Source organism: Stenotrophomonas sp. 62841_Sma (assembly GCF_056482945.1).
The window spans coordinates 2,678,895-2,791,469 of sequence record NZ_CM151224.1 but is presented as its reverse complement, the minus strand read 5'-3'; the positions used below and the strand labels follow the sequence as shown (position 1 = coordinate 2,791,469).

The 112,575-nt window shown below is 66.8% G+C and carries 102 protein-coding genes and 2 pseudogenes (2 of these 104 running past the window's edge); 53 read left to right on the top strand and 51 right to left on the bottom strand.

From position 1 onward, the window contains the following. The 4 genes from ACZK5G_RS12930 to ACZK5G_RS12915 all read left to right on the top strand — a co-directional run. Positions 1-260, top strand: the final stretch of a protein-coding gene (locus ACZK5G_RS12930; RefSeq protein ID WP_478463630.1) for an amidohydrolase family protein. The gene continues 1,198 nt to the left of window position 1, outside the view; 260 of the gene's 1,458 nt are visible here — the last part of the coding sequence; the start codon falls outside the window, past its left edge; the stop codon is at positions 258-260. Between the two features lie 248 nt (positions 261-508). After that, positions 509-1,492 carry a sensor histidine kinase gene (locus ACZK5G_RS12925; protein ID WP_478463629.1) on the top strand — a complete coding sequence of 328 codons (984 nt, stop codon included), beginning with the start codon at positions 509-511 and terminating at the stop codon, positions 1,490-1,492. Next, complete coding sequence (locus tag ACZK5G_RS12920; RefSeq protein WP_478463627.1) at positions 1,489-2,211, top strand: LytR/AlgR family response regulator transcription factor; 723 nt, start codon at positions 1,489-1,491, stop codon at positions 2,209-2,211. Before ACZK5G_RS12925 ends, ACZK5G_RS12920 begins: the two co-directional genes overlap by 4 nt. A 113-nt stretch (positions 2,212-2,324) precedes the next feature. Then, entirely contained in the window at positions 2,325-3,641 is a 1,317-nt protein-coding gene (locus ACZK5G_RS12915; protein ID WP_478463625.1) for an acyl-CoA thioesterase/bile acid-CoA:amino acid N-acyltransferase family protein, read from the top strand. A gap of 216 nt (positions 3,642-3,857) precedes the next feature. Here the strand turns inward: ACZK5G_RS12915 and ACZK5G_RS12910 are convergent, their stop codons facing one another. Then, the gene (locus ACZK5G_RS12910; RefSeq protein ID WP_107432195.1) at positions 3,858-4,511 is read right to left on the bottom strand and encodes a response regulator; all 654 of its coding nucleotides are present in this window, start codon (positions 4,509-4,511) and stop codon (positions 3,858-3,860) included. Then, positions 4,504-7,533: a sensor histidine kinase gene (locus tag ACZK5G_RS12905; protein ID WP_478463623.1), complete on the bottom strand. Its 3,030-nt coding sequence runs from the start codon at positions 7,531-7,533 to the stop codon at positions 4,504-4,506. The genes ACZK5G_RS12910 and ACZK5G_RS12905 overlap by 8 nt, the downstream gene beginning before the upstream one ends. Positions 7,534-7,629: 96 nt before the next feature. On the opposite strand from ACZK5G_RS12905, the gene ACZK5G_RS12900 reads away from it, so the two are divergent. The 7 genes from ACZK5G_RS12900 (at position 7,630) to ACZK5G_RS12870 (ending at position 14,409) form a co-directional block, all read left to right on the top strand. After that, complete coding sequence (locus tag ACZK5G_RS12900; RefSeq protein WP_032128091.1) at positions 7,630-7,962, top strand: hypothetical protein; 333 nt, start codon at positions 7,630-7,632, stop codon at positions 7,960-7,962. Positions 7,963-8,012: 50 nt separating this feature from the next. Beyond that, positions 8,013-8,456 carry a helix-turn-helix transcriptional regulator gene (locus ACZK5G_RS12895; RefSeq protein ID WP_478463621.1) on the top strand — a complete coding sequence of 148 codons (444 nt, stop codon included), beginning with the start codon at positions 8,013-8,015 and terminating at the stop codon, positions 8,454-8,456. Further along, positions 8,453-9,109, top strand: coding sequence for a hydrolase (locus ACZK5G_RS12890; protein ID WP_049422794.1), 657 nt, complete (start codon positions 8,453-8,455; stop codon positions 9,107-9,109). Before ACZK5G_RS12895 ends, ACZK5G_RS12890 begins: the two co-directional genes overlap by 4 nt. Positions 9,110-9,111: 2 nt before the next feature. Further along, on the top strand, positions 9,112-9,537 hold the full coding sequence (locus ACZK5G_RS12885) for a DoxX family protein (protein WP_049398467.1): 426 nt from the start codon (positions 9,112-9,114) through the stop codon (positions 9,535-9,537). A 119-nt stretch (positions 9,538-9,656) separates the two neighbouring features. Next, a complete protein-coding gene (locus tag ACZK5G_RS12880; protein WP_180837664.1) occupies positions 9,657-11,504 on the top strand; it encodes an amidohydrolase in 1,848 nt (615 codons plus the stop codon). Continuing rightward, entirely contained in the window at positions 11,483-12,766 is a 1,284-nt protein-coding gene (locus ACZK5G_RS12875) for an alginate export family protein (RefSeq protein WP_478463620.1), read from the top strand. Before ACZK5G_RS12880 ends, ACZK5G_RS12875 begins: the two co-directional genes overlap by 22 nt. Continuing rightward, positions 12,760-14,409 (top strand): MFS transporter, encoded by a 1,650-nt coding sequence (locus ACZK5G_RS12870; protein ID WP_329894107.1) that lies wholly within the window; start codon positions 12,760-12,762, stop codon positions 14,407-14,409. Before ACZK5G_RS12875 ends, ACZK5G_RS12870 begins: the two co-directional genes overlap by 7 nt. 159 nt (positions 14,410-14,568) lie before the next feature. Here ACZK5G_RS12870 and ACZK5G_RS12865 read toward each other — a convergent pair whose 3' ends face one another. Next, the gene (locus tag ACZK5G_RS12865) at positions 14,569-15,393 is read right to left on the bottom strand and encodes an alpha/beta fold hydrolase (RefSeq protein ID WP_478463617.1); all 825 of its coding nucleotides are present in this window, start codon (positions 15,391-15,393) and stop codon (positions 14,569-14,571) included. Between the two features lie 186 nt (positions 15,394-15,579). Between ACZK5G_RS12865 and ACZK5G_RS12860 the strand changes: the two genes are divergently transcribed. Further along, entirely contained in the window at positions 15,580-15,966 is a 387-nt protein-coding gene (locus ACZK5G_RS12860) for a hypothetical protein (RefSeq protein WP_478463616.1), read from the top strand. Between the two features lie 69 nt (positions 15,967-16,035). Here the strand turns inward: ACZK5G_RS12860 and ACZK5G_RS12855 are convergent, their stop codons facing one another. From ACZK5G_RS12855 to ACZK5G_RS12785, 15 genes and pseudogenes are all read right to left on the bottom strand, one after another. Further along, positions 16,036-16,749 carry a DUF2968 domain-containing protein gene (locus ACZK5G_RS12855; RefSeq protein WP_478463614.1) on the bottom strand — a complete coding sequence of 238 codons (714 nt, stop codon included), beginning with the start codon at positions 16,747-16,749 and terminating at the stop codon, positions 16,036-16,038. A 99-nt stretch (positions 16,750-16,848) separates the two neighbouring features. Next, positions 16,849-19,008: a TadG family pilus assembly protein gene (locus ACZK5G_RS12850; protein WP_478463612.1), complete on the bottom strand. Its 2,160-nt coding sequence runs from the start codon at positions 19,006-19,008 to the stop codon at positions 16,849-16,851. An 8-nt stretch (positions 19,009-19,016) separates the two neighbouring features. Beyond that, positions 19,017-19,475, bottom strand: coding sequence for a DUF3613 domain-containing protein (locus ACZK5G_RS12845; RefSeq protein ID WP_478463611.1), 459 nt, complete (start codon positions 19,473-19,475; stop codon positions 19,017-19,019). Further along, positions 19,472-20,368 (bottom strand): tetratricopeptide repeat protein, encoded by an 897-nt coding sequence (locus tag ACZK5G_RS12840; RefSeq protein WP_164080795.1) that lies wholly within the window; start codon positions 20,366-20,368, stop codon positions 19,472-19,474. The genes ACZK5G_RS12845 and ACZK5G_RS12840 overlap by 4 nt, the downstream gene beginning before the upstream one ends. Next, a pseudogene (locus ACZK5G_RS12835) lies at positions 20,368-21,141 on the bottom strand (type II secretion system F family protein); the annotation flags it as partial. The pseudogene ACZK5G_RS12835 and the gene ACZK5G_RS12840, both read right to left, overlap by 1 nt. A gap of 32 nt (positions 21,142-21,173) precedes the next feature. Then, positions 21,174-22,276 (bottom strand): IS3 family transposase gene (locus ACZK5G_RS12830; RefSeq protein WP_181859227.1). Its coding sequence is split into 2 segments (ribosomal slippage): positions 21,174-22,018 and positions 22,018-22,276, totalling 1,104 coding nucleotides; the frame shifts between segments, so codons are not numbered across the junction. A 66-nt stretch (positions 22,277-22,342) separates the two neighbouring features. After that, a pseudogene (locus ACZK5G_RS12825) lies at positions 22,343-22,507 on the bottom strand (type II secretion system F family protein); the annotation flags it as partial. A 28-nt stretch (positions 22,508-22,535) separates the two neighbouring features. Beyond that, complete coding sequence (locus ACZK5G_RS12820) at positions 22,536-23,492, bottom strand: type II secretion system F family protein (protein WP_423174917.1); 957 nt, start codon at positions 23,490-23,492, stop codon at positions 22,536-22,538. A 2-nt stretch (positions 23,493-23,494) separates the two neighbouring features. Further along, complete coding sequence (locus ACZK5G_RS12815) at positions 23,495-24,844, bottom strand: TadA family conjugal transfer-associated ATPase (protein ID WP_049398477.1); 1,350 nt, start codon at positions 24,842-24,844, stop codon at positions 23,495-23,497. Further along, complete coding sequence (locus tag ACZK5G_RS12810; protein ID WP_478463610.1) at positions 24,829-26,085, bottom strand: CpaE/TadZ family protein; 1,257 nt, start codon at positions 26,083-26,085, stop codon at positions 24,829-24,831. Before ACZK5G_RS12810 ends, ACZK5G_RS12815 begins: the two co-directional genes overlap by 16 nt. Before the next feature lie 27 nt (positions 26,086-26,112). Continuing rightward, positions 26,113-27,471, bottom strand: a complete 1,359-nt coding sequence (locus ACZK5G_RS12805; protein ID WP_201116484.1) for a type II and III secretion system protein family protein — start codon at positions 27,469-27,471, stop codon at positions 26,113-26,115. 18 nt (positions 27,472-27,489) lie between these two features. Next, positions 27,490-28,527: a Flp pilus assembly protein CpaB gene (gene cpaB / locus ACZK5G_RS12800; RefSeq protein ID WP_478463608.1), complete on the bottom strand. Its 1,038-nt coding sequence runs from the start codon at positions 28,525-28,527 to the stop codon at positions 27,490-27,492. Between the two features lie 23 nt (positions 28,528-28,550). Next, positions 28,551-29,027 carry a TadE/TadG family type IV pilus assembly protein gene (locus tag ACZK5G_RS12795; RefSeq protein ID WP_049398481.1) on the bottom strand — a complete coding sequence of 159 codons (477 nt, stop codon included), beginning with the start codon at positions 29,025-29,027 and terminating at the stop codon, positions 28,551-28,553. Beyond that, on the bottom strand, positions 29,024-29,569 hold the full coding sequence (locus ACZK5G_RS12790; protein WP_032128071.1) for an A24 family peptidase: 546 nt from the start codon (positions 29,567-29,569) through the stop codon (positions 29,024-29,026). Before ACZK5G_RS12790 ends, ACZK5G_RS12795 begins: the two co-directional genes overlap by 4 nt. A gap of 86 nt (positions 29,570-29,655) precedes the next feature. After that, positions 29,656-29,862 carry a Flp family type IVb pilin gene (locus tag ACZK5G_RS12785; RefSeq protein WP_107432184.1) on the bottom strand — a complete coding sequence of 69 codons (207 nt, stop codon included), beginning with the start codon at positions 29,860-29,862 and terminating at the stop codon, positions 29,656-29,658. A gap of 686 nt (positions 29,863-30,548) precedes the next feature. On the opposite strand from ACZK5G_RS12785, the gene ACZK5G_RS12780 reads away from it, so the two are divergent. The 4 genes from ACZK5G_RS12780 to ACZK5G_RS12765 all read left to right on the top strand — a co-directional run bounded on the left by ACZK5G_RS12780 (position 30,549) and on the right by ACZK5G_RS12765 (position 38,201). Continuing rightward, on the top strand, positions 30,549-31,529 hold the full coding sequence (locus tag ACZK5G_RS12780; protein WP_032128070.1) for an AraC family transcriptional regulator: 981 nt from the start codon (positions 30,549-30,551) through the stop codon (positions 31,527-31,529). Between the two features lie 235 nt (positions 31,530-31,764). Then, positions 31,765-36,891, top strand: coding sequence for an ESPR-type extended signal peptide-containing protein (locus ACZK5G_RS12775; RefSeq protein ID WP_478463606.1), 5,127 nt, complete (start codon positions 31,765-31,767; stop codon positions 36,889-36,891). A gap of 61 nt (positions 36,892-36,952) precedes the next feature. After that, positions 36,953-37,789, top strand: coding sequence for an OmpA family protein (locus ACZK5G_RS12770; RefSeq protein WP_012511335.1), 837 nt, complete (start codon positions 36,953-36,955; stop codon positions 37,787-37,789). A 121-nt stretch (positions 37,790-37,910) separates the two neighbouring features. After that, positions 37,911-38,201: a DUF6959 family protein gene (locus ACZK5G_RS12765; protein WP_019659952.1), complete on the top strand. Its 291-nt coding sequence runs from the start codon at positions 37,911-37,913 to the stop codon at positions 38,199-38,201. Between the two features lie 85 nt (positions 38,202-38,286). Here ACZK5G_RS12765 and ACZK5G_RS12760 read toward each other — a convergent pair whose 3' ends face one another. Continuing rightward, positions 38,287-39,114 (bottom strand): class I SAM-dependent methyltransferase, encoded by an 828-nt coding sequence (locus ACZK5G_RS12760; RefSeq protein WP_478463604.1) that lies wholly within the window; start codon positions 39,112-39,114, stop codon positions 38,287-38,289. Positions 39,115-39,177: 63 nt separating this feature from the next. On the opposite strand from ACZK5G_RS12760, the gene ACZK5G_RS12755 reads away from it, so the two are divergent. Continuing rightward, positions 39,178-39,585, top strand: a complete 408-nt coding sequence (locus tag ACZK5G_RS12755) for a MerR family transcriptional regulator (protein ID WP_478463602.1) — start codon at positions 39,178-39,180, stop codon at positions 39,583-39,585. Positions 39,586-39,658: 73 nt separating this feature from the next. Here the strand turns inward: ACZK5G_RS12755 and ACZK5G_RS12750 are convergent, their stop codons facing one another. The 3 genes from ACZK5G_RS12750 to ACZK5G_RS12740 all read right to left on the bottom strand — a co-directional run bounded on the left by ACZK5G_RS12750 (position 39,659) and on the right by ACZK5G_RS12740 (position 44,392). After that, entirely contained in the window at positions 39,659-40,375 is a 717-nt protein-coding gene (locus tag ACZK5G_RS12750) for an MgtC/SapB family protein (protein ID WP_478463600.1), read from the bottom strand. Positions 40,376-40,475: 100 nt separating this feature from the next. Continuing rightward, on the bottom strand, positions 40,476-42,248 hold the full coding sequence (locus ACZK5G_RS12745; protein WP_279912739.1) for a chloride channel protein: 1,773 nt from the start codon (positions 42,246-42,248) through the stop codon (positions 40,476-40,478). A 62-nt stretch (positions 42,249-42,310) separates the two neighbouring features. Then, positions 42,311-44,392: a TonB-dependent receptor family protein gene (locus ACZK5G_RS12740; protein WP_478463598.1), complete on the bottom strand. Its 2,082-nt coding sequence runs from the start codon at positions 44,390-44,392 to the stop codon at positions 42,311-42,313. 131 nt (positions 44,393-44,523) lie between these two features. Here ACZK5G_RS12740 and ACZK5G_RS12735 point away from each other — a divergent pair, with 131 nt between their 5' ends. After that, positions 44,524-45,444 carry a M14 family metallopeptidase gene (locus ACZK5G_RS12735; protein WP_478463596.1) on the top strand — a complete coding sequence of 307 codons (921 nt, stop codon included), beginning with the start codon at positions 44,524-44,526 and terminating at the stop codon, positions 45,442-45,444. Positions 45,445-45,545: 101 nt separating this feature from the next. On the opposite strand, the gene ACZK5G_RS12730 is transcribed toward ACZK5G_RS12735, so the two are convergent. Then, positions 45,546-46,397 carry a LysR family transcriptional regulator gene (locus tag ACZK5G_RS12730; protein ID WP_478463594.1) on the bottom strand — a complete coding sequence of 284 codons (852 nt, stop codon included), beginning with the start codon at positions 46,395-46,397 and terminating at the stop codon, positions 45,546-45,548. Between the two features lie 160 nt (positions 46,398-46,557). Between ACZK5G_RS12730 and ACZK5G_RS12725 the strand changes: the two genes are divergently transcribed. Then, the gene (locus ACZK5G_RS12725) at positions 46,558-46,911 is read left to right on the top strand and encodes an SMR family transporter (RefSeq protein ID WP_010485170.1); all 354 of its coding nucleotides are present in this window, start codon (positions 46,558-46,560) and stop codon (positions 46,909-46,911) included. Next, positions 46,911-47,234 carry a DMT family transporter gene (locus ACZK5G_RS12720; protein WP_032128064.1) on the top strand — a complete coding sequence of 108 codons (324 nt, stop codon included), beginning with the start codon at positions 46,911-46,913 and terminating at the stop codon, positions 47,232-47,234. Before ACZK5G_RS12725 ends, ACZK5G_RS12720 begins: the two co-directional genes overlap by 1 nt. A 125-nt stretch (positions 47,235-47,359) precedes the next feature. Here the strand turns inward: ACZK5G_RS12720 and ACZK5G_RS12715 are convergent, their stop codons facing one another. The 3 genes from ACZK5G_RS12715 to ACZK5G_RS12705 form a co-directional block, all read right to left on the bottom strand. Beyond that, positions 47,360-50,305 (bottom strand): TonB-dependent receptor, encoded by a 2,946-nt coding sequence (locus ACZK5G_RS12715; RefSeq protein ID WP_478463592.1) that lies wholly within the window; start codon positions 50,303-50,305, stop codon positions 47,360-47,362. Positions 50,306-50,374: 69 nt separating this feature from the next. Further along, positions 50,375-51,319, bottom strand: a complete 945-nt coding sequence (locus ACZK5G_RS12710) for a FecR family protein (protein WP_478463590.1) — start codon at positions 51,317-51,319, stop codon at positions 50,375-50,377. Beyond that, the gene (locus tag ACZK5G_RS12705) at positions 51,316-51,834 is read right to left on the bottom strand and encodes a sigma-70 family RNA polymerase sigma factor (protein ID WP_423167381.1); all 519 of its coding nucleotides are present in this window, start codon (positions 51,832-51,834) and stop codon (positions 51,316-51,318) included. The genes ACZK5G_RS12710 and ACZK5G_RS12705 overlap by 4 nt, the downstream gene beginning before the upstream one ends. A gap of 145 nt (positions 51,835-51,979) precedes the next feature. Here ACZK5G_RS12705 and ACZK5G_RS12700 point away from each other — a divergent pair, with 145 nt between their 5' ends. Both ACZK5G_RS12700 and betT read left to right on the top strand, forming a co-directional pair. Then, a complete protein-coding gene (locus ACZK5G_RS12700) occupies positions 51,980-52,360 on the top strand; it encodes a VOC family protein (RefSeq protein WP_006372781.1) in 381 nt (126 codons plus the stop codon). Between the two features lie 195 nt (positions 52,361-52,555). Then, entirely contained in the window at positions 52,556-54,535 is a 1,980-nt protein-coding gene (gene betT, locus ACZK5G_RS12695; RefSeq protein WP_478463587.1) for a choline BCCT transporter BetT, read from the top strand. A gap of 76 nt (positions 54,536-54,611) precedes the next feature. On the opposite strand, the gene ACZK5G_RS12690 is transcribed toward betT, so the two are convergent. The 3 genes from ACZK5G_RS12690 to ACZK5G_RS12680 all read right to left on the bottom strand — a co-directional run bounded on the left by ACZK5G_RS12690 (position 54,612) and on the right by ACZK5G_RS12680 (position 58,752). Further along, a complete protein-coding gene (locus ACZK5G_RS12690; protein WP_478463585.1) occupies positions 54,612-57,236 on the bottom strand; it encodes a TonB-dependent receptor in 2,625 nt (874 codons plus the stop codon). 167 nt (positions 57,237-57,403) lie between these two features. Then, complete coding sequence (locus tag ACZK5G_RS12685) at positions 57,404-57,730, bottom strand: hypothetical protein (protein ID WP_049400602.1); 327 nt, start codon at positions 57,728-57,730, stop codon at positions 57,404-57,406. Positions 57,731-57,774: 44 nt separating this feature from the next. Next, positions 57,775-58,752 carry a zinc-binding dehydrogenase gene (locus tag ACZK5G_RS12680; protein ID WP_478463583.1) on the bottom strand — a complete coding sequence of 326 codons (978 nt, stop codon included), beginning with the start codon at positions 58,750-58,752 and terminating at the stop codon, positions 57,775-57,777. Between the two features lie 433 nt (positions 58,753-59,185). Here ACZK5G_RS12680 and ACZK5G_RS12675 point away from each other — a divergent pair, with 433 nt between their 5' ends. From ACZK5G_RS12675 to ACZK5G_RS12660, 4 genes are all read left to right on the top strand, one after another. After that, positions 59,186-61,549: a ribonucleoside-diphosphate reductase subunit alpha gene (locus tag ACZK5G_RS12675; RefSeq protein ID WP_071229075.1), complete on the top strand. Its 2,364-nt coding sequence runs from the start codon at positions 59,186-59,188 to the stop codon at positions 61,547-61,549. A gap of 185 nt (positions 61,550-61,734) precedes the next feature. Next, positions 61,735-62,775, top strand: coding sequence for a ribonucleotide-diphosphate reductase subunit beta (locus ACZK5G_RS12670; protein WP_024957408.1), 1,041 nt, complete (start codon positions 61,735-61,737; stop codon positions 62,773-62,775). A 13-nt stretch (positions 62,776-62,788) separates the two neighbouring features. After that, complete coding sequence (locus ACZK5G_RS12665) at positions 62,789-63,268, top strand: flavodoxin (RefSeq protein ID WP_049423104.1); 480 nt, start codon at positions 62,789-62,791, stop codon at positions 63,266-63,268. Beyond that, positions 63,240-63,566 (top strand): thioredoxin family protein, encoded by a 327-nt coding sequence (locus ACZK5G_RS12660; RefSeq protein ID WP_032130003.1) that lies wholly within the window; start codon positions 63,240-63,242, stop codon positions 63,564-63,566. The genes ACZK5G_RS12665 and ACZK5G_RS12660 overlap by 29 nt, the downstream gene beginning before the upstream one ends. A gap of 90 nt (positions 63,567-63,656) precedes the next feature. Here ACZK5G_RS12660 and ACZK5G_RS12655 read toward each other — a convergent pair whose 3' ends face one another. Further along, positions 63,657-64,988, bottom strand: coding sequence for an Nramp family divalent metal transporter (locus tag ACZK5G_RS12655; RefSeq protein ID WP_478463581.1), 1,332 nt, complete (start codon positions 64,986-64,988; stop codon positions 63,657-63,659). 116 nt (positions 64,989-65,104) lie between these two features. On the opposite strand from ACZK5G_RS12655, the gene mntR reads away from it, so the two are divergent. Further along, complete coding sequence (gene mntR, locus ACZK5G_RS12650) at positions 65,105-65,575, top strand: manganese-binding transcriptional regulator MntR (protein ID WP_014647435.1); 471 nt, start codon at positions 65,105-65,107, stop codon at positions 65,573-65,575. A 67-nt stretch (positions 65,576-65,642) separates the two neighbouring features. On the opposite strand, the gene ACZK5G_RS12645 is transcribed toward mntR, so the two are convergent. The 4 genes from ACZK5G_RS12645 to fabR form a co-directional block, all read right to left on the bottom strand. Continuing rightward, positions 65,643-66,191 carry a thioredoxin-like domain-containing protein gene (locus ACZK5G_RS12645; RefSeq protein ID WP_478463580.1) on the bottom strand — a complete coding sequence of 183 codons (549 nt, stop codon included), beginning with the start codon at positions 66,189-66,191 and terminating at the stop codon, positions 65,643-65,645. Continuing rightward, a complete protein-coding gene (locus ACZK5G_RS12640; protein WP_478463579.1) occupies positions 66,181-68,340 on the bottom strand; it encodes a TonB-dependent receptor plug domain-containing protein in 2,160 nt (719 codons plus the stop codon). The genes ACZK5G_RS12645 and ACZK5G_RS12640 overlap by 11 nt, the downstream gene beginning before the upstream one ends. Positions 68,341-68,599: 259 nt before the next feature. Beyond that, positions 68,600-70,246 (bottom strand): autotransporter family protein, encoded by a 1,647-nt coding sequence (locus ACZK5G_RS12635; protein WP_478463577.1) that lies wholly within the window; start codon positions 70,244-70,246, stop codon positions 68,600-68,602. A gap of 1,126 nt (positions 70,247-71,372) precedes the next feature. Further along, complete coding sequence (gene fabR / locus ACZK5G_RS12630) at positions 71,373-72,029, bottom strand: HTH-type transcriptional repressor FabR (protein WP_005409961.1); 657 nt, start codon at positions 72,027-72,029, stop codon at positions 71,373-71,375. Between the two features lie 92 nt (positions 72,030-72,121). Between fabR and ACZK5G_RS12625 the strand changes: the two genes are divergently transcribed. Further along, positions 72,122-73,192: a ferredoxin reductase gene (locus tag ACZK5G_RS12625; RefSeq protein WP_478463575.1), complete on the top strand. Its 1,071-nt coding sequence runs from the start codon at positions 72,122-72,124 to the stop codon at positions 73,190-73,192. 11 nt (positions 73,193-73,203) lie between these two features. Further along, the gene (locus ACZK5G_RS12620) at positions 73,204-74,352 is read left to right on the top strand and encodes a fatty acid desaturase family protein (protein ID WP_088026244.1); all 1,149 of its coding nucleotides are present in this window, start codon (positions 73,204-73,206) and stop codon (positions 74,350-74,352) included. A 5-nt stretch (positions 74,353-74,357) separates the two neighbouring features. Here ACZK5G_RS12620 and ACZK5G_RS12615 read toward each other — a convergent pair whose 3' ends face one another. From ACZK5G_RS12615 to ACZK5G_RS12595, 5 genes are all read right to left on the bottom strand, one after another. Then, a complete protein-coding gene (locus tag ACZK5G_RS12615) occupies positions 74,358-74,693 on the bottom strand; it encodes a tetratricopeptide repeat protein (RefSeq protein ID WP_008267331.1) in 336 nt (111 codons plus the stop codon). Beyond that, the gene (locus ACZK5G_RS12610; protein ID WP_033833194.1) at positions 74,693-75,268 is read right to left on the bottom strand and encodes a flavin reductase family protein; all 576 of its coding nucleotides are present in this window, start codon (positions 75,266-75,268) and stop codon (positions 74,693-74,695) included. Before ACZK5G_RS12610 ends, ACZK5G_RS12615 begins: the two co-directional genes overlap by 1 nt. After that, the gene (locus ACZK5G_RS12605; RefSeq protein ID WP_478463573.1) at positions 75,265-75,894 is read right to left on the bottom strand and encodes a superoxide dismutase; all 630 of its coding nucleotides are present in this window, start codon (positions 75,892-75,894) and stop codon (positions 75,265-75,267) included. Before ACZK5G_RS12605 ends, ACZK5G_RS12610 begins: the two co-directional genes overlap by 4 nt. Positions 75,895-76,293: 399 nt before the next feature. Then, positions 76,294-77,814, bottom strand: a complete 1,521-nt coding sequence (locus tag ACZK5G_RS12600) for a thioredoxin family protein (protein ID WP_478463571.1) — start codon at positions 77,812-77,814, stop codon at positions 76,294-76,296. A gap of 119 nt (positions 77,815-77,933) precedes the next feature. After that, a complete protein-coding gene (locus ACZK5G_RS12595) occupies positions 77,934-78,383 on the bottom strand; it encodes a GNAT family N-acetyltransferase (protein ID WP_478463570.1) in 450 nt (149 codons plus the stop codon). A gap of 66 nt (positions 78,384-78,449) precedes the next feature. Between ACZK5G_RS12595 and ACZK5G_RS12590 the strand changes: the two genes are divergently transcribed. From ACZK5G_RS12590 to ACZK5G_RS12545, 10 genes are all read left to right on the top strand, one after another. Then, entirely contained in the window at positions 78,450-79,385 is a 936-nt protein-coding gene (locus ACZK5G_RS12590; RefSeq protein WP_478463568.1) for a TIGR03571 family LLM class oxidoreductase, read from the top strand. A 125-nt stretch (positions 79,386-79,510) separates the two neighbouring features. Next, positions 79,511-79,822 (top strand): DUF3817 domain-containing protein, encoded by a 312-nt coding sequence (locus ACZK5G_RS12585; RefSeq protein WP_329893663.1) that lies wholly within the window; start codon positions 79,511-79,513, stop codon positions 79,820-79,822. Positions 79,823-79,976: 154 nt separating this feature from the next. Further along, positions 79,977-81,173, top strand: coding sequence for an MFS transporter (locus ACZK5G_RS12580; protein ID WP_478463566.1), 1,197 nt, complete (start codon positions 79,977-79,979; stop codon positions 81,171-81,173). Continuing rightward, on the top strand, positions 81,170-82,363 hold the full coding sequence (locus ACZK5G_RS12575) for an isochorismate synthase (protein WP_478463564.1): 1,194 nt from the start codon (positions 81,170-81,172) through the stop codon (positions 82,361-82,363). The genes ACZK5G_RS12580 and ACZK5G_RS12575 overlap by 4 nt, the downstream gene beginning before the upstream one ends. Continuing rightward, a complete protein-coding gene (locus ACZK5G_RS12570) occupies positions 82,360-84,012 on the top strand; it encodes a (2,3-dihydroxybenzoyl)adenylate synthase (protein ID WP_478463562.1) in 1,653 nt (550 codons plus the stop codon). Before ACZK5G_RS12575 ends, ACZK5G_RS12570 begins: the two co-directional genes overlap by 4 nt. Beyond that, the gene (locus tag ACZK5G_RS12565) at positions 84,012-84,644 is read left to right on the top strand and encodes an isochorismatase family protein (protein ID WP_049462780.1); all 633 of its coding nucleotides are present in this window, start codon (positions 84,012-84,014) and stop codon (positions 84,642-84,644) included. Before ACZK5G_RS12570 ends, ACZK5G_RS12565 begins: the two co-directional genes overlap by 1 nt. Continuing rightward, the gene (locus ACZK5G_RS12560; protein WP_049462779.1) at positions 84,644-84,901 is read left to right on the top strand and encodes a phosphopantetheine-binding protein; all 258 of its coding nucleotides are present in this window, start codon (positions 84,644-84,646) and stop codon (positions 84,899-84,901) included. The genes ACZK5G_RS12565 and ACZK5G_RS12560 overlap by 1 nt, the downstream gene beginning before the upstream one ends. Next, a complete protein-coding gene (locus tag ACZK5G_RS12555; RefSeq protein WP_478463560.1) occupies positions 84,898-88,788 on the top strand; it encodes an amino acid adenylation domain-containing protein in 3,891 nt (1,296 codons plus the stop codon). Before ACZK5G_RS12560 ends, ACZK5G_RS12555 begins: the two co-directional genes overlap by 4 nt. Further along, on the top strand, positions 88,779-89,537 hold the full coding sequence (locus tag ACZK5G_RS12550; protein ID WP_478463559.1) for a 2,3-dihydro-2,3-dihydroxybenzoate dehydrogenase: 759 nt from the start codon (positions 88,779-88,781) through the stop codon (positions 89,535-89,537). Before ACZK5G_RS12555 ends, ACZK5G_RS12550 begins: the two co-directional genes overlap by 10 nt. Before the next feature lie 253 nt (positions 89,538-89,790). Continuing rightward, entirely contained in the window at positions 89,791-90,237 is a 447-nt protein-coding gene (locus ACZK5G_RS12545) for an REP-associated tyrosine transposase (RefSeq protein WP_478463557.1), read from the top strand. A gap of 197 nt (positions 90,238-90,434) precedes the next feature. Here ACZK5G_RS12545 and ACZK5G_RS12540 read toward each other — a convergent pair whose 3' ends face one another. The 3 genes from ACZK5G_RS12540 to ACZK5G_RS12530 form a co-directional block, all read right to left on the bottom strand. Then, positions 90,435-91,892 (bottom strand): esterase-like activity of phytase family protein, encoded by a 1,458-nt coding sequence (locus ACZK5G_RS12540; protein WP_478463555.1) that lies wholly within the window; start codon positions 91,890-91,892, stop codon positions 90,435-90,437. 21 nt (positions 91,893-91,913) lie between these two features. After that, complete coding sequence (locus ACZK5G_RS12535) at positions 91,914-94,232, bottom strand: TonB-dependent receptor (protein WP_478463554.1); 2,319 nt, start codon at positions 94,230-94,232, stop codon at positions 91,914-91,916. Between the two features lie 289 nt (positions 94,233-94,521). Beyond that, entirely contained in the window at positions 94,522-94,986 is a 465-nt protein-coding gene (locus ACZK5G_RS12530) for a YrhA family protein (protein ID WP_478463552.1), read from the bottom strand. Positions 94,987-95,344: 358 nt separating this feature from the next. On the opposite strand from ACZK5G_RS12530, the gene ACZK5G_RS12525 reads away from it, so the two are divergent. Then, positions 95,345-95,677, top strand: coding sequence for a hypothetical protein (locus ACZK5G_RS12525; protein WP_478463550.1), 333 nt, complete (start codon positions 95,345-95,347; stop codon positions 95,675-95,677). Between the two features lie 228 nt (positions 95,678-95,905). Here the strand turns inward: ACZK5G_RS12525 and ACZK5G_RS12520 are convergent, their stop codons facing one another. From ACZK5G_RS12520 to ACZK5G_RS12505, 4 genes are read right to left on the bottom strand one after another with little or no spacing between them, the layout of a single operon-like run. Beyond that, positions 95,906-96,343 carry a DUF2894 domain-containing protein gene (locus ACZK5G_RS12520; protein WP_478463548.1) on the bottom strand — a complete coding sequence of 146 codons (438 nt, stop codon included), beginning with the start codon at positions 96,341-96,343 and terminating at the stop codon, positions 95,906-95,908. After that, positions 96,273-96,911, bottom strand: coding sequence for an OmpA family protein (locus ACZK5G_RS12515; RefSeq protein ID WP_046986176.1), 639 nt, complete (start codon positions 96,909-96,911; stop codon positions 96,273-96,275). The genes ACZK5G_RS12520 and ACZK5G_RS12515 overlap by 71 nt, the downstream gene beginning before the upstream one ends. Continuing rightward, the gene (locus tag ACZK5G_RS12510; protein ID WP_478463546.1) at positions 96,908-99,172 is read right to left on the bottom strand and encodes a DUF802 domain-containing protein; all 2,265 of its coding nucleotides are present in this window, start codon (positions 99,170-99,172) and stop codon (positions 96,908-96,910) included. Before ACZK5G_RS12510 ends, ACZK5G_RS12515 begins: the two co-directional genes overlap by 4 nt. Before the next feature lie 10 nt (positions 99,173-99,182). Then, positions 99,183-99,836 (bottom strand): DUF3348 family protein, encoded by a 654-nt coding sequence (locus ACZK5G_RS12505; protein WP_049401300.1) that lies wholly within the window; start codon positions 99,834-99,836, stop codon positions 99,183-99,185. Positions 99,837-99,981: 145 nt separating this feature from the next. On the opposite strand from ACZK5G_RS12505, the gene ACZK5G_RS12500 reads away from it, so the two are divergent. From ACZK5G_RS12500 to ACZK5G_RS12485, 4 genes are all read left to right on the top strand, one after another. Further along, entirely contained in the window at positions 99,982-100,899 is a 918-nt protein-coding gene (locus ACZK5G_RS12500) for a M14 family metallopeptidase (protein WP_032129976.1), read from the top strand. 84 nt (positions 100,900-100,983) lie between these two features. Continuing rightward, on the top strand, positions 100,984-101,394 hold the full coding sequence (locus tag ACZK5G_RS12495; protein ID WP_478463545.1) for a hypothetical protein: 411 nt from the start codon (positions 100,984-100,986) through the stop codon (positions 101,392-101,394). Further along, positions 101,391-102,089 carry a hypothetical protein gene (locus ACZK5G_RS12490; RefSeq protein WP_478463543.1) on the top strand — a complete coding sequence of 233 codons (699 nt, stop codon included), beginning with the start codon at positions 101,391-101,393 and terminating at the stop codon, positions 102,087-102,089. Before ACZK5G_RS12495 ends, ACZK5G_RS12490 begins: the two co-directional genes overlap by 4 nt. Positions 102,090-102,185: 96 nt before the next feature. Then, positions 102,186-102,941, top strand: coding sequence for a DUF3307 domain-containing protein (locus ACZK5G_RS12485; RefSeq protein ID WP_478463542.1), 756 nt, complete (start codon positions 102,186-102,188; stop codon positions 102,939-102,941). 49 nt (positions 102,942-102,990) lie between these two features. Here ACZK5G_RS12485 and ACZK5G_RS12480 read toward each other — a convergent pair whose 3' ends face one another. The 4 genes from ACZK5G_RS12480 to ACZK5G_RS12465 all read right to left on the bottom strand — a co-directional run bounded on the left by ACZK5G_RS12480 (position 102,991) and on the right by ACZK5G_RS12465 (position 105,189). Beyond that, positions 102,991-103,383: a diacylglycerol kinase gene (locus ACZK5G_RS12480; protein ID WP_032129972.1), complete on the bottom strand. Its 393-nt coding sequence runs from the start codon at positions 103,381-103,383 to the stop codon at positions 102,991-102,993. Between the two features lie 82 nt (positions 103,384-103,465). Further along, positions 103,466-104,092 (bottom strand): hypothetical protein, encoded by a 627-nt coding sequence (locus ACZK5G_RS12475; RefSeq protein WP_478463541.1) that lies wholly within the window; start codon positions 104,090-104,092, stop codon positions 103,466-103,468. 49 nt (positions 104,093-104,141) lie between these two features. Beyond that, positions 104,142-104,705: a Cif family virulence factor gene (locus tag ACZK5G_RS12470; protein WP_478463539.1), complete on the bottom strand. Its 564-nt coding sequence runs from the start codon at positions 104,703-104,705 to the stop codon at positions 104,142-104,144. After that, positions 104,656-105,189 carry a hypothetical protein gene (locus tag ACZK5G_RS12465; protein ID WP_423162229.1) on the bottom strand — a complete coding sequence of 178 codons (534 nt, stop codon included), beginning with the start codon at positions 105,187-105,189 and terminating at the stop codon, positions 104,656-104,658. Before ACZK5G_RS12465 ends, ACZK5G_RS12470 begins: the two co-directional genes overlap by 50 nt. Before the next feature lie 454 nt (positions 105,190-105,643). On the opposite strand from ACZK5G_RS12465, the gene ACZK5G_RS12460 reads away from it, so the two are divergent. Beyond that, positions 105,644-105,973, top strand: coding sequence for a hypothetical protein (locus ACZK5G_RS12460; protein ID WP_049462757.1), 330 nt, complete (start codon positions 105,644-105,646; stop codon positions 105,971-105,973). Here the strand turns inward: ACZK5G_RS12460 and ACZK5G_RS12455 are convergent. Beyond that, a complete protein-coding gene (locus tag ACZK5G_RS12455; RefSeq protein WP_100472849.1) occupies positions 105,967-106,371 on the bottom strand; it encodes a ribonucleotide reductase subunit alpha in 405 nt (134 codons plus the stop codon). The genes ACZK5G_RS12460 and ACZK5G_RS12455 overlap by 7 nt on opposite strands. Before the next feature lie 194 nt (positions 106,372-106,565). On the opposite strand from ACZK5G_RS12455, the gene moaA reads away from it, so the two are divergent. From moaA to ACZK5G_RS12415, 8 genes are all read left to right on the top strand, one after another. Beyond that, complete coding sequence (gene moaA, locus ACZK5G_RS12450) at positions 106,566-107,546, top strand: GTP 3',8-cyclase MoaA (protein ID WP_478463537.1); 981 nt, start codon at positions 106,566-106,568, stop codon at positions 107,544-107,546. 8 nt (positions 107,547-107,554) lie between these two features. Then, a complete protein-coding gene (gene moaCB, locus ACZK5G_RS12445; protein WP_478463535.1) occupies positions 107,555-108,550 on the top strand; it encodes a bifunctional molybdenum cofactor biosynthesis protein MoaC/MoaB in 996 nt (331 codons plus the stop codon). Further along, positions 108,550-109,803: a molybdopterin molybdotransferase MoeA gene (locus ACZK5G_RS12440; RefSeq protein ID WP_478463533.1), complete on the top strand. Its 1,254-nt coding sequence runs from the start codon at positions 108,550-108,552 to the stop codon at positions 109,801-109,803. The genes moaCB and ACZK5G_RS12440 overlap by 1 nt, the downstream gene beginning before the upstream one ends. Then, positions 109,803-110,063 carry a MoaD/ThiS family protein gene (locus ACZK5G_RS12435; RefSeq protein WP_017354494.1) on the top strand — a complete coding sequence of 87 codons (261 nt, stop codon included), beginning with the start codon at positions 109,803-109,805 and terminating at the stop codon, positions 110,061-110,063. The genes ACZK5G_RS12440 and ACZK5G_RS12435 overlap by 1 nt, the downstream gene beginning before the upstream one ends. Positions 110,064-110,066: 3 nt before the next feature. Continuing rightward, complete coding sequence (locus ACZK5G_RS12430) at positions 110,067-110,567, top strand: molybdenum cofactor biosynthesis protein MoaE (RefSeq protein ID WP_478463532.1); 501 nt, start codon at positions 110,067-110,069, stop codon at positions 110,565-110,567. A 138-nt stretch (positions 110,568-110,705) separates the two neighbouring features. Then, complete coding sequence (gene mobA, locus ACZK5G_RS12425; protein WP_478463530.1) at positions 110,706-111,254, top strand: molybdenum cofactor guanylyltransferase; 549 nt, start codon at positions 110,706-110,708, stop codon at positions 111,252-111,254. Then, positions 111,251-111,616 (top strand): hypothetical protein, encoded by a 366-nt coding sequence (locus tag ACZK5G_RS12420; RefSeq protein WP_012511276.1) that lies wholly within the window; start codon positions 111,251-111,253, stop codon positions 111,614-111,616. The genes mobA and ACZK5G_RS12420 overlap by 4 nt, the downstream gene beginning before the upstream one ends. Positions 111,617-111,761: 145 nt before the next feature. Then, on the top strand, positions 111,762-112,575 hold the 5' portion of the coding sequence (locus tag ACZK5G_RS12415; RefSeq protein ID WP_478463528.1) for a NarK family nitrate/nitrite MFS transporter. The gene runs 605 nt beyond the window's last position; the window shows 814 of its 1,419 coding nt (coding positions 1-814); the start codon lies at positions 111,762-111,764; its stop codon lies off the right edge, out of view.

Below are 112,575 nucleotides of genomic sequence, written 5' to 3'. Positions count from 1 at the left end.
CGCAGGCGCTGTCGGCCGCAACCCGTTCCGGCCCGGCCTGGTTCGGCCAGATGGACCGTTACGGGGGTGTCGCGCAGGGCAAGGCCGCCGATCTGGTGCTGCTGACCGCCAACCCGCTGCAGGACATTGCTGCCACCGAAAAGATCGACAGCGTGATCCTGCGCGGCAACGTGTATGACCGCGCCGCGCTGGACAAGATGCTGGCCGATACCAAGGACAAGGTCGCGGCCTGGAATGCCGAGGCGGCCAAGGCCAACTGATTGCGGGGCGGGGCAGAATCCACGCATGGCGTGGATCTACCCATAACCGTCAAGGCCTCCATACCTGCGGTCAGCAGTAGATCCATGCCATGCGTGGATGAGCCCCTTGCTTCCGGCACGGGAACGATCCGATGCGGGCACCTAGCATGGTGCCCGTTTCCGGTTTGAATCCCTGCATGCCTGTTTCCCCTGCCGTCTTGCTGCCTGCCGCGGAGCCACCGCTTTCGTTGCCACGCCCGTGTTGGGTGATGCTGGCCCTGTGGGGGCTGCTGATCGCCACGTCCATTCCAGCGGTACACCTCAGCCAGCAACCAGGTGGCCTGATGCCCGCAGCGTTGTTCATCCTCGGCGCCGAGCTGCCCTGGATGCTGGCGACGCCGCTGTTGTGGGCCGCGTGCCGGCGCTGGCCATTGTCTGGACGCCGGCACCTGGCCGGATGGTTGGCGCTGTGCCTGTTGCTGACTCCGCTGCTGACGGCATTGGGGTGGACCCTGGGCCACATGCTGCTGCAGCTGTGGCAGGGGCAACCCTGGCCAGCACCGCAGCAGGTGCTGCGCGCAATCGGCATCACCGCGCTGTTTGCGTTGCCGACCTTCATTGCGGTGGCGGGCGTGGGCCATGGCCTGGCCGGACTGCAGCGGCTGAAGGCGCAGTCGGAGGTGCTGCAGCAGGCCCGTGAAACAGCGCTGCGCCAGCATCTGCAGCACCACTTCCTGTTCAATGCGCTCAACGCCATCGGCGGTTTGGTGCTTCAACGTCCACGCGCGGCGGATGCCGCACTGGCACAGCTGTCGTCGCTGCTGCGAGATACCCTGCAATGCCCGCCGCAGCGCTGCTTCGCCGATGAACTGGGCGCAGCACAGGACTATGTCGCGCTGCAGTCGCTGCTGCACGATCAGGAAGTGCATCTGCATCTGCAGGCCAGCGCTGACGCATTGGCCTGGACAGTCCCTGGCCTGTTGCTGCAGCCATTGATCGAGAATGCGGTATTGCACAGTGGCTGGCAGCCGGGGGACGGGCCATTGCGGATCGAGCTATGGGCCGGTGTGGAAGACGGCCTGCTTGATGTGATGCTGTTCAATCCCTGCCTGCGTCCCGGCACGAACGATGGACTGGGCACTGGCCAGGCTGCACTGCAGCGGCGCCTGGCGATGATGGGAGGCCGTTTGCAGGCCGCCAGCGAGGGCGGCGGCTATCGTGCACGCGTGACCTTGCCGGAGTGCATCGCGTGACGCGTCCGCTGAGCGTGCTGCTGGTGGATGACGTGGCGCTGGCGCGTGATCGCCTGCGCCAATTGCTGGCGGGCATTCCGCAGGTCAGGATCGATGCCGAAGCCGCCACGATCGCGCAGGCACGCGAGCAGCTTCAGGGGCGCCGTTTCGATCTGCTGCTGCTGGATCTGGTCCTGCCCGACGGTCGTGGCTGGGAGTTGCCCCAGCAGCAGCCAGCGCTGGCCGCGCACACCATCTTCGTAACCGCGCTGCCGCAGCATGCGCTGCGCGCGTTCGAACTGGGCGTCGCAGACTATCTGCTCAAGCCGGTGGCAGCGCAGCGGTTGCGTGAAGCGATCGAGCGCGTGCGCCGCCTGGCAGGCCTGGCTCCGCGTACGGAGGACTGTGCGCAGACCCTGGCGGTGCCTGGCAGTGGTGGTGTCCAGTATGTACCGCTGGCGGAGATCGATTACATCGACATGGCCGGTCATTACGCGTGCGTGCACGTGGGGCAGCGACTGCACCTGCTGCGTGAGCCGCTGGCGCAGCTGGCCGAACGGCTGGCGGATGGAGGACTGTTGCGCGTGCACCGCTCGGCGCTGGTCAATCCGTTGCGGGTGCGATCACTGATCGAGCGCCACAACGGCGATGCGCTGCTTGAACTGGCCGATGGCGTGCAGCTGCCGGTGAGCCGCAGCTACCGGCCGGCGCTGGAGGCGGCCTTGGCGGCACGCACCTGACACACGGCTGGTGCCTGCAGCGGCACGGTTGGTGCCATCGTCGCCGAAGTACGCAATCCAGTCGTTGCGGCCAGTGCACCCTGCGCATTTCCAGATCAGGGTGGAGCATGCGGATGCGGTGGTGCTTGGGTGTGTTGCTGGGCGTGCTGGCGCTGCCTGCGTTGGCCGATGTGCGGATCATTGTCGATGACCATCAGGGGCGCGCCGATCGTGCTCCAGCCATTACGGTCGAAGGGCTGGCGGCGGCCGAAGTGGTGCAACTACGGTTGTCGATGCAGGACAGCCGGGGCCAGCGCTGGCAGTCACAGGGGGCACTGCGCGCGGATCTGCAGGGGACGGTCGACACCGCACGCAGCGGCTCGGAACAGGGCAGCTATCGAGGCGTCGATGCGAGTGCGCTGATCTGGTCGATGCAGCCGCAGGAAGGAAGGGCCAACGCACTTCCCCTGCAGTGGCAGCGCGCCGATGACGGCTTGGGATTCCAGTCGCAGGCCTTCGAACTGGAGGTGGAACATGCAGGATCGGTGGTCGCACGGCGGACCCTGAAGCGCCATCTGATGCTGCCGGGCGTGCAGGTGCAACGGGTCGAAATCGGTGGCCGCGAAGCACATCTGTACCTGCCATCGGGCCAGCAGGCTGATGCACGGGCGCCAGCACTGGTGACGCTGGGCGGTGCCGAAGGCGGATTCGACGGTGGTGACCTCTATGCCGCCTGGCTGGCCAGCAACGGTTATGTCGCGGTGTCGGTGGCGTGGTATCGCGGGCCGGGCGTGCCCAAGGACCTGATCGAGGTTCCGTTGGAAACCGTGCGCGACGCAGTGCACTGGCTGCAGCGCCATCCCCGGGTGGATCCACGGCGGGTAGGGCTGATGGGTGGCTCCTGGGGCGGCATCGTGACCATGGCCACGGCGGTGCATCTGCCTGAGCTCCGCGTCGCTGTGTCCTGGGTGGGCAGTCCAGCCCCGTTTCGTGGCATCGCCCGTGACGTGGTCCCGGCTGATTTCCGAGCGGTGGACCGCTCGCCGTTGAGCTGGCAGGGCGAACCTCTGCCGTGGCTGCCGTATCGCGAGGAGGTTGACTGGGGCAGGCCGGGACCGCACTGGGAACCGGCATTGCGTACCGCGATGCTGCCCATCGAGAACATTGCCGCACGCACGTTGTGGATCGGAGGTGGTGACGATCGGCTGGGTGACTCAGGCGTGATGCTGGCTGTTGCACAGCGTCGGCTTGCAGCGGCAGGGCGTGGTGACCGTGACCGTTTCCTGTACTACTCGGATGCGGGGCATCTGATCACCCCGTTTCTGCAGCCGACCACCCATCGCCATGATGTAGGCCCGTACATTGAAGTGGGGGGCACGGCCGAGGGTCATGCCCGCGCGGACCGAGAGGTAGGGCCAGCGGTGCTGGCGTTCCTTGCCGAGGCGCTGTAGCCGAAGGTGCGGACCCCTGCTCTTCCTTCCAGATGTTCGATTCCGATCCGATTGAGCTTCATCCACGCATGGCCTGGATCTACCGTGTCGACCAAGGTCGACACCTACCAACACCGCCCCGCCATCTCACGGAAAGCCCGCTGTTGCTGTAGAGGTTGCCTGCCAGCGGCCAGCACTACCGCGGGTGCAGGGCTGCAAGCCCTGCCGAACAACCCCCTAATCGTGACCGCTGTCGTCCAGGCTGATGATCCCGCGCCGCAGCGCCTGGGTCACCGCATGCGTGCGATCACCCACGCCCAGCTTGTCCATCAGGCTCTTCATGTGCGCCTTCACCGTCTGCTCGGAAATCTGCATGCGCTCGCCGATACGCTTGTTCGACAGGCCGCCGGCTACATGCCTCAGTACCTCGGTTTCGCGCGGCGACAACCGGTCTTCCACCACATGCGCGGCGATGCTGGCCGCCACCGCCGGGGGAATCGGTGCGCGGCGGCCGCCAGCGACCATGCGGATCGTATCGACCAGCTCATGGCGCAGCATGTCCTTCAGCAGATAGGCGCTGGCGCCGGCCTGCAGTGCCCTTACCGCGCGTACGTCACCACGGTAGGTGGTCAGCACGATGATGCGCGCGCGCGGGTCCATCGCGCGGATCCGCACGATCGCTTCCACACCATCCAGGCGTGGCATCTGCAGGTCCATCAGCACCACGTCGGGCTGCAGCCGCTGGTAGCAGGCGATGGCTTCCTCGCCATCGGCGGCTTCGCCGAGCAGGCGCAGATCGGGTTGTGCGCCCAGCAGCGCCGCCAGGCCGTCACGCAGCAGCGGGTGGTCGTCGACCACCAGCACGCCGATCAGGGCAGGGGACTCAGTCATGGTTTGCTTTACTCCAGGGCCAGCGCCAGCGCGATGGGCGGCGGTGATACAGGCGCCGGGCGGGAACCGCCAGCGCGACTTCGGTTCCCAGTCCGGCGCGGGTCCACAGCTGTAGTTCCGCACCGAGGCGCTGCGCGCGCTCACGCATGCCCTGCAGGCCCCAATGACCATGGCCGGCATTGTCGTCGGCGATGCCGACGCCATCGTCGCGCACGTGCAGCAGGAAGCACCGCGTGCCGTAGGACAGCTCCACTTCGATGGCGCTGGCGTTGGCGTGACGCAACGCATTGCGGATCGCCTCACGCCCGATCAGGAACACTTCTTCGGCCGCGTCGGCCTGCAGCGGTGGCGTTGCACCTTCCACGGTTAGGCGCAGTGGGTTGGTGCCATGCCCGGCGTACTCGGCGTGCACATCGGCCAGTGCCGAAGCGAGGTCGCGGCCAGCGAACGGTCCCTCACGCAGGGCATTGACCCGCTCGCGGCCCTCGGCCAGGTTGCGCTCGGCCAGTTGCATCGCCGATTCCAGCTGGCCGCGTACCTGCTCCGGGGTCTGCGGCGACTGGCTGATCGCGTGCAGGCGCAGGATCAGGCCCTGGCTGCCCTGCAGCAGGGTGTCGTGCAGGTCGCGTGCAATGCGTTCGCGTTCGCCATTGCGCTCCTGCAGGCGCGCGCGGAACAGCGCGGCCAGCTGCCCGCTGCGGATGCGCACCGCCATCACCAGCAGTGCGAGGATCGCGGCCGCACACAGCAGCTTGAACCACACCGTCTGCATGAAGGTGGGGGCGATGCGGAAGCCGCGACTGGCCGGTGCAGTGCTCCAGATGCCGTCCTCGTTGGCGGCTTCCACGTCGAACCGGTAGTTGCCCGGAGCGAGGTTGGTGTAATACGCGCGGGTGCTGCTGCCGGCATCCTGCCAGCCGTCGTCGACGCCGGACAGGCGATAGCGGTAGCGGTTGCGCTCCGGGCGCGCCAGCGACAGCGCCACGTAATCGATCTGCAATTGGCTGGTGCCGGCCGGAAGGCGCAGGCCATCGCGCAGTGGCTCGTGCTCACTGCCATACAGCACTTCGCCGATGCGCACGCTGGGCGCCATGGTGTTGACGTGCGAGCGGGTGGTGTCCAGCCAGGCCAGGCCCTGGTTGGTCGCCAGCCACAGCAGTCCGTCATCGGCCAGCGTGGCGGTGGCGATCGGTCCGCTCTGCAGGGCGATGCCCGGCATGCCATCCACCGCATCGAACAGGCGTGGCGTCACCGGCAGCCCGGTCCGCAGCGTCCGTCGCAGCTCATCGCTCCCCAGCCGGACCAGGCCACGGCTGCCATTGAACCAGAGGTGTCCGTTCGGATCGGCCACCATGCCGGTGATGCCTTCCAGTACACCGGCCATGTCGGTTCGCACCGGAACGAAACGACCGTTGCCAACGCGCGCGGCCAGACCGGCTTCGCCGGCGACCAGCAGCAGGTCCTGGTGATGCAGCATTGCGGTGATCGGCCCGACCGACAGGCCTTGGCTGGCATCGAAGCTCTCGATGTGGCCCGCGCTCATCCGGCGCAGGCGGCCGTCGGCATAGCCGAGCAGCAGCTGGCCATGGGCATCCAGCGCAAGCGATGAGCAGGCCTGCTCGGGCAGGCGGACCTCGCGCTGCCATTGGCCATGCAGGTAGTGCAGGACGCCGCGTTCACCCGTGCATACCCAGGCCTGCGCGTCGTCGGGGAACAGCAGGGCGTGCAGCGGTTGCCCGGTGAACGGGGCCGGCAGCGGGATCAACGAGGTGTGGCCGGCGACCGTGCGCGCAAGATTGACCCAGTCGAACTGCCAGATCGGCGTGGGTGCCTGGCGCGCGGCGGCCTGCAGCTGCGGGGCACTGCCATCCAGCAGAGTGCGCCGCAGATCGTACGGCTTGAGGTCCTCGCCATAGCCGTACACACGGCCATCGCTGGCCCGCACCAGCGAGCGGTAGGGATCACTCGGGCCCACTGCCAGGGTGTGCACGCTGCGTGCGCGGAAGCGGTTGAGGCCGAGGTTGGTGCCGACCCAGAGATTGCCTTCGCGATCGACGATGATCGGCACCGCGGAGGTGGCGGTCAGCCCGTGCGGCGAATCGAAACGCTCCATGCGCACGGCGCGGCTGCCGTCGAAGGTGATGCGGGCGACGCCGCCGTGCGGGCTCATCGTGGCCCACAGCGCGCCATCGGCAGTGAACTGCAGGCGTGCAGCAACCAGTTCCGGAAGACGCCGCGCTTCACGTTCGCTGGCCGCCAACAGGCCCTGCGCGTTGGCCAGGGGTGAGGTGCCGCGCACCCGGTCGGCCAACCACACTTCACCCTGCGGGCTTTCGGCCAGCGTTGCCATCTGCGAGACCGCGATGCCGGTGTCCTCGAACGTGGTCTGGCCGGCCGCACGCATCCAGATCTTCAGGTCGGCCAGCACCCAGAACCTGCCCCGGCTGTCGTGCAGCACCCACTGCACACGGCGTTCGGGCAGTCCGGCTGCGGCCGGCAACGGCTGCCAGCGCTGTCCATCAAAGCGGCGCAGCCCGCCATTGATCGCCGCCCACAGCTGGCCCTGGCGATCCTGGCTGAAGCGTGGGACCACGCCGACCGGTACCCCCTGCTCGCGGCCGTAGTTGTGCAGCCTCCCCTGTGCGAACCGGCTGATGCCGGCCTGGAAGTAGCCGATCCACAGGGCACCGTCGGCGGCATGCGCCAGCGTGACCATGTTGGTGGACGGGAACTGGCTGCCGACGGGCGCTGCCTGCCGTTCGAAGCGACGGCCATCAAAGCGGTACAGGCCCGAGCCGGTGGCCAGCCACAGCAGGCCGTCGCGGTCCTGGGTGATGTCCCAGATATCGCCGGGTGCACCCTGGCCGACCCGCCACGCGGTGTGCTCGTAACCGGGCAGCCCGCCGCTCACCGGCGGGCGCTGCACGGCAAAAGCGGGCAGGGCGGTCCACAGCAGCAGGCACGTCAGCAGCGTCGGCAGGCGACGCAGGAACGGGAAGGGGCGGCCACGCATGGCGCGCATTCTGGCAGGTGCGGGGCAGTCCGGGGTGACCCGAACGGGGTAGGCGGTCGCCGCCGCGGTCGGTTATCACGCCGGCATGCCCTGTGGAGCCCGGCCATGCAGCGCCTGTTCGTGATGTTCCCCGACCGCGGGCCGGGCATCGGCCTGCTGTGGCTGCGGCTGTGCCTGTCCGCGGCACTGTGCACGCCCGGCACGCATGCGGGCGGGTGGTCGGCGCTGTGCCTGCTGGCAGTGCCGATGCTCACGCTCGGTGTGTTGACGCCACTGGCCGTGCTGATGGCGGCCGTGGGCCTGTTCGCGCAGCAGGCGCCGTGGTCACAGGTGGTGCTGCCCTTGGCGCTGTTGATGTTGGGCCCTGGCGCCTATTCACTGGATGCGCGGTTGTTCGGTCGTCGCCTGCTCGGGCGTCGGCCTCCCCCATTCGGGTAGGTGCTGGCCTCGACCGACGGGGGTAGGGCATCGTGCGGCGGCCACGCACCATGGGGCACCCCCTCGCGGCGTCCCGCATGGCCACCGTCTTTTCGCCCGATCCGCCCGCCGTGGCGCTGGCACCGCAGCAGGCCGCCGCATTGCAGCGCGCCCTGCGCTATGTCGATGAGCACCTGTCGCAGCCGCTGCGGGTGACCGAGCTGGCCGCAGCCGCCTGCGTCAGCCGCTTCCATCTGGTGCGCCTGTTCCGGACCGGTACCGGCGCCAGCCCGCTGCGCTACGTGCGCCGTCGCCGCATCGAACGTGCGCGCCAGTTGTTGCCGGTCGCGCAGTTGCCGATGTCCTGCCTGGCGCAGCAGCTGGGCTTCTTCGACCAGAGCCATTTCGTCCGCAGCTTCCGCGCCGAGACCGGCTGCAGCCCCGGCCAGTACCTGGCCGGCGATGCGGCCCTGTTGCTTCCCCCTGATCGTGTTTCCAACGGAGTCCAATCATGAGCCTTGCCACCGCCACGCCCGCCCCGGCCCTGTTGTCGCCCACCGACCATGCCCTGGTGCTGATCGACTTCCAGTCGCAGATGGCATTCGCCACCCACACCATCGATATCTCCGCGCTGCGCAACAACGTGTCGCTGATCAGCAAGGGTGCCAAGGGCTTCAACGTGCCGGTGCTGCTGACCACCGTCGCCGAAGCGTCGTTCTCCGGCCCGATGTTCCCGGAACTGCCGGAGATCTTCCCGGGCCAGACGGTGTTCGACCGCACCTCGATGAACACCTGGGAAGACCAGCCGGTGATCGACGAGATCAACCGCATCGGCAAGCGTCGCCTGGTTGTTGCCGGGCTGTGGACCAGCGTCTGCATCGTGGGACCGGCGCTGTCGGCGCTGGCGCAGGGCTTCGAGGTCTACGTGATCACCGATGCCTGCGGTGATGTCAGCGAAGAAGCCCACGAGCGTGCGATCACCCGCATGGTGCAGGCCGGTGCGGTGCCGATGACCAGCGTGCAGTACCTGCTGGAGCTGCAGCGTGACTGGGCGCGTGGCGAGACCTACGAGCTGACCACCGGCATCGCCCGCGACCACGCCGGTGGCTATGGCATCGGCATCCAGTACGCCAAGCGCATGTTCGGCGCGCAGGAAGGCGGGCACTGAGCATGCTGGCTGGCCATGGCCTCGACCTGGCCCTGCTGATGCTGCGCGTGGCAGCCGGGGGATTCCTGCTGCCACACGCGCTCGGCAAGCTGTTCGGTTGGTTCGGCGGTCCTGGGCTGGCCGGCTTCGCCACCGAACTGCGCGGCTTCGGCCTGCCAGCGGTGGCACCGCTGCCGCTGCTGCTGGCCCTGCTGCAGGTGCTGTCAGGGCTGGCCGTGCTGCTGGGCTGGCAGACCCGCGTCGCCGCGCTTGCAGCGGCGGCCTTCATCGGCTTCACCGTTCTGTTGGCCCTGCCCAAGGGCTGGTTCTGGATGCGCGGTGGCAGTGAGTACCCGTTGATGTGGACCACGGTACTGCTGGCCCTCGCGCTGACCGGGCCCGGCGCCTGGGCACTGGACGGCCAACGCCTTCCGGGAGATCTCGCATGAGTCACGATCCACTCGATCACGGCCGCCGCAACGTGGTGCTGGCCGGCAGCGCCGCGGTGGCGCTGGGCCTGGCCGGCCGTGCCGGTGCAGCACTCGATTCCACTTCCAAGGAGCGTCGCATGAGCACGCTGGTCATCCGCAATGCCCGCATCACCACCCTCGACCCGCAGCAGCCGCATGCACAGGCGCTGGCCGTGCAGGAAGGGCGCATCGTTGCCGTCGGCAGCGACGAGGAGATCATGCGTGGCTGGGGCAATGAAGCGACCCTGATCGACGCCCAGGGCCGGCGCCTGCTGCCCGGCCTCAACGACAGCCATACCCACCTGATACGTGGTGGCCTGAACTACAACCTGGAACTGCGCTGGGACGGCCTGCGTTCGCTGGGCGATGCCTTGGACATGCTGAAGGCGCAGGTCGATCGCACGCCTGCACCGCAGTGGGTGCGCGTGGTCGGTGGTTTCACCGCCACCCAGTTCAACGAGAAGCGCCTGCCCACGCTGCAGGAGCTCAACGACATCGCGCCGGACACGCCGGTGTTCCTGCTGCACCTGTACGACCGTGCGCTGCTCAACCGCGCCGCACTGCGTGCCTGTGGCTATACCAAGGACACCCCGGATCCGCCGGGCGGCCAGATCGTGCGTGATTCGCTGGGCAACCCGACCGGGCTGCTGCTGGCCAAGCCCAACGCGCTGATCCTGTACGCGACCCTGGCCAAGGGTCCGAAGCTGCCGATCGAGTACCAGGCCAATTCCACCCGTCATTTCATGCGTGAGTTGAACCGTCTCGGCATCACCTCGGTGATCGACGCCGGCGGTGGTTTCCAGAACTACCCCGAGGACTACCAGGTCATCGAGCAGCTGCACCGCGATGACCAGCTGACCGTGCGCATCGCCTACAACCTGTTCACCCAGAACAAGGGCAAGGAAGTGGATGATTTCCGCGGCTGGAGCGAGATGCTGCAGCCCCGCCAGGGCGATGACCTGCTGCGCCACAACGGTGCCGGCGAGATGCTGGTGTTCTCGGCGGCCGACTTCGAGTTGTTCAACGAGCCGCGCCCGGAACTGCCGCCGGAGCTGGAACCGGAACTGCACGATGTGGTGAAGCTGCTGGTCGAGAAGCGTTGGCCGTTCCGCATCCATGCGACGTACGACGAGAGCATCACCCGCATCCTCGATGTGTACGAACAGGTCAACCGCGAGGTGCCGTTCGATGGCCTGCACTGGTTCATCGATCACGCCGAAACCATCACCCCGCGCAACATCGAGCGCATCCGTGCGCTGGGTGGCGGCATCGCCGTGCAGCATCGCATGGCCTATCAGGGCGAAGCCTTCGTCGAGCGCTACGGCGTGCAGGCCGCGCGGCATACGCCTCCGGTCAAGCGCATGCTGGCCGAAGGCGTGCCGGTCGGTGCTGGAACCGATGCCACCCGTGTGGCCAGCTACAACCCGTGGGTGGCGTTGTCCTGGCTGGTGACCGGGCGCACCGTCGGCGGGCTGGCCCTGTATGGCGATGAGAACCTGCTCGAACGTGAGCAGGCACTGCGCCTGTGGACCCAGGGCAGTGCCTGGTTCTCCGGCGACGAAGCAGTGAAGGGTACGTTGAAGGTCGGCCAGTTGGCCGATTTCATCCTGCTCTCGGCCGATTTCTTCCGCGTGGATGATGCACAGATCGCCGACATCACCAGCGTGTTGACCGTGGTCGGTGGCCGCATCGTGCATGCCGACGCCGACTATGCAGGGCTTGCGCCGCAGCTGCCGCCGGCGATGCCCAACTGGTCGCCGGTCAACCGGTTCGGCGGCTACCACGTCGGCGGTACCGCCACCGGGCTGGCCGCCGCCCATCGTCACCATCACGGCGTAGCCTGCAGCACTCACGGTGCTCATGGTCATGCGGCCCGGCACGCGGCGCCCACCGATGACCTGACCGCGTTCTGGGGCGCGATGGGATGCTCGTGCTTCGCGTTCTGAGCCTGGCATTGCTGGCCGCACCGTCGCTGGTGCAGGCCTGCGACGGCGGTCATTGCAGCGACGCCGGTGACGGCCAACTGCAATGGGATGCGTCGCTGCGTGTGCGTGGCCTGTACTACGACCCGACCCGGTTCGGCATTGGCGGCAGCGAGGATGGCTATGGCCTGCTGCGTGCATTGGCATCGGCCACCTATGTGGAAGACACCTGGCAGGCGAAGCTGCAGCTGGGTGTGCATGGTGAGAGTGGCAAGGCCGGCGGCCCGGGTCGCACCGACCGCAGCGCGCTGGATGTGCAGCAAGCGTACTGGCGCTGGCAGCGCGATGGCTTCCACCTGCAACTCGGCCGGCAGGAAGCCGGCTATGGCAGTTCACGGCTGCTGTCAGTGCGCGACGGGCCGAACATCCGCCTGGCGTTCGACGGTGCACGTGCAGGATGGAAAGGCCGCTTCGGCACGTTGGATCTGATGGCGCTGCGTCCGGTGGAGAACCGACCAGGTGCCTTCGATGATCGCGGCGAACACGGCGCGCATCTCTGGGGCGCGTATGCCACGACGGCGCGCGGGCAGCGGGCGGGACAGTGGGATCTGTATCTGCTGGACTACCGCCGCGAGGGCGCGCGCTTCGCCGCAGGCAGCGGTGCCGAACGTCGGCAGACCGTGGGCGCGCGCTGGTTCGGCCAGGCCGGGGCGCTGGACTGGAACAATGAGCTGGTGGCGCAGGGCGGTGAGCTTCGGACGACCGCCGGCACCCTCGATATCCGCGCCTGGACGCTGGCGACCGATACGGGGTGGCACTGGACGAACCTGCCGCTGCAGCCGCGGCTGGGGCTGAAGGCGGACATCGCCAGTGGCGATGGCAACCTGCAGGATGGCCGGCTGGGAACCTTCAACGCCTTGTTTCCGAAATCGGCCTACTTCAGCGAGGCCAGCCTGCTGGCCCCGGCCAACCTGATGGACCTCCAGCCGACCCTGACCCTGCGCCTGCACGACGCGGTGACGACGGAACTGGGCGTACAGATGGCGTGGAAGCATAGGCGCGCCGATGCGGTCTACACCACGCCGGCCCCGCTGGTGGCACTGCCGGGCAGCGCCGGTGGCGCGCGCCGCATCGGTAATCAATACAAATCCGAAACACGCTGGCAGGCCAGCGAACACTGGCAATGGCAGCTGCAGCTGGCCTGGGTCGATGCCGGTCCTGCACTGAAGCAGGCCGGAGGCCAGGACACGCTGTTCGCCTCGATCGTTGGAGCATGGCAATGGTGAACGCAACCGCGTCGCAACCCCCCGCACAGGCCGCAGGTGCCTGGTCCCCGCTGAAGATCCGGATGTTCCGCTCGATCTGGCTGGCGATCCTGGCCAGCAACATCGGCACCTGGGTCAACGATGTGGCCGCCGCCTGGGTAATGGCCGAGCGCACCGGCTCACCACTGATGGTGGCGCTGGTGCAGTCGGCCACCACGGTGCCGATCGTGCTGCTGGCGCTGGCCGCCGGCACCCTGGCCGACATCGTCGATCGCCGCAGGTACCTGCTGGCCACCCAGGGCTGGATGCTGCTGGTCGCCGCGGTGATGGCGGCGCTGACCGCGATGGACATGCTGACGCCGCAGCTGCTGGTACTGCTGACCTTCTGCATGGGCTGCGGTGCGGCGATGGCGATGCCGGCACAGGCCGCGATCGTATCCGAACTGGTGCCGCAGCCGATGCTGGCCTCGGCGGTGGCGCTGAACTCGATCGGCATCAACATCGCGCGCTCGATCGGCCCGGCCATCGGTGGTGTGATCGTGGCCCAGCTCGGTGCGGTCTGGGCCTTCGGTTTCAACGCCATCACCTTTGCCGCGATGCTGTTCGTGGTGTGGGGCTGGAAGCGCGACCCGAAGCAATCCAGCCTGCCGCCGGAAGGCTTCGGTGCCGGCCTGAAGGCGGGCCTGCGCTATGCCAGCCGCGCCGGGCGCCTGCAGGCGGTGTTGATCAAGTCGGTCGGCTTCTTCTTCTTTGCTGCGGCGATGAATGCTCTGCTGCCGGTGGTGGTACGCGGCCAGATGCAGGGTGGGGCGGGGCAGTACGGCATGCTGCTCGGCTGCATCGGGATCGGTGCCGTGGGTGGTGCGTTGTTGCTGCCGAAGCTGCGCGCGCAGATGGATCGCGACCTGCTGGTGCTGCTGGCCACGCTGTCGCTGGCGCTCAGCCTGGTCGGGCTGGCGCTGACCCGCAGCTGGTACGTGCTGCCCTTGGTGATGCTGATCAATGGCTTTGCCTGGATCACCGTGCTGTCGTCGCTGCAGATTGCCGCGCAGACCGCAGTGCCAGCGTGGGTACGGGCGCGTGCACTGGCGCTGTACATCATGGTGTTTTCCGCGGGCATGGCGGCCGGTGGCCTGAGCTGGGGCGCGCTGGCGCAGCGCACCTCGCCGGAGCTGGCGTTGCTGGTGGCGGCTGCCGGCGCGGTGATCGGCGGATTGCTGGTGTGGCGCGTGCGCATCGCTGGCACCGAGGATCTGAACCTGCGTCCGGCCGGGCACTGGCCGGCACCGGAACTGTCGGTGCCGGTATCGAACGATCGCGGCCCGGTACTGGTCACCCTGGAGTACCGCATCGACGAGGCTGACCGCGCCGCGTTCCTGGCACAGATGCGTGCGCTGGGCACGATCCGCCGCCGCGATGGCGCGGTGGTCTGGGGTGTGGTGGAGGACGTGGCCAGCCCGGGCATCCACCTGGAGTATTTCGTGACCCCGTCGTGGCTGGAGCATCTGCGCCAGCACGAACGCATCACTGCCGATGACAAGGCGATCCAGGAAGTGCTGCGCGGGCTGCATCGCGGCGAACGTGCGCCGGTGGTGCGCCACTTCGTGGGTGGGCATGACCCGCTGCCGAAGACCGGGGTCCCGCACCACCACAGCGATATCTGACAAAAAATGGGGACGGAGGGGATTAAGTCGTTTGTGCACAAACGACTTAATCCCCTCCGTCCCCTTTTTGCGCGATCAATCCATCCCGATCCTGCGCAGCCGGCCAGCGGCCGGCTCTACCACAGGGGCGGCGGCGCTGGATGGCGCCGCCGCAGTGCCTCACCCGCGTGCGAACGCCAGCAGGTCGGCGTTGAACCGGTCGGCGTGGGTGACGGTCAGGCCGTGCGGCGCACCGGCGTACACCTTCAACTCGGCGTCCTTGATGATCTGCGAGGACAGCTTGGCCGAGGCATCGAATGGCACGATCTGGTCGTCATCGCCATGCACCACCAGCGCTGGTACATCGATCTTCTTCAGGTCCTCGGTGTAATCCACTTCCGAGAATTCGTGCACGCAGTCGTACTGGCCCTTGACGCCACCGAGCATGCCCTGCAGCCAGAACGAATCACGCATGCCCTGGGTAACGCTGTTGCCGTCGCGGTTGGCGCCGAAGAACGACGTGGTCAGGTCCTTGAAGAACTGCGAGCGGTCACCGCCGGTGCCCTTGCGGATGCCGTCGAAGACCTCCAGCGGGGTACCGGCCGGGTTGGCATCGGTCTTCAGCATCAGCGGCGGCACGGCGCCGACCAGCACCACCTTGGCCACGCGCTTGCTGCCGTGGCGCCCGATGTAATGGGCCACTTCGCCGCCACCGGTGGAGTGACCGACCAGGATCGCGTCCTTCAGGTCCAGCGCCTCGAGCACGGCGGCCAGGTCGTCGGCGTAGGAGTCCATGTTGTTGCCGTCCCAGGTCTGGCTGGAGCGGCCGTGGCTGCGACGGTCGTGAGCGATCACGCGGAAGCCGTTCTGGCCCATGAACAGCATCTGCGGGTCCCAGGCATCGGACGACAGCGGCCAGCCATGCGCGAACACGATCGGCTGGCCGGTACCCCAATCCTTGTAGAAGATGCGCGCGCCGTCGGCGACGGTGACGAAGTTGCTCATTGTGGTTTCCTTGGCGGAAGGGAGGGAAGGCGCTGGCGTGGATGCCGGTGCCTTCGGCAGTACAGCGCAGCGCCAGACCGACGACTTGCACGGCTGTGCTGGATTACGCCGGATGTGACGTGTATCGCTCTGGCACGAAGCCGTGCCGGCATCGAGGATGGCGGCAGCCCTGACGAGGAGCCTGCAATGTCGAACGCGAGTTGGAGCCCGCTGTTGTACCTGCTGCTGGCCACGGGGGCGCATGCTCAGACCAACGTCTACAAATGTGTGGACGGGCCGCATCCGGTCTACCAGCAGACGCCGTGCCAGGGGCGCGCGGAATGGCGCTGGGAGGTGCCGGCGGAGCCGCCCTCGACAGGTGCGAGCGCGGCCAAGGCAGCGAGCCCAGCTTCAATGCGTCCGCGTGTGGTGCAGCAGCGGCGTGCGCGGGCTGCAGTGATACCGATCAGCGCGGATCCCGCCGCCTGCGAGCGCGCGCGGCAGCATCGTGGGAAGGTGCTGGCCAATGGCAAGCGCATGGACTTCGTGCAGCGCCGGCAACTGGACGATGCCGTGCATGAGGCGTGCCGTTGAAATGGAATGGTGCCGGAAACGACAACGGCGCCCGTAGGCGCCGTTGGACGGCACGCCAGGCGCTGGACCTCAGCGACCGTCGCTGGCGGCCGCCGGTGCCGGCGAGGGCACGCTGTCCGGCTTGGGCAGGCTCAGCTCCGGGTTGCCCTGTTCGGCCTGCAGGATCTGGATGCGGCGCTGCAGGGAATCCAGCTGGCTGTTGGTGCTCTGCACGTCGCTGCTCAGGCTGACCGCCTGCTGCTGGGCCTGCTGCAGGGCAGCGCTGACCTGGGCCGACTGTGCCTGCTGCTGTTCCATTTCCTGCTGCAGGGTGCGCAGGCGCTCCTCGTTGTAGGCCACCAGGCGCTCGGTATAGCGCTTGCCGGCTTCCAGTCGGGTGGTGTCGATGTAGACCTGGGCCAGCTGCTCTGATTGCTGCGCGAAGGTGCGGTAGACACGCTCGGCGTTGTCGACGGCATCGGTCTTGATCACCCGCCAGAAGTTCTTCTCCTGGAACAGGGCGACGTAGTAGGTCAGGGTGTTGGCATTGAACAGCAGGCTGGCGCCGTAGTTGCCGTTGTAGGTGGTGCGCAGCTCGGTCAGCTGGCGGGCATCCATCAGCTGCTTGAGCTCGTCAACGGTGTTGCGCACCACCGGTGCGGTACGTGCGGCCGGCTCTGCGGCTGCTTCGCGTTCGCCACGGGCAGCCATCGCCGCCGGTGCCACCAGCATCATGGCCACGGCCAGCAGTGCCGCGCCGCGCGCGTGCCGGGCGAAGACCGCGCCCCCTGAAGTTTCTCGCATGTCTAGACCATCCACGGATGAGTGTGGGTTGAGATGAAGGTGGTTCCCCGCCGGGAGTCTAGCATGTGCGCGGGCGCCGCCAAGGGCGCCCGTCACGGGTCAGTAGACCAGCTGTGCGGGCGTGCACTGGATCGACTGCACGTTGACGTCGGTGCGGCCCAGTTCCAGGCCCAGCACCTGCGCCAGCAGCGAGCGCAGCAGGGAGCCGACGCTGTTGAGCAGCGGCTTCAGGACGTCCAGGGCGGGCTTCAGCAGCAAGCACAGCAGGCCCGAACAACTGACCGGGCCATTGCCGGGGGCGGTGACGCCGTCGCCGGCGAACTGGTCCAGGAAGCCGGCATCGGCGGTCTGCAGGTAGGAAGTCAGGTTGTACTTCATGCAGTTGTTGTAGGTGGTGTCATCCAGCGCGCCAATCAGGCTGTTGCACTGCTTGACCAGCAGCCCACCCACAAGCGCTCCCAGTACGCCATCGAGGAGCCCCGAGCCAACCCCGGTCACTGCGTTGCGGAATCCTTGCCAGACCTTGCCGTCGACCATGCAGGTTACCAGCACACAGCTGGTAGGTACTCCCTTGGTGATGTCCCAGTTTCCCAGTGGTTTCAATCCCTGCGTGCTGTCTCCGAATTCCAGCAGCTTGATGGTTGCGTCAACATCGTATCGCTTGCGACCAACGTTGGCTGCTTTCAGGTAGCGATCGGCCAACTGCGCTGCGGTCGAGCCCTGGCTCATGCCATCGTCGCGCGGATCGAGCATGCCGGACAGTACGCGCAGCAGTTCGCTGACCAGCTCGGACACCGCGGTGCCCACCTCCAGGGAGTTGACCTGGGTTGAACCGGTCGCGCCGGCGGGGAGGGTGAGGCTTTGCGTGTCGGTCAGCGTATTGACCTTGATGCTGTCATTGATCAACGGGGCGCCGAGCAGTGTGAGCATCTGTTCCTTCTGCAGGGTGTCGCCACAGACATTCTGCTTGGAGAACCGCTCGCTGTCGGCCACCTTGCCGACGCAGGCGCGCAGCACGGAAGACTCGACCTTGATCGTCGCCGTGGGAGGCGTGCTGCCACATTGCAGGCTGGTGAGGGTCGCCATTGCGTTGGTCACGTCCGCATGGACCGGCAGCTTCAGGCGGATGCCCAGCAGTGAAAGCACGCCGCCTGCAACGGGAATGTTGTTGGTGTCGATGTCGAGGAAGACACGGATCTGCGCGTTGTAAGCGCGCGAGCCAACGCCACCGATGGCGATGGACGGCGGTTCCACCACAGCGGCTTTGGCATTGACCAGGCCCAGCAGGTTGAGTTCATCGACCGAGACCGCACGGCCGCCATTGGCGATGCTGATGCTGGTGCCGATCAGGTCCAGCACATTGACATCGGCCTGCAGCGCGCTGGAAATCGTTCCATCCGGCGCGACCACGCGTGCGAACAGGCCACCACCGCTGTCATCGGAGCCGAGCTTCACCTCCAGCTGCTTGAGGTCGATACCCTTCACGACCAGGGCATTCTCCAGTGCACTCAGGTCCACGTGGGCAACGCCCTGCTGGGTGAGCAGGTCAACGGTCGCCTGAAGGATCTTGCCCAGCTTGACCTTGCGGCCGGCCAGCAGATTGTTGAACTCCGCCACGCCCATGTTGACGTCGATCGGAATGCCCAGTGCCTGCAGCAGTCCATTCGGGGTGATATGCGCCTGTGCAAGGCCGTCGTAGCCGAGCAGGGTGGTCTTGTCGAGGTCGGCGCCCACCAGTTTCAGGACATTTCCCAGTGGCGTGTTGCCATTGATGCGCAGCAGTTGCGAGCCGACACTGAAAACCGCCGTGGGTTCTGCACGGCGCGCCACCGCTTGTGCGGTCACGGTCGGCAGGCTGCTGTTCTGCCCGAAGAAGGGAAGCACCGCGCGGCGGGTGATGACACGGACAGCATTGCGTTGATTCGCTGCATCGACGACCGGGCTGAAGTGCCCTTCGGTGGCGCGGGTCACGTTCCAGTTTCCGCAGCGGATTTCCAGGCTTCCTGCGAAGGTGTTCTGGGTGAGTGCGCTCTGCCGCGCAGCACTGTTGTCGCTGTTGTCCGAGGTGCACAGTTCCAGTCGCTGCGCTCCGGCCAGTGCGGCCAGATCAGCGACTTTCTGTGCATCGCGCTTGGCCCAGAACAGGTAACCGATCTCGATCAGGCCCAGCATCGCCAGCAGTGCCAGCATGACCAGCATCATGGTGATCGACATGCCGCCCCGTGGGCGGCTGAAACTGAACTGGCGTGGGCGTTTCATGGCCTACCTCAGCGTCCGGATGAGGATGATCCCTTGGACTTGGCGACATCGGCTTCAAAGAAGTCCGGGATCTCGTGTTCGAAACTCTTCATGTAGCGGGCGTAGCTCAGCGTCGCCTGGTCGCCGAGGATTGGCAGGTGCTGTCCGGCTTGCTGCCCCGATGTCTGCAGGCGGAACAGGTTGCGCGTGGTATCGCCTATCTGGCTGCGGCCGGGCCGCGGGGCTGCAGTGCTGCCGTCGGTGATGGCCACTGCTGCAGGCGCCGCCTGCGGCACCGGTGCTGGCGGGGCCGCCAAGTCCACGGTGGGCAGTGACTCGGACTGCAGCGGCTGCGAAGCCGACGCAGCCGGCGTGCTGCCGCCAAGCATCTGCCCGGTCAGCGGCTGTTGCTGCGCCTGCACGGCGGCGGCTGGCAGCAGGCAGATCAGAACGGGCAGCAGGCGTCGGGTCAGGGGCGTCGCGGTCATGGTGTGTTCCCGTTCGGGTGGTCGGAGGCGCTGAAGCGTTCCAGCATCGAGGGCGGCAGGCGCTGCGGATCGCGTTCATCGCGGCTGTCGCGGCGCGGTTCCGCCGCCAGTCGCGTGGCGCCGGGCGGGTTGCCGGCGGCATCGCTGGCGAGAGCACGGGCAGTGGCCGGCACGACTGCGGCGGCTGCCGCTGCGGCCTGGCGCTGCTGCAGGCGGGCACGGATCTGCGCCGCCTGTTGCTGGATGCTGAGCCGGGTCTCGTCGTTGAGGTTCGCTTGCTGGGCGAGGCGTTCGGCAGTGGCGGTGTCGCCCCGCAGCACCGCCCAGAGGGCGAGGTTGGCGGTGGCCTTGGCATTGCCCGGCGACAGCTCCAGCGCCTTGGCCAGGGGTTCGCGCGCGCGCTCGAACTGCCCGGCGCGCAGCCGCGCATAGCCCAGGTCGCCGAGATAACTTGTGTTCAATGGCTGCAGTTCGGTCGCCCGCGCCAACGCCTGCTCACTGCCGGCGTCGTCGTCGCGGCGCGCGGCAATCAGGCCCAGGCCATGGGCGGCCGCGGCGGCCTGGGGGCCACTGGAAAGATCGCGGTACAGGGTGACCGCGGCATCGGCCTGGCCGGTCTCGCGCAGCGCGTCGGCCTGCAGCAGGCGCAACGCCGGCGGATCGCCGTAGCGCTGGCGGAAGGCGTCGACGTGGGCGAGCGAGGCATACCATGCGCCTTGCTGCTGCATGCGCTCGATCAGCTCCAGGTAGGCATTGCGGCTGTCCTGCGGTGCCGGTTCTGGCGCGGCCAGGCTGGGCGCGCGCAGGTACTTCGGCGTGGTCGATGCACAGCCGCTGGCGCCGGCAACGGCAGCCAGGGCAACAATGAGGCAGGAAGTGCGCAGGGCAGGCATCAGGGGGACCCCATCTTGGACATGGTGGTGGCCAGCGCGACCAGCGCCGGACCGGCAAGGACCAGCATCAGCGCTGGCAGCAGGGTCAGCATCATCACCACGGTCATCTTCACCGAGAGCTTGCCGACCTTTTCCTTCAGCGTGTTGCGACGCTGTTCGCGCAGGCGGATGCTGAACTGCCGCAGGGGCTCCTGCACCGCGCCGCCATGGGCGTGCACCTGCAGGATCAGCTGCATCAGGCTGGTCAGGTCATCGTCGGCATAGACCTCGCTCAGCCGGCGCAGCGACTGTGCGCGGGTGCGGCCGTGGGTATAGGCGATGTTGGCCTCCTGCAGCTCGCCGCCGAGGACCGGCAATGCATCGCGCAGCTTGTCGCCGAGCGTCTGCAGGCTCTGGTCCATGCTGAAGCCCACGCCTTGCAGCAGACGCAGCAGGTCGATCAGCAGCGGCAGCTCGTTGTCGACCGCTCGTCGGCGCCGTTTCACCCAGGAGGAGAGAACGAACTTGGGCAGCAGCAGGCCGGCGGCGAGGGCGCCGATGATCACCATGATCCTGGCCAGCCCGGTGACGCTGCTGAATGTCAGCACCAGTACCAGCACCAGCACGGCCAGCAGCAGGCGCAGGCCGAGGTAGATGGCCGTACCGCGGCGGGTGTTCCACCCGGCCAGATCCAACAGCAGCCGGTCTTCATTGGCCAGCAACGCCGTTTCCAGCCGGCCGCCGCTGAGGGCACGGCCGAAGCGTTCCAGCCAGCCCAGCGAATCGTGCCGCGCTGACCTGCTCGGTTTAATCGAGACAGTTTTAACTAGAAGACAGCGGGTTGCAGGTTGTGACGGGGTTGCTGCTTGAACTCCGTCGGAGTCAAGTATTGCAGGCTGCTATGGGGTCGCACCTCGTTGTAGTGAACGCGCCAGGCTTCGATCAGCACGGCGGCCTCGCGGCGCGAGCGGAACCACTCGATGGACAGGCATTCGTCGCGCAACTTGCCGTTGAAGCTTTCGTCTGTGCCGTTCTGCCACGGCTTGCCGGGGTCGTTGAGCACGGTGGCGATGCCCGAGTGGGCGATCCACTCCAGAATGGCGTGGCTGACGAACTCCGGCCCGTTGTCCGAACGCATGAACAGCGGCGCGCCGTGCAGGCTCACCAGCCGCGACAGCACTTCGATCACGCGCCTGGAGCGAATGGCCCCGGCCACGTCGATGGCAAGGCACTCTCGGGTGTATTCGTCCACGACGGTCAGGCACTTGATCTGTTGACCACTGGCCGTGGTGTCGAAGACGAAGTCATAGGCCCAGACCATGTTGGCCTTGAAGGGCGTATGAATGCGCGGGCGTACCGAGGCGATGCGCTTGCGTGGACGCTTTCGGGGCACCAGCAGTCCCGCCCGGCGCCACAAGCGATGCGTACGCGACCAACTCAGCTCGAAGCCCTTGCGGCGCAAGAAGATGCGGATGCGGCGGTAGCCGTATCTTGGGTACTGCGCCGAGAGCTCCCGCATCGCAGCGAGCACCGGCGCATCCCTGGCCGGCAGGCGCAACTGATAGCTCGGCGTGGCCCGGGACATTCCGATCAGCCCGCAGGCGCGGCGCAGACTCAGGCCCCGTGCACGCACGAAGTCCAGTTGCTCGCGCCGCGCCAGCGGGCTCACCATTTTTTTGCGTTGATCTCCTTGAGGATCTCAATGTCAAGATCGCGCTCGGCCAGCAGCTTCTTCAAACGGCTGTTCTCAAGCTCCAAGGCCTTGAGGCGTTTGACATCGGCTGCTTGCATCTGCCCGAAGTGCTTGCGCCAAGCGTAGATCGTGGCGTCGCTGACCTTGTGTTTCTTGGCGGCCTCCGCCACCGTCGTGCGATCTGCCTCGCGCAGGATCGTCACCATTTGCTCTTCTGAGAATCGACTCTTCTTCATGGGCTCATCTTCCGATTGGAGCCATCTTCCTAGATATCAATGTCTCGGAGAAACCGGGCAGGTCAGCGCAGGCTCGGTGTCACGGGACGCCTCGCGCGGCTGCAGGGCGGTCTTCAAGGTGGCCGTTGTACGTTGCTCACGATGGCTGCGTACCCAGCCGCCGATACCGAGCAGGGCGATACCGGCGGCCAGCACGAGCAGGGAGAGGGCGAACCAGGCGCTGGCGCTCATCGGTTGTCTCCGGCGGGGCGAAGGGGGTTCATAGCGACTTGGCCAGGCGATACAGCAGGAAGCCACCGACAAGTTCCATGCCCAGTGCAAGCAGCAGGATCTTGTGGCCGAGCGGATCGTGCAGCACCGGCTGGAAGAAGTCCGGGCTGGTGATCGCCATCAATACCGCGCAGGCCGGTGGCAACAGGCCCAGCACCCACGCTGACATCCGCGTCTCCGAGGTGGTCGCTGCAAGCTCCTGCTGGGCCTGTTCCAGATCGCGCATGAAATCGCCCATGCGCTGCAGGATCTGGTCGGAGCGCCCGCCGATGCGCACGCTGACACCGATCACCACCGACAACACCTTCAGCACATCCATGCGATAGGGATGCGAGGCCTGTGCGAGTGCACGGTCCAGCTCCATGCCGCTGCGTGCAAAGCGCACCGTGGTGTCCAGCAGCCCGCGCAACGGCGCGCTCGTCTGCATCGACGCAACCTGGAACGCGGCCTGCAGGCTGTTGCCCAGTGCGGTCAGCCGCACCAGGTTGTCGAGGAAGTCCGGCAGCTGATGCAGCAGTTGCGCACGCAGCTTGGTGGTCCGCCGCATCACCCACAGCCAGCAGCCAAGCAGGTACAGCAGCAGGGTCAGCGGAAACATCCATGCGGTGCCCAGCCGCAGCATCGCCACCACCGACAGTATCAGCCCCGGTACCAGCAGCATGATGGGAATTTTCCAGCCGGTCTGCAGCCCTGCGCGCTGCAGCAGGCCATCCAGCGGCAGCACGCGGCGCCCGGCGCTGGCGGGCCGCGCCGGGTCGTTGGCAGCGGTGACGGACGGCCCGGCGGGTGCTCCGCTCGTGGCGCTTCCGCGCGAAAGCTGCTGCTCGGCGTGCCGCATTGAAACCTGGCGCTGCTCACGGCTGCTGGCCGTGCCCCACAGCCAGGCTGCCAGCGCCAGCAGCACCGCGATGATGCTCAGCATGCCCAGCAGCGCGCCGGTTCCCATGCTCAGAAGTCTCCGTAGAGCGATTCGCGCAGCTGCTGGCGGAACGGCTCCAGCTTGTGCGAGTGCGGATGGAAGCCCAGCCCGACCCAGCGATCGATCTCTTTGCCGTTGCCGTCGATCTGCAGTTCGTGGCGGAACATTTCCTGGGTGGTGATCAGGTTGTCGCTGACCCCGGTGATCTCGGTGATCGAGACCAGCACGCGGCGGCCGCTGCCCAGGCGCGAGATCTGCACGATGAAGTCGATGGCACTGGCGATCTGCCGGCGCAGGCTGTCCTCGCTGCCCTGGAAGCCGGCAAAACCGGCCAGCATCTCGATCCGGTACAGGCAGTCGCGGGGCGAATTGGCGTGGATGGTGGCCATCGAGCCGTCGTGGCCGGTGTTCATCGCCTGCAGCATTTCCAGCACCTCGGCACCGCGCACTTCGCCGACGACGATGCGGTCGGGGCGCATGCGCAGGCTGTTGCGGACCAGATCGCGGATGCTGACCGCACCGTGCCCTTCGGCGCCGCCGATACGGCTTTCCAGGCGAACTACATGCGGGTGGTTGAGCGAGAGTTCGGCGGTGTCTTCGACGGTGATCACGCGCTCGTTCGCGGGGACGTAGCTGGCCAGGGCGTTCAGCAGCGAGGTCTTGCCCGAGCTGGTGCCGCCGGACACCAGGATGTTGCAGCGACCCAGTACCATCGCCTTCAGCAAGGCCTGCATCGGCGCATCGAAGGTGCCCTTGGCCAGCAGTTCATCGGGGGTGAACGGGTCCTTGCGGAACTTGCGGATGGACACCATCGGTCCATCCACCGCCAGTGGCGAGATGATCGCGTTGAGACGGCCGCCGTTGGGCAGGCGCGCATCGACCATCGGATTGGAGTCATCCAGGCGGCGTCCAAGCGGGGCGAGGATGCGGCGCAGGATGCGCAGCAGATGCGTATCGTCGGTGAAGCGCTGGGTGGCCCGCTTGAGCTGGCCGCCCTGCGAGACGTGCACGTCCTTGAAGCCGTTGATCAGGATGTCTTCGATGGACGGATCGTGCAGCAGGTCGTCCAGCGGCCCGAAGCCGGTCAGTTCCTTGACCAGCCCATCGGCAACCACCTGCATCTCCTCTTCGTTGATCGGGATGCGCCACTCCTGGATGAAGCCCACCGTCTGCACCTGCACCCAGCGGGCGATGGTGTCGGGGGCCCAGGAATCGATGTCGATGCGCTCGTCCTCGATGCTGTTGAGCAGGTGCTCATGCGCGGCCGACAGCACCTTCTGATACTGCTCGGTCTGCGCGAACGGCTGATGGCCCGGCGAGCTTTCGGGCAGCACCGGCCGGGCAACGGCATGCGGGAACGGGGTTACCTTGTCTTCCATTGCGATCCACCCAGGGCAAGGGAGAGTCTTTCCCGCAGGCCCTGCGCCTGGACCGGGCAGGCAGCCGGATCCAGGCGCGAAACCAGCGGGGCGAGGGCACGCAGGTAGGGGTCGCGCGGCGCATCCTGCAGCAGCAGGTGACCCTGGCTGGCAGCCAGGCGCACGCGCGGTCGTTCGGGAAGCGTGGCCAGCAGGGGAACCTCGAAGCGGCGCGCGATCTGCTCCGGGCTCATGCCGCTGCTGTCATCGTGGCGGTTGATCACCAGCTGCAGGCGCTTCTCGCGTTCGCGCTGCCCGGCAAGATGCTTCAGTGCCTGGTCGAGCGACACCAGTGTGGCAATGGAGGCATCGGTGACCAGCCAGATCTCGTCGGCCTGGTCCAGCAGCAGCGGCGGCAGCTGACGCAGCGGGCAGCCACCGGCATCACACAGCACGCTGGCGAACACGGTGCGCAGGCGCTGCAGCAGCGCACCCGGATCGGACGGCGGTACCGCATCGCTGCCGCTGGCGCGGTCCAGCAGCACCAGTCCGGAATCGTGACGGGCCATGGCCGTACGGGCGAGGGTGGCGTCGATGCGGCTGGCGTTGCGCAGCGCGTCTTCGTAGTGGAAGCGGCTGTCCAGGTTGAGGTACAGGGCGAGGTCGCCCGAAGGCTGGGCCAGCTCCATCAGCAGGCCATCCTGCTGCAGTGCCTCGCCCTGTGCCAGTGCACGGGTCTGCTGTGCCAGCACCGAAAGATGCGCGGCCAGCGTACTGGTGCCGACCCCGGCGCGCACGCCCAGCAGGACGATTAGGCGGGCCTTGTGCGCCTGCTGCGCGGCGGCAGCCGGTCGTGGTGACAGGGCGCGACGCAGCGCGGCCTCGATGCCGACGTTGTCGCTGTCCAGGTCCAGCACATCACGCAGGCCCGCCCGCAATGCGATGACAACACCTTCCACCTGGCCGGCACTGGTGGCACCGACTGCAACCAATGCCAGATCCGGCTCGGTCTGCTGCAGTTGCTGCGCCAGCACGCTGGAGGCGGCCGCATGTTCCGGGCGGAAGTCGAGCAGCACAAGGCTCTGCGGCCCGCGTTGCAGGTCCTGGGCGGAGGTCGGCGCGCTGCTGTCCTGCCAGTGCAGGGTGGTGGTTGGCGGCAGTTTCGCCGCCAGCCGGGGCAGCAGTTCGCGATCCATTCCGTACAGGACCAGGTTCATCGGCGGTCCTTGCGGATGCAGCGGCTGGGCAGTGGCGTAGGGCATGGGCGTGGTATCGCAGGCATCATGGAATCAGCGTGAGAAGCCGGGCACCGGGTCCTGGCTGATAGGACCCAGCAGCCAGGCGCCCCATTCGGGCATGTGCGGCTTGGCCTCGCGGTCGCCGGGCAGCGGCAGCTCGGTGTTGCGTGCCAGCGGCTTCACCAGGCGTGGCGTGACGATGATCACCAGTTCCTTGTCCTGGCGCTTGTAGTCGAAGTTGCGGAAGAACGAGCCGATGATCGGCAGGTCACCCAGCAGCGGGATCTTGCCGACGCTGGAAACCACGTTGGAACTGACCAGGCCACCGATCACGAAGCTCTCGCCATCGCCCAGTTCGACCGTGGTATCGGCGCGGCGGGTGGTGATGGAGGGAATCTGCACGCCGTTGAGCGCGATGGCGTTGCTGTAGTCCAGGTCGCTGGCTTCCGGTGCGACTTTCAGGGCGATGCGGTTCGGTGCCAGTACCGTCGGTGTCACGGTCAGGCCGATGCCGAAGGGCTTGTAGGTGATGGTGGTGGTGCCCAGTCCCTGCGGTTCCAGGATCGGCAGCTCGCCGCCGGCCAGGAAACTGGCACTCTGCCCGGACAGCGCGACCAGTGTCGGCTCGGCCAGCACACGCGCCATGCCATTGCTCTGCAGCAGGTCGACGTCGGCATTCCACAGGCCCTTGGTCGAGCCGAACACCAGGCGGAAGGCCGAAGAAATGGGCGATTCGGCTTCGTTGCCGGAGTTGCCTTCCTTCATGCCGGGCAGGATGCCGGTGTTGCCCGGCAGCTGGCCGCCCGGGCGGGCGAAGCCGTAGGCGAAGTTGCCATTGCGGTTCTGGAAGCTGATGCCGATCTGCTTCAGTGCGGTCTTGTTGAACTCGACCACCTTGACCTCGACCTGGACCACGCCGCCGCTGCTCACCGTGGATGCGTCGGCAAGCAGGCCATCCTTGCCCAGGGCCATGGCAGCAGTCTTCTGCGCCTGCATGTGCGACAGCACGCTCTCGGTGCTTCCCTGCAGCAGGCCCTGATTGTCCTGCTGGGTGAATACCAGCCCGTTCGCGCCGGCATCGGCCGCACCCTGCACCGCACTTTGTACCCGCACCTGCAGGCGCTGTGGTTCGGTCTGCTTGCGGTGCCAGAGCAGGAGCGTGGTGGTGCCCGGCGCCTTGCCGACCAGCAGGGCCTGGCGCTGGCCGCGCAGCATCACGATATCGGCCACGCCCGGATCGGCAATGGCGACCCGCTCCAGATCACCCGGCAGGGTCCAGGGGCGCTGCTCACGCGCCTGCAGCACCAGGTCGTCGGCGGCCACGCTTGTCGCCGGTGCCAGCAGCACCAGCAGCAGGGCCAGCCAGCGCTGGCGGGGGGAAGGGCGTGGACTGCGGCGACGTTCGGTCATGGATGCGCTCGATGCAGGTCAAAGGGAACCACGGGGGGCGGAGCTGTCACCTCGGATGATTTCGATGCCCGATGCGCGTGGGGCGCTGCGCCGTGGTGCGGGTGCGCGTGCCGGGGCATCCTGGGTGCTGCGCGCGGGCGCGTTGCTGCGGCCGGCCAATGCATCGCCGTCGATGCCGGCGAAGGCGTGATTCTCTGGCCGCTGCAGCGCAAGCTGCTGTTCCGCATCCAGGCCACGCAGGGGATCAATCACCCCGCGTGCCTGCGGGAACAGCGCCAGATCGGGCTGGCCGGAATCGGCAGGGTTGCGCAGGGCGAGGAACAGCTTGCCCTGCTGCGCACCCAGCAGCAGCCGGTTGGCATCGGCCACCGGCACCGCCAGTACCGCGCTGCGTGCCGGCTGGGCGGTCCCGCTGCCCGTGCTCTGGGTGCTGCTGCTTCCGGTGATGTCGGCGGCGCGTGGATCGTTGCGGCCATCGGCCTCGTTGCTGGCAACAGCGTCATGGTTGGCCGGGGCGATGTCCTGCTGGCCATAGCTGAGCACGCGCAGGCGCGACAGCAGCAGGCGCGTCTGTGCTGCGTCGGCCGGGCCGCTGGCAGTGGATTGGGCATTGCGCAGGTTGAGGAACACGTCGACGAAATCACCGGGCAGGATGCGGTTGCCGGCCCCCACCAGCTCGTCGACCGGGACCGCCAGTGCGCGTTCCCCGGGGCGCAGCTGCAGCGAGAATCCCTGCGCGAGTGCGTTGCTGCTGATCGCCGTGCCTTCGGCGATGTCCTGCACCGGCACCTTTCCGACCACGGCGGAAATGCTGGTGGCGGCACCGGCAACCGGGGCGCTGCGCTGTGCGAGACGCAGTCCGTTGGCAGAGATCGGTTCGCCGGCCGGCAGTCGCGCCACCGCTTCCACCACGGTGATCGCCTGGGCTTCGCTCTGCGTTACCGGGGCAACCGTGGCCGGTGCGGCCGGCCTGCGCCCGATCATCAAGGCGATCACCGCCAGCAGCACGGCCAGCCCGATCAGGGCGACGGCAGCAATGCGGGTCAACTTGAGCATGGAACCGTCTCCTGTACCGAACGTCAGTTGCCGCTGCCGAGGTCGAGCTGAGCGACCGCGACGCTGCGGATGGGAGCCCGCATCACCCACTTGTAAAGCGTGGCGGTGCCGGGCAGGAAGGGATGGCTTGCGTAGTCGTAGCTGACCGTCACGGTCATGCACTGGGCGCTGGCCAGTCCGGCGCAGGGGGCCTGAGCGGAGACCAGAATGGCGTTGTTTCCGCCATTGCTGCAGTCGACCGGCTGACCCGAGAAGTTCAGCAGCCACTGCATCGAACTACGCGCCGCAACGCAGGCGGCGGTACGACGTTCGTTGGCGCTGCCATAGCGCAGCGATGCACGTGCACCCTCGGCCGAGGCGGTTGCCAACGTCTGCTGGGCCGCCATGATCATTACGCCGGAGAACGTGAACAGCAGCAGCGGCAGCAGGCCCAGCATCAACATCAGCGCGAACTCGATGCTGGCCGCGCCACGTTGCCGGCGTCGGTTGTGGATGTTCATGCCACACCTCCGTACGTGCTGATGAGGACCCAGGCGATGGCGGATACCGCCAGGTAGGCGGCGTAGGGAATGCCTTGGCGTCCCTGGCGGGCGCTCTGCATCCCGCGCAGCGCCGGGTGCGAATGCCATTGCGAACTTGCCCGATGCATATGGGCTTGAAGGCCGATGGGCAGTACTGGACCCAACCGTCGCGATACCAGCACCAGTGCGGCATGTGCGCCCGCTGCCAGGCTGGCCGCGATCCAGATCGGCAGCAGTGCCTGCCAGCCCAGCATCAATCCCAGTACCGAAAAGAATTTGACATCACCGGCGCCCATCCAGCGCACTGCATGGAAAGGCAGCAATGCGACCAGGCCGAGCGCCGCGCCGGCAACGTGGGAAGCCCACGGCAGGCGCGGCGCGTTGAACTGTCCGGCGATGAGCACGACAACGGTGATCGCGCATGCGGACAGCAGCCAGGCGTTGGGCACCCGACGGGCGTACAGATCGCTGATCGCGATCCGCAGGCACACACCGATGGCCAGCAATCCCAGCAGTGTCATCGCACCCTCCATTGTCCGTCAGTGGACGGTCAGCCGCCGCCTTCTGCAATGAGCCGCAAGCGCAGCCGACGGCTGCGCGGTCCCGGTCAGTTCCCGCCGGCAGGCGGTGTTGCACTACCGGAGGCCTTGGTGGCCAATGCGGAGAGATTGGTGAACAAGGTCTCGAAGAAGGACTTGATCTGCGCATTGCCGACCGCGATCAGGATGCCGGCAATCACAGCCGCCAGCAGGCCGTACTCGAGTGCGGTAACGCCATCTTCTTCCTTCAGGAACTTGCGGATCGATGCGTTCATGACGTTTGTCTCCCTCTACCTGTCTGCTACAGGACACCTGTTGGGCGGTGGCCCGGCTCCGCCGGGATCGTCCGTGGACCTCCGCACGTCCTGGCGGAGGAGGCACGGCGGGATGGACCCGCTGTGCTCAAGCAGGGTGATCGTTTCCAGGCGGGACGCCGTTCGCGCAACCGCGACCGCGCGGCGCGGGGCCGGTGGTCGACGTGTCGAGCGATACGTGCATGGTCATGCTGTCCCCCTGGGTGCGGTCATTATCAAAGACCGGATCACCGTGTTATCGACTTTGCCTGAATGGCGGCCGGCTGCAACCGGAACCTATATGCAAATTCGGCAGAATCCCATTGCTCCTTAATTTTCAAGCCGGGTTCTGTGACGGAAATCCGTTCGCCCGCACAACGATTCATCGACGTGCAGATAATGTGAGGCAGGCTTCAGGTCGCATGCGAAAACTGTGCCAAACGCGACAATCTGATTTTCACCTCTGTATCCATCTTATTCAACGCGGTGCAGATGTTTACCCCGTTGAATTATCGGGCATACTCGCATTCAAGTACTCGCGTTTCTTTTGGGGTGCGCACCTTGGCGGCGCGCATCCCGGTGATGGAAGAGATTCCATGAGAGGTGCGCGCCCTGTCAGGCAGTGGGGGCCGTACCGCACGGCGGATAATCGGGGGGACGACACTGTCATGGTCGATGGTGGGGTAGGAGACAGCGACGACAGCGGCCTGCGGTCGATCGACCTGGCGACGCTGAGCGGCGTGCTTCGTGTATGTGATGTCGAACTGCTTCTGCTCGATGGCAATGGGCCGCGGGCGGCCTTCGCGTCACGCGTGCACGAGGAGGCGTTGTTCTGCAGCATCAGCTGTGGATTCCATTGCCGTGGACGTTTCATGCTGCCGCCGGACTGGGCGATGCTGGGGTATCTGCATGCGACCGATGAAACCCTGAGCTGGTGCCATGGCGTACCGCTTGCCCCTGGGATGGCGCTGACCGTGATGCCCGAGGGCATCAGCGAGTTCACCCTGAGCCCGGGCACGCACATGACCCTGATGCTGGTGCCGGTGGCACGGGTGCAACGCAAGCTGACCGAACTGAGCCTGCGCAGCACGCCGCCGGCCGGACAGGCGCTTTCACTGTTCAATCTCGCCAGCGAGGCCGCCCCGCTGGCACAGCATTACCAGCAGCTGCACCTGCAGCTGGGCCAGGGCACGGGCCTGCAGCCGGAAGAAACCGAGCGGCTGCTGCACGAACACGTGCAGGCACTGCTGGGTGCGGGTTCCGCCGAACGCCCGGGTTGCAGCCGTGCGCGGCGCACGCATTATCTGATCGCACAGCGGGCGGAAAACTTCATGCGCCTCAACCTGCGCCGCAATATCTACATGAATGAGATCTGCGACGCTGCCGGTGTCAGTGAGCGTGGGCTGCGCTACGCGTTCGAGGACCTGTTCGGTACGTCGCCCAATCGTTACCTGTCGATGCTGCGCCTGTGCGCAGCCTGCCGCAGCCTGTCGATGGCCGATTCCAGCCGCCGTTCGGTCAAGGCCATCGCCCTCAGTTGTGGCCTGTGGGACCTTTCGCGTTTCGCCGACAACTACCGCAAGGTCTTCGGTGAACTGCCGCGTGACACGCTGATGCGCGCACCCGCGCAGATCGGCCAGCCCGCCTGATCCAGGCCCCATAAGGGTTTCCCGGCGGTTCCTGCCGGAATTGCATATCCGCTTGCCGATATGGTTGCCGCTTCTGCATAACCGGCTGCCGATTCCGACCGTGGATTTGCCGGAATGCGCGATTGCCGTGCCGGAATGAAGTGCGCAGCCGCCGTTGCAAACGCTGAAATGTCAGTCACCTGCCTAACGGCAAGTCCACTGACATTCCAGTTGTTCGCCTACGGGGGAAATGCTCATGAACCGCATCTACCGGCGTGTATGGAACCGCCAGCTCAATGCTCTGGTTGTGGCCTCGGAACTGGCCACCGGCGATAGCGGCGGCAGCGCTGCCCGCGATCCGCGCAGTGTCCTGCTGATGCCGACCGCACTGGCCCTGGCCCTGCTGTGTGCGCTGGCCAGCGGGCATGCAGGAGCATCCGAATCCAATCAGTCGCTGCGTGATCTGCAGGCACTGGCCGCGAAGTACGCGCAGCCGATGCCGGTCAAGGTCGACGCAGAAGTCGCGCTGGCCGCGGCATCGCGCCAGGCGCAGAGCAGTCCGGCGATCAGCGCAGACGCGCGTGTGGGCCTGCAGCTGAGTACGACCTCGCTGCCGATCGTGCGCGACGTCCTGCCGGCTACCGTACAGGTGAAGCTGGCGGCGAACGCCGCGCCGAAGCAGGTCGCGGTTCCTGCACTGGCCGCCGATGTTCGCGCCAATGTCGGGCTGGGGCACGCAGCGTCCAATGTGGCGAAGATGGATGCCTCGCTGGCGGCCAACGTTGCGCCGTCCGCGCATGCGCCGCTCGGTGTGGCTGCGGATGCGCAGGCGAAGGCCAAGGTTGGCATCGCCGGTGCCCAGGCGGCCTCGATCGATACCGGTGCCAAGGCGGCCGCCGCTGTTGCTGGCGCATCCGCTGGCTCGCTGTCCGGCCTCAAGGCGTCCGTTGACGGCAAGGTGGATTCGCAGCTGAAGCTGGCGGGCCACCAGATCGATGGTCAGGGGCAGGTCAAGGCGACGGCGGCGGTCACGTTGCCGGCAAAGGAGGAGCTGCCGGGCGAGACCCATGATCGTGCGATCACCGCAGCTTTCGATACCGGTGTTGCCGGCAAAGTGCGCGTGCAGGCGCCCGATGGCCAGGAAGTCGTGGCCGACCGCAATCTGAAGCTGGCCGGCCAAGCGACTGTGGCAGCGCAGAACAGCGCACTGGGCGTGGGTGGCCTGGTGGGCGGCGTTGTCGGCGCGGCAGGTGGCGCCGTGGGTGGCGTGCTTGATGGCACCGTAGGCAACACGGTTGGTGCGGTGGGCGGAGCAGTGGGCAGCACGCTCAATGGCGCCGTTGGCACGGTTGGTGCAGTCGGCGGCACTGTGGGTGGTGCACTCAACGGCACGGTCGGTTCGGTCGGCAGCACCGTCGGCGGCGCACTCAACGGAGCGGTTGGCACGGTTGGTGCAGTCGGCGGCACTGTGGGTGGTGCACTCAACGGCACGGTCGGCTCGGTCGGCAGCGCCGTCGGCGGGGCACTCAACGGTGCAGTTGGCACGGTTGGTGCAGTCGGCGGCACTGTGGGTGGTGCGCTCAACGGCACGGTCGGTTCGGTCGGCAGCGTAGTCGGCGGGGCACTCAACGGTGCAGTTGGCACGGTTGGTGCGGTCGGCGGCACCGTGGGTGGTGCGCTCAACGGCACGGTCGGTTCGGTCGGCAGCACCGTCGGCGGTGTACTCAATGGCGCTACAGGTGGCAGCACCGGCGGCCTCGGTGGCCTGCTGGGCGATACGCTTGGCAATGTCGGCGGCGCCGTCGGCAACCTGCTCAATGGCAACCTCAACGGCACCATCGGCAATCTCGGCAGTGCCGTAGGCGGCCTGGTCGGTGGCACGCTGAGCGGTCTCGGCCTGACCAAGCCCTCGGCGATCCCGCCGACCAGCCCGAAGGCGCCGGCTCCGGCCGATCCGAACGCGGGCCTGATCATCGGCACCGGCGGCCTGGTTGGCAACGTCGGGCAGCTGATTGGCCCGACCACCACCAGCCTGTTTGGCGGCAACGGCTACCTGAGCAACGGCAACCTCAAGCTCAGCAACGCCAACGTGATGCAGACCTACTCGACGGTCAATGTGCTGGGCCTGCCCGTGGTCAACCTGTCGCCGGTCGGCAGCACTCTCAACGGCCTGGGTGGCGCCGTCACCGGCGGCAGCTCGCACCTGACCCTGATCGGTGGTGTCACCTCCGACAGCTACATCTACAACATCAACAACGGCAATCCGGGCGGCCTGCTCGGGCTGCTGCTGCCGAAGGATTCGCCGGCATGGGCGGCCAAGTGCCTGGATATTGTCCTCGCCGACATCTCCTGCTGGGCAGTCAATGCGGCGCAGGACTACCAGGTGCTGATGGGTGACGGCGCCTTTGCCAACGGTTCGAAGGAAGTGGTGATCGGTGCCAATGCCCGCCACGAGCTGCCGAAGGTCGATGCCAACGTCGCCTTCCCGGGCGCCGGCACCAATGATCCGAGCAACCCGACCGGCGTGCCGACCGCGGACTACGCCGCACGCATGGGCCATTCGGTGATCGTCGGCGACAGCGCGGTGGGCACGGCCAACGGGCAGACCTTGCTCGGTGCCGAGGCGACCTCTAACCAGGCCAATTCGGTTGCACTGGGCTACCGTTCGGCCGCGCTGCGCGGTGCCCAGGCCAGCTACAGCGCCTATGGCCTCACTGCGCCGCAGGTCTCGGCCGGTGAAGTGTCGGTGGGTACCGCCGGTGGCGGCGAGCGCCAGATCACCAACGTGGCCGCCGGTAGTGTCAATACCGATGCGGTCAACGTGGCCCAGCTGAAGGGTGCCATCAGCCTGATCGATGATGTGGCGGCCGCTGCGGTGACCTACGATCTGGACGGTGCCGGCAATCCGAACTATCGCCGCGTCACGCTCGGTGCGGGCACCGGCACTACCACCATCGGCAACCTGGCCGGCGGTGCGGTCACCGCCGGCAGCCTGGAAGCGGTCAATGGCGGCCAGTTGGCGGCGACCAATGCGGCCATCGCCAGCTTCTTCGGCGGTCGCGCAGCCTTCGATCCGGCCAGCGGTGCATTCACCGCACCACTGTTCGAGATCAGCACCATCTCCACCGGCGGTGCGATCGCCAAGGGTCTGTATGAGAACGCCACCGATGCCTTCGCCGCGGTCGATGGTTCGCTGGTCAATCTCAACACGCAGATCACCGACATCCGCAACGGTGGCACCAAGTATCTGCGGGTGAACTCGACCGGTACCGAGGCACTGGCCAGCGGCGCCGACTCGATCGCGGTCGGTACCAACGCCCGCGCCACCGCCGCCAACAGCATCGCGGTGGGTGCCGGCAGCCTGGCTGACCGTGCCAACAGCGTGTCCATCGGTGCCGCCGGTGCCGAGCGTCAGGTCACCAACCTGGCTGCGGGTACCGCCGCCACCGATGCGGTCAATGTCGGCCAGCTGCAGGCGTCGGAACAGGGGGCACTGCGCTATGACCTCAATGGCGATGGCAGCGTCAACTACGCCAGTGCCACGCTCGGCCAGACCGGCACGGCCACCACGCTGCGTAATCTCGGCCCGGGCCAGGTCAGTGCCACCAGCAGCGAGGCCATCAACGGTGCCCAGCTGTTTGCGGCCAACCAGGCCGTGGCCACCCACCTCGGTGGTGGCGCGGCGGTCAACGCCAGCGGCGTGCTGACCGCACCGACCTACTCGATCAACAACGTCGCCGCCAACGGCACCGTAACCAAGGGCAGCTACAACGACGTCGGTACCGCCTTCGATGCGGTCAGCAACTCGCTGGCCAACGTTGCCGACCAGACCGATGAGATCGACAAGCTGGCCGTGAAGTACGACGTCGATGGCAGTGGCAACGTGCTCAACAGCGTGACGCTGACGGGTACCGGCACCGGCGCGGTGAAGATCACCAACGTCGCCGCCGGCAGCATCCTGGCCGGCAGCAGTGATGCCATCACCGGCGACCAGCTGTTCAGCACGAACAGTACCATTGCCAACTACTTCGGTGGCACCACCGCGTACAACGGCACCACCAACGTGTGGACCGCGCCGAAGTTCAGCATCTCCAGCATCGCCACCGACGGCACTTTCACCAGCGGTGACTACAACAATGTCACCGCCGCCTTCACTGCGGTGGACGGCTCGCTGAAGGTCCTCAACCAACGCATCACCAACAACAGCGGTGGCAGTGCCTACCTGGCAGTGAACTCGACCGCAGCGCCTGCAACGGCTGCCGGTGCGGAAGCGGTGGCGGTCGGCCCGCAGGCCAGTGCGGCCGGTGCCAACAGCGTGGCGGTCGGCAACGGCGCCAGCGCCAGTGCCGGCAACAGCGTCGCCCTGGGTGCCGGGTCGGTGGCCAGCGTCGGTGCGCAGAGCGGCTACACCGGCGCCTATGGCCAGACCGGCGCCAGCAACTCGGCCGGTGAGGTTTCGGTCGGCAGCACCGGCAGCGAGCGCAAGATCACCCATGTCGCCGACGGTTCCGATACGTACGACGCGACCAATGTCGGCCAGCTGAAGAACGGCGTGAACTACGCCATCGACGAATCGAAGAAGTACACCGACCAGAAGATCCAGAACATCACCAACGTGGCCGGCAGCTTCCGCGCCAACAACACCAACAACCTGGCCGATCCGTCCGCAAGCGGTGCCAATTCGGCCGCAGGTGGCGCTGGCTCCACCGCCGCCGGTGCCAACTCGACCGCGCTGGGCAATGGTTCGCAGGCGCAGGCCGACAACTCGGTGGCGCTGGGTGCGGGTTCGGTGGCGAACCGGGCCAACACGGTCTCAGTGGGTGCCGCCGGTGCCGAACGCCAGGTGGTCAACGTGGCCGACGGTTCGCAGGCTACCGACGCGGTCAACGTACGCCAGCTGCAGGCCTCGCAGCAGGGTACGATCCGTTACGACACCACGGTGAACGGCGCGACCAACTACAACAGTGTCACGCTGGGCAGCACCAACAGCGGCCCGACCACGGTGCGTAACGTCGCCGCCGGCACCGCCGGTACCGACGCAGTCAACGTCGACCAGCTGAAGTCGGGCATGGCGCAGACCCTGGACTGGTCGAAGGCCTACACCGACGAGCGCATGGGTGGCTTCGAGCGCGACCTGCGCAAGACCGACAACCGCGCCTCGGCCGGTATCGCCTCGGCTATGGCCACCGCAGCACTGCCGCAGTCCAGCGAAGCGGGCCGCAGCATGGCCTCGGTCGCCGCCGGCAGCTACAACGGCGAGTCGGGCGTGGCGGTTGGTATCTCCGGTGTCTCCGAAGGAGGGCGCTGGATCTACAAGTTCAGCGGCTCCACCAACAGCCGTGGCGAGGCCGGTGTGGCCGTCGGTGCCGGCATCCAGTGGTGATCCCCGCCGCCGGGCCGCACGCGCGGCCCGGCATCGCGGAAACGTCCAAAGGGGGAATGACATGAAACAGCATCGCATCGCCCGCACCGGCCAGATGGCCGCAGTGCTGGGCCTGGTCCTGGGAATGGGCCTGCTGGCCGCCTGCCGCAGCCATGCGCCGGCCGCCGAAGGTCCTGCCGAAACCACCGCCGTGCAGTTCCCGGAGGCCTCGAAGGCCTCGTTGAAGGAAGGCATCTATCCCGACGTCGCCGACCTGCGCCGCTTCGCGCCGGGCATGAGCAAGCGCCAGCTGTACACGCTGCTGGGCACGCCGCATTTCAACGAGGGCATGTGGGGCGTGCGCGAGTGGAACTACCTGTTCAACTTCCGCACTGCGCAGGGCGCGGAGTACTTCACCTGCCAGTTCCAGGTGCGATTCGACAGCAAGGGCATCGCCCAGGGTGGCTACTGGAAGCCTGAATCATGTGCGGCGGTGCTGGACCCGCCGCGGCCGCCGGCCCCGCCTGCACCGGCGCCGTTGCCGGAGCAGCCGTTGCGCCTGTCCGCCGATGCGCTGTTCGGTTTCGACAGCGCGGTGCTCAGTGCCGAAGGCCAGCAGGCCGTGCAGGGCGTACTGGCGCAGGTGCGCGAGGCCAGTCAGGTGCAGTCAATCCGGGTGACCGGGTATACCGACCGTATCGGCAGTGCCAGCTACAACCAGGCCCTGTCGCAGCGACGTGCCGAGGCCGTGCGCAGCGCGCTTGTGCAGGGCGGCGTGCCTGCAGCCAGCATCAGTGCCGAAGGACGCGGCGCGGCCGAGCCGATCGTGCAGTGCGAGCAGCGCAACCGTCGCGAGCTGATCGCCTGCCTGGCGCCGAACCGGCGCGTGCAGATCGCGGGTGTGGCGCAGCCACGCTGAGAATCCTGCGCCGGGGCGAGTCCCCGGCATCCCGAGTCCCCCCTGACCGCCGGCAGGACGTGGCCACGTCTCCCCCGTTGTCCACGCCTGCCGGCGGCTCAGGTTTTCCATGGTGCACGCGATGAACGCCCAATTCCTGCCTCTTTCCATGAAGACGGAAACCACACTGAGTGTGTACGGCCAGCTCGGCAATCATGCGGTGGTGCGCATTCCCGGGCGGCGACTGCCGGGATTGATCCTGCAGGCAGACACCGTGGCCGGCTTCCTGGCCCAGCTGCAGGAAGCCCAGGCCTGCCTGCGCAGTGGGCGCGCGCAGCGCACCGACGCCGAGCTGGACATGCTGATCGACGTGCTGCAGCAGTGGTATGCGCTGATTGAATCGCGCCTGGCGGACGCCGGCGAGGCGCTGTAGTAGAAAAAGGGGACGGAGGGGATTAAGTCGTTCTTGCCCCGGCTGTGCCGGAAACGACTTAATCCCCTCCGTCCCCTTTTTTGTATCAGGCGCGGGCGCGGACCAGCCAGCAGGCCGCATCCACACGCACGCGGTCGCCCTCGATGAAGGGGGTGAATGCCGCCACAGCCTTGTTCCGGAGCGAGGTGGTGCGGTCTTCGGGTAGATTGCGCAGCGCCAGTCCCAACGGGCCCAGCTGGCCGACATAGGTCGGCAGTTCATCGCGGGCGATCGAGCACGGCAGGTCTGCCGCGACCAACTCCACATCCTTCCAGCCGGCGGCCTGCAACAGACGCTGCACGCGCTGGCCATCGGCAAAGGCGAATTGGCCGGGTGCTCCTGGCACCCGCGGCGGAAGCTCAAGTGCATCGCCGATCGCGCGTTCGGCCGTGGTCATGAACGGGTTCTCGTCGGCACTGCGCCAGGCGATGAAACGCAGCCCAGCGCCTGGCGTTGCAGCACGATGCAGGTTGGCGAAGGCGGCCTCGGTATCTTCGAAGAACATCACACCCAGCCGCGACTGGATCCAGTCGAAGTGCGCGGAGGGCAGCGGATGCTGCTGCGCATCGGCCAGGATGAAGTCCGCGTCCAGTCCTGCCGCCTCGGCGCGCTGACGGGCCAGTGCCAGCATCGGCGCGGAGATGTCCAGGCCGGTGCTGTGTGTCGCCGGGCGAGCGGCGGCTGATGCCAGCAGGCTGGCGCCGGTGCCACAGCCTATATCGAGCAGTTGCGTGACGGTTTGCGGAAGCTCGGCCACCAGCAGGTCGGCCATGGGCTGGAACAGACCGTCGAGGATGGCCTGCTGGGCGACCCAGATCTGGCCGCCAGGGCCATTCCAGAGCGCATTCTGATCAACGGGGGATGTACTGGCCATGGCCTTGTCCTGCCGGGAAGTTGCCCATAGGTTGATGCTTGAAGGCGACTTGAGGTCAAGCCCATGCGTGAACTGGATATCGGCGAGGTGGTGAAGCGCAGCGGCGTGCCGGCCTCGACCCTGCGTTACTACGAGCAGCTCGGGTTGTTGCGGTCGCTGGGCCGTCGCGGCCTGCGCCGGCAGTACGACGAGCAGGTGCTGGAGCGCCTGGCGTTGATCGGCCTTGGCCAGTCGGCCGGGTTGTCGCTGCAGCAGATCGGGTTGTCGCTGCCGCCTCAGCGCGGATGCATTACGCTGGATCGCGAAGCCCTGCTGGCACAGGCCGATGTGCTGCAGCAGCAGATCACCCAGCTGCAGCGGGTGCGCCGCCATCTACAACGCGCGGCGGCCTGCCCGGAAGCGCAGGATGCGCGCCAGTGCGGTTCGTTCCGCAAGTTGCTGCGGGCCCAGCAGCGCCTGGCGGGTGGGTGAGAGAAGCGCATCCACGCATGGCGTGGATCTACTGCACCACAACCTCGGTAGATCCACGCCATGCGTGGATGAATCAATCGCGGGTACTGACTTCCCAGGTGGCGTGCAGCACGCCCGGCACATGCTCCATCCGCGCCAGCACCACGTCCAGCTCATCGGCACTCACGGCGGTACTGACCAGCACCGCGATCACATCGGTGGGCGCGTCGGTATGCTCGACCACCTGCACATCACCGACCGGATACTGCGCTGCTTCCAGCGCATCGACCAGGCGCTCGCGTACACGTGGCACCGCTTCGGCATCCACACTCAGGCGCACCTCGTAGGTCGCCTCGGTGGCCGTCTCGTTGATCGGGATGCGGTTGATCGCATTCACCAGCGGCCGCAGCAGGGTGTTGCCGGCGATGATCAAGACCGTCAGCAGCACGCCCTCGGCCAGCATGTCCGCGCCGGTACAGCTGCCGACCGCCGCCGAGCACCACAACGTGGCGGCGGTGTTCAGCCCGCGCACGTTCATGCCTTCCTTCATGATCACGCCGGCGCCGAGGAAGCCGACGCCGGAGACCACGTAGGAGATCACCCGCACCGCCTCGGCGCTGCCGGCGATGCGCATGCCCAGGTCGACGAAGGCAGCGGCGCCGACCGCCACCAGCACATTGGTGCGCAGGCCGGCGGTGCGTTGCCGGTACTGGCGCTCGGCGCCGATCAGCGTGCCCAGCACGAAGGCGGCCAGCAGGCTGACCACGGTGTCGGCGAAGGGGCCGGCCTGGAAGGTTTCAATGAAACGCATGCCCGGAGTCTACCGCGCCGACGTGACAGTAGATCCACGCCATGCGTGGATTTCGAGGGGCCAGAAACGACTTAATCCCCTCCGTCCCCTTTTTGTGGGGTCAGTCGGTGTCCTCGACGCGCTCGCCCATCAGTTCGCGCTGGCGCTTGTCCAGTTCCTCGGCGTAGCGCTTGCGCACGAAGGCTTCGGAGACCACGCCAAGCACCTGGCCGTCGGCGGCGACCACGGCCAGTTCGTCGGCCTGGGTGTGGTCGAAGCGCTGCATCACGGTGACCACGTCCGCGCTCGGCAGCAGTGACACGTCGCGGTTTTCCGCCAGTTCGCCGATCATGGTCTCGGGCTTCACGCCGTCGCCGTAGACGCGCGGAATCTGCACGATGCCGGCGTAATGGCCTTCGCTGTCGATCAGGATCACGCGGCTGCCCGAGCCCAGCGGGAAGCGCTGACGGAAGGCGGCGGCGTCGAGGTCGGCCGGCGCGGTGGCCACGCCCTTGCGCATCAGCCGGCCGGCATTGAGGTTCTGTACCCAGCCGACGTCGCGGGCGCTCTTGATGGTCTCGCCGCGCAGGTGCATGCGCCAGGTCGAGAACGAGTAGCCGAACCACTGCCGCACGAGCGTGCTGGAGACCAGCACCGCGCTCATCACCACGCTGGTCAGCAGGAAGTCGTGCGTGCCTTCCAGCACCAGCATGGCCATGGTCATCGGTGCGCCGACCACGGCGGCGGCCAGCGCGGCCATGCCGGCCAGTGCGGCCGAAGTTGCATCAATCACCGGCACGCCGGTGGCCATCGCCAGCAGGCCGGCGAACAGGGCACCGACCAGGGTGCCCATGAACAACGAGGCGAAGAACAGGCCACCGCGGAAACCAAACCCGAGCGAGATGCCCGAGGCCAGGCACTTCAACGTGAGCAGCCCGCCGATCCAGATCAGCGGCAGATGCGTGGTCAGGTCCAGGTGCAGGGCGCCATGGCCGGACGACAGCACCTGCGGGCTGGCCAGTGCCAGCGGAATCAGCAGCAGGCCGCCCACCACCGGCCGGCCCCACAACGGCAACGGGCTGCGCTTGACCGTGCCTTCGATCGAAGCGATCAGCCGCATCACCGCGATGCCGACCATCGCGCAGCAGCAGCCGAGCAGGCCGTAGATGGCGTAGTCGGCGGCGCGGACATCAATCGTCGAGGCGGCCGGCAGCAGGTAGGCCTCGATGCCGGCTTGGTCGGCCACGAACGCGCCGGCCAGCGCAGCGACCGCCACCGGGGCCAGCGCGGCCGGGGTGTAGGCGCCGATGACGATCTCGAAGGCGTAGAACGCGCCGGCCAGTGGCGCCCCGAAGGCGGCCGCGATGGCACCGGCGGCACCGGCGCCGACCAGGATGCGCACGTCGTTGCGGCGCAGGCGCATCACCCGGCCCAGTTGCGAGCCGCTGCCTGCGCCCATCTGCGTATACGACGCCTCCAGCCCGACCGAGGCGCCGCAGCCATTGGACAACAGGGTCTGGGTCAGCACGATGAGGTTGTCGCGCATCGACATGCGGCCGCCATGCAGGGCATTGGCTTCCACCGCATCGAGCAGGGGCCGCTTGAGCCGGGTCGCGGCCAGGCTGACCAGGCCGACCAGCAGGCCACCCAGTGGCAGGACCAGCAGCGCGGTCCAGGTCAGCGAGGGCAGGGAACTCAGGCGCATGCCGTCGTCCAGCCCGTACAGGGTGCCCTGCAGCCAGCGTGCGATGCCGGACTGCAGCAGGGTCAGGTAGCCGGCGATCAGGCCGACCAGCAGGGCAAGCGCGATGAACCACAGGTCGCTGCCGCGCAGGCGCAGGCGCAGGCCCTGGAAGGCCAGATGCAGGCGCGATGGCGAAACAGGCAATGACATGGTGGCGGCATGATACGCCGCCACCGTGATCGCCACCGTCACTGCATCGGGCGGTTACTGCGTCAGAAGCGGTAGCGGCCCTGCACGTAGAAGGTGCGCGGCGCGGCCACCATGCGGCCAGCGTTGCCATCGACGTTGCGGGTGTACCAGCGCTTGTCGGCCAGGTTGTTCACGCCCAGCGCGATCTCGCTGTCGCCCAGGCCGGGCACCTGCCAGGCCACCTGTGCATTCCACAGGCGCACGCCCGGCACGCGGCCCACGCGCGCATCGGCGCTCTCGGCCCAGGTGTTGGCCGCATCGGAGAACTGGCCGCTCTGGTGGGTGCTGGAGACATTGAAGGTCCAGCCGGCCAGTGCATAGCGTGCGCCGACGCTGTCGGTGTCGCGCGAGTAGAACGGCACGTCCAGGCCACGGTTGTCGCCGGACTGCTGGATCGCCTTGGTCCAGGTGTAGTTGGCGTACAGCTCCAGCCCGGCCAGTGCACTGTCCTCGGCGAAGTGGTACTCCAGCGCGCTTTCCACGCCCTTGTGGTCGGTGGCACCGATGTTCTGGAAGGTCGGCGGGGTGATGCCCGGCACCTGCAGGATCTGGTTGTCGAAGCGCATCTTGAACACGGTCACTTCCGCGCGCAGTGCACCGTCCTGCCAGCGCGCACCGAGTTCGGTGGTCTTGGCGATTTCCGGATTCAGCGGGTTGCTGGCGGTCTGCGAATTCAGCTGGATGTTCTGCACCGGCCCGAACGAGGTGGTGTAGTTGCCGAACACGGTCAGCTGCGGGGTCAGCAGGTAGGCGATGTTGAGCGAGGGCAGGGCCTTGTCGTTGCGGCTGCTGAAGGTCGCCGCGCCCCCGGCCTGGCGGCGGTCCATGTCGATCCACTCCATGCGCACGCCCGGGGTGATCCGCCACTGGCCGATCGCGATGCGGTCGTCGATGTAGAAGGCGTGTGCGTCGGTGGCATTGTCGAAGCGGTTGGTGGCGCTGGCCACGCCGGTACGGCGGGTCACGGTGTAGCTGCGGTCGTTGCCGCGCTCGCGCAGGAAGCGGTAGCCGGCGGTGATGTCGTGCACGCTGGCGCCCCAGTGCAGGCGCTGGGTATAGCGCGGCTCGATGCCGAGCACACGGTAGTCGCGCGGCTGCACGGTCAGCTGGGTGTTGGCGGCGTTGATCAGCGAGCTGGCACGGCTGCTTTCGTTGTAAAAGGCCAGTACCTCGAACTCGCTGTTGGCCGACAACGTATTGGTGTAGCCCAGGTCGATGCCGGTGCGGTGGCCTTTCCAGAAATCGGTGGGGCGGGTGTTCTGGAACGGGTCGGCCTCGTACTGGGCGCGGGTCAGGCCACCCGGGGTCAGCGAACGCACATCGTAGTAGGACAGCTTGGCGCGCAGTTCCTGCTGTTCGTCGATGGCATAGGCGAACTTCAGCGCGAGGTCGTTGAAACGGTCATCGCTGCCCTGGCGCCAGCCGCGGCCATCCTGGCCGGAGTACAGCAGGGCCGCGCCCAGGCCGTTGTCGCCGGTGCCACCGAGGAAGGCGTTGTACTGGGTGCTGTCGCCGCCGCCGTGGTCGTAGGCGGTGTAGCGCACGCCGGCCTCACCGTGCAGGCCGGCCTCGGTGGGAATGGCGCGGGTGCTGAAGTTGATGATGCCGCCCACGTTCTGCGGGCCGTAGCGCACCGCGCCGCCGCCGCGCACCACGTCGATCGATTCGATGTTGGACAGGCTGGTCGGCGCGAACGACAGCTGCGGCTGGCCATACGGCGCCACTGCCAGCGGCACGCCATCGAGCAGCACGGTCGAGCGCGGCGAGTAGCGCCCGGTCAGGCCGCGCACGCCGATGTTCAGCGAGACCGAACTGCCGGCGGTGCCGGAGTTGTCGGTGACCTGCACGCCGGGGATGCGGCGCATGGCATCGCCGATGCTGGCCGCGCCGCTGGCTTCGATGCGCTGACGGTCCACCACGGTGCGCGCGCCAGCGAAGCTCTTCACGCTGTCGTGCAGGCCGGTGCCCAGCCAGCTGCCGGAGACCTGGATGCTGTCCAGCGTGGTGGCGCCGTCCTGGGCGAAGGCGCTGGCGGCCGGAATCAGGCACAGGGCGAGGGCGGTAGCCAGTGGCAGGCGGGCCGTTTGCGGGGCGTGGGTGGGCATCGGTGCGGGTTGTGGAAGGTCGTAAATGAGAATTATTGCTGATTCCATTCGCCAATGGAATGCGCCTCCGGTTCATGCTGACGGGCCGATGGTAAAGTGGGTGATTGCTTCCTGACTCGCTGAGATCCGCCATGTCCCAAGCCGCTTTCTACCCCGTCGGAACCCCTGGCCAGCCGTGGGGAGCGGCGGAACGGGAGGCGTGGCGTGGCCGCCAGCAGCGCCTGCGTCGCTATGACGAGGAAGTGCTGCCGCGCATCGAGGCGCTGGCCTCGCGCTTCGACAAGGTGGCCTATGGCCAGCTCGACTACGCTGGCGAGACCTACACCCTGTTCGCCCTGCGCAGCCGCGACTGGAACCCGGCGCTGCCGGCCGCGCTGGTCACCGGTGGCGTGCATGGCTACGAGACCAGCGGCGTGATGGGCGCGCTGGAGTTCCTCGAAAAGCACGCTGCCGACTATGCCGGCAAGGCAAACCTGCTGGTGGCGCCGTGCGTGAATCCGTGGGGCTTCGAGCGCATCAACCGCTGGAATTTCGATGCGATCGACCCGAACCGCAACTTCCGCGCCGACGGCCCGGCCCGCGAGTCGACCGCGCTGATCGAACTGGTCGCACCGATCAAGGGCCAGTTCGTGCTGCACATCGACCTGCACGAAACCACCGACAGCGACGAGAGCGAGTTCCGCCCGGCGCTGGCCGCGCGTGATGGCAAGCCGTTCGAGCCGGGCCTGATTCCGGATGGTTTCTACCTGGTGGACGACAGTGAGGCCCCGCAGGCGGCCTTCCAGCAGGCGGTGATCGCCGCAGTGGAAAAGGTTACCCACATCGCGCCGGCCGACGACAAGGGCGAGATCATCGGTTCGCCGGTGGTGGCCCATGGCGTAATTGAGTACCCGCTGGTGAAGCTGGGCCTGTGCGCGGGCATTACCGGGGCGAAGTACACCACCACCACCGAAGTCTACCCGGACAGCCCGCGCGCCACCCCGCAGCAGTGCAACGACGCACAGGTGGCCGCAGTGTGCTCGGCGCTGGATTACGCGCTGGCGCACCGCTGATCGGTAGCGCCGGCCGCTGGCCGGCAACTGAAAAAGGGGACGGAGGGGATTAAGTCGTTTGTGGCACAAACGACTTAATCCCCTCCGTCCCCTTTTTCGGTTCACCCCAGCGCGTCGGCCCACCATAGTGCGGCTGGGCCTGGCGGCGTGTCGCGGCGCCACAGCAGGTCGCTGTGGATGCGCCGCGGCCAGCCGGGCAGCAGCAGTTCCACCATCCGCCCGCGGTCGTAGCGCTGTACCAGTGCGCGCGGCAGTTCGGCCCAGCCGAGGCCGTCCTCGGCCATTTCCATCACCATCAGGTAGTCGGTGGCGGTCCAGGCCAGGCCGGTGACCACGCGGGATTGATCGACTTCCGCGCTCAAGCGCACCTGTCTATGCCGCGCCAGCTGTGCGGCGGCGCGACGGCCAGCGCTGGCCAGCGGATGCTCGCGCGCCACATACACCGACAGCTCGCTGTGGTGCGCCAGCGGACGTGCCACCAGTCCGTCCGGATAGTGCTCCTGCCGTGGCAGCAGACCCAGCGCGGCGCGTCCGTTGCTCACCAGTTCCAGCACGTCCTCGCCCTCGGCATCCAGCCATTCCAGCTCGATCTCCGGGAACGCCTCGGCAAAGCGCTGCAACACGCGCTGCTCCGGATCGAGCTGATAGACGTCGGAGAAGGCCACGGTCAGCCGCGCTTCGACCGGTGCGGCCAGGCGCACGCTCAACTGCTGCAGGCGGGCATCGGCAGCCAGGATTTCCTGCGCGTGCCCAAGTACCTGGCGCCCGGCTTCGGTCAGCTGCGGGTAGCGCCCGCTGCGGTCGAACAGGCTCACGCCCAGGTCGGCTTCCAGGTGGGCGATGGCGGTGCTGACCGTCGATTGGGTCTTGCGCAGGCGTCGCGCCGCCGCCGAGAACGAGCCCAGCGCCGCGGCTTCCACGAAGGCCTGCAGGGATTCAGGGGAGTAGGGCATTGATCCATCGCTCCTGTCGATGGAATCCATTTTGATACCACCGTAAAAGGCGATGATACTGGCTTCCCTCGCCCCCGTCTGCGGGGCGTTCCGGACCCTCCACGCTCGGCGTGGATCCATTGATGAGGCGGCGTGGTCCCCGCCCTGCAAGGAGCTTCACATGTCCCGTACTGTTCCCGCCCGTGGCGCGCTGGTCGCCTGGGCCTGCCTGACCGTGGCGATCGTCGCCGAAGTGGTCGGCACCTCGTTCATGGCCCATGCCGCTCGCGATGGCGGCTGGACCGGTTACCTGATCATGGCCGGCGCGCTGGCGCTGTCCTACTTCTTCCTCGCGCAGTCGGTGCGCCGCATCGCCGTGGGCGTGGCCTACGCAGTGTGGGAAGGCCTCGGCCTGACCCTGCTCACTGTGGTCGGCCTCACCGTCTTTGGTGAAAGCCTGTCGCTGCAGCAGCTGGCCGGCCTGGTGCTGGCAGTGGTCGGCATCGTCTGCGTCACCCTTGGCGAGGCGCACTGATGAATACCTTGGCGTTGTTTTTCGTGATCTGTTCGGCCTTGATCGACGTCGCCGCCAACATGATGGTGGCCAAGTCGGAAGGGTTCCGCCGCTGGCGCTGGGGCGTAGCTGCGATCGTCATGGTCTGGATCGCCTTTGCCCTGCTGGGCCAGGCCGTGCGTTACATGGATCTGGCCACCGCCTATGCGATGTGGGGTGCGATCGGCGTGATCGGTACCGCCACCTGCGGCCGTCTGTTGTTCGGCAACCGACTGCGCCCGATCGGCTGGGTCGGCATTGCGCTGGTCACTATTGCAGTGCTGCTGCTGAGTACCGCGAAGTGATGCATCGTTGCGCCAACCAAGGTTGGCGCCTACCAGAACCACGGTTGGCATCTACCAGGGTGTGAGCCGCGGCAAGCAAACGCCCCGGGGAGGATATCCCCGGGGCGTTGCTGTTTCTGAAGCACTCAGAAGCGTGCGGTGAAGTTCAGCCGCGTGGTGCGCCCCGGGCCCGGCATCAGGCTCATCGCCAGCGTGTCCATGTAGTAGGTGTTGCGCAGGTTGCTGACCACCAGCTCCACTTCGCTGCGCGGCGTGAACTGCCAGCGTGCGTAGAAGTCATAGATCGCGGTCGGCAGGTAGATGTTCTGCAGGCCGGTCGAGCCGGTGGTGTTCCAGGGCTTGTCCAGTTCGTGGGTGGGGCCGCTGTTGTAGGTGCGGCGGATGCCGGTATCCAGTCGCTTGTCGAACAGGCGGAAGCCCAGCGTGCTGTGAATCGAGTACTTCGGTGGGTTCTGCGCGTTGACGAACGAGGTGCCGAAGCCGCCGTCCACGCAGTCCGGTGTGGTGTCCAGCTTGCTCCACTTCGCATACGGGTCTTCGCGCAGGCGCTTGGCGGTGGCCGCATCGCAGGTGCGCGCGCGCTGGTAATAGCTGGCCGACAGGTCCAGGTAGGCGATGCCGGCGTCATAGCCGGACTGCAGCTCGTAGCCGGACACGGTGTAATTGTCGACGTTGTCGACATAGAACGCCCAGTTGCTGGAATCGAAGCGACGGGTGATCGCGTTGTCGATATCGTTCTTGAACCAGGCCACCTTGAACGCCAGGCGGTCACCGTCGCGCCACAGGTCCTGCTTGAGCAGGCTGAAGCCGATGTCCCACGAGCGGTTCTTCTCCGGCTTCAGGTCAGCCACCGGCGCCGAGGTGCTGTTGCCCAGCGTCGACTCGAACAGGCTGGGCATCTTCCAGCCCTGTGCGTACTTCACGTAGAAGAACATGTCCTCGTCGAGGTTGAAGCGCGCCTCTGCATACGGCGCGAAGCCGTGGCCGGAACGCCGGATCGCCGGCTTGTAGCCCCAGGCGGTGGGAATCTGCTTGGTATAGAAACCGTTGGCGCCGCGCGGATCAGGAATGAAGCCGTCGAAATCGTAGGCCTGGCCCAGCGTGCTGTCGCCATAGGGCGTGGCGCGCAGCGAGTCGTAGGTGTAGTTGCCCTGTGCATCCGGGTACCACTCCTTGTACCAGCCCGGCAGCAGCTGGCCGCCCTTGCTCAGGCGCGCGAAGGTGTAGCGCAGGTCGCGCGATTCACTGACGAAGGCCACGCGGTTGCGGTCGCGGGTGCGGTAGTCGGTGAAGCGGCCGCCCGCGGTCAGCGACAGCCAGTCCCACGGCTGCCACTGCAGTGATGCCACCACGCTGGCTTCGCGGCGCGTGCCCGAGCGCAGGTAGCGGTTGTTGTTGAAATCCACCGGCAGCACCGGTGAGTTGGGCGCGGTGTCCTCGTGCTGGAAGGACGCGCCATAGCGCAGCGTCCAGTCGCCCAGATCATTGCTGAAGCGCGTGGTGTTGCTGCTGTCCACGCCCCAGCGCTGGGTCTTCACGTCCGACTGCAGTCCCGGGCCATAGGTCTCGCCCAGCGTGTCGGGCATCTGGTCGTTGGGCACGTCCTTGAACAGCGGCGTGTTGGCGATGTTGCTGTTGAACATGCGGCTGGTGGCGGTGGTGAACCACAGCGTGCTGCTCAGATCCAGCCACGGATGCGCCTCGGGCCGGTAGCGATGGCGCAGCGAGGTGGCATTGACCCGCATCTTCCCGGGCTCGAACTGGAACATGGTGTTGGCCTTGTCCACGTAGGTCACCCATTCGTTGGACTCGCCCACGCGTCCGATCGCCGACGGCATGATCTCGCCGAAGCTGGAGTTGAAGTAGCGATGGCTCAGCTCCAACCGCTGGTCCGGACTGGGCGTCCAGGTGAATTTAAGCAGTGCGGATTCGTTGTCGGTATGCGTGTTGAGCACTTCATCGCCCGGATGGAAGAGCTTGGATACGGCCTGGCTGGACATGCCGGTACCGCCGCTGGACAGGTGCTGGTTGTCGTAGCGATGCGCACCTTTGCTGCCGGCGAAGAAGTTGCCCTGGCGGCGCCGCGCATAGGCCGCGACCAGCTGCCAGTCTTCGCCACGCTGGGCGAAGGCCACGCTGCCATTCCAGTCGCGCGGGTCGCGCAGGCTGTTGCGGTTGTCGCTGCCGCGCGCGATCTGCTTGAAGGTGCGGGTGCGGTCGATGCTGTTGTCGGCCACGCCGCCGCGCATGCGCAGGCCCCAGGTCTGGCCATCATCGAGGATGTCATCGACGTTCAACGTTTCCATGTAGACCACGCCGCCGATCGCGCTGGCGGCGTTGGCGGCCAGGCTCGGTCCCTTTTCAATGCTGACCGCACTGATCAGATCGGGATCGAGATAGCTGCGCTGCTGCACGCCGGCATAGCCGCGGTACACGTCGATGGCCTGCTGGCCGCCGTCGATGATCACCGGCACTCGGTTCTGGCCCTGCAGGCCGCGGATGTTGACGTCCAGCGCACCGCCGTTGCGAACGTCAGCGGTGTGCACGCCCACTGCACCGGCCAGCACGTCGCCGATCGACTGGCCGCGGAAGCGTTCCAGTTGCTGATGGTCCAGGTGCACGCGCGAGCCGCTGTCACGGTAGACCGCATCGGCATCGGCCAGCCCCCACGGTGAAGCGCCTTCGCCGGCCTGGCCAGCCACGCGCAGGGTGCCGATCTGGCGTACCCCGGCTTCAGCGGTGGGTGCCGCCTGCAGCACCACACCGCTGGCATCACGCTGGAAGGCCAGGCCGGTGCCGGCCAGCAGCTGCGCCAATGCGGCGTCAGTACCGAGCGTGGCCTGCACTCCCTTGCTGTGGCGGCCGCGGGTCAGGCGTGCGTCGGCGGCGATGGACAGGCCCGATTGCTGGCCGAACGCGGTCAGGGCCTGGTCGAGCGGGCCGGGCGCAATCTGCCAGCGGACCGCGGCGGTCTCCTGTGCATGGACCGAGGCCGGCAGCAGGCACGGGGAGGCCATGGCCAGGCACAGCGCGATGGCCAGGGGGCGAGGGGAGGGGCAGGGCAGTTTCATGGGGGCGGCAACATCCGCAATGGGTTCCCTTGTAGTGCCCGGTGAGCGCGCAGAAAGGGAACCGCGATTTCAAAGCGGACGCACGACGGTCCACCACGGCCAGCGCTGCTCGACACGGATCGGCAGGGCGCGGGCCAGCAGATGCAGCGCCTGGGTGCTGTCCAGGCGTGGCAGTACCGCCGTGACTTTCAATGCGGCGAGCGCCGGATCACAACCGAGATAGCCCTGATGGTGGCGGGCCAGCTCATCGATGACGCGGATCAAAGGCGTGTCCTGTACCTGCAGGCGTCCGTCCTGCCAGTCACCGCGCAGAGGATCGGCAGCGACCGTTGTGAGCCCGCCCATCGGGCCGATCCGCACCGCGCCTCCAGCAGCCACATCCAGCGCCACACCGAACATCGGCAGGCAGCGCACCACGCCCTCGAACACATCCAGGCGGCTGCCCTGCGCCTCACGACCGACCGCGAAGCGGGTGCCGATCGGCTGCAGGCGTGCGCCCGGCACATGCACGGTCAACGGCTGGCCGGCGAACGCAGGGTGATGGCCGGTCTGCAGCAGCAGCTCGCCACGCAGCAGATGCAGGGCGCGGCGGCCGCTGCCGATGTCGATGGTGACTTCGCTGTCGGCGTTGAGCCACAACTGGCTGCCATCAATCAGCCTCCAGTGCCCGGTGCGGCCGGCAACGGTGCGCTGCGTCTGCAGGCCACGTTGCACCTGCAGGCCATGCAGGCCCAGCAGTGAAACCGCGCCGATGCCAAGTGCACCACCGAGGCTGCGCAGAGCCTGCCGGCGACGACGGCCTGCGGCATCCAGCGCGGTGGCGGCGGCCGGCGCCGACAGGGGCGCAAAGGACTGCCAGACCGACTCGACCCGACGCCACGCATCGGCGTGGCCGGCATCAGCCTGCAGCCATGCGCGCCAGCGGTACTGCTCGTCATCAGTCCAGCCCTGCTCGCGCAGCGCGAACCACTCTGCCGCCTGCTCCAGGGCCGGGCCAGCCAATGCCGCACTCATGCCGCCGCGTCGCCGGACAGGCGCAGGCAATGCAGCATCGCCTGCGCCATGTACTTCTTGACCATGCGCTCGGACACGCCCAGTTGTTGGCCGATCTCCGCATAGCCCAGGCCCGACAGTCGTGCCAGCAGGAACGCACGGCGTGGCCGCTCGGCCAGGCCGGACAGCATGTCGGCGATGGCGTGCAGCAGTTGCAGTGCCTGCGTGCGTTCTTCCGCCGATGGATGCACCGGCTCCGGCTGCGCGGCCAAGGCCGTCAGGTAGGCGCGCTCCAGATCCGCGCGCTGCCAGTGATTGACCAGCAGCGCGTGCGCGATGGTGCTGAGATAGGCACGCGGCAGGCGCAGTTCGGACGGATCGACACGACGGCTGAGCAGGCGCACGAAGGTGTCCTGGGTCAGGTCGGCGGCGCAGTCGGCGTTGTGGGTGCGGCGGCGCAGCCAGCCCAGCAGCCAGCCATGGTGTTCGCGGTAGAACCCCGCCAGCGCGGTGCTGGAGGCGGCGGGCACGGCCATCGGCATCGATCATTAATGAGAATGATTCCCATTATAGTGTGATCGGGAGGTGTACGACAAACCCTGCGGAGGGGGCAACGGCCAGGGCGTTTGCGATGACCGCCGGGCTCGCCGACACTGCGGTCTTTCCGCAGGGAGTGCCCGCATGTTCAGCCACATCACCGTTGGAACCAACGACATGGACGTCGCGCATCGCTTCTACGATGCCCTGTTCACCGCTCTCGGCGCCCGTCCCGGTGTCTTCGATGACAAGGGGCGCCTGGTGTATTTCAAGGACGGTCGCATGTTCATCGTCACCGCACCGATCGATGGTGAGCCGGCCTGCCATGCCAATGGCGGCACCATCGGCTTCACCCTGGACAGTGCCGATGCCGTGCGTGGCTGGCAGGACGCAGGCGTAAGCCACGGTGGCACCGCCATCGAAGACCCGGCCGGCATCCGCAACATGGCCGGGCGCCAGCTGTTCCTGGCCTACCTGCGCGACCCGGATGGCAACAAGCTGTGCGCGGTGCATGTGATGTCGTGATTGGACAGTACGCGCGTGGCCGCGATGCACGCGGTCCGCGCGCGGCTGCGCTCGCAGGCACGCTTCGGCGCGCGCGTGATAACACGGAATGGTGGGCCGGGCCTGTGACCGCAGGCCGCAACTTCATGCTCTATCCACTGCGGTTCAGCCAGAATCGGTCGGCTAACCCTTTGATCTACCGGAGAACGCCGCCCCATGGAAGTACTGGAGCCGCAACAATCCCCGGTGCGCACCCTTCGACCTGTGTTCGCCTTCGCGGCGATCGTTGTCGTGGCGTTCGCGCTGTTTGTCAGCCTGTTCCCGCTCGGTGCGGGCCGCCTTCTGGTCAAGGCGCAGGACTGGGCCGCACTCAATGTCGGCTGGTACTACCTGCTGGCGATGACCCTCTACCTGGTGTTCGTGGTCGGCGTGGCGCTGTCCAAGTACGGTGGCATCAAGCTCGGTGCCGACCATGACGAGCCGGAGTTCAGCTATCTCTCCTGGGCCGGCATGCTGTTCGCCGCCGGCATCAGCATCACCCTGTTCTTCTTCTGCGTCTCCGAACCGCTGACCCACTACATGCAGCCGCCGCAGGGCGATCCGGCGGCCGGTGAGGCTGGTGCGCGCCAGGCCATGCAGCTGCTGTTCCTGCACTGGGGCCTGCATGGCTGGGGCGTGTTCGCACTCGCGGCGATGGCGATGGCCTACTTCGCCTACCGCCACAACCTGCCGCTGGCCCTGCGTTCGGCGCTGTACCCGCTGATCGGCAAGCGCATCAATGGCCCGATCGGCTATACCGTGGACGCGTTGGGCATTGTCGCCACCGTGTTCGGCATCGGCGCCGACATGGGCTTCGGCGTGCTGCACCTCAACGCCGGTCTGTCGCACCTGTTCAACATCCCGCACTCCAACCTGGTGCAGATCATCCTGGTGGTCAGCATGATGGGCGCGGCGGTGGCCGTGGCCGTTTCAGGCGTGGAGAAGGGCGTGCGCTGGATGGCCAACATCAACATGCTGCTGGCGATCGCGCTGGTGCTGTTCATGCTGTGCGCCGGCCCCACCCAGTATCTGCTCAGCACGCTGATGCAGAACTTGGGCGACTACCTCGGCAGCGTGGTCGGCAAGAGTTTCGACGTGTACGCCTATGGCGGCCGACCGGAATGGCTGGGCGGCTGGACGGTGTTCTACTGGGCCTGGTGGATCGGCTGGGCGCCGTTCGTCGGCCTGTTCATCGCCCGCATCTCGCGTGGCCGCACCATCCGCGAATTCGTGTTCGGCGTGCTGCTGATCCCGCTCGGCTTCACCCTGGCGTGGCTGTCGATCTTCGGCAACAGTGCACTGGACCAGGTGCTGCACCATGGCCAGCAGCAACTGGCGCAACTGGCGGTGGATGATCCACCCACCGTGCTGTATGCCCTGCTGGATGGGTATCCGTGGAGCAAGGCGGTGATCGCGGTGACGGTGTTCGTCAGTTTCATTTTCTTCGTGACATCGGCTGACTCCGGCGCGGTGGTGCTGTCCACATTGTCCTCGCATGGCGGGGCGCCGGAGGATGATGGTCCGCGCTGGCTGCGCGTGTTCTGGGGCACGGTGATCGCGGTGCTGACCGCCGGGTTGCTGCTGGCCGGCAGCATCGATGCGCTGAAATCGGCGGTGGTGCTGGCGTCGCTGCCGTTCTCGGCGGTGTTGTTGCTGATGATGTGGGGCCTTACCCGCGCCTTCAGTGACGAATCGCACCGCAAGCGCGCGCTGCAGTACCGTCCCTCGCCGCTGATCGGTGACGACCGCCACCACCAGGGCTGGCGCCAGCGCCTGAGCCAGGCCATGCACTTCCCGGTGCGCGACCAGGTCTACCGCTTCATGGACGACACCGTGAAGCCAGCGATGGAGGCGGTGGCCGAGCAGCTGCGCGGTCAGGGCTGGGATGTGGCCACGCGGTTCGAGGCCGGCGACATGGAATTGACGGTGAATCACGGCGAGCAGCAGGACTTCCTGTACCGGGTGATCCTGAGTGGCTACCTGACGCCGTCGTTCGCCGCGCAGCAGCTGCGCAACCAGCGCTACTACCGCGCTGAAGTGCACCTGTTCGAAGGCAGCCAGGACTACGACCTGGTCGGCTACAGCCGCAAGCAGATCATCAACGACATCATCAGCCAGTACGAACGGCACCTGCAGTTCCTGCACCTGAGCCGCTGATGCACGTTGATGGTAGTGCCGGCCGCTGGCCGGCAACGCGAACGGGGCGGCGCATCACCGCCGCCCCGATATCGCATCAGAACCGGTAGCGCGCCCCCAGCGAGACGAACTGCCCGCGCAGGTTGTACTGGCTGATGTCGAAACCGTTGGAGCCACCGGCCGGGTCGAACGGCGGGTCCTTGTCGGTCAGGTTCAGCACCGACAGCGACAGCGTGGTGTTGGGAATACCTTCGTAGGCGACGTAAAGATCCAGCTGGTGATACGGCTTGATGCGGTCACGCAGCCCCGGGTTGCTGGTGACCGTCGCCACACGCTGGTCGTAGCCACTCACGTACTGCAGGATCAGCGTGCTGCTCCAGTCGCCCACCGCCCAGTTCAGCGAGGTGGTGCCGCGGGTGCGCGGCAGTGCGCCGTGGCGGTTGTTGCCCGCACCGTCATAGGGCGCCTGGCCGGCCACCAGCGGCTGCTTGAAGCTGAGCAGGTGGGTCCAGCTGCCGGCGACGGTGAAGTTGCCCCAACCGTCGGTGCGGAAGGTACGGCTGGCGTCCAGGTCCAGCCCCGAGGTGGTCAGTTCGCCCTGGTTGGCGTACTGGTTGGTGATGAACTGGATGCGTCCATTCTCGCGTTGTACGCGGCCCGGGAACAGGGTCGGGTTGTCGACGATGAACTGCGCACTGTCCGGCTTGACCAGGTTGTCCTGTTCGATGCGGTACCAGTCCAGGCCGATGCTGGTATCGCCATCCGGCGACCACACCGCACCCACGTTGAAGTTACGCGAGCGCTCGGCCTTCAGGTCCGGGTTGCCGGTGCGGATGTTGGTCACGCCGCGGCTGCCGCCGGGCTGCAGCGGGTCCAGCGGATCGATCACCGAGCCGTAGCTGACGGTCTGGCCCGGCGCGATCTCCGGCAGCGACGGCGCACGGAAGCCACGCGAGAACGAGCCGCGCAGCAGCAGGCTGTCCAGCGGCTGCCAGCGCAATGCCACCTTCGGCGAGAACGCCTTGCCGAAGTCGTCGTAGCGGTCGCCGCGACCGGCCAGCTGCAGTTCCAGCGTGCGGTGCAGCGGCACGCTCAGTTCGGCGTAGGCGGCACTGACCTGGCGCTCGCCGTTGACCACATTGATGGCCGGGCGCAGCTCGGTGCCCGACAGCACCTGCGCGCTGGTACGCGCGTCCAGTGATTCCTTGCGGAACTCGGCGCCCCAGGCGAAGCCGACCGCACCGGCCGGCAGCTCCCACAGCGTGGTCGACGCCTTTACGTTCAACGAGTGCAGCTTGTACCAGCCCGGACGCTTGGTCTGCAGGCGCAGTGCATCCAGCGCCCCCGGCGTGCTGGACGGGTTGAGGAAGTTGTAGCTGCCATCGCGCAGGATCTGCTCGAAGGCGTAGCGGTTGACGAAGTTGTCGACGTACTCGCGCTGTGCACTCTGCGAGGTCAGCGCTGCCACTTCCCAGTCCCAGCGCTCGCCACTGCCACGCACCCCGGCCAGGGCACGGTAGAACACCTGGGTGTTGTCCTTCAGGCGCGGGCCGAGATCGAAGAAGGTGTACTCGAACGGCAGCGGCGTGCTGCCCGGGTTGTTCGGGTGACCGACCGGCAGCACCGCCGGCACATCGATCAGGGTGCCGGTGGCCGGGTTGTAGGCACGCAGGCCCGGCCCGACGGTCAGCGGCGCGCTGAAGATCTGGTCGGCCTTGTTGTGGCTGTACAGCACATCGGCGAAGGCCTCGACGCTGTCATTGAAGCGGTAGGTCGCACTCAGCGACGCCTGCAGGCGCTCGGCGCCGGGCTGCAGGGTCTTGAACGGCTGCGCATTGAAGGCGCAGGCCTGGCCGGGCAGGGTGCTGCCGAAGTCGCTGTAGGGGCGCAGCTGGCTGCCGTCGGGGCAACTGGCGAACGGCTGCGGGGCACGTGGGTTGCTCAGCCAGTTGCCACCGGCGGTGGACCAGCCGGCCAGGCGGCCACCGGGCTTGTCCCGGAAGTCGCCGCTGCGGGTATAGGCGCGGTCATCACCATCGAGGCGGTCGCGCTTGAGCAGGTCCAGCCCGAACAGCACGTTCCAGCCCTGCTGTTCGAGGTCGCCGAAGCCGGCCAGCAGGCTGGCCTTGCGCTCATCGAGGCCGCCCTGGGTGGCGGTACCGAAGCCGCCGCCCACTTCCACACCCTGGAAGTTCCTGCGCAGGATGATGTTGATGACGCCGGCGATGGCATCGGAACCGTACACCGCCGAGGCACCATCCTTCAGCACTTCGATGCGCTCGACCGCACTGATCGGCAGCGCATTGAGGTCAACGAAGGTGTCCTGGGTGTTGAGCGCGAAGCCGAAGTTGGACACCCGATAGCCGTTGACCAGCACCAGCGTGTTCTTCGGCGACAGGCCGCGCAGGCCGATCGAGGCCGAGCCGGCGGCGAAGCTGCCGGTGTACTGCTCGTCGAAGCTGTTGCCGGCATTGGCCGACAGGTTGCGCAGCACGTCGGTAAGGGTGGAACGACCGGTCTGTTCGATCTGTTCGCGGCTCACGATCTGCACCGGGTTGGGCCCGGCGGTATCGCTGCGCTTGATGTTGGAGCCGGTCACCAGCACGGTGCCGAGGGTGGTGCTGTCCTTGCCGGAATCGGCGGTTTCAGCGGCGCCGGCAGCGCCGGCGGTGAGGCCCAGCGCGATCGCGCCGGCAAGCAGGTTCAGGGTGGTGCGGTACATGGAAGCGACAACGCCAAACGGGGGAGGAGCCGTCAGTGCCGCACGCAGCCACGTGCGCCTTCCAATGACGAAAGCGCATTCAGTTATACATCACATGTTCTTAACCATTGGAGCGGGTGGTGACTTCGCGCTTTCGGGCGCCGTCGCGGCATTCAACCCCGATCCACTCAATCACCCGAGTGGATTTCAAGGTCGGAGACGAAAATCCAAAGGCTGTCCGGCACTTCGTTGTGGCACGCAAGCCCCATATCCGTGATGCTTCCAGGAAACTGGACCAGCACCCGCAAGCCGCGTTGATGCCTGGCCATGGACGTTTGGGATTCCTCAAGAACAATGGTCCCGTTGGTACCGATCAATCTCCAGTAGTCTTCGGAGGGCCGAACATCGTCAGGTGGGTGTTTGCTCCCGAGAAAGGTTGCCAGCAGCACCTTCCGACCATTCATTCCGCTCAACGTGATTTCTTCTTCAGCAAAGACGATGTAGACATTATCCATGGGGATGGGGCGGCGCGTAGCGCCGCCGGATCCAGCGCCTTGCATCAAGGCCGCAGCAGCACCTTGCCGTTGCGGCCCGAACCCGCACCGGCCTTTGCCGCCTGGGCGATGTCGTCCAGTGCGAAGATCTGCTCCACAGGCAGGGTCAGTTCGCCGCTCGCCGCACGCTTCAGCAGCTCGCCAACCAGCCGGCGCTTGTCCTCCACCGCCATCGCCTGGCTGACCTTGCTGCCCCAGAAGCCCTTCACCGTGGCTTCCTTGTAGATCAGGCCGCCGGCGGGAATGCGCATCGGCTCGCCGCTCATTACACCGAACGACACCAGGGTGCCGTGGTGGCCAAGCAGGTCGACCAGATCGCCGCTGGCGTCGCCGCCAATGGAATCCACCGCGGCCGCGGCCTGTGCTTCGCCGGTCGCTTCACGCACGCGATCCTTCCAGCCGTCCACCGAAGTGTCGAACACGTGATCGATGCCCAATGCCTTCAACTGTGCGGCCGCATCGGCATTGCGCACCAGGTTGGCCACATGCACGCCACGCGTCCGCGCCAGCATCGCCAGCGATTTGCCCACCGCGCCGTTGGCAGTGTTCTGCACGATCCACTGGCCCGCTTCGACGTGCAGGAATTCCAGCAGCATCAGCGCGCTCAGCGGCATCGCGATCAGCTGTGCGGCCATTTCGTCGGGGATCGCCTCCGGCATCGGAATCACCATGCGTGCCGGCGCGATGAAGGCTTCAGCCCAGGTGCCGTGCACCGAGGCGGCGGCAACCCGCTGGCCGATCTGCAGGCCGTCGACGCCGTCGCCAAGTGCATCGACCACGCCCAGTGCTTCACTGCCCCCGATCGCCGGCAGCGTTGGCTTGTAGCCATACAAGCCGCGCACGGTCAGCAGGTCGTGGTTGTGGATCGAGGCGAGCACGGTGCGGATGCGCACTTCGCCGGGGCCGGGCTCGGGCAGGGCGGCATCTGCAATGGCGAGGACGTCGGCCGGGTCGCCGAAGGAGGGGTACTGGGCAGCGCGCATGGGCGGTGTTCCGGGGAAAGTTGATGTTGTACCGAACTGGGGACGCAGGGGATGTCGACAAGGCGCCGCCGGTGCAACACGGCATCCTGCGACTGATCGTCGCGACATGTGCTGATTACCGCATCTTGTGTTGACGGCTACGAGTATCCCCACTATGTTGTGGCCGTCACTCCCGGTCAGCCGCCGCCGCCGGACATGCAGAAAACGTCCCGCGGCCCGCCCCTGAAGGCTTGCCGTGTCGACGCGGCCGCCATCGTGCGGACCCAGATCGCCCCCACGGCCCGGATACCGGCCGCAGGCGCAGGCTGTTGCCGACGATCTGGTGTTCCCGCGCTTTGGCATCCCACCCCGACCGCCCCGTGCGCCGGTATCGCGTGCAGGGCCGCCATGGCATCGACCGCCAACGCGCGTGCGAGCCTGGAGTTTCACCACCATGACCGACAGTACCTTCCGCGTGGCCGATCTGGCCGGCGCTGGCGACGCCTTGCGCGCCGGTGGCGAGCGCGTGCCGACCTGGATCACCAAGGAGGCCGGCAACCGTCGCCTGCCGTTCGAGGCCGAGCGCCTGCAGCGCAGCATCGACGCCGTGCATGCCGAGTTCCCGCAGCTGGATGTGAGCGACTACCGCCGTGTAGTGCAGTCGATGGTCGAACGCAAACCGAGCATCAGCGCCGATGACCTGGTCGATCTGCTGATCCGCGAGGCCGAATCGCGCGTGGACCTGGTCGCGCCGGAGTGGGAACAGTTTGCCGCGCGCATCTACCTGCGTCGCCTGTACAAGCGCGCCAGCCGCAACCGCTTCTACGACGTCGGCCTGAAGTACGGCTCCTACGTGGGCCTGCAGGAAAGCCTGGCCGATCGCGGCATCTACAGCAACGACATCCTGCGCTGCTATTCCAAGGAAGAATTGCAGCAGGCCGGCGAGATGATCGACCCGGAACGCGACCGCCTGTTCGCCTACAACGGCCTGTACCTGCTGGCCACGCGCTACCTGGCCAGCGACCGCAGCCGCGAGGTCTATGAACTGCCGCAGGAGCGCTGGCTGACCATCGCGCTGTACCTGATGCAGGAGGAAAAGCCGCGCGAGCGGCGCATGCAGCTGGTCGGAGAGGCGTACTGGGCACTGTCGAACCTGTACATGACGGTGGCCACACCGACCCTGGCCAATGCCGGCAAGGTGGGCGGGCAGTTGTCGAGCTGCTTCATCGACACGGTGGACGACAGCCTGCAGGGCATCTATGACTCCAACACCGATATCGCCCGTGTGTCCAAGCACGGCGGTGGTGTGGGTGCCTATCTGGGCTATGTGCGCAGCAGCGGCGCGCCGATCCGTGGCGTGGCCAATTCCTCCGGTGGCGTGGTGCCGTGGATCAAGCAGCTCAACAACACTGCGGTGTCGGTTGATCAGCTCGGCCAGCGCAAGGGCGCGGTGGCGGTGTACCTGGACATCTGGCACCGCGATATCGAAGCCTTCATGGACCTGCGCCTCAACAACGGCGACCAGCGCCTGCGCGCGCACGATGTGTTCACTTCGGTCTGCGTGCCGGACCTGTTCATGGAAGCGGTCGAGCGTCGCGCCGACTGGTACCTGTTCGACCCGCACGAGGTGAAGCAGGCCAAGGGCTGGTACCTGCAGGACTTCTACGACGAGAAGCGTGGTTCTGGCAGCTTCCGTGACCGCTACGCCGAGCTGGTGGCCGATGAGCGCATCAGCCGCCGCACGGTGAAGGCCATCGATCTGTTCAAGCGGATCATGCTCAGCCAGCTGGAGACCGGCAACCCGTTCCTGTTCTACCGCGACGAGGTCAACCGCCGGAACCCGAACAAGCACGCGGGCATGATCTATTCCAGCAACCTGTGCACCGAGATCCTGCAGAACATGAGCCCGACGCGGATGATCCAGGAGATCGTCAGCGGCGACCAGATCGTGACTACGCGCCGCGCCGGTGACTTCGTGGTCTGCAACCTGTCCTCGATCAACCTCGGACGTGCGATCAGTGCGCCGGATGACCTGCTGGCCACCGACGTGCTGGAGCGCCTGATCCCGATCCAGGTGCGCATGCTCGACAACGTGATCGACCTCAACGCATTGCCGGTGCCGCAGGCCACGATCACCAACCGCAAGTACCGTGCCATCGGCCTGGGCACGTTCGGCTGGCACCACCTGCTGGCGCAGCAGGCGATCCAGTGGGAATCGCCGGATGCCGAGGAGCTGGCCGACCGCCTCTACGAGCGCATCAACTTCCTGACCATCCAGGCCAGCGCGCAGCTGGCGAAGGAGAAAGGCAGCTACCCGATGTTCACCGGCAGCGACTGGCACAACGGCCGCTACTTCAGTGACCGCGACTACAGCGGCGCGGCCTGGGACAGCCTGGCCCGCGAGGTCGCCACGCACGGCCTGCGCAACGGCTGGCTGCTGGCGGTGGCGCCGAACATGAGCACCGCGCAGATTGCCGGTTCCACCGCCTCCATCGACCCGATCTACAGCGCGTTCTACTACGAGGAAAAGAAAGATTTCCGGCGGCCGGTGGCCGCGCCGGGCCTGTCGCTGGAAACCTGGCCGTACTACGAGAAGGGCGCCTACAAGGTCGACCAGTTCGCCAGCGTGCGCCAGAACGCACGCCGCCAGCGCCACGTCGACCAGTCGATCAGCTTCAACCTGTACGTGCCAAGCACCATCCGCGCCAGCACGCTGCTGGAGCTGCATCTGAGCGCCTGGCGCGAGGGCCTGAAGACCACCTACTACGTGCGCTCCAACGACATCGACATCAGCGAATGCGAGTGGTGCTCCAGCTGACCGCCGGCGGCCCACGGTAGTGCCGGCCGCTGGCCGGCAACCCCGCGATCCACGGTAGTGCCGGCCGCTGGCCGGCAACCCCGCGATCCACGGTAGTGCCGGCCGCTGGCCGGCAACCCCGCGATCTACGGTAGTGCCGGCCGCTGGCCGGAAACACGATAGAAAGAGAACGAAGGCAGAAACCCATGGCAACCCCCCTCGACCGCATCAAGATCCTCGAACCGCGCCATCCCAACCGCAGCACCGGCATCATCAACGGACGCACCAGCGGCATCCTCAACTGGAACGACATTCCGTACCCGTCGTTCTATCGGGCCTACAAGGAGCTGTCGACCAACTTCTGGATTCCCGACGAGGTCGACATGAAGCTCGATGCCCGCCAGTACGGCGAGCTCAACGCGCGCGAAAAGAACGCCTACGACTCGATCATCGGCCTGCTCGCCACGCTCGACTCACCGCAGACCCGCTTCATCTACAACGTGGCCGAGTACATCACCGATCCCGCCGCGCATGCCAATGCAGCGATCATCGGCCAGCAGGAAGTGATCCATAACGAGAGTTACAGCTACGTGCTGGCCTCTATCACCGACCTGCCGAACCAGAACCGCATCTTTGAAATCGCCCGCACCCACCCGACCATCATCAAGCGCAACGCACCGATCATGGGCGCGTACGACGACTTCATGCGCGAGAAGACCGCCGAAACGCTGCTGAAGTCGCTGATCCAGTCCTCGATCCTGGAAGGCATCAACTTCTATTCCGGGTTTGCGTACTTCTACAACATGGTGCGGCAGAACCGCATGAACGGCACCGGCAAGATCATCAGCTTCATCAACCGCGACGAGCTGGCGCATACCAAGTTCATCAGCGAGTTGATCCGCGCCATCATCGGCGAGAACCCGGAGCTGCAGACCAACGAGCTGACCGCCTACGTGCACCAGTCGTTCGAGCACGCCATCGAGCTGGAGACGCAATGGTCGTCGGAGGTGCTGGACGGTATTGACGGCATCGACGTGGACGAGATGGTGCGCTACGTGAAGTACCGCGCCAACAAGATGGCCGGCATGCTCGGCATCGAGCGCCTGTACAGCGACACCACCGACAACGTGATGCCGTGGATCAAGGCCTACGCCGACAACTTCACCGAAACCAAGACCGACTTCTTCGAGATGCGCAATGCAAGTTACAAGAAGACCAACGTCGACAACGGCTTCGACGACCTCTGAGCCCAGCGAAGCGCTGAGCATCCTGCTGGTGGTGGCCTCGTTGAGTGGCAACACCCGCGAGCTCGGCCGGCAGATTGCCGAGCGTTGCCGCGCAGCGGGCCATGCGGTGCACTGGCAGGAGGCCGACGACCCGCGCCAGGCGCCGCCTCTGGCCGCCGATGAGGCCGACCTGGTGCTGCTGGGCTGCTGGACCGACAACGCCGGCCGCACGCCGGCGGAGATGAAGGCGTGGGTGGCCGGTATTACGGAGCGCGGCGAGCGGCCACGGCAGCTGGCGGTGTTCGGTACCGGCGAAACGCAGTGGGGGCAGGAGTACTACTGCGGCGCCGTGCACCGGCTGATCCGCTACTTCCGCAGCGACTACCCGCCGCTGGAGATCGAACAGATGCCGCATGGCGTTCGCCATGCCGCGGCCATCGAGGCCTGGACCGACGCGGTCCTGGCCCATTACTGGAGCAACACCGATGCAGATCATCGACGCCACCACGCCTGAGCAGTTCCAACAGCTGCTGGCCGAACATCCGAGGGTGCTGGTGGATTTCCACAAGGACCAGTGCCCAGGGTGCCGGATGCTGGAGATGTCGCTGCACCGCGTGGCGACCAGCAGTGCAGGGCAGGGCATCACCCTGCTGCGCGTGCAGCTGGAAGTGCTGGGTGAAGCGTTCTTCAGGGGACTGGGGTTGCGGCAGACGCCGACGCTGTCCCTGTTCCGTGACGGCGACGAACGTACCCGCCTGGCCGGGTTCCAGTCGCCGCAGCAGATTGAGGCCGCCATCGCGCTGCATCTGTAGAGTCGAGCCATGCTCGACTGCTGTTCGCGCGGTGATGGAATGAGTCGAGCATGGCTCGACTCTACAAAGGCATCCACGCATGGCGTGGATCTACCCGCCGCTGAAGGTATCCACCAGCAGCTTCACGTTCAACACCACGATCACCAGTGCGATCACCCAGGCGATGCTGCCCAGCCAGCGCGGGGCCACCAGCGCGCCCATCGTCACCTTGTCGGTCACGATCCGCACCAGCGGGATGATCGCGAACGGCAGCTGCATCGACAGCACCACCTGGCTCAGCACCAGCAGCTTCACCGCGCCCTGGTCGCCGTACAGCATGATCACCACCACCACCGGAATGATCGCCAGTGCACGCGTGATCAACCGCCGCAGCCACGGCGGCAGGCGCAGGTGCAGGAAGCCTTCCATCACGATCTGGCCGGCCAGCGTCGCGGTCACCGTCGAGTTCAGGCCGGAAGCCAGCAGTGCGATCGCGAACAGCGTCGCCGCCGCACCCACGCCCAGCATCGGTGCCAGCAGCTGGTGCGCCTGTTCGATGTCTTCCACATCGAAACGTCCATTGGCATGGAACACCGCCGCCGCCAGGATCAGGATGCTGGCGTTGATGAACAACGCGAGGGTCAGCGCAATGGTGCTGTCGGTCACCGCCCAGCGCAGCGCGCTGCGGCGGCCTTCATCGGTACGCGGGTAGGCGCGGGTCTGCACGATGGAGGAATGCAGGTACAGGTTGTGCGGCATCACCGTGGCGCCAATGATGCCGATGGCGATGTACAGCGCATGGGGATCGGTCACCACCTGCGCACGCGGAATGAAGCCGCCCAGCACCGCCATCACCGGCGGCGCAGCCATCGCGATCTGCACTACGAAGCACGCAAAGATCACCATCAGCAGCGCGATCACGAAGGCTTCCAGTGCACGGAAACCGCGGTTCATCAGCAGCAGCACCAGCAGCGTGTCCAGGGCGGTGATCACCGCGCCCCACAGCAGCGGCAGGTCGAACAGCAGCTTCAAGGCGATCGCAGTGCCGATCACCTCGGCCAGGTCGCAGGCGATGATCGCCGCCTCGCACAGCGCCCATAACGCCAGGTTCACCGGCTTCGGGTAGCGGGCACGGCAGGCCTGGGCCAGGTCCATGCCGGTAGCGATGCCGAGCCGCGCCGACAGCGCCTGCAGGATCACCGCCATCAGGTTGGAGATGAGGATGACCGACAGCAGCAGGTAACCGAAGCGCGAACCGCCGGCGAGGTCGGTGGCCCAGTTGCCCGGGTCCATGTAGCCGACAGAGATCATGTAGCCCGGGCCGAGGAAGGCCAGCAGGCGGAACCACCAGTGGCCCTTGTCGGGCACCGCCACCGAGGCGTTGAGTGCACCCAGGCTGGCCGGGGTGGAGGCCGAGGGGTCGCGGGATGCCAGGGTGTTCATGGCTCCGAATATAGCTCCTGCTATAGTCATTAGCAATGTGAAACAATCGTCTTTATCGCGTTACTGGTCCAGAATTCAGGTTCAACACCGGAACAACCGGAAGGACAGGCGCAGGCGTGGGCAAGACCGACGATTCGACATCGCTGAAAAGCACCCCCTTGATCGAGGCCGAGCGCCAGGTCGAGAGCTTCCGGCAAGTGCGCGAGGCGCACCGGATGGAGCTGGTGGAGGACTATGTCGAGCTGATCTCGGACCTGCTGGCTGACGGCGGCGAGGCCCGCCAGGTCGACATCGCCACCCGCCTGGGCGTAGCCCAGCCCACCGTGGCGAAGATGCTGCGGCGTCTGGCCCGCGACGGTTGGGTGGTGCAGCGACCGTACCGTGGCGTGTTCCTGACCCCGGAAGGCGAGGCGCTGGCGCATGCCAGTCGCCAGCGTCATCAGACCGTGGAGCGTTTCCTGCTGGCGCTGGGCGTGGACGCGGATACCGCGCGGCGCGATGCCGAGGGTATCGAGCACCATGTAAGCGAGCAGACGCTGGCGCTGTTCGAGGCGTTCGTGCGCAAGGCCGAGGGCGAGGCGCCGTAACGGTAGCGCCGGGCCATGCCCGGCGGCTGTTCGCGCGGTGATGGAATGAGTCGAGCGTGGCTCGACTCTACAGATCGGGCGGACAATGGGCCTGCTGCTGCGCGCACGCCCGTTTCGTCCATTCCTTCAACACGGGCTGCAGGCCTTCGTAACGCCGGCCTTGCCAACCATTGGCCAGCACCTTGCCGTCGGCATCGATCAGCACCAGATTCGGCGGTGCCAGCCCGGCCAATGCCTGCAGTGCCGGCATGCGCGCGGCACGGCGCGGGTCCAGCACCGGCCACGGCATGTCCTGCGCGTGCATGTAGCGGCGCAGCACGGCCTCGCTCTCATCCAGGCTGACGTACACCACTTCGGTATCGGCGCCGGCCTCGCGCAATGCGTCACGCACGCTGCGCAGTGTGGGTACGAAGGCATGGCAGGGCGCGCACCAGTCGGCGCCGAAGTACAACGCCACCAGCTTCGGTGGCGATGACCACTGCATCGGCCGCAGCGAGCGCTGATCCGGCCGCATCAGCGAGGCCGAGACCTGCGCGTGGAGGTCCGCAGCCATCGCTGGTGCGGCCAGTAACACGGCACAGGCCAGCAACAACGCTCGTAGTGGCTTAGAACGCATAGCGCAGGTTGACGTACCACGAGCGCGCGAAGCGCGGCCCATAGACATAGTCGCTGTCACGCAACGCACCCACCTCCAGATCCTTCTGGCGCTGGTCGAACACGTTCTTGACGCCTGCGGCCACCGACACTTCCTGCTGCGCCTGCGCGCCCAGGTGGCGGTGCCAGCGCGCACCCAGATCGGTCACCAGGAATGAACGCGTGCGGTGCAGTTCGCCCAGCCGGTTGTTCAGCACCGACATCGGGCCGGTGTGGCGCAGCGCGACGAAGGTCTCCCACGGCTCGGCCGGCATCCAGCTGAGCTGGGCCAGGCCGGTCCAGCGCGGCGTCTTCAGGTAGTCGCGGCTTTCGATGACGGTGTCGCCGCCGTCGCCGGTGTCGTCGAAGATGCGCTGCGGTTCGCGGAAACGCGAGCGGTACCACGAGGCACCCGCGGTCAGGCGCCACTGTGGCGACGGCTGCCAGCCGAGGTTGGTTTCCGCGCCCAGCACGTTGGAACCGGACGCGTTGTAGCGCAGCTGACTGAGCTGTCCGTCATCGCCGCGCTGGATCTCGCCCAGTGCGAAGGTGTCGCGGATGCGCGCATACGAGGCGGTGGCATCCCAGCTCCACACCGGATTGGCCGGGTCCGAGCGCCAGTCGAAGCCGAACAGGGTGGTCAACGCGCGCTCTTCCTTCAGGCCGTCGGTGTTGCGCACGCGCACCTGTTCGCCACCCAGCGTATCGACATGCACATCCTCAACGAAGATCTCTGGGGCACGGAAGCCGGTGGCAATGCCGGCGCGCCACTTCAGGTTGGGCGTGGCCTGCCAAGCCAGCGCGATGCGCGGCGAGTACACCGCGCTGTCCAGCTCCGAGCTCTTGTCCACGCGCGCACCCAGCACCAGGTCGACGTTGTCGCGCAGGCTCCACTCGTCCTGGATGAAGGCGCCCAGGTTGTGGAAGGTAGCGTCCTCCAGCACTGCCAGCCGCTGGCCGTCACCGGTGCGGTTGTCGTCGCGCAGCGCCTCGTGCTTGTACTGCACGCCGAAGGCCAGCGCGTGCGCCCCCAACCGCCAGTTCAACTGGCTGTCGATGTAGTGCAGCGGGTTGTGGGTGCGGCCGTACTGGCGCCACGACCGCGAGGCCGCGCTGCCGGCCACGTTCGGGTCCAGCTGCGACGGGTCATAGCCAGGCGCAGACGGATCGGTGACCACATCGCCCAGGCCGCCATAGAAGCTGTCACGGTCGATGTCGGCGAAGGCATAGGCCAGGCGGAAATCGACGTCGGCATTGATCTCCTGATCCCACGACACGCTGCCGCGCCGGTACTTCGTATCCAGCGATTCGGCGATGTTGGCCAGGTATTCGGGCTGGTCCAGGCGGTTGCCGCCGCGGCGGGTTTCATCGGTCACCTGCAGGTCCAGGCGCAGCCGTGTGCCCGGTGTGGGCGCATACCAGGCCTGCAGTCCGCCGACCTTGAGGTTCTTGCGGGTGATCTCGGTGTAGCCGTCAGCGTTGTAGTCGATGCCGCTGTTCCAGTTGCGCTGGGCAATCACCGACAGCCCGGCGTCGGCGTCCTTGGCCACCAGGTCGAGGCGCACATCGGCATTCTTCTGCGGCGTGCCTTTCAGCACGTCCACGCCGGCCTGCACATGGCCACCGCTGCGCGCCGGCAGCGGCGGGATCAGGTTGATCACACCGGCCACCGCGCCCGGTCCGTACAGCGCCGAACCACCGCCCTTGACCACTTCGATGCGGTCGACGAACCCGGCCGGAATCTGTTCCAGGCCGTACACGCTGCCCAGCGTGGACAGTAGCGGGATGCCATCGAACAGCAACTGGTTGTAGGCGCCGGGCAGGCCCAGCAGCTGTACCTCGCTGGTGTTGCAGTTCTGGCAGTTGCTTTCCACGCGCAGGCCGTTGATCAGCTCTGCGGCACGCGAGAAGTCAGTGGCCGCGCGCAGCGCGATGTCTTCCTTGCGCAGCACTTCGGTGCGGATCGGGACATCGGACAGCAGGCGTTCGCTGCGGGTGGCAGTGCTGACCTTGACCTGCACGCGGTCCAGCTCGGTCGGCTTTGGTGTGGCTGCCAGCACGGGCAGCGGCAGGGTCAGGGCGATGGCGGCAGCCAGAGGCAGCCGGCGGGAAAAGGGTCTGGAAACGGGCATGAAGGCGTCGTCCTTGGGAGAGGAAAGGCGGCGAGGGCGACCTGGCTGACGCATATGAAAGCAGAGGGTTATAGATATAGCAATGGCTATATAAATAAGTCCGTGCAATCACGACGCCGGAAGCAGGATCAGAACATCGCGGACGACTGTGTTATAACATTACAAATCAACGCCAGAACCCTGCCGGATGTCATGCCCGGCAGGGTGCGATCGAAATCGAGGAACGCCGCCCCGGTCTGGCCCCGGGGCGGCGAGGGGATTACCAGGCGGCGCGCAGGCCCACCTGGGCACCGTGGTTGCGATAGCCGCTGTCGCCACGCTGCACACGCAGGTCACCCCATGCGCTCCAGCGCTGGCCCAGCTGCAGCTGGGCACCGGCCTGCACTTCGTAGCGGTTCTCCGGCGTCTTCGCGCTCAACGACTCACTGTTGAAGCGCATGGCCTCATCGCGCTGGCCACGCAGCCAGTTCGCCGCCAGGAACGGCTGCACGCGGTTGCCCTGCAGCGTGCTCTGGCCAAACAGGCGTACGCCGAGGCGGCTGTTGAGGCCGCCGCCGCGACCATCCTCGACCGTGGTGCCATTGTTTTCGATCAGGCTGTCACCGTCGTAGTCGGTCCAGGTCAGCTGCGCCTGCGGCTGCAGGTACAGCGTGCTGGCCTCACTGCTGCGGATGGCCCAGGCATATCCGGCTTCCAGCGACGCACTGCGGGTCCTGGAATCGTAGGTCTCGCGGGCGATGCCTTCGCCCTGCACCTCGTTGTCGAAGCGTGCTGCCTGCAGCCAGCCGTCCACATACAGGCCGGCACTGCTCTGTGCATCCTGCACCCAACCCAGGTAGACACCGGCCGACTTGCCCTTGACCTTGCCACGCGTGCCATAACCGCTCAGCGTCGACACCGCCTGCGTGGTCGCCTCGCCGGTGCCCAGCATCACGCCGACCTGGCCACGGCCATCGCCCCAGCGCCAGACATCGCTGCCCAGCTGCAGCATGTTGATGTGGGTACGGGCATCGACCTGGCCAGCCACGTTCGCCTGCAGCTGGTCACGCCCGGCGCGCACCCAGGTGCCGATGCGGGCGCGGTCGAAGCCGGGCTCGCCGCGGTCGTGGCGGCGCAGCTGGAACATCTGCACGGCCGCGGCCTGGTTGGCCAGGTACGCGCCCGGCTCCGGACGCAACACGGGGACCGGATCGACGGGATTGACCGGGTCCACCGGATCGACCGGGTCAACAGGATCGACCGGATCCACCGGACCAGTGCCCTGGCACTCCGGCAGCGCCGGATTGATGTCGCACGGATTGCCGGTGTAGGCCGAGGTCAGGTACCAGTTGCCGTTGGTCGCGCCCGGAGTGCCCTTGCGCAGGAAATACTCGTACATGCCACCGATGGCGCGGCCCTGCAGCGCGAGGTGACCATTGCTGGCACCGTCCACCTGCATCAACGGAATGCCGTTGACGGTCTGCGCACCAGCGCCGGCAATGTTGTTGACGGTGACCTGGGTGGTGCCGCTGGTATTGCCGGTGACATGCACGCGCGAGCTTGCCGCATCGTCGCCGGCCAGTACCGTGTTGAAGTGCAGGGTGCCGCCATTGCCGGCGTAGTTGCCGTTGACGGTCAGCTGCGGATAGGCCGCACTACCCGCAGCACCGAGGAAGATGTCGCTGCCCGCACCCAGGGTGAGGTTGCCGGTGTTGCTGTCGCCGGACAGCGTCCAGCGGCCGCCCTGGTCGACGATGACGTCGGCCGGGCCGAGGATGCGGCCGGTGAGGTCGAGGCCGTCAAGGAAGCGCAGCGTGCCGGTGGCGGTATCGGCGATGGTGATATCGCCCTTGAGCGTGGAGGTGCGGGCGGTGACGTCGAAGTGGGCGTTGTCGCGGGTGGAGATGAGGACGCCATTGCTCCCCACCAGAGTCGCACCATTCTGTATCAACAGCGTATCCGGGCGGGATACAGAAGGCAGATGAGCGCCGAACAAAATGGCACTGCCGTTGCTTGCTTCGATGTGTGAGCCATCGACCGTGACGCCCCAGTCCGCAAGATTCTCTTCGATGGTTGGGTTTGAACTGATCAGGATCCCAGCCGTGACTCCGTTGACCGTCGAGCCATTGCGCAGCGAAACGGAGCCCGCACCGACAGAGACCCCATACGTACCGCCGGAAATGGTCGAACTGTCGGCATCGGCGTAACCGCCGGCGAACACCTGCAATCCAACGCGCGTGGATGTGAGGGAGCTATTGATCAACGTCGCCCTTGGATAGGGCCGCCCATTGCCATCGACGGCGCCTGATCGTGCCAAACCAAGGGCCGGGCCGGTTGTAGCGCTCAGCACCGAATTGCGGAAGACCGCTGTTGAGCTCCGTACGAAATTGCCCGTGGTTGACGTGAAGCCAGCACCATCTGCGTTGATGATTGTTTGGTAGGTGCCGCCTGCAGAGTACGAGTCCAGTGCACCCATGCGAGCGCCGAGAACATTGGCGGTTCCTCCATGGACGGAGAGATTCTGTCCTTCGAAGGCACTTCCTGGGGTGATGGTGACGGTCTGGCCTGGGCCGACGTCGACAGCATTTGCGGTGCCCATGGCGGCGAGCATCAATGAGCTGGCTACGGCCAGACCCAACCGCGAACGGACAAACGTGGAAGGAAACTTCGGCGTGAACTGCATCATGCGCATGGGTGTTTCTCCTTGAAGCCTATTGGGGGGACCTGCATCCGCAGGACCGGAGGCGGCACTGTGCGGATCGGGTCTTGCCTGGGCCATGCAATTAATCTGAAACGACAGCAGCGGCACTTGCCGGATTCAAACCCCGTTCAATAACTCACCAAACTGAATGGAGCGCGTGGTCTGAATAATTCAGCGTGCGTGAGAGCGCAGTGAATGGCGCGTGCAGGATGCTCAAGCTGCGCATCTGCAATCTAAATCCGTGACAGCGGCCACAGTTCATCGGCGCCGTGGCGCTGCGTGGCGGGCTTCATGGAGCTGAGGCGGGTCAGAGCCCTTTCCTCTGGAAAGGGAGCCGACCCAGGGGCCTCGATCAGCCGCGGCGAAACGCGGCGGGGGTACGGGCGCCGACGATGATCATGCGGATCATCGTGGAGATCTGTTCGACCAGCTCCGGATCCTTCTCCGGTGGCAGGTCCATGGCGGTGGCACCCATCGCGAACACCAGCCGGGTGATGGCCTTGGCCACCAGTTCCGGGGCATGCAGTACGGCGCCATCCAGTGCGGCCAGGCGCACCAGGTCGTGCTGCAGCTCTTCCTCGAAATAGTGCAGCTCGCGTTCGACCGCGTGCTTGAAGTCGTCCGAGCCGACTGCGCCCTCGCGCAGCAGCACGTGCAGCAGCTTGTCGTCGGCGCGCAGCTGCTCCATGAAGGTCTCCACCGAGACCCGCACCACGCTGGTGGCGGTGGAGGTGGCGCGTTGCCGGGCCTCGCCGATGATGGTGCGCAGCGAGCGGCCGGCCGCATCGATGAGCGCCACGGCCAGTTCGTCCATGTCGCGGAACTGCCGGTAGAAGCTGTTCGGCGCGATGCCAGCCTCACGCGCCACTTCGCGCAGGCTGAGCGTGGACAGGCTGCGGTGCGGCCCGATCAGTTTCAGGGCAGCAGCCAGCAGATCCTCGCGGCTCACCGTACGGCGGGCCGGGCTGTTGGCATCTTCGGGCGTCGACAAAGCGGTGGCGGCGGCCATGGGGGTTCCGGTGGGGCGAGGCTGAATCATACCCAATCCGGTTCAATATACACATGTATACACAGGTGTATGTGCGCCCGTATAGTGCGCCCATGAGCGCTGTCGTCCGTCCGTCCCTGTTCTCTCCATACCGCTGGGTCTCGCCGTCGCTGTTCGATTTCTGGGCGGGCCAGCTCAATCCCCTGTGGACCCTGCGCGAGCCGGTGGCCCGCCTGGTCCGGCGCGAGCCGGCCGGGGAGGGCGCGGCGACCCTGGTCCTGCGCACCAACCGGCACTGGGCCGGCATGCGTGCCGGCCAGCACGTCACCCTCGGCGTCGAGATTGAAGGGCGCCTGTGGCAGCGCAGCTACAGCCCCACCGCACTGGGGCGGCGCGAGCTGGCGATCACCGTCAAGGCGATCGATGGCGGCCGGGTCAGCCAGCACTTGGTGAACCATGCACAGCCGGGCGAGCTGTTCCGCCTCGATGCCGCCTTCGGCGAATTCCATATGCCGGCTGCGGCGCCGGTGCTGCTGCTGGCGGCCGGCAGTGGCATCACGCCGATGCGCAGCCTGCTGCGCGACACCTGCCAGCGTCCGCTGGCGGCGCCGGTGGACCTGTTCTACTGGGAGCGCACCGCTGCCCATCTGCAGTTCCGTGATGAACTGCAGGCGCTGGCCGCAGCGCATCCGAACCTGCGCGTGCACCTGCTGACCACCCGCGAGGGTGAGGTGCCGGCCGCGCGTATCGATACCCATGATCTGCAGGTGCCCGGCGATGACACGCCGTTGGCGCAGCGCCATGTGCTGGCCTGCGGCCCGGACGGCTTCGTTGCCGCCGCGCGTGAACGCCTGGCACATCAGGTGGCCGGCTTCCAGGCCGAAGCCTTCACCCCGCCGGCGCCGTTGCGCGATGCCAGCAGCGAAGGTGAGGTGTCGCTGACGCTTGCGCGCAGTGGCCGCCAGCTGAGCGTGCCGCGGGGCCGCTCGCTGCTGGAAAGCCTCGAAGCGCATGGCATCAAGCCCAAACACGGCTGCCGCATGGGTATCTGCAACAGCTGCAGCTGTGACCGCGTCAGTGGCGCCACCCGCCACCTGCGCACCGGCGACCTGCAGTCCGAATCGGCACAGCCGGTGCGGATCTGCGTGAGCGCACCGACCACCGACCTGACCCTGGATCTCTGAGGACGCCTGCCATGACCCGCGCTACCGACCGTGCCCTGAGCACCGCCGAGATGCATGCCTTCGGTGAGGAACTCGACGCGATCCGCGACCGTGTGATCGGCAGCCTCGGCGCCTCCGATACCCGCTACATCCGCCGCGTGGCCGCCGCCGTGCGCTGGTTCGGCGTGGGTGGCCGTGGCCTGCTGTTCCTGGCGGCGTTCTCGCCGTTGTTCTGGATGCCGCTGCTGTGGCCGGCCGCGATCACCGGCACGCTGCTGCTGGCGCTGTCGAAGATCCTGGAGAACATGGAGCTGGGCCACAACGTCATGCACGGCCAGTTCGACTGGACCGGCGACCCCAAGCTCAACGGCAACACCTACGAGTGGGACATCGTTGCCACCGCCGACAACTGGCGCAAGACCCACAATTTCCGCCACCACACCTACACCAACGTGCGTGGCATGGACGATGACATCGGCTACGGCCTGCTGCGCATCTTCCCGGAACAGCGCTGGAAGCCGTTCTACCTGCTGCAGCCGATCATCGCGCCGATCTTCGCGCTGCTGTTCCAGTGGGGCGTGGCCGCGCAGGACCTGCGCCTGGGCCGCTGGCTGAAGGGCCGCATCAGTGGCCGTGCGATGTGGATGCAGACCCGCCCGGTGGCGCGCAAGATGCTGCGCCAGGTTCTGAAGGACTACGTGTTCTTCCCGCTGCTGGCCGGTCCGTTCTTCCTCACGGTGATGCTGGGCAACCTGGTCGCCAACGGCCTGCGCAACATCTGGACCTACGTGATCATCTTCTGCGGGCACTTCACCGCCGAATCGGAAACCTTCCCGAAGGAGTGCCTGCGCAATGAGTCGCGCGGCCATTGGTACCTGCGCCAGCTGCGCGGTTCGTCGAACATCAGTGGCGGCTTCCTGATCAACGTGCTGTCGGGCAACCTCAGCCACCAGATCGAGCACCACTTCTACCCGGACCTGCCGGCCAACCGCTATGCGGCCATCGCCAAGGAAGTGAAGGACATCTGCCGCCGTTACGGCCAGCACTACAACAACGGCTCGCTGCCGCGCCAGTTCGGCCAGGTGGTCTGGCGCATCCTGCGCCACGCGTTCCCGAGCAAGCCGCGCCGCCTGCCGATGTCGGACATCATGTCCGCACCGGCATCGGCCAACGCGGGCTGATCGACTCAGCCCGCCTTCGCCAGGGCCGCCTGTTCGCGGTCCAGGCGACGCAGGAATACCTGCATTTCCTTGCGTGCCTGCTGGTCGCCCTTGCTGCCGGCCACGCTCAGCCCGCGTTGCCACGCTTCGCGCGCCGCCTGCGGCTGGCCACTGGCCAGCCAGGCCTTGCCCAGCAGCTTCCACGCCGCCGAATACTGCGGATCAAGGACCACGCAACGGCCCAGATGGGTTGCCGCGCGCACCGGGTTGCCGGCATCCAGCCAGCCCTTGCCCAGGCCGAAGCGCAGCAGCGCGCCGTCCTTGCCGCTGGCGAGCATGCATTCCAGAGCCTCGATGTTCATCAGCGCACCTCCACCAGCAACTCGGCCGGTCCCGGCTGGAAGCGGCCGCGATGGAACAACAGTGGCGCGCCGCCGTTCTCGTGCACTTCGATGATGCGGCCGGCCAGCAACAGGTGATCGCCCACCGGCCACTGCGCATGGCGGGTGCAGGTGAGATGCGCTACCGCACCGGCGATGCGTGGCGGGGCGTCCTCGTCGTCATCCAGCAATGCCAGCCCGTCGAAGCGGTTGCGTACCTGCGGATCGGCAAAGCGCCGGGCCAGTGCTTCCTGGTCGGCCGCCAGCACGCTGATCGCAAAGCGGGTGGCGCGCTGGAAGGTGGAAAGACTCTGCGCGTGCAACGCCAGGTTCCACAGCACCAGTGGCGGCTGCAATGACACCGGCACGAACGAATTGATGGTCAGGCCGATGGGCTTGCCCTGCGCATCGCGCGCGCAGACGATGGCCACGCCGGTAGGAAAGTGGCCGAGCAGCCGCCGCAGGGCACGCGGCGGCATCTCGACCGACGGCACCGGGGCCGGGGCGGGGAAGACCCCCGCCCACGGCCCGGCGTACGGCAGTGTCTCGCCGCTCATGAGGCCCGGGCCTGGCGGTAGCGCCGGCCGACCTCGGCCCAGTTGATGATGTTGAAGAACGCACCGATGTAGTCCGGGCGGCGGTTCTGGTAGTGCAGGTAGTAGGCGTGTTCCCAGACGTCCAGTGCGAGGATCGGGGTATTGCCGGACAGGCCGACCGTTGCACCCATCAGCGGGCTGTCCTGGTTGGCGCTGCTTTCAACCTTCAGGCGGCCGTCGCGATCGCTGGTCAGCCAGGCCCAGCCACTGCCGAAGCGGGTCTGCGCGGCCTTGGTGAAGGCCTCCTTGAAGGCATCGAAGCCACCCAGATCGCGGTCGATGGCGGCGGCCAGCTCATCATCGGGCGTGCCGCCGTTGGCGCTGAGCACGGTCCAGAACAGGCTGTGGTTGGTGTGGCCACCGCCGTTGTTGCGGACTGCGCCACGCTGCGCCTCGGGCACTGCATCGAGGTTGGCGATCAGCGCCTCGACCGGCTGCTCGGCGATGCCGGCCTGCTCGATGGCGGCATTGAGGTTGTTGACGTAGGTCTGGTGGTGCTTGCTGTGGTGGATCTCCATCGTGCGCGCATCGAAATGCGGCTCGAGGGCGTCATAGGCATAGGGGAGCGGGGGAAGCGAGTACGACATCGAAGCAATCTCCGTGGGGAAGGCCAGAAGGGCTGGCCGTGGGGAGATCGTTATCGCACCTCAACATTGGTTGAGGTCAAGAGATCAAGAGGTCTAGACGGAGGCATGGTAGTGCCGGCCGCTGGCCGGCATTCAGCGAAGGTCGGGTTGCCGGCCAGCGGCCGGCACTACCAGAACCCGCTTTCCGAACCCTCACCGGCGCGTTGATGCGCTGCCCCCGCTCGCAGGAAACTGTCAGGAGGGGGCGGGGGCCGCTGGACAGGACCGTTGGCGCCAAGGATGGCGCCATCGAGCACCATGGAGGGGCTTTTGCGTGTCCTGGCCAGCGGCCCCCGCCCCCTCCTACACGGATCAACAAAAGCGCCGGCAGGCGAACCCGCCGCCAGCGCTTTCATCAACTCAACTCAACCAGTCCTTGCACGCACCATCCACCTGGTCACCGCAGGCCTGCTGCATCCGCAGCTGCAGCCGTGCCAGCGTCTCCGCACCCTGGTGCTTGCCGCTCCACGCCTTCAACTGCGCGGCAAGTCGCTCGAAGCGCTGGCGGGTGCGCTGGTGGTAACCCGACGGCTGTGCCTCCAGCTCGGCGATCAGCGACGCGGTCGCCTGCTCGATGCGCGGTGCATCGTCCGGCGCCAGCTTCAGCAGGCCTTCCACGTACAGCACGCCCCATTGCACGCGGGTGGCCGGGCCCTGTGCACCATCGTAGGCGCGCTTCAACCACTCCAGCGCACCGGCGGTGTCGCCGCGCTGCTCGGCCAGTTCGGCCAGCTCGGGCATGTAGTAGTACGGCTGCTCGCTGCGCTTCAGCTCGGCCAGCAACAGCGCCTCGGCACCCGCGTCGTCACCTACCTCGCGCAATGCGTACACCGCGCTGCTGATCGTGGCCTGGCGTGCATGCGCATCGGTGGCGGCGGCATCGGCAGCGGCCACGCGCTGCTTGACCCGCTCGACCAGCGGCGCGGGCAGTGCGCCCCTGGGCTGCTGCTGGCGGGCCAGCGATACTTCGGTCAGCGCACGCGACAACGCGTCGTCGGCGCGGTCACCGCGCTCGGCGTCGGCACGCTCCAGTGCGACCAGCAGCTGCTGTCCGAGCGTGTTGCTGGTGGCCGGGCCGGCACTGGCCTGCTTGACCAGCTGCACGCCTGCATAGCTGAGCAATTCACGATTGCGGCGCACTTCCGCCGGTTGTGCCAGTACGACCTGCAGCAGCTCGCGCACTTCGGTGGGCGAGGCATCGGGCTTTTCGGCTGTAGCCAGAGCCAGCAGGGCGAAACGGCGCTGCAGGGCGGCGTCCGGTGCGGCCTTGGACAACTGGCGCAGCACATCCTGGCTCCTGCGCTCGCCGGCCAGGCGGTTGGCGTCCACTTCCCAGCCGTAGTCGCCCAGCACCTGCCAGTCTTCGGCGGCCAGCCGGTCCGGCGTTGCCAGCGCGGTGGCCAAGGTGGCGGCAACAGCACTGCGGCGGCCTGCAGCGACGGTGAGGGCCCGGGTCAGTTCGGCGGCGTCATTGCCGCCAGCCACGCGGGTGATTTCGTTGCGCTGTGGGTCCAGCACGATCAGGGTCGGATAGCCGCGTACGCCGAAGCGTTCGCCCCAGGCCTGCGCACCTTCCTCGTCGCCATCCAGGTAGACGGGAACGAATTTGCTGGTCAGCGCGATGAAGGCCGGGTCCTTGAACAGGCCCGCCTTGAGCTGGTTGCACGGCGGGCACCAGACCGCACCCCAGTACAGCAGCACCGGCTTGCCGCTGTCGGCGGCTTCGGCGAAGGCATCGTCCACATCGCCCTGGCGCCAGGCGATGGCGGATGCCGGCGCGGGTGCCTCGGCAGGGTTGGCGGTGGATACCGGGGCCGGGGTGCAGGCGCTCAGCGCCGAAGCCAGCAGCAACACGGAAAGCGCGACGCGCATCGGCAGCATCTCGAAGGGCAGGGTGACAGGCCATTGTAGGAACCGCCGGGGAGCCTGCTGATTCAGTTTGCTTATGACAGGCGTGCCGCAGGGCATGACGCTCACCGGGCATTGCCGGGCGGATGCCTTCAGGCCGCTGCCCGCACCATCTGCTGGTACACCAGCCCGTTGAACTCGCCGACCTCCCCATCCAGCACAAAGCCATAGCGCAGGTAGGTAGGCACTGCGTTGAGCGAGGCGCGCACCGTCAGTACCGGCTCGCGTGCCTGCGGCAGCACGGCTTCGAACAAGGCATGGCCGATGCCCTGGCCCTGGCAGGCGGGATCGACGAACAGCATTGCCAGGTGCCGGCCCTCCTTCAGTTCGACCACGCCGACCACGCGCGCATCCTGTTCGGCCACCAGGATGTGGTTGTCACCCTGCAGGCGCGCACCAAATGCGTCGGCTGCTGCGACACTGCCGAAGGTGGCGATACCGGCAGCGCTGAGCGAAGGCGCCACCGCTGCAGTGAACGCAGCCAGGCACACCGCGCTGATCGCGGGCAGGTCATCGACGTGGGCAGGGCGGATCGTCGGCATGCAGTGTTCTTCCAGTGGTGGGCGGCGCGTCATCGTCGCCGCAGGTCTGCACGCTAAGCTGGCGGCATGAGTGATTTCAATCCTGCTTATGCTGCCTTGTTTCCGCAACAGGGTCTGAGCCTGGGCCTGATGACGCCTGTCGCCGCACATGGGCTGGCCGATCCACATGAAGCCAGGCGGATCGCGCGGTTGGCCGATGATCTTGGCTTCGCCGCGCTTTGGACCCGCGATGTACCGTTGATGGTGCCGCAGGGCCCGGATGCAACAGCGAGTGCGCTGGATGACCCGTTCCTGTGGCTGGGCATGCTGGCTGCCGCGACTGAGCGCATCGTGGTCGGCAGCGCAGCCATCGTGCTGCCATTGCGCCAGCCGCTGCAGGTGGCGAAGTCGGCCTTGAGCCTGGACCGGATCAGTGGCGGGCGCTTCGTGCTGGGCCTGGGTTCGGGTGACCGCCCGGAAGAATTTGCCGCGTTCGGTGAGGATCTGGAGGGCAGGGCGGCGGCGTTCCGTGAGCGCTGGACGTTGTTGCGCGCAGCGTTGTCACCAGAGGCCGATGAACGGACCGCCGTACTGCAGGCGACCGGTGGTTTCGACGTGCTGCCGGCGCCGGCAACGCGGATTCCGATGCTGGTGGTGGGTACTGCGCGGCAGAGCCTGCAATGGATCGCGCGTGAAAGCGAAGGTTGGGCAACCTATCACCGCGAGGAGGTTGCGCAGGAAGGACGCATCGGCCTGTGGCAGCAGGCGCTGGTGCAGCGCGGCGGGCCGGGCAAGCCGTTCGTGCAGTCGATGCTGCTGGACCTGCAGGCGGATCCGCAGGCGCCATCCGAGCCGCTGCCGCTGGGCCTGAAGGTCGGCCGCGATGGCCTGCGTGACTACCTGCTGCGCGTGCATGCGCAGGGTGTGGCGCACGTGATGTTCAATCTGGTCGACAACGGACGGCCGATGGACGCGGTGCTGCGCGAGATCGGCGAGCAGGTTCTGCCGGATGTGCTCCGGTAGATGTCCACCTTGGTGGACACGTTCCAGCAGTCGAGCACGGCTCGACTCTACATGGGGTTCGCATCTGCGTATCATTCGCATTTGATATCCCGATGCTGGAGCTCCGCGTGACCCAACGTTCCCCCATGCACCCGGCCGGACGCCTGTTCGCGGTGGTCGCTTTCATCGAGGCCGTGACCTGGGCCGGCCTGCTCATCGGCATGTGGATGAAGTACGGCCCGATGGCCAACGTGGCGCTGGTGAAGTTGTTCGGACCCCTGCACGGCGTGGCGTTCCTGGTCTATGTGGCGGTGACGCTGTTCGCGGCGGTGCGGCTGCGCTGGCCGTGGTGGGCCAGTGCCCTGGCACTGCTGGCGGCGATCCCGCCGCTGGTGACGCTGCCGCTGGAGTGGTGGTTCAAGCGCCGTGGCCTGCTGGGCCTGCGTGCAATGCGCTGAACCCACTGTTGCATGCCCATTCAAGAGAATGGGTATCAAATGCAAATACGAGCCGTTATCATTTAAGGATGGCATCGGGCCCTGAGCAGGACCGATGCCGGGCGGGGGCGTACAGACGCGCCCGGCCATCCTTTCCTGTTACGGCTGGTGTTTCATGCACGCACGTCCCGTCGTTCCCGGCTTGCCGGCGCTGGTGTTGGCTGCCCTGATCGGCACCATGGCGATGATGTCCTTCGTCGCCGTGATCGGTCCGGTGGTCCGCATGCTCGGTTTGTCCGAGTGGCATGCCGGCCTCTCGGTCACCGCCGCCGGTGTGTTGTGGATGCTGGCCGCGCGCCCGTGGGGCCAGCTCAGCGACCGCATCGGCCGCAAGCGCGTGCTGATGCTGGCGATGAGTGCCTACACCGTGGTCTACATCGCGCTGGCGGTGTTCATCGACGTGGCCCTGCAGGCGGTGCCGCCTGTGTTGGTATCGGTGCTGGTGCTGGTCGGTGCGCGTGGCCTGATCGGCCTGTTCTACGCCGCGGTGCCTCCTACCGCTGCCGCGCTGATCGCCGACAAGGCACCGACCGGCCAACGTGCGAAATTCCTCGCTCGCCTGGGCAGCGCCAACGCGCTGGGCATGGTGCTTGGCCCGGCCGCCGCTGGCTGGCTGGCCTATACGAATCTGTCGCTGGCGCTGTATGTGGCCGCATTGTTGCCGCTGCTTGCGCTGGCATTGCTGGCGTGGCGGTTGCCGGCCACACCGCCGGTGGAGAGCGCTTCTGCGCAACGCCGCCAGCCGATGAGCCGTCTCGACCCGCGCCTGCGCCTGCCACAGCTGGCGGCGTTCATCGCCATGATCTCGGTGACCATCGCGCAGGTCACGGTCGGCTTTTTCGCGATCGACCGCCTCGGCCTGGATGCAGCGGCGGGCGCGCGCATGGCGGGTATCGCGCTCACAGCGGTCGGCGTCGGCCTGATCCTGGCGCAGGCGCTGGTGATGAAGCTGGAGGTGCATCCGCGGCGCTGGATCATCCTGGGTGCGTTGATTTCCGGTATCGGTTTCGCTTCGGTGGCTGGCGTGCAGCAGGCCTGGCAGTTGCCGGCGGCGTACGCGCTGGCCGCGTTCGGCATGGGTTTCGTATTCCCCTCGTTCCAGGCGCTGGCCGCCGATGCGGTGGAGGCGCACGAGCAGGGCGCCGCGGCCGGCACGGTGGCGGCCGCGCAGGGGCTGGGCATGGTGGCCGGGCCGATGCTCGGCACGCTGTTGTATCGCGGCGGGCCCAGCCTGCCCTATCTGCTGGTGGGCGCGCTGCTGCTGTTGCTGTGCGCGCTGGCCGCCGCGTATCGGATGAAGGAGACCCCATGAACGATTCCCTGATGCAGGGCGCGTGGCCGGAGGCTGCGCCGCCGGCCCTGGATTCCATCGACGACGCGTCGTTGTTCCTGCTGCAGCATGCCGGCCAGCACGTGCACGCACGTGGCTGCCGCGCCGCGCTGCCGGCCGGTGCACTGGCGACGCTGGCAGAGCGCGTTTCGGAGTTCTTTGCCCAGCAGCGCGGTGGTCCGGGCCTGTTGGTTGGCGCGGTGCCGTTCGAACCGCGTGCGGACGATGCGTTGTACCAGCCCGAGCGCCTGTTGCCTGCGCTGGCATTGCAACCGCAGGCCGCACCGCCGCTGGACGGCGCCCTGCAGGCCGAACCTGTGCCGCAGGACTATGCGTCAGCGGTTGCCGCGGCGGTGCAGGTCCTGCGTGCGCCCGAGCAGAACCTGCACAAGGTGGTGCTGGCGCGCAGCCTGTTGGCACGCACCCGCCAGGCGCTGTCGCCGGACGTGCTGCTGGCGCGCCTGGGCGCGGATCCGTCGGTGGCGACCTACGCGGTGCCGTTGCCGGTGGAGCTGGGCCAGGCGCCGGCGTGGCTGGTGGGGGCAACCCCGGAACTGCTGCTGCGCAAGCGCGGTGCCGAACTGCTGTCGCATCCACTCGCCGGTTCAGCACGCCGCAGCGCCGATGCTGCCGAGGACGAGCGTGCCGCGCAGGCGCTGCTGGCCTCGACCAAGGACCATGACGAGCATCGCCATGTGGTGGACGCCATCGTCGAGGGCCTGGCACCGTACTGCAGCCACATCGATGCACAGCCACGGCCGGTGCTGCATGCCACCGCCAGCATGTGGCACCTGGGCACCCGCATCCATGCCACCCTGAAGGATCCGCAGACGTCTGCCGCCGACCTGCTGGCACAGCTGCACCCCACGCCGGCGGTCTGCGGTACGCCGCGGCTGGCGGCACTGCAGCGCATCCGCGAACTGGAACCGGTGCCGCGCGGCTTTTACGCCGGCGCCGTGGGCTGGCTGGATGCGCAGGGTGACGGCGACTGGTACGTGGCGATCCGCTGCGCACGCCTGCAGGGCACGCAGCTGCGCCTGTATGCCGGTGCCGGCATCGTCGCCGAATCGGAACCCGAGGCCGAGGTGGCCGAAACCGCGGCGAAGTTCGCTGCCCTGTTGAACGCGCTGGGTGTCCAGGAATCCGCGCCCGTCATCGAGCCTGCCGCATGACTACCTCCACTGATTCCTCCCGCCTGCCACTGCAGCAGGTGTGGCCTGATGAACTGATGGCGCGCTATCGCGAGGCCGGCCACTGGCGGGGCGAGACCTTCCCGGCGTTCCTGCGCGAGCGCGCGGAACGCTATGCGGATGACATCGCGGTGGTCGCCGGCGATGTCCGCCTGAGCTACGCGCAGCTGTGGCACGAAGCCGGTCGCATCGGTGCCGGACTGCTGGCACTCGGCCTGCAGCCCGGTGAGCGGGTGCTGGTGCAGCTGGGCAACACCGCCGGATTCATCACCACCGTATGCGGACTGTTCCGTGCGGGTCTGGTGCCGGTATATGCGTTGCCGGCGCATCGCATCACCGAGCTGGTGCACTTCGCCAACAAGGCCGAGGCCAGTGCCTACATCACTGCCGACCTGCACGATGGCTTTGATCATCGCGGGTTGGCGCGGGCGCTGCAGGCCGAGGTGCCGGCGCTGCGCCACGTGGTCATCGATGGCGATGCGGCGGAGTTCACCGCGCTGCAGGCGCTGCAGGGCGATCGCAGCGAGCTGCCGGCCGACCCGGATCCGCAGTCGGTGGCGTTCCTGCAGATCTCCGGTGGCAGCACCGGCCTGTCCAAGCTGATCCCGCGCACGCACGACGACTACATCTATTCGTTCCGCGCCAGCAATGACCTCTGCGGCATCGACCGCGACAGCGTCTACCTGGTCGCGCTGCCGGCCGCGCACAACTTCCCGATGAGTTCGCCCGGCTTCTTCGGTGCGCTGTATGCCGGCGCCCGCGTGGTGCTCAGCCCCGGTCCCGGCCCGGATGCGGCCTTCCCGCTGATCGCCCGCGAACAGGTGACCTGCTGCGGACTGGTGCCGTCGCTGGCGCTGCTGTGGGCGCAGGCGGCGGCAACCACTCCGCACGATCTGTCCAGCCTGCAGGTACTGCAGGTAGGCGGCGCCAAACTGGTACCGGAAGCCGCACGGCGCGTGATCGACGGCCTGGGCTGCACCCTGCAGCAGGTGTTTGGCATGGCCGAAGGCCTGGTCAACTACACCCGGCTGGATGATCCGGAGGAACTGATCGTGGCCTGCCAGGGCCGGCCGATCAGCCCGGACGACGAAGTGCGCGTGGTCGATGACCACGACCAGCCGGTGGCCGAAGGCGAAGTGGGCCATCTGCTGACCCGCGGCCCGTACACCATCCGTGGCTATCACAACGATGCGGTGGCCAACGCGCGCTCGTTCACCGACGATGGGTTCTACCGCACCGGCGACCGCGTGCAGCAGCTGGCCGGTGGCTATCTGGTGGTGCAGGGCCGTGCCGGTGACCACATCAACCGCGCGGGCGAGAAGATCTCCGCCGAGGAGATTGAAGATCACCTGCTGGCCCACCCCGGCGTGTTCGACGCCGCCGTGGTCTCCATTCCTGACGAGTATCTCGGTGAGCGCAGCTGCGCGTTCGTGATCCAGCAGGGGGAGCCGATCAAGGCGCCGGCACTGAAAGCCTGGATGCGTACGCGCGGCCTGGCGGCGTTCAAGGTGCCGGACCAGGTCGTGTTCGTCGACAGTTTCGATACCACCGCGGTCGGCAAGATCAGCCGCCGCGAACTGCGCGCGCAGCTGCGCGCGCGTCATCTGCAACAGACAGGAGGAACGCGCTGATGGCGCTGCCCCGCATCACCAACTATTCCTTGCCGACCGCTGCCGAACTGCCGCAGGCGCGCGGGCCCTGGCGCCCGCAACGCGATCGTGTCGCGCTGCTGGTACACGACATGCAGCGCTACTTCCTGGCCGCGTTCGATGCCGGAAACGCGCCGCTGCGGCCGGCGGTGGACAACATCGCGCGCCTGCTTGCGCATTGTCGCGCACATGGCATTCCGGTGTTCTACACCGCGCAGCATGGCGACCAGGACCGCCGCGACCGTGGCCTGCAGGCCGACCTGTGGGGCCCGGGCATGCGCCGCAGTGCCGATCATGAGCCGATCATCGAGGCGCTGGCACCACAGCCGGGCGAGCATGTGCTGGTGAAGCACCGCTACAGCGCGTTCCAGCGCAGCAACCTGGAGACGCTGATGCGGGTGCGTGGCCGCGACCAGCTGCTGGTCACCGGCGTGTACGCCCATATCGGCTGCACCGCGACCGTGGTGGAGGCGTTCCAGCGCGATATCGAGGCGTTCATCGCAGCCGATGCGGTGGCGGACTTTTCGCGTGCCGATCACGATCAGGCGCTGCACTGGATCGCACGCACCTGTGGCGTGCCGATGACCACCGATCAGTTGCTGGAGGTGCTGTGATGGCTGCCACGGGTGATGCGCTGGATCTGGAGCGGATGCGTGCCGACGTTGCGCGCGTGCTGGAGTGCACGCCGGCCGAGATCGGTGACGACGACAACCTGATCGACCTGGACCTGGACTCGATGCGCATGCTCGGCCTGGTCCTGGCCTGGGGCAACACCGGGTTGCCGCTGGAGTTCTCGCAGCTGGCCGAGCACACCACGCTGCGTCAGTGGTGGGGTGTGGTGCAGAAACTGCAGGCCGCGCAGAACGCATGAACGTCGCTGTGCTGGCCACGCCGGTGGCACTGACCGAGGCCCAGGCCGGACTGTGGTTCGCGCAGCGGCTGGCACCGGACAATCCGTCGTTCAATACCGCACATGCGGTGTGGATCGACGGTCCGCTGGATGTGGCCGCGTTCGTCGTCGCGGCAGACCAGGCAGCGGGCGAAGCCCAGGCCTTCGCACTGCGCTTTGCCGAGGGGGCCGACGGCCAACCGCTGCAGTGGCATGACCCGGCACATGTGCCGTTGCTTTCGCTGCGCGATATATCGGTCGAGGCCGAGCCGGCATCGGCGGCGCGTGCCCTGATGCAGGCCGACCGGCTCAGCGCGGTCGATCCGACCCGCGACCGCATAAGCCAGCAGGTGTTGTTCGATCTGGGTGGGCAGCGCTGGGTCTGGTATCTGCGTGTGCATCACCTTGCAGCCGATGGCTATGGCATGGCGCTGTTCACTGATCGCGTATGCGCCTTGTATGCCGGTCGTGCGGGTGAGGCACTGCCGGGACTGGCGGGCGTGCTGGCCGATGATGCCGCCTATCGTGCCGACCCGCGCCGCACGCAAGCCGGGCAGTGGTGGCGCGAACAGATGCAGGGCGCGCCGGCGGGCGCGGGCCTGGCCGGTACGCTCGCGGCCAGTGACGACGCGCTGCGCTGGGTGCAGCCGCTCGATGCTGCATTCCGTGAGCAGCTGCTGCAGGCATCGGTGCGTTGGCTGCAGCCCTGGCCGGATGTGCTGGCCGCGTTGTCGGCCGAGTACCTGCGGCGGATGAGCGCCGCCGATGAAGTGGTGCTGGGGGTGCCCTACATGGGGCGGCTCGGCAACGCATCGGCGCGGGTGCCGGCGATGGTGATGAATGTGCTGCCGCTGCGGGTGGCGGCCGGCGAGGGCAGTGCCGAGGCGTTTACCCGGGCATTGGGCCGGCAGCTCAGCCAGGGCCGCAAGCACGGCCGCTACCGTGGCGAGCAGTTGCGCCGCGACCTGGGCCTGGTGGGCGCGCAGCAGCGCCTGCACGGTCCGCTGGTGAATGTGCAGCCGTTCTACAAGCCACTGGCACTGAACGGCGTGCGGGCGACGCTGGAAGTGCTGTGCACCGGGCCGGTGGATGATCTGACGCTGGGCTTCCGTGGCGACGGCCAGCACCTGCTGGATCTGGAGATCGAAGCCAATCCCGCGTTGTACAGTCGGGAGGATGTCGAGGCGCACGCGACCCGGTTGCTGCATTTCGTATCGGCGGCGCTGGAGGCCGGAGACATCGCGGCGGTGCCGCTGGCCACCGTCGCAGAAGCGCAGCAGGTGGTGCATGGTTTCAATGCCACCGCGCATGCGCTGCCACAGACTACGTTGGTTGAACTGCTGCAACAGGGCATGGATCGTGATCCGCACGCGCCTGCGCTGGTGTTCGGCGACACCACGCTGGACTACGCAACGCTGGAAGCGCGGAGTTTCGCGCTGGCGGCACAACTGCGGGCGATGGCGGTCGGTCCGGGCAGTGTGGTGGCGGTGGCATTGCCGCGCTCGCTGGAACTGGTGATCGCGCTGGTGGCGGTGCTGCGTGCGGGTGCCGCCTACCTGCCGCTGGACCTTGCCCATCCCGATGAGCGCCTCGCGCGTATTCTCGCCTCGGCGCAGCCGGCGTGCGTACTGGCTGCGGCAGAGGTATCGGCGCGCATGGACGGTGTGCCGGTGCTTGCCCTCGACCAATGGACCGCGCTGAGTTTCGCAGCACCGTGGGCCGATCCGGCGCCCAGCGATGCAGCCTATGTGATCTATACCTCCGGTTCGACCGGCGAGCCGAAGGGCGTCGTCATCGAGCACCGCGCCATCGTCAACCGCCTGCTGTGGATGCGCGAGCACTACGGCATCCGTTCCGATGACCGTGTTCTGCAGAAAACCCCGGCCACGTTCGATGTTTCGGTCTGGGAGTTCTTCCTGCCGCTGCTGTGCGGCGCGACGCTGGTGGTGGCGGGCCCGGACGCGCATCGCGATCCGACCGAGCTGGCGCGGCTGATCCGTGCGCATGCCATCACCACCGCGCATTTCGTGCCGTCGATGCTCGACGCGTTCCTTGCCGCGCCGGCCTCCGAAGGCCTGCAGCTGCGCCGCGTGTTCACCAGTGGCGAGGCGCTGGACGCATCGCTGCGTGATCGTTTCCATGGGCGCGTGCAGGCCGAACTGCACAACCTGTATGGCCCGACCGAAGCAGCCGTGGACGTGAGCTACTGGCCGGCTTCGGCGCAGGATCGCTCACGGCCGGTACCGATCGGCTTCCCGGTCTGGAATACCCGCCTGTACGTGTTGGACGCGCGGATGCAGCCGCTGCCGGTGGGTGTGCCGGGCGACCTGTATCTGGGTGGCGTGCAGCTGGCGCGTGGCTACCTCGGCCGCGATGATTTGACCGCCGAGCGCTTCCTGGCCGATCCCTTCCTGCCAGGGGAGCGCATCTACCGCACCGGCGATGTGGCGCGCTGGCGCAGCGACGGCGCAGTCGAATACCTGGGCCGCAGCGACCATCAGGTAAAGCTGCGCGGCCTGCGCATCGAGCTGGGCGAGATCGAGGCGGCACTGCGCGAGCTGCCGGGCATGGATCGGGTGGAGGTGCTGCTGCGCCAGGACGCTCCCGGTGACGCCAGGCTGGTGGCCTACGTGCCTTCGGCACTTGCCGATGCGGCGACGCTGCGCAGCCATCTGGCCACGCGGGTGCCGGACTACATGGTGCCGTCGGCCTTTGTCGGCGTGGAGTACTGGCCGGTGACCGCCAACGGCAAGCTGGACCGCAACGCGCTGCCGAAACCACCGCAGCAGGAAGCGGGTGGACTGTTGCCGCGCACGCCGCTGGAACAGGAACTGGCCGCGCTGTTCGCACAGGCGCTGGGCCGCGAGACACCGGTGGCGGTGGATGCGGACTTCTTCAGCCTCGGCGGCGACTCGCTCTCGGCGGTGCACCTGCTGCTGGCCATCGAACAACGCTGGCGCTGTGACCTCGGCCTCGGTGCCTTGTTCGCGCAGCCGACCGTGGCCGCATTGGCGACGCGCATTGCCGAACCGCCGGCGCTGGCCGACCACGCATTGGGGCCGGTGATCTCGCTGGCTGCGGCTGACGCTGATGGGCCCACTCCGTTGTTCGTGCTGCACCCGGCCGGTGGCATCGCCTGGAACTACCGGACGCTGGCGCGCGCCCTGCAGCCGGCACGCCCGGTATATGGCCTGCAGTCGCCCGCGCTGGATCCGAAGCAGCCGTTGCCGTCCAGCATCGAAGCCATGGCCAATGACTATGTGCAGCGGGTGGTCACGCTGCAACCGAAGGGACCGGTGCATCTGCTGGGCTGGTCGGTGGGCGGCATCCTCGCCCAGGCGATGGCGGTGCGTCTGCATGAAATCGGGCGTGAAGTCGGTGAACTGGTGCTGCTCGACGCCTACCCCAGCGAATGCTGGCGGGCTGAGCCGGAACCCGATGCCATCGCCGCATTGCGTGCGCTGCTGGCGATTGCAGGCCATGACCCGGAGGCGCATCCGGAGCTGGACAGTCGTGAACGCATTCTTGGTTTCCTGCGCCGTGGCGGTAGTGCGCTCGGCAGCCTGCCGGATGTAGTGCTCGATGGCGTGGTGCGTGCGGTGACCGGCACCAACCGGTTGATCCGCGAGCACATCCACCAACCGTTCGACGGCACGCTGGTGCACGTGCGCGCTGGCCGGGATCATCAGGCGCGGCCGCAGCTGCAGTCGGCGTTGTGGCGCACGCACGCGCGCAGGGTGCAGGCGCTGGAGCTGCCGTTCCTGCATGCCGAGCTGACCGGCCGCGATGCGGTGGCGCAGCTGGCACCGTGGTTGTCGGCGCGCCTTCGCCACTGGGATGAGCAAGAGGAGATCGCAACATGCAGTTGACCGGCTTTGAAGGTCGCGTGGCACTGGTGACCGGCGCCGCCGGCGGCATCGGCGAGGCACTGGTACGGCTGTTGGCCGAGGCCGGCTGCACGGTGGTGGCAACCGATCGCGAGGCGCCCGTGGTAGTGGATGCACGTGTGCAGGCGTTTGCGCTCGACGTGACCGACAGCGCGGCGGTGGACGCCCTGGTGGATCGCGTGGAAGCCAGCATCGGGCCGATCGGCCTCGCCGCTAGCGTGGCCGGGGTTCTGCAGGTGGGTGCCGTTACCGAGACAACAGATGCCGACTGGCGCCGGGTGTTCGCGGTCAATGCGGATGGCGTGTTCCATGTCGGGCGTGCGCTGGCGCGGGTGATGTCACCGCGAGGCCAAGGCGCGATCGTCACCGTCAGTTCGAATGCGGCCGGGGTACCGCGGCACGGCATGGCCGCCTATGCCGCGTCCAAGGCCGCCGCCACGATGTTCACCCGCTGCCTCGGGCTGGAGCTGGCGCCGCTGGGCATCCGCTGCAACATCGTCGCCCCGGGTTCAACGCTGACCCCGATGCAGACCGGCATGTGGCAGGACGAGCACGGTGCCGAGCGGGTGATCGCCGGAAACCTGGAGACGTACAAGGCCGGCATCCCGCTGCGCAAGCTGGCGACCCCGGAAGACATTGCCCATTCGGTGATGTTCCTGCTCTCCGAGCAGGCCGGGCACGTGGCGATGAGCGACCTGTACGTCGACGGCGGCGCCACCCTGCGCGGCTGAGTCCTGTCGATACCGGCCGGCAACCCATGGCCCCGGTAGTGCCGGCCGCTGGCCGGCAGCCCATAGTCTCCGGTAGTGCCGGCCGCTGGCCGGCAACCCATAGTCTCCGGTAGTGCCGGCCGCTGGCCGGCAACCCATAGTCTCCGGTAGTGCCGGCCGCTGGCCGGCAACCTCATTCAACTTCAGACATCTCCGAACTTCCATCGAGGCATGGCCTGACGTTCAACGCGCAATGATCGCTCCACCATGGGGCATGAGCAGCCATCGCCTCCGCCTGGGCCGTCACTCGATCATCGGCCAGGTCTACGTTCTGACAACGACCACACATCAGCGCGGCCGGCTCTTTGAAAGCGAAGCTGCAGTGGCATGTGTAATCGACCAGCTTCATTACATCGAACAGCGCGGGCTCGTACAGTCACTCGCGTGGGTCGTCATGCCGGATCACGTCCACTGGATGTTCGAGCTGCGTGCAGCTCACCTTTCAGGCATTGCGCGCCGAATGAAGTCGTCGAGCGCGCTTGCCCTGAATCGCCTGGCGGGTCGTCGAAGTACGGTGTGGCAGCCTGGCTACTTCGACCACGCCGTGAGGGCCGAGGAGTCGCTGGCGCGGCAGGCGCTGTACATCCTGGGGAATCCGGTACGCGCCGGTATTGTCCAGCTGATTGGCGAGTACGCGCATGCGTGGTCGGCCTGGACGTGATGCCGGCCAGCGGCCGGCACTACCGGTTGCGGTGAGGGCTGAGCAGGCGCTGTACATCCTGGGGAACCCGGTACGCGCCGGTATTGTCCAGCTGATTGGCGAGTACCCGCATGCGTGGTCGATATGGGCGTGATGCCGGCCAGCGGCCGGCACTACCAGGCTTTCGAGCGAGACGGTTGCGGCAATACCCGTTGCGGTCAGGGCAGCGTCAGGCGGTAGACCAGAACGCGGTTGTCGTTGTCGTACGGGCTGTCGCAGGATTGGCCCTGCATGCGGCAGTGGCGGGCGATGAAGTCGTTGTCGTTGCCGATCAGCAACAGCACGTCGTTCGGATGCTGCGGGTCCAGCGCTGGCAGTACGTCCATGGCTTCCCACTTTTCCGAGAGCAGCCCGGCATGCGGGCCGCGCTTGGTGTTCAGGTCAAGGCCGGCACGCGCCAGCTGGGGGCGGTCGAGCAGGTTCAGCAGTTCGTCGCTGCGTGCGGGCACGATGCCGTCCTTCAACACGGTGCCCGCCGGGTCGGCCAGCACCGAGGCCGTACCGGACTCATAGTTGCTTCCTGCCAGGTTGCTGGCATCGGCCACATCCACCAGCAGCACCGACTTGTAGACGATCGGGTCATCGCCGTCCTTGCCCAGACCGTTGCCATCGCGGGCCAGCAGCAGGAAGCGGTGGGCATCCAGTGCACGCAGCTCGCTCTGCGCGGCGGTACGGTCCAGCTTGCCCTTGCCGTCGTGTGCATAGGCGGGCAGGGCCATCACGTAATGGCCGATCGGTTGCTGCGGCGTCGGCGAGGCCGTCACGTCGTAGACCAGCACGCGGGTGTTGATGCGCCCGGCCGCGTTGCCTTTTGCGCTGTCCTGCAGCGTCGCGCTCTGAAGGGCCACGAACAGGCGGGTACCGTCGGGGGACAGGCCCATGCCTTCCACGCCCTGGTTGTTGCGGCGCCCAGTCTGCGGCGCCGCCAGCGAACCGAAGGCGGGCTTGCCATCGCGCTGCGGACGGATCGCCGGCGGCGCCATGATCACGCCCTGCAGCTGGCCCTGTGCATCGAAGTAGTAGAGGTTGGCGGTGTACTCATCGCCGATGTAGAAGTGGCCATCGGCGGTGAACTGCAGCGACTCCGCATCCAGCGAGACCTTGCCCGCGCCTGCGCCGCTGGCCGGTGAGGGCAGCACCACATCGCGCTGGGTGATCGTGTGCTCACCCGGGTCGGCGCCGGTGAACGGCTGGCCGTTGAAATCCTTAAGTACCACGCCCTTGTCGGGCACCATGCTCAGCGTGCCAAGCGCAGGCTTGCCCGGGGCAACGTCGATGCGCAGCTGCATGCGCTCCACGCGACCGGCGTAGTCGTAGAACAGGCCGGCCTCGGGATCATTACGACCGCGGTCGGGCAGGGTCCACAGCACGCCTTCGTAGCCGCTGGCGGTGCGCTTCCAGGTGCCAGGCTGTACTGCCAGCGACGAGAACGAGCCCAGCGTGTCGCCGAGGAAGTCCACCGTGCCCGCCGGCAGCCGCCCGGCGGTGACCAGGCCCTTGTCCACATAGGTACGACCGCCCAGCTGCAGGGTGCGCGGTGGTGCACCCGTTGCCTCATGCGGAGCGGAGTATCCGCTGGCGGAGAGGGTGGCCAGCAGCAGGGCGGTCGTGAGCATCAGTGGACTCCGGGCGGAAGATCAGAAGCGAAGGTCGATCGTACCGAACACCTGGCGCGGTGCCGAGGCATGGAACACGTACAGCTTGCCGGCCGGGTCGCTGGGCGCGAACACGCTCGAATCCAGGTTGCTGGCGTAGCGCTTGTTGGTCAGGTTGGTCACGTTGAACGACAGGCGCATGCCCTTGGCGAAGCCGAGCTGGCCGAAGTCGTAGCCGCCGGCCAGGTCGAATACGGTGAAGCCGCCGAAGCCCTGGTCGTTGGTGTAGGTGTAGAAGCGCTCGCCGGTGTACTTGCCACGCAGGCTGGCGAACCAGCCGTTGTCGCGCCAGGTGATCTCGGTGGCCAGCAGCTGCTTGGGCGTGTCGGTCTGGATCTTGCCCTTGATCTGCTGCTCGACACCGGCCTGCACGTAGTTGGAGGCGTAGGTCGAACGGTTCAGCGACGCCGAGGTGTACCAGCTGAAGTGCTCGTTCGGGGTCCACAGCACGGTGAGCTCGGCACCACGGCTGTCGACGCCGCCAACGTTGTAGAAGCGGTTGCCGCAGGTCGGGCCGACCGGTTGGCGCGAGTCACAGGGGTTGTACTGCAGCAGGCGGTTGTCGAAGCGCACGCTGTAGGCCGCGATCGAGGCCTGCAGGGTATCGGTGACGAAGCGGTAGCCGGCTTCCAGCGAGCGTGACTCCTCCGGCTTCAGGTTGCCCTGAGCGTTCCAGGTGGCCTGGCTGACCGCCTGCGGACCGAGCTTGAAGCCGCCCTGGAACATGGCGATGTTCTCGGCATAGCTGGCGAAGATCTCGTGGTGCTCGGCCAGGCGGAAGTTGGCGCCGATGCTGGGCAGGAAATTCTTGCTGGCCTTCAGCGAGCCGGTGGCGAACTGGTTGTTGGAGGTCGGCGAGATCGGCGTCTTCGCATCGCCCGGCAGTGCTTGTGCATCGGAGGTGGCGTGCGGGCTCTTGGCGCCGAACTCCAGGGTCAGGCGGTCATCGAGCAGGCGCCAGGTGTCCTTCAGGAAGAACTGATGGGTCTTCCAGCGCGTGCGCTGGGCGAACACGCCGACATCGGAGGGCAGGGTGTTCATGCCACTCAGGTCACGCGGGCCGTCCACGGCGGTCTGGTAGCGCTCGGCGCTGCTGGTATTGCGCTCGTACCAGACGCCGCCTTCGATGCGGTGCGCGCCCAGCTCCCAGTCGAACGACAGCGTGCCGCCATCGCGGTCGATGGTGTAGATGGTGTTGCGGAAGATGATCGGGATTTCCTGCGCAGTACCCTTGTGCGAGTACGCGCCGCTGTTCCAGTTGTGGCCTTCGCTGCGGTCGTCGTGGTGGTAGGCCAGGGCACGCAGGCTGAAGCCATCGGCCAGGAAGAAGTCGCCGGCCAGGTAGTACAGGTTATCGTCGCGCAGGATCTGGCCGGCGGTGAAGGCGCCATCGGCGTCCTTGTCCGGGCCGCTGCTGTCGCACTTCTTCGCGTTGAGGCTGGCGGTATTGCAGTAGGCCTTGGCCACCGCCTTGTTCCAGTCCGGCGCATAGCCGCCCCAGTCCCAACCCAGCCCGCGCGACATCTCGTCCTTGGACAGGTAGAAGTAGTCGGCCTGGGTGGTGCGCGAGGTATCGACGAAGCCGGTGATCTGGCCGCGGCCGAAGTTCCACACGCCCTTGGCATTGAACTGCTTGGTGGTGGACTTGTTGTAGGCGGTCTGGTCATTCCACAGATCGGAGACGGCATTCATGCCGGAAACGTAGCCGGAGAAGCCGTTGTACTCCCCGCTGTCCACGCGCACGAAGGTGCGGCGGTTGGCATCGCTGCCGAAGGTCTGCACCACGCGGCCGCCGAGTTCCTGGGCCGGGCGGTCGGAGGTATAGGAAATGGTGCCGCCGAGGTTGCTGGTGGATGGCGTACCGAGGCTGCCGATGCCCACCGCCAGTTCGGCGCCGGCCATGTTCTCGCTGATCAGCGCACGGTTGATGGTCAGGCCGTTGTAGTTGTTGTACGCACCGTCGCCCAGCGGCACGCCGTCCAGCGTGTAGCCGAGGCGGGTGGAGTTGAAGCCACGCAGGCTGAGCGTCATCGACTGCTCATTGGTGCCCAGTGCATCGGCCGACTGCGCGTTGACGCCCGGCAGCAGGTTCAGGGTCTTCTGCAGGCTGGTACCCGGCGGCAGGATGTCGAGGTTCTCGCGGGTGATGCGCTGCACCTGGCGCGCTTCACCGCTGCCGATCACCGAGACGGCGTCCAGGTCGGTTGCGGAGGCGGTGCTGGAGGTCGGGGCAGCGTCCTGCGCCCAGGCCGCGGGAGCAAGCGCGATGGACAGCGCGGCGGCCAACAAAGTCTTCGTCATGTTACGGACACTCAGGCAGGCACGAGCCACCGCCGGTTTGGGGAGCTCATGGAGTTCGGGAGGGGAGACGACGGATGCGACCGGTGGCGCTGCAGGCGCCGCGTGGTCAACGTGAAAATGGTGCGCTACATAGATGACTGTCTGGTGACATTGTCATCTGACGTTTAGTGATGAACTGTAGAGCCGAGCCCATGCTCGGCTGCATTTGGATGGAGCCGAGCGTGGGCTCGGCTCTATAGGGGGACTCAGCCGCGGTACGGGCTTCGATTGCCTCCAGCCCAGGTTGCGGTCAGCCGTGTTGTTCGATCAGATCGAGTATGTGGGAGAGAAGCCCGTCGAAGGACTCGAATTCCTCATAGACGTTATCGAATGCAACTCTGTCGCGGATCTGATACCTGCCGGTCCCGGATGCGAAAACATAGCAATCCATATCGCTCTCCCCGAGCTCTACATAGGCGTCCATGAAGTCCAGGTCTCGCGCCAGGACGTTCATATCCACCAAAGCAGGGGATGACCCACCATCAGGGCAGGAGCGTGGAATGCTCGAGTAGAGAGACACTCCCTCTGCCATCAGTCCATCGTGGCGTGAAAGGAAGTCCAGATAGGGCTCCGGCAGGGCGGTGCCCAGCGTAGAACGGGCCAGGTCCTGGAGTGCTTCGATGCTGGATCGTTCGAGTGAAGGGCCAAGGAAAAACTCGGCGTGGTTGAGCGTCCCGCGGAGCTTGAGAAGCCTGGCGTCCAGTGAAGTCTGCATCTGCTGGGTGGGAACTCGTGTTCAATGAAGGCACGCAGACAGTGGGGTCATTGCTCATCCGGCGTCAATGCCAAGCGTCGCTTTGCATCTGGTAGATGCCAATCTTGGTTGGCACAGTTGGCGTCAATCGACGCATTGTGGTCATCAATGGCCATTGCCGCTCGGAAGCTGGCGCAATTGACCCGGTAATCGCTGCAGCCATCGCCAAGCATCGGCGACTGTACGGCCAGCGGGATACATGCGGTGCCGATCCAGACTGCTATCTGCAGCGCTTCAATCCGCAGTCCTGTGCCAGTCGCGCACTCATGAATGTCACGCTTGGATAGGAATTTCGTGCATGTTTGAATGTGGCTGGTAAATGAATGCACAGTTGCGGGCGGTTTGGAGGGGGGGTATGCGATATCAACTAGAGACAGTGAAAAGGCACTTGGCGCAGCGCAAGCGCCTCTGGCTGGACCGCGAATTTGCTGAGGGTGATGAGACCTACAAGAGAGAGTTCTTCATAAAGCTTCACGGCGGGGCCGTGTACGTCGGCCTTGATGAATACCTCGAGGGGTATGAGGATGCTACAGATCTCTACAGGCGGTACATCCGAAGGTCATTCGATACCCTGCCTGAGGCGATGGACTTCGTACTTGGCGAGTTGGGTGTGGACGAGCTGGACATTGCTGCCGGGTGCAAATCGAGTTGAGTTTTTTCATGGACTCGACTCGTTCCTACAGGCATGCGTTCGCGAGGAGGCTTGGCGCACGTTCAATCCGGTTGCGTCACGAAGACTCGAGACGGGCATCAAAGGTGTGCAATTGTTTGGCGCCTCGCCCATTAGCCGAGCATGGCTCAGCTCTACCGCGGCATTCGTGTCATGGCATGCAAATCGGCGGGTGGTTGGCGCCAACCAAGGTTGGCCTCTACCAGACGCCTATCCCGCAGTGCGGGACTTGCGCGTGCGCTTGGGCTTCGCGGTGTCGGCGGCGCTGGCGGCGCCATCCTGCAGCGCCTGCAGCCAGGACAGGGTGTCCACGTAGTCGATGAAGTGGCGCAGGTAACCGGGGCTGGTCGATTGCATTGTGTCCAGCATGCGTTGCACCAGCACCGCCGAATTCAGCGGACCGCCATCGGCCGGGGCCTCGGTGCGCAGCGAGCGGCGCACCTGCAGTTCGCTGCGCAGTTCCGACCACTCGCGCTGCACCTGCTGCAGCATCGGTACCTGCGGGTAATGCGGCAGCGAACGCGATCCCGCATCGAGATCGCGCACCAGTGCGCGCAGGCCATCCAGTGCGGGCGGCTTACTTGGCATCCGCGGCCTTGGGCTTGGGAATCGGCGCAATTTCCACGCGACGGTTGCGCGCGCGGCCATCTTCGCTGGCATTGGAGCTGACCGGTTGTTCGCTACCGAAGGCAGCGGCGAATACGGCGTCGGCCGGTACGCCGTCGGCGATCAGGGTGCGGGTCACGGTCAGCGACCGCTGCGCCGACAGCTCCCAGTTGTCGGCGAAACGCCGGTTGCCTTCGCGTACCGGCGCGTCATCGGTGAAGCCGCTGACCATCAGGATCTCTTCGCGCGTGCCCAGGTAGGCGGCCAGCGGCGCGGCCAGGCTGCGCAGCAGCTCCTGGCCTTCCGGCTGCAGCTGGTCCGAGTTCAGTGCGAACAGCACGCTGCCACTGATGCCGATGCGGCCATCCACCAGCGTCACGCGACCGGCGGCGAGCGGGCCGGCCAGCGCCTGTTCCAGCGTCTGCAGTCGCTTGGCTTCGGCCTGGCGCTGCTTCACTTCCTGGTCCAGCCGCTGCGACAGTTCCAGCTGCACGGCAACCACACCGACCAGTATCAGCACGAACGCACCCAGCAGCACCGACATCAGGTCGCCGAAGGCGGCCCAGATCGGGGCGTGCGAACCGCCGTCGACCTCCAGCTCGTCGCTCATGCGCTGCCGGCCTTGCCGCGGCGCGTGGCCAGCTGCTGCAGTTCTTCCATCACCTGCTTCTGCGACAGCAGGCTGAGGTCGACCACCTCGCGTGCCTGCGCCACGTAGTAGGCCAGCTGCTCGTCGCTGCGGGACAACGAGGCATCCAGTGCGCCGCCGATCTGTTCCAGGCGGCCGGACAGCTCGGTGGAGGCGCTGCCGAACTGCGCGACCGCCTCACCGAAGGCGCCGGCCAACTGGCCAACGTCGCCCGCGCTGCCGCTGAGCGCTGCGGCAATGCCATCCAGCTTGCCGGTCTCGGCGGCGATATGGTCGGTGAAGCGGTTGCCGACGCGTTCCAGCAGCTCGGCCGAACCACCTACCAGTGCGTCCACGGCGGTGCGCTGTTCGTGCGAGGCATGGTTGATCGCATCGAGCAGGGTCTGTACGGTGGCCAGCAGCCGGCCGCGTTCTTCCAGCATCGCGTTGTCGCGCACCAGGCTCTCGGAGAGCGTACTGCGCAGCTCGTTGATGACATCGGCGGCAGCCTTCGGTGCAGCGGCCGCGGTCTGCAGCAGGGTGGACACTTCCGCCAGCGTGGCGCTGGCCTGGGCGCGACCGTTTTCGCCGATCTGCTGTGCGGTGGCCGCCAGCGTGTCGCAGACCTGCTGCTGCTGCGCGGCCAGGCGTTCACCGTTGGCCTGCAGGCGCTCGGCCAGATCGGTGGAAACATGCTGCAGGGCATCGCTCCAGCGCTGCAGGCGCTGTTCGTCGCCGGCCTGCAGCTGGGCCTGCAGCGCGGCGTGGGCCTGCTGCAGTTCGGCGCTGACCGCATCCCAGCGTGCCTGGCGCTGCTGCTCGCGGCTGTCCAGGCGGGCCTGCAGTTCGGCGTGCGCGGTCGCGGCGGCGGCTTGAGCGGCCTGCCACTGCTGCGAGCGCTGCTCTTCATGATCCTGCAGCAGCGCCTGGCTGGCGCTGTGATGCTGTTCCAGTGCCTGCAGCAGCGCCTGCGCACGCGCGTCCAGATGCTCGCTGGTGGCCAGCAATGCCTGCTGCTGGCGTTCGACCAGCGCGGTATTCAATGCCTGCTGCTGTTCGGCGGCGGCGCGCCAGGCCTCGGCATTGCCGCTGGCATCGGCCTGCAGGCGCTCGCCGATGCGCGCGACCAGTGCTTCCGCCTGCGTGCCCTGGCCATCGCTGAAGGCCTGCAGGTGCTGACGCAGATCACTCACCAGTGCCTGCTGTGTCTGGCTCTGTTCACTCAACGCCTTGGCCCAGCTGGCTTCGGTGGCGGCGCGGCTGCGCTCGAAGCCTTCGCTCAGGCCAGACAACTGCTGCTGAACCGCCTGTTCGACACGGGCATGCAGCGCCTCACCATGGTGGGCCAGTCCGGCCAGCGTGGTCTCGGCCATCGGCTGCAGCGCGCCACCGATGGCGGCGGCGCTGGCCTCGGCACCTTCGCGTAGCGACTGCTGCAGCGAGACGGCCAGGCGTTCCTGCAGCGCCTGGCTCTGGGTCAGGAACTCGGCCTGGCCGGCCAGCAGGCGCTCATTGGCGGCCGCACTGTGCTGTTCAAAGGTCCTGGTCATCGCCTGCAGGCGGTCGACCAGCGCCGGCAGCGCGGCGGATTGTGCCTGCAGCAGGCGCAGCGATTCGGCGCGCTGCCAGGCCTGCGAGTACGGGTGCAGGTCGCCGGCAATGGCACGGTCCAGCTGCTGCACGGCCTGCAGGCGGTCACGGCGCAGCAGCGCTGCCAGCAGGCCGAGCATGGCCGAGCTCGCCACACCGGCGATCGAGGTGCCGAATGCAACCGCCAGACCCTGGACCGGCGACGCCAGTGAGCCGCGGATGGCGGCCATGTCGGTCGCGCTCTGCAGGGCCAGGCCGGTGCCGCGCAGGGTGTCCATCATGCCCAGCAGGGTGCCGAGCATGCCCAGCAGCACCAACAGGCCAACCAGGTACGGGGTCAGTACCGGCGCGGGCAGGGCGGTGCGCTCGCCTTCCACGCGCAGGCGCACGGCGTTGCGCAGGCCCATCGGCACGCGCTCCAGCCAGGGGGCAAGGCTCTCCTTCGCGCTGGACAGGTCACTCAGTGCGCTGCGCAGGCCGTTGCTGGCCTGGCGGTAGCGGTACAGCTCCACGCCGCCGGCGATGTAGCAGGCCGCGATGATTGCCGCCACCGCTGCACCCAGCGGATGCACCGAAACGTAGCCAATGCCGATCCAGCACACGGCCAGCAGGCCGACAAGGAAAACAACGACATGGAAAGCAGTTCTGGACATGGTGTTCCGGTCAGTGGGAGCGCAGGGCGTCTTGCAGCCCTTCGATCGGGTGGAAGCGCAGCTGCAGCTCGGCAAGCAGCAGGGTGCGCATGTCATGGCGGAAGGCCGCGCGCCAGCCGGGCTGGCCGTGCACGCGTTCAAAACGGGCGCCGAGCACCGCCGGCGCAGTGGCCAGCAGGCTGTGCTCGCGCGGGGTGAGGGTCTGTTCCATCACCGCATCGACCTCGGCCAGCCGTGCCAGCTCGGGTGAAACCTGCACCAGCTGGTCGCGCAGGCGGCCGCGCAGGCGCCCGGTGGCGGTCTGGATGGCCTGCTGCAGTACCCGGTAGCGCTGGCGCAGCGAGGCGAAGTTGGGTGCGGCGGCGGCTTCGGCCAGGTCCAGCAGGCGCTCGGCCTCGGCATCCTCGCTGATCGAGGCCAGCAGGCTGGCATGGGCCTGGGCGCAGTCGTCCAGCACATCCCCGGCCGCTTCGGTGGCCTCACCCGGCTCGGGCAGGCGTCCGCCGAGCGCCCCGGACAGGGCCACGGCACGGCTCCAGTCCACCCATTGGCCGAGGCGATCGGTCAGGGCGGGACTGCTGGCCGGCATCGCGCCGTCGCTGAGACGGGCGAGCAGGCGGAGGAATTCCGGTCCACCCAGGACCGGCTGCGCTGCGTTCGCCATCAAGGGGTGAGGGGCCAAAAACCGTTGATTTTACAACCAGATGACCCGGCCTGGATGAAGGCGGGGCCGGGGGAGGGGACCCGCAGGCGCGACAAGGCTTAGAATGACCGGCTGCACCCATCCCGTTCGACCCTTGGAGTACCCAATGACTGTTGCGCAGTTCTACCCGATCGGCACCCCCGGACAGCCCTGGGGCGACGCGGAACGCGCACAGTGGCGGGCCCGCCAGCAGCGCCAGCGCAGCTACCACGACGACGTGGTGGCCGCCCTTGAACGCCTGGACGACAGCTTCGATGTGATCCAGTACGGTCAGCTGGACTATGCACCTGACCATTACCCGCTGTTCGCCGTGGTCAACCACGACTGGAACCCGGCGCTGCCGACCGCGTTGATCACCGGTGGCGTGCATGGCTACGAGACCAGCGGCGTGCACGGCGCGCTGCAGTTCCTGGAACAGCAGGCCGAGCGTTACCTGGGCCGGCTGAACCTGATCGTGGCGCCGTGCGTCAGCCCGTGGGGCTACGAGCGCATCCAGCGCTGGAACCCGGATGCCATCGACCCGAACCGCAGCTTCCGTGACGGCGGCCAGATCGAGGAAGCCGCCGCGCTGATGCGCTGGGTGGCCGAGCGCAAGCCGAACCTGCTGGTGCACCTGGACCTGCACGAGACCACCGACAGCGACCTGCACGAGTTCGATCCGGCGCGCTGCGCCCGCGACGGCAAGCCGTTCGAGCGCGACACCATTCCGGATGGCTTCTACGTGATCGGCAACAGCGAAGATCCGCAGGCCGAGTTCCAGAAGGCCCTGATCGCCGCAGTGGCGCCCATCACCCACATCGCCCCGGCAGACGCCGAAGGCAACCTGGTCGGCCTGCCGCTGCAGTCGCCGGGCGTGGTCTGGGGTGAGTCGCGTTCGATCGGCGCCTGCGCCGGCTTCACCGACGCGCGCTTTGCCACCACCACCGAGGTCTACCCGGACAGCCCGCGTACCAACCCGCAGGAATGCAATGATGCGCAGGTGGCGGCGGTGTGCGCAGGCCTGGATTTCGCCCTGACGAAGTAAGGCACGTGGGTGTGCAAGCGGACCCGGCAGGTTCCTGCACGATGCGCCGGGTCATAGGATCGATTGTCGGGTTACGATCGGGCGATGACCACGATCAAGATTCTGCTCCGGCCGTCACTCGTGTCAGTCCTGGTAGCGACGACCGCACTCGGTGGATGCAAGCTGTCGGCGCTCGATCTGACGCCGCCGCGGGTGATCCAGCTGTCCTGCAGCAGCACAAGCGCCACGCCCCAGGCGCCGATGGTGTTGATCCTGGACTCCGGCCAGGCATCGGTGGTCTGGGTCAACCGTCCGAGCGCGCGCGCGGGCAGGCTGGAGGTGGAGGCGAACCTGTATCGGCTGGATTTTCCTTCGATCGCTGGCGCGGGCAGGCTGCAGGCGGTGATCAACCGCTACGACGGTAGAATGGCGTTGAGCGGGCCCGGCACAGATGTGGCCGGCGCTGCCCAGCCGCAGATGTCCTGTGAGGTACAGCCTGTGCAGCCCAAGGTATGAACATGCCCGATACATCGTCTGATCTGATTGCCGTGCTTACCGGCGACCTGGTCAAGTCCACGGAGATGGACGCGGCCACCATTGATGACGTCCGTGAAGTGATTTCCGTTGCCGTGGCCCAGGCCATGGAGTGGCCTTTGCCGGGCATTGTCGGCCCCGAGTTCTACCGGGGCGACGCCTGGCAGCTGGCGGTCACCCAGCCGCAGGGTTTCCTGAGGTTGGCGACCTGGATCAAGGCCAAGCTTGCCGCGTCGGAGTCGCGGGCGCGCACGCGGATCGCGATTGGACTGGGTACGGTAGAGGCATTGGACCGGAAGGCGGTGTCGCGTTCGCTGGGTGAGGCATTCGTGCTGTCCGGTCGGTTGCTTGAATCCATGGGGCGCACGCAGGACATGGACGTAGCCCTGCCAGTACAACGGGAGGATCTGTACTGGTTACCGGCAGTGGTGTCTGCCTGTGATGTTATTGTCGCGCGCTGGACACGCAGTCAGGCTGAGGTGGCGTCGTTGTTTCTGATCCCCGATGCCCCCTCGCAGTTGGAAGCTGCCAATGCGTTGAACCGGCACCGACAATCGGTGAACCGGGTCTATCACGATGCTGGCGTCTTTGCCTTGCTGGCGCTGATCACCGCGGCTGAACGTGCACTGATGCAGCCGTACGGGAGCGTTCACGGTTCTGGAAAAGCAACTAAATAGCGTTGCTTTGGCTTAAGCAACTAAATTTCGTTGCTTTTCGCGGCGACTTGGCTATCGCGACGCGAGCCACAGGAAGGACTCACAGGCAGAAAGGACATGCTTGAAACGCTGCTCGTACTGTTGACCGCTCACCTTGTCGCCGATTTCGTGCTTCAGACCACGAAGATGATCGCGCGCAAGCAGGAACTGCATGGCCTGCTGCTGCACGTAGCAGTGGTGCTGCTCGTCATCGCCGCGCTGACCGGTTCAATCAACCCATGGGTCTATCTCATCATCGGTTTCAGCCATGCGGTGATGGACTGGATCAAGGTGCATTGGCTCCCCGATGGCGTGCACGCATTCCTCATTGACCAGTTGGTGCATATCGCCTTCATCGTGTTGATCGCGTTGATGTTCCCTCACGTTGCCCGCAATGGCTGGTACGGGATGATCCCGACCCAGGTCCAACTGTTGATGTATCAGGGCATGTCGATCGCGAGCGGCTTGATCCTGGTGGTCAACGTCGGCGGCGTCCTGGTGGAGAAGCTGCTTGCGCCGTTCACGGCAGGACTCAATATGGGAAGCGCCGAATCGGCGCCTACGACCGCAGCCGTGCAGGGCGACGATCACAAGGGCATGCAGACCGCAGGGCGCTATATCGGGCGGCTGGAAAGAGGCTTGATCTTCATGTTCCTGCTGCTGGGCCAGCCGGAGGGCGTGGGGTTGATGCTGGCCGCCAAATCGGTGCTGCGCTTCGCCGACCGGCAGGCGCGGGCACACACCGAATATGTGATCATCGGTACCATGCTGAGCTTCGGTTGGGCCATCGCCGCAACCATGTTGACCAAGCTCGCCATCTCGCATTGGCGCTAGCGGCTGCGGCGTTGTGGCGCCGGGCCATGCCTGGTGAGTTGGGCGCGAGCTAACCCAGCAGGATCACGCCCCACACCGTGCCGACCATCAGCAGTGCGGTGGTCTGGGCCGCGCTGCCCATGTCCTTGGCGTTCTTGGACAGTGGGTGGTGGTCAAGCGAGATGCGGTCGACCACCGCTTCGATGGCCGAGTTCAGCAGCTCCACCAGCAGGCTGATGAAGCAGACCGCCAGCACCACGGCGCGTTCGACCTGGCTGATGTCCAGCAGGAACGCGGTGGCGATCAGCAGCGCATGCAGCAGCAACAGCTGCCGGAAGGCGGCTTCGCCACGGAAGGTGGCGATGAAGCCGTCGCGCGAATGGATCAGCGTGTAGAAGATGCGGCGAAGGCCGGTCTTGCCATGCGGGTACTTGCCGCTGTCCTTGGGGGAGGGGGGCTGCATGCCGGTCCTGCCATGAAGTGATCTCACGACAGGATGTGCAGGCGGGCGTCGGGAAAGCGTCGGACGCCCGTTGGATTTTCCTTCAGCCGGCCTGGCGCTGCGCCTGGATGGCCTGGTCGAGGGCATCCAGATCGTCGGTCGGCGAGGCCAGCCATGCCGGGTACGCCTCGGTCTCGACGAAGGCGGAGAATCGCAGCACATCATCGAATGCCGGATTGTCCTTCTCCGCATGGCGCAGCAGTCCGGACATCAGCCCGCAGATGCGGACGGCCGCCTGGAAGGCACCCTGCAGCGAACCGGCCGGCTCGGTGACCGTGTTGAGGAAGGCCGCATAGGCCGGGCCATCGAAGATGAAGTCCTCGCGCTGCTGGAAGGCTTCGCCGCTGAGATTGGTTTCGCCGGAGACGTGCCGGGAGAATCCCCAGGACCAGATGTCGAGGAAGCGCAGGTCATCCAGCTTCCGGCGCGCATCGTCATTCAGTGGAACGGCGCCGGACAGCGCGTGCTCCAGCGTGGCCGCTGCGAACGGCTCGGTGCCCTGGTGGGCCAGGAAATCGCTCAGGCAGCGCAGTGCAGCGGGATGATGCGGGTCCAGTTGCAGCGCACGGTAGATCACGCTGGCGCCTTCCACATGGCGGCCCTGGGCGATGAAGATGTTGAGCGCGTGGTGGGCGAGCTGGTCGGCGCTGAGGTCGGCAATCCGGGTCATCGGGTCTGGCTGGCATGGACGAACGGTGGGCACCAGTCTGACAGATCACTCATTCGGCCGGGCTGCGTGAATCGCGGATCGAATAGATCACCGAGAAGATCTTCCAGCCCTGTTCGGTGCGGATCAGCTGCCACATTTCCTTCCCCCAGTTGGTCTTCACTTCATCGTCGTGGAAGCTGTAGTCAAACGACACCGAGGCCACATCGCCATCCGTTTCGATCTTCGTGTTGGAGAATGTCTCCTCCTTCGGTTTCGGCGAGGCAACAGCCCCGTCGATCAGCGCGATGAAGTTGTTGGCGGGAATCTGCCGTGCCTTGATCGCATCGGGCTTGGCCTTGCGGATGTCCTGCAGGCGCACATCCTCGGAAACATACTGCCAGCCGGTGTCTTCCGGTTTGTCCGAGAAGAACAGACCCATGTAGGTCGGCTTGTCCTTGTTGATCAGCGAGGTGCGGAAGGATTCGACCACCTGTTCGATGGCCTTGACGTCGGCGGGGGCGTTCTGCGTGGCATGGGCGGGCAGGCAGGCGATCAGGCAGAGGAGCGGAAGGATGAACCTTGCATCAGCCACCGGATGCGTACTCCGCCAGATACCACTGCTTGTGCAGTTCATTCAGGTCTTCCATCTGTTTGCCGACCACGCCCAGCAGTCCGCCTGTCCAGGTTCCGAAAGCCGGCGCGCCATCCAGCTGGTAGACATTCTCCGGCAGCGTGCGCAGCGTATAGACAGGGTTCTGGCGCTCGTAGTCGTTTCCAAGGGTATGAAAATAGTCCCCCTTCAGCTCGAACTTTGCAGTGCCCCTGTACGCCAGGATTACCCGGTCGAACCTGCGGTGCTTCTGTCGTTCGGCAAACTGCAGCAGTGTCCGGGTCACATCCATCGGACTGTTGTCGCCGGACAGTGCACGGAGGTCGAACACGAGCACTTTCGGATTGACGAAGTAGCCATAGTGCGTGAACACCTCGATGCCTGCATTACGTGAATCCGTCGTACGCACATCATGGGCCTGCTGTTGCAGTGTGGTGTAGTTCCAGAGGAATACAGCCGCGCCCGCAAGCAGGATGGCGATAAGGAAAATCTTCAACGAACGGGCCATGGTTCTTCCTTGAGGGCGGGTACGTCCTGTGCCGGGGCCTTGACCGCCGGTCTCCGTGTCCATCGGCGGTGCGCCTTGGGGGCGTACTGGCATTGTCAATACGCGTGGATATTAGGCGTGGCTGCTCACGTCAACAAGTAGCCATGGCGCTGGAATGCACAGCGGCAGAAGAAGGGTGCCGGGGAGGACAAGACGGAGCGGATTTTCCGCTCCGCCAAGCCATGTCTTCGGGCTGCGGTCAGCCGTCCAGCTGCAAGCGCACCACCGCCTGCGAGCCCAATGCCAGGCACGCCAGTTTCAGGCGGGGAGGGGCGATGGCGACAGGCTCCACGAGGGGCTGAGTCGAGCCTGGCGGGGCCCCAGCAGCGCCAAAGCGTGACGTGCGACTCGGGTTGACGTTCCCAGCCACCAAGCGCAGGCTGGTCCGGCACGTTTCCTAACCAGAAGGGGACTTATGACCGCGACCGCTTCGCTGCACCCAACCCCCGCCACCCAAGGCCGTTCGCGCCTCTGGAGTGTGTTCTGGCTGCAGGGCGTGATTCCCAGCAACATTCTGTGGGCGGTAGCCCTCTGGGCCCTGGCCAACCAGCGCACCACGCTGCTGCTGGGGGTATTTGCCGTGCTGCTGCTCTATACCGGCTGGATCATCCCGGCGGTGTGGCGGGCGGCGCCCACCGCGCACAACCCCAACCTGGGCGTAGCGGCGCGTGGGCTGACCGTCGCCTGGGGGCTGAACACCGTGCTGGTGATCTTCTTCCTGACCCTGCAGCTGGTGGCTCAATAGAACTGAACGGGCTCGCCGCCACGGTCGAAGGCGGCGAAGCGGCCGATCTGACCATCATGGATGGCGTTGACCATCAGCTTCAGTGGGCGCGCGGCTTCGTCACTGTTGGGGGCGAAACCGGCGCGGCCGTCCAGCGCCGCCACGAAGACCAGGTCCCAGTCGATGCCGGTGGTGGTCGACTCGGCCGCCAGCGCCTGGAAGCTGGGTACCTCGGCCGGCAGCTTGTCCACGCACAGCACCGGCGACAGGGTGCCGCCCTCGCGGCGGTCATGCCGGTCGCGCTGGTCGCTGGTGGGCGATTCGGGCAGCTCGGCGCGCACGAATACGAACAGCAAACGTTGCGGTTCAGCCTGCTGGCCTGCGGCGTGCAGCAGCTGCTGGAAATCGTTCATCATCATGAGGGTTGTCACACGCCTACTGCACGGAAAGCCGCATGCTGCCACAACGCCTGCCGCGCGGGGCCGAAGGCGATTGATTTAAGTCATGCCCATGGAACTGACGGCCGCGTACTCTGGCAATCGTTCCAGCAGACGAGGGTTTCCGGGCCGTTCCGGGCGCAGGCAAGACGGTGGAGCAACAAGGTGGACCAGCCATGAGCCAACTCACCGACGGTTTTGGACGCAGCTTTCCATACCTGCGCCTGTCGTTGACCGAAGCCTGCAACTTCCGTTGCAGCTACTGCCTGCCCGACGGTTACCAGGCCGATGGCCGCCCGCGCTTCCTGCAGGTGGATGAGATCGCCCGCCTGGTGCGTGCGTTCGCCGCGCTGGGCATGAGCAAGATCCGCCTGACCGGCGGCGAGCCCAGCCTGCGCAAGGACCTGGACCAGATCATCGCCACCGTGGCGGCGGTGCCGGGCATCCGCAAGGTGGCCATCACCACCAATGGCACGCTGCTGCCGCGTCGCCTGCCGGGCTGGCACCGGGCCGGCCTGACTGCGCTGAACGTGAGCATGGACAGCCTGCGGCGCGAACGCTTCAGGACCATCACCGGGCATGACCGCCTGCCGGAGATCGAACAGGGCCTGGCCCTGGCGCAGGCGTTGGGCCTGCCGGCGATCAAGCTCAACGCGGTGCTGCTGCGCGGCCTGAACGACGACGAGCTGCCGCAGTGGATGGACTACCTGCGCGACCGTCCTTTCAGCGTGCGCTTCATCGAACTGATGCGCACCGGCGACAACGAAGCCTATTTCCAGCGCCACCACCTGCGCGCCGACGTGGTGATCGAACAGCTGCTGGCCGCTGGCTGGCACGAGCGTCCGCGTGCGGCCGATGCCGGCCCGGCGCGCGAGTTCGGCCACCCAGACCATCGCGGCAGCATCGGCATCATCGCCCCGTATTCGCGTGACTTCTGCAAGGGCTGCAACCGCCTGCGGGTGACCGCCAAGGGTGACCTGCGGCTGTGCCTGTTCGGCGAGTTCGGCGTGCCGCTGCGCCCGCTGCTGCAGAGCGACGATGACCACGACGCGCTGCTGGCACGCATTACCACACAGCTTGGCCTGAAAGCGGCCGGGCATGGGCTGCACCAGGGCCAGACCGGGCTGACCCCGCACCTGGCCTCCATTGGAGGATGAGCAACACGATGAGTGGGGAATTGAATGCGGCCTTCCATATGGCCGATGTCCGCGACAAGCGCATCACCCGCCGCCGTGCGGTGGCGGTGGGCGAGCTGCATGCCGGTCCGGTGGCCTATCCGCTGATCGTCGAGCGCCGCCTGCCCAAGGGCGATGCGCTGGTGATGGCCGAGATTGCCGGCCTGCAGGGCGCCAAGATGGCCTCGATGCTGATGCCGTTGTGCCATCCGTTGCCGCTGGAGTTGGTGCAGGTGTTCTGCGCGCCGGTGCCGGAACGGCAGGCGATCCGCGTGTGGTGCGAGTGTGCCAGCGAGGCGCGCACCGGCGTGGAGATGGAGGCACTGGCCGGCGTCAACGCGGCGCTGCTGACCCTGTACGACCTGAGCAAGCCGGTGGAACCCGCGCTGCGCATTGAAGGCATCCGCCTGCTGTTCAAGGAAGGCGGCAAGCGCGGCGTGTGGCTGCACCCCGACGGCATGGACGATGCCGAGCGCGCGCGCTTCAAGCCGCGTGCGCCGAAGGGCCTGGAGGGCGCGGCCTGCGCGGTGATCACGCTGAGCGATCGCGCCAGCGAGGGCACCTATGACGATGTGTCTGGCCCGACCCTGGTGAGCGGCCTGAAAAAGCTGGGCGGTGAGGTCGTGGCCGCCGAGATTTTGCCCGACGGCATCGAGCCGTTGGCGGGCCGCCTGCAGGCACTGGCGGCCGATGGCGTGCGCCTGTGCCTGTGCACCGGCGGTACCGGGCTGGGCCCGCGTGACCAGACCCCGGAGGCGCTGCGTTCCTTGAAGGCGCGGCCGGTGCATGGCCTGGCGCAGATGGTGCGGGCACTGAGCGCGCAGCACACGCCGATGGCCTGGCTGAGCCGCGCCGAGGTGGTGCAGCTGGGCAACATGCTGGTGTTTGCATTGCCGGGGAGCCCGAAGGCAGCAGCGCAGTGCCTGGACATCCTGGCGCCGGTACTGGGCCACGCCCTGGCGATGGTCGACGGTGGTGGCCACTGATGATTGCCTACAGCGAAGCCCTGCAGCACCTGCTGGATGCGGCCACGCCGCTGCCGGCCGAGCGCCTGCCGCTGCATGAGGCCGGCGGCCGCACTCTGGCCAGTGACATCATCAGTGGGCAGTCGCTGCCGCCGTTCGACAATTCTGCGATGGACGGTTTCGCGCTGCGCGCCAACGGCGCGACGTTCGAAGCCGGTACCGAATTCGCGGTACAGGGCTGGCAGGCGGCCGGCGATGCCGGTACCGAGGGCGGCGAGGGTGCCTGGGAAATCATGACCGGTGCGCGCATGCCGGTTGGGCTGGATACGGTGGTACCGGTGGAGAACGTGGAGATCCTTACCAGCGAGGACGGCCGCCCGACCCGCATTGCTCTGAAGAGCACGGTGAAGCCGGGCCAGAACGTACGCCTGCGCGGCCAGGATGTGAGCGACGGCGAGCGTGTGCTGCAGGCCGGGCAGGTGCTGGATATCAATGCACGCACCCTGCTGCACGCCATCGGCGTGGGCCAGGTGGCGGTGGTGGCACGGCCGAAGGCGGCGGTGATCGCCACCGGCAAGGAGCTGGTGACCGAGGCGGCGCAGACGCTGGAATCCGGCCAGATCCGTGACAGCAACCGGCCGTATCTGGTGGGCCGCCTGCAGGCCGCCGGTGCCGAGGTGGTCTGGCAGGGCACGGTGGGTGATGACGTGGCCGCGTTCAATGCGGTGCTGGATGAAGCGCTGGCTGCCGGCGCGCAGCTGCTGATCAGTACCGGCGCGGTGTCGGCCGGCCGCTACGATTTCGTTCCCGATGCGCTGCGCGGCCGTGGTGCGCGCATCGTGTTCCACAAGGTGGCGATCCGCCCGGGCAAGCCGCTGCTGTTTGCGGTGCTGCCCAATGGCGCGCTGTATTTCGGTCTGCCCGGCAACCCGGTGTCGGCCGCCGTGGGCCAGCGCTTCTTCGTGGAGCCGGTGCTGCGCCGCCTGCTGGGGTTGGCACCGGAAACCGTGTTGCAGCTGCCGCTGCAGGCCGACGTGCGCAAGCCGCCGGGCCTGCGCTTCCACGCGCGTGCGCGGGTGGAAGTGGACGCGCAGGGGCGCCTGAGTGCGCGCGTGCTGTCCGGGCAGGAATCGTTCCGTTTGATGTCCATGCTGCAGGCCAACGCCTGGGTGGTGCTGGAGGCCGAGGGCGACTTGGCCACCGCTGGCACGCCGGTGCGGGTACAGGGCTGGGGTCACCATGACCCGGTGCAGCTGGCGAGCCAGGAGTCATGATGAAACAAGTGAATCTGCAGTTGTTCGGCGCGTTTTCCGATCTGGATGCCAGCCGCGAGATCGCCGTGGATGTGGCCGGTGGCACCGTGGCCGATCTGCGCCAGGCGCTGCGCGAGTTGCTGCCGGTGCGTTGGCCGGGTTTCCGCGCGGGCCTGCTGGATTATTCGGCGTTTGCCGACCAGCAGCGCGTGCTGCGTGACCACGAGGCGCTGCCCGACGATGGTCGTGTGGCGATCCTGCCGCCGGTAAGCGGGGGTTGAGCGATGAGCGAAAAGATCATCGCGAAGGTGGTGGACCGCGCGCAGGCGGCGATCGATCCGGCCGAGGGCATCGCTGCCGTCTCCGATCCGGGCTTCGGTGGCATCGACGTATTCATCGGCAAGGTGCGTGACGTCAACATCGGTCGGCCGGTGACCGGGATCACCTACGACCTGTTCGAGCCGCTGGTGTTGAACGAGTTCAAGCGCCTGGCCGCCGAGGTCGAGGCGGCGTTCGGTCCGAAGCTGAAGCTGTATGTGGCCCATGCCAAGGGCCGGTTGGGCATTGGTGATGTGGCGGTGGTGGTGGCGGCGGGCAGCCCGCACCGTGACGAGGCGTTCCGCGCATGCCGGCAGTTGATCGAGGTGGTCAAGCACCAGTGCCCGATCTGGAAGCAGGAGCATTACGAGGACGGCGACAGCGAGTGGAGCGAGGGCTGCAGCCTGTGCCACGCGGACAGCGAACCCGCACATGCCCATGACCATGCGCACGACCACCACCATTGAGTCCGCTGCAGCCACGCATGGCGTGGCTCTACCACCGAATGTCTGGATGGCCGTGGGGTTGAGTAGATCCACGCCATGCGTGGATGGGGCCGTTCCCGCGTATCCAACCGGCGCAGCCACGCATGGCGTGGCTCTACCATGAATGGAGCCATCAACGGCATCGTGCTGGCCGGCGGCCTGTCCAGCCGGATGGGGCGAGACAAGGCGCTGCTGCCGTGGCAGGGGCGCACCCTGCTGGAACACATGCGTGGCCTGCTGTTGCAGGCCGGCGCAGAACGGGTCTGGGTGAGCGGTGACTATCCGGCCTTCGGCGGCATCCCCGATCAGGTGGCGCGCTGCGGTCCCTTGGGTGGACTGCACAGCGTGATGCAGCAGATGCCCGACAGCCCGGCCTGGGTGGTAGCGGTGGATACGCCGTTGCTGACGCCACGGCTGCTGCAACGGCTGGCTGCCGAGGGGCGGGGCGCGTGCACGATCTTTGACGGGCATCCCTTTCCCATGCGGTTGAATGTGGACAATGCCACTCGTAGCGTGCTGGCCACGATGTTGGATGATGCGGACGGGCCGCGCTCGGTACAGGCCTTCCAGCGCCGCCTGCAGATGCACGCGCTGCTGCTGGAAAGCGTTGACGAAGCCTGCCTGGTCAACTGCAATACCCCCGAACAATGGGAGGATGTTGCGTCATGAAAGTGCAGTTGCAGGATCAATCAGTACGGCTTCGCCTGGACGAGGCCGAACTGGCGCGCCTGCTGGCCGGTGAATCGGTCGAGAACATGACCCGCTTTGGCGGCATCGAGGGCTGGGGCATGGCGGTGTCGCTGCATGGCGGCGATCAACCGGTGCTGCTCGATGGCGGCACCTTCTGCCGCCTGGTACTGCCGCGCCCGGCAGTCGAGGCCTTGGCGGCGCGGCTGCCGTGCCGGGATGGGCTGCCATTCGACATTGCCCTGGAAGATGGCGGCCAGCTTCAGCTGCAGTTCGATGTGGACGTGCGCGACAGCGTGCGCCAGCGCGGGGTGACCCGCCGCAACACCGCTTCACCGGTTTGACATTTGTCAGGGGCACGGCGGAAACCGGCCCCTGATTGATCCAGATCAACCCCATCGTTGTTGCTGCGCGGCCTAATGGCTGCATGACGACGGGTCACAACTTGAAACGCAGTACCCACGTCATTCCACAGCCTTGGAGCCATGTATGACCGTCGGTAGCGATCCTGTTGTCCGCAGCACTGCCCGTCCGGGTCGCGTCATCAGCGACTGGACGCCGGAGGACCCCGGCTATTGGGAGCGCACCGGCAAGCGGGTCGCTACCCGCAACCTGGTCATCTCGATCCCCTCGCTGCTGCTGGCCTTCTCGGTCTGGGTGCTGTTCTCGGCGGTGTCGATCAGCCTGCCGAAAATCGGCTTCAACTTCAGCACCGACCAGCTGTTTTGGCTGGTGGCGCTGCCCAGCCTGTCCGGCGCCACGCTGCGCATCTTCTATTCGTTCGTGATCCCGATCTTCGGCGGCCGCCGCTGGACCGCGCTGTCCACGGCCTCGCTGCTGGCGCCGACGCTCTGGCTCGGCTTTGCGGTACAGAACCCGGCCACGCCGTACGGGGTGTTCGTGGCCATCGCAATCCTGTGCGGCTTCGGTGGCGCGAACTTCTCCTCATCGATGTCCAACATCTCCTTCTTCTACCCCAAGCAGAAGCAGGGCCTGGCGCTGGGCCTGAACGCCGGCCTGGGCAATGTGGGCGTGTCGGTGGCGCAGGCGGTGATCCCGCTGGTCATCACCGTGGGCGTGTTCGGTGCGCTGGGTGGTGCACCGCAGCCCACGGTGGAGGGTGGGGCACCACTGTTCCTGCAGAACGCAGGCTTCATCTGGGTGCCGGCCATCGCGCTGTGCGCCATCGCGGCCTGGTTCGGCATGAACGACCTGACCAGCGCCCGCTCGTCGTTCTCCGAGCAGGCGGTGATCTTCCGCCGCAAGCACAACTGGCTGATGTGCTGGTTGTACATCGGCACCT

Coding starts and splice junctions, on each gene's coding strand:
- ACZK5G_RS12820 (WP_423174917.1), bottom strand. CDS start 23,492: ATGGGAACCGGCGCGCTGCTGGGCATGCTGAGCATCATCGCGGTGCTG.
- ACZK5G_RS12770 (WP_012511335.1), top strand. CDS start 36,953: ATGAAACAGCATCGCATCGCCCGCACCGGCCAGATGGCCGCAGTGCTG.
- ACZK5G_RS12865 (WP_478463617.1), bottom strand. CDS start 15,393: ATGAGCAACTTCGTCACCGTCGCCGACGGCGCGCGCATCTTCTACAAG.
- ACZK5G_RS12615 (WP_008267331.1), bottom strand. CDS start 74,693: ATGAACATCGAGGCTCTGGAATGCATGCTCGCCAGCGGCAAGGACGGC.
- ACZK5G_RS12745 (WP_279912739.1), bottom strand. CDS start 42,248: ATGTCATTGCCTGTTTCGCCATCGCGCCTGCATCTGGCCTTCCAGGGC.
- ACZK5G_RS12780 (WP_032128070.1), top strand. CDS start 30,549: ATGGTCGATGGTGGGGTAGGAGACAGCGACGACAGCGGCCTGCGGTCG.
- ACZK5G_RS12885 (WP_049398467.1), top strand. CDS start 9,112: ATGCTGGCTGGCCATGGCCTCGACCTGGCCCTGCTGATGCTGCGCGTG.
- ACZK5G_RS12810 (WP_478463610.1), bottom strand. CDS start 26,085: ATGCCCTACGCCACTGCCCAGCCGCTGCATCCGCAAGGACCGCCGATG.
- ACZK5G_RS12755 (WP_478463602.1), top strand. CDS start 39,178: ATGCGTGAACTGGATATCGGCGAGGTGGTGAAGCGCAGCGGCGTGCCG.
- ACZK5G_RS12725 (WP_010485170.1), top strand. CDS start 46,558: ATGTCCCGTACTGTTCCCGCCCGTGGCGCGCTGGTCGCCTGGGCCTGC.
- ACZK5G_RS12600 (WP_478463571.1), bottom strand. CDS start 77,814: ATGCTGCCGATGCGCGTCGCGCTTTCCGTGTTGCTGCTGGCTTCGGCG.
- ACZK5G_RS12895 (WP_478463621.1), top strand. CDS start 8,013: ATGGGGCACCCCCTCGCGGCGTCCCGCATGGCCACCGTCTTTTCGCCC.
- ACZK5G_RS12880 (WP_180837664.1), top strand. CDS start 9,657: ATGAGCACGCTGGTCATCCGCAATGCCCGCATCACCACCCTCGACCCG.
- ACZK5G_RS12585 (WP_329893663.1), top strand. CDS start 79,511: ATGCACCCGGCCGGACGCCTGTTCGCGGTGGTCGCTTTCATCGAGGCC.
- ACZK5G_RS12720 (WP_032128064.1), top strand. CDS start 46,911: ATGAATACCTTGGCGTTGTTTTTCGTGATCTGTTCGGCCTTGATCGAC.
- ACZK5G_RS12640 (WP_478463579.1), bottom strand. CDS start 68,340: ATGCCCGTTTCCAGACCCTTTTCCCGCCGGCTGCCTCTGGCTGCCGCC.
- ACZK5G_RS12750 (WP_478463600.1), bottom strand. CDS start 40,375: ATGCGTTTCATTGAAACCTTCCAGGCCGGCCCCTTCGCCGACACCGTG.
- ACZK5G_RS12620 (WP_088026244.1), top strand. CDS start 73,204: ATGACCCGCGCTACCGACCGTGCCCTGAGCACCGCCGAGATGCATGCC.
- fabR (WP_005409961.1), bottom strand. CDS start 72,029: ATGGCCGCCGCCACCGCTTTGTCGACGCCCGAAGATGCCAACAGCCCG.
- ACZK5G_RS12915 (WP_478463625.1), top strand. CDS start 2,325: ATGCGGTGGTGCTTGGGTGTGTTGCTGGGCGTGCTGGCGCTGCCTGCG.
- ACZK5G_RS12785 (WP_107432184.1), bottom strand. CDS start 29,862: ATGAACGCATCGATCCGCAAGTTCCTGAAGGAAGAAGATGGCGTTACC.
- ACZK5G_RS12610 (WP_033833194.1), bottom strand. CDS start 75,268: ATGAGCGGCGAGACACTGCCGTACGCCGGGCCGTGGGCGGGGGTCTTC.
- cpaB (WP_478463608.1), bottom strand. CDS start 28,527: ATGCTCAAGTTGACCCGCATTGCTGCCGTCGCCCTGATCGGGCTGGCC.
- ACZK5G_RS12675 (WP_071229075.1), top strand. CDS start 59,186: ATGACCGACAGTACCTTCCGCGTGGCCGATCTGGCCGGCGCTGGCGAC.
- ACZK5G_RS12595 (WP_478463570.1), bottom strand. CDS start 78,383: ATGCCGACGATCCGCCCTGCCCACGTCGATGACCTGCCCGCGATCAGC.
- ACZK5G_RS12515 (WP_046986176.1), bottom strand. CDS start 96,911: ATGAGCGACGAGCTGGAGGTCGACGGCGGTTCGCACGCCCCGATCTGG.
- ACZK5G_RS12795 (WP_049398481.1), bottom strand. CDS start 29,027: ATGAACATCCACAACCGACGCCGGCAACGTGGCGCGGCCAGCATCGAG.
- ACZK5G_RS12655 (WP_478463581.1), bottom strand. CDS start 64,988: ATGAACACCCTGGCATCCCGCGACCCCTCGGCCTCCACCCCGGCCAGC.
- ACZK5G_RS12660 (WP_032130003.1), top strand. CDS start 63,240: ATGCAGATCATCGACGCCACCACGCCTGAGCAGTTCCAACAGCTGCTG.
- ACZK5G_RS12710 (WP_478463590.1), bottom strand. CDS start 51,319: ATGAGTGCGGCATTGGCTGGCCCGGCCCTGGAGCAGGCGGCAGAGTGG.
- ACZK5G_RS12805 (WP_201116484.1), bottom strand. CDS start 27,471: ATGACCGAACGTCGCCGCAGTCCACGCCCTTCCCCCCGCCAGCGCTGG.
- ACZK5G_RS12440 (WP_478463533.1), top strand. CDS start 108,550: ATGATTGCCTACAGCGAAGCCCTGCAGCACCTGCTGGATGCGGCCACG.
- ACZK5G_RS12790 (WP_032128071.1), bottom strand. CDS start 29,569: ATGACACTGCTGGGATTGCTGGCCATCGGTGTGTGCCTGCGGATCGCG.
- ACZK5G_RS12520 (WP_478463548.1), bottom strand. CDS start 96,343: ATGGCCGCGCGCGCAACCGTCGCGTGGAAATTGCGCCGATTCCCAAGC.
- ACZK5G_RS12715 (WP_478463592.1), bottom strand. CDS start 50,305: ATGAAACTGCCCTGCCCCTCCCCTCGCCCCCTGGCCATCGCGCTGTGC.
- ACZK5G_RS12775 (WP_478463606.1), top strand. CDS start 31,765: ATGAACCGCATCTACCGGCGTGTATGGAACCGCCAGCTCAATGCTCTG.
- moaCB (WP_478463535.1), top strand. CDS start 107,555: ATGAGTGGGGAATTGAATGCGGCCTTCCATATGGCCGATGTCCGCGAC.
- moaA (WP_478463537.1), top strand. CDS start 106,566: ATGAGCCAACTCACCGACGGTTTTGGACGCAGCTTTCCATACCTGCGC.
- ACZK5G_RS12900 (WP_032128091.1), top strand. CDS start 7,630: ATGCAGCGCCTGTTCGTGATGTTCCCCGACCGCGGGCCGGGCATCGGC.
- ACZK5G_RS12505 (WP_049401300.1), bottom strand. CDS start 99,836: ATGGCGAACGCAGCGCAGCCGGTCCTGGGTGGACCGGAATTCCTCCGC.
- ACZK5G_RS12430 (WP_478463532.1), top strand. CDS start 110,067: ATGAGCGAAAAGATCATCGCGAAGGTGGTGGACCGCGCGCAGGCGGCG.
- ACZK5G_RS12730 (WP_478463594.1), bottom strand. CDS start 46,397: ATGCCCTACTCCCCTGAATCCCTGCAGGCCTTCGTGGAAGCCGCGGCG.
- ACZK5G_RS12420 (WP_012511276.1), top strand. CDS start 111,251: ATGAAAGTGCAGTTGCAGGATCAATCAGTACGGCTTCGCCTGGACGAG.
- ACZK5G_RS12535 (WP_478463554.1), bottom strand. CDS start 94,232: ATGACGAAGACTTTGTTGGCCGCCGCGCTGTCCATCGCGCTTGCTCCC.
- ACZK5G_RS12530 (WP_478463552.1), bottom strand. CDS start 94,986: ATGCAGACTTCACTGGACGCCAGGCTTCTCAAGCTCCGCGGGACGCTC.
- ACZK5G_RS12510 (WP_478463546.1), bottom strand. CDS start 99,172: ATGTCCAGAACTGCTTTCCATGTCGTTGTTTTCCTTGTCGGCCTGCTG.
- ACZK5G_RS12435 (WP_017354494.1), top strand. CDS start 109,803: ATGAAACAAGTGAATCTGCAGTTGTTCGGCGCGTTTTCCGATCTGGAT.
- ACZK5G_RS12765 (WP_019659952.1), top strand. CDS start 37,911: ATGAACGCCCAATTCCTGCCTCTTTCCATGAAGACGGAAACCACACTG.
- ACZK5G_RS12560 (WP_049462779.1), top strand. CDS start 84,644: ATGGCTGCCACGGGTGATGCGCTGGATCTGGAGCGGATGCGTGCCGAC.
- ACZK5G_RS12855 (WP_478463614.1), bottom strand. CDS start 16,749: ATGCGAGAAACTTCAGGGGGCGCGGTCTTCGCCCGGCACGCGCGCGGC.
- ACZK5G_RS12625 (WP_478463575.1), top strand. CDS start 72,122: ATGAGCGCTGTCGTCCGTCCGTCCCTGTTCTCTCCATACCGCTGGGTC.
- ACZK5G_RS12910 (WP_107432195.1), bottom strand. CDS start 4,511: ATGACTGAGTCCCCTGCCCTGATCGGCGTGCTGGTGGTCGACGACCAC.
- ACZK5G_RS12690 (WP_478463585.1), bottom strand. CDS start 57,236: ATGTACCGCACCACCCTGAACCTGCTTGCCGGCGCGATCGCGCTGGGC.
- ACZK5G_RS12875 (WP_478463620.1), top strand. CDS start 11,483: ATGCTCGTGCTTCGCGTTCTGAGCCTGGCATTGCTGGCCGCACCGTCG.
- ACZK5G_RS12845 (WP_478463611.1), bottom strand. CDS start 19,475: ATGACCGCGACGCCCCTGACCCGACGCCTGCTGCCCGTTCTGATCTGC.
- ACZK5G_RS12760 (WP_478463604.1), bottom strand. CDS start 39,114: ATGGCCAGTACATCCCCCGTTGATCAGAATGCGCTCTGGAATGGCCCT.
- ACZK5G_RS12490 (WP_478463543.1), top strand. CDS start 101,391: ATGAACATGCCCGATACATCGTCTGATCTGATTGCCGTGCTTACCGGC.
- ACZK5G_RS12925 (WP_478463629.1), top strand. CDS start 509: ATGCTGGCCCTGTGGGGGCTGCTGATCGCCACGTCCATTCCAGCGGTA.
- ACZK5G_RS12460 (WP_049462757.1), top strand. CDS start 105,644: ATGACCGCGACCGCTTCGCTGCACCCAACCCCCGCCACCCAAGGCCGT.
- ACZK5G_RS12670 (WP_024957408.1), top strand. CDS start 61,735: ATGGCAACCCCCCTCGACCGCATCAAGATCCTCGAACCGCGCCATCCC.
- ACZK5G_RS12645 (WP_478463580.1), bottom strand. CDS start 66,191: ATGCGTTCTAAGCCACTACGAGCGTTGTTGCTGGCCTGTGCCGTGTTA.
- ACZK5G_RS12680 (WP_478463583.1), bottom strand. CDS start 58,752: ATGCGCGCTGCCCAGTACCCCTCCTTCGGCGACCCGGCCGACGTCCTC.
- ACZK5G_RS12575 (WP_478463564.1), top strand. CDS start 81,170: ATGAACGATTCCCTGATGCAGGGCGCGTGGCCGGAGGCTGCGCCGCCG.
- ACZK5G_RS12580 (WP_478463566.1), top strand. CDS start 79,977: ATGCACGCACGTCCCGTCGTTCCCGGCTTGCCGGCGCTGGTGTTGGCT.
- betT (WP_478463587.1), top strand. CDS start 52,556: ATGGAAGTACTGGAGCCGCAACAATCCCCGGTGCGCACCCTTCGACCT.
- ACZK5G_RS12905 (WP_478463623.1), bottom strand. CDS start 7,533: ATGCGCGCCATGCGTGGCCGCCCCTTCCCGTTCCTGCGTCGCCTGCCG.
- ACZK5G_RS12705 (WP_423167381.1), bottom strand. CDS start 51,834: ATGGCCGTGCCCGCCGCCTCCAGCACCGCGCTGGCGGGGTTCTACCGC.
- ACZK5G_RS12815 (WP_049398477.1), bottom strand. CDS start 24,844: ATGGAAGACAAGGTAACCCCGTTCCCGCATGCCGTTGCCCGGCCGGTG.
- ACZK5G_RS12590 (WP_478463568.1), top strand. CDS start 78,450: ATGAGTGATTTCAATCCTGCTTATGCTGCCTTGTTTCCGCAACAGGGT.
- ACZK5G_RS12480 (WP_032129972.1), bottom strand. CDS start 103,383: ATGCAGCCCCCCTCCCCCAAGGACAGCGGCAAGTACCCGCATGGCAAG.
- ACZK5G_RS12565 (WP_049462780.1), top strand. CDS start 84,012: ATGGCGCTGCCCCGCATCACCAACTATTCCTTGCCGACCGCTGCCGAA.
- ACZK5G_RS12570 (WP_478463562.1), top strand. CDS start 82,360: ATGACTACCTCCACTGATTCCTCCCGCCTGCCACTGCAGCAGGTGTGG.
- ACZK5G_RS12525 (WP_478463550.1), top strand. CDS start 95,345: ATGAATGCACAGTTGCGGGCGGTTTGGAGGGGGGGTATGCGATATCAA.
- ACZK5G_RS12840 (WP_164080795.1), bottom strand. CDS start 20,368: ATGCCTGCCCTGCGCACTTCCTGCCTCATTGTTGCCCTGGCTGCCGTT.
- ACZK5G_RS12850 (WP_478463612.1), bottom strand. CDS start 19,008: ATGAAACGCCCACGCCAGTTCAGTTTCAGCCGCCCACGGGGCGGCATG.
- ACZK5G_RS12495 (WP_478463545.1), top strand. CDS start 100,984: ATGACCACGATCAAGATTCTGCTCCGGCCGTCACTCGTGTCAGTCCTG.
- ACZK5G_RS12455 (WP_100472849.1), bottom strand. CDS start 106,371: ATGATGATGAACGATTTCCAGCAGCTGCTGCACGCCGCAGGCCAGCAG.
- ACZK5G_RS12485 (WP_478463542.1), top strand. CDS start 102,186: ATGCTTGAAACGCTGCTCGTACTGTTGACCGCTCACCTTGTCGCCGAT.
- ACZK5G_RS12700 (WP_006372781.1), top strand. CDS start 51,980: ATGTTCAGCCACATCACCGTTGGAACCAACGACATGGACGTCGCGCAT.
- ACZK5G_RS12605 (WP_478463573.1), bottom strand. CDS start 75,894: ATGTCGTACTCGCTTCCCCCGCTCCCCTATGCCTATGACGCCCTCGAG.
- ACZK5G_RS12890 (WP_049422794.1), top strand. CDS start 8,453: ATGAGCCTTGCCACCGCCACGCCCGCCCCGGCCCTGTTGTCGCCCACC.
- ACZK5G_RS12870 (WP_329894107.1), top strand. CDS start 12,760: ATGGTGAACGCAACCGCGTCGCAACCCCCCGCACAGGCCGCAGGTGCC.
- ACZK5G_RS12550 (WP_478463559.1), top strand. CDS start 88,779: ATGCAGTTGACCGGCTTTGAAGGTCGCGTGGCACTGGTGACCGGCGCC.
- ACZK5G_RS12735 (WP_478463596.1), top strand. CDS start 44,524: ATGTCCCAAGCCGCTTTCTACCCCGTCGGAACCCCTGGCCAGCCGTGG.
- ACZK5G_RS12465 (WP_423162229.1), bottom strand. CDS start 105,189: ATGGCCCGTTCGTTGAAGATTTTCCTTATCGCCATCCTGCTTGCGGGC.
- ACZK5G_RS12470 (WP_478463539.1), bottom strand. CDS start 104,705: ATGAACTGCACAAGCAGTGGTATCTGGCGGAGTACGCATCCGGTGGCT.
- ACZK5G_RS12685 (WP_049400602.1), bottom strand. CDS start 57,730: ATGGATAATGTCTACATCGTCTTTGCTGAAGAAGAAATCACGTTGAGC.
- ACZK5G_RS12555 (WP_478463560.1), top strand. CDS start 84,898: ATGAACGTCGCTGTGCTGGCCACGCCGGTGGCACTGACCGAGGCCCAG.
- ACZK5G_RS12500 (WP_032129976.1), top strand. CDS start 99,982: ATGACTGTTGCGCAGTTCTACCCGATCGGCACCCCCGGACAGCCCTGG.
- ACZK5G_RS12860 (WP_478463616.1), top strand. CDS start 15,580: ATGTCGAACGCGAGTTGGAGCCCGCTGTTGTACCTGCTGCTGGCCACG.
- ACZK5G_RS12545 (WP_478463557.1), top strand. CDS start 89,791: ATGAGCAGCCATCGCCTCCGCCTGGGCCGTCACTCGATCATCGGCCAG.
- ACZK5G_RS12475 (WP_478463541.1), bottom strand. CDS start 104,092: ATGACCCGGATTGCCGACCTCAGCGCCGACCAGCTCGCCCACCACGCG.
- ACZK5G_RS12540 (WP_478463555.1), bottom strand. CDS start 91,892: ATGCTCACGACCGCCCTGCTGCTGGCCACCCTCTCCGCCAGCGGATAC.
- ACZK5G_RS12740 (WP_478463598.1), bottom strand. CDS start 44,392: ATGCCCACCCACGCCCCGCAAACGGCCCGCCTGCCACTGGCTACCGCC.
- mobA (WP_478463530.1), top strand. CDS start 110,706: ATGAATGGAGCCATCAACGGCATCGTGCTGGCCGGCGGCCTGTCCAGC.